The sequence below is a fragment of the Exiguobacterium sp. S22-S28 genome (assembly GCF_043359615.1).
Classification (GTDB): Bacteria; Bacillota; Bacilli; order Exiguobacteriales; family Exiguobacteriaceae; genus Exiguobacterium_A.
Map to the genome: position 1 here is coordinate 517,772 of NZ_JBHFFC010000026.1, position 115,343 is coordinate 633,114.

A 115,343-nucleotide genomic window follows, 5' to 3' on the forward strand; every position below is an offset into this window, starting at 1 on the left:
TAAAATCCGGTTGACGATATCCCCGTCGTTCGTCAGGATGATCAGTCCGTCAGAATCTTTATCGAGTCGCCCAATCGGGAAAATCCGTTTCGGATGATTGACGAAATCAATGATGTTACCTTCGATGTCACGCTCTGTCGTACACGTGATCCCGACCGGTTTGTTTAAGATCAAATACTCAAGTTCCGGCTTCGCTTGTAACGGTTGTCCATCGATCTCGACGGCATCTGTTTTTTCGGCCTGTGAGCCGAGCTCGGCCACGTTTCCATTGATCGTCACACGTCCGGCATCGATTAATTTATCGGCTGCCCGCCGGGAACAATATCCTGTTTCACTGATGAATTTATTGATTCGCATAAGTTTGTGTCCTCTTTCTCTTTTATAATCTTTACTCAGTGTAGCGTATCCGTTACTTGAAAACAAAATAATTTGTCACATCAAAAATAAAGTTCGTCTTCCGGTTACCGGAAGACGAACTCATTTCAGATCGCTTGTTCTTTTAATGTCTCCATGACACGGACAAATTGTCCGTCGTTCATTGGATAACCGGCTTTGGTAATTTTGACACGAACGAGTTGACCAATCAATGATTCGTCCCCTTCGATCGCGACACGTAAGTAATTATCGGTATAACCGACGAGACGACCGCCTGCTTCTTCCGAAAATTCTTCCGGAATGATTTCAAGCAGTTCTCCCTCGTATTTCGACGCATATTCTTTCGCCAGTTGATCCGACAAAGCAATCAACCGGGCGACACGTTGTTCCTTCACCTGTTCTTCCACTTGATCATCCATCATTGCAGCTGGTGTGCCGGTCCGTTTCGAATACGGGAAGACATGCAGTTCACTGAACTTATGATCGTTGATGAAGTTAAACGTCTCCATAAACTCTTCTTCCGTCTCTCCCGGGAAACCGACGATGACGTCAGACGTGATCGCACAATCCGGTAAGACTTCTTTTAAGCGCGTGATCCGTTCACCGAACTCCGCCATCGTATACTTCCGGCGCATGCGGCGCAAGACCGTATCCGATGCCGATTGAATCGGAACATGAAGATGTCGGACGACGATCGGCGAATCTTTTAAGACGTCCAGTACCTCATCTGTGATTTGGCTTGCTTCAATCGAAGAAATCCGAAGCCGTTCGAGACCTGTCACGGACTCGAGCGCCTTTAACAATTTTGCTAAGTTGTAGTCTTTGAGGTCTTCCCCGTAACCGCCCGTGTGAATACCGGTCAGAACGATTTCCTTATAACCTGCATCGACTAATTGTTGTGCTTGCTTTAAGACATCTTCCGGTTGACGGGAACGCATCAGACCACGTGCCCACGGAATGATACAAAACGTACAGAAGTTGTTGCAGCCTTCTTGAATCTTCAAGGAAGCCCGCGTCCGGTCCGTAAAGGCCGGTACGTCGAGTTCTTCATACACTTTTGCCTTCATGATGTTACCGACGGCGTTGATCGGCATCCGTTCTTCGCGGAATTGTTCGATGTAACCGATCATCTTGTGCCGGTCCTGTGTCCCGACGACGACATCGACTCCGGGAATCGCCATGATTTCAGCAGGAGATGTCTGGGCATAACAACCGGTGACACAGATGACACTGTCTGGATTTTGACGGATTGCCCGTCGAATGACTTGGCGGCTCTTTTTGTCGCCCGTATTTGTTACTGTACATGTATTGACGACATAAACGTCGGCATGATCTGCAAAGTCAACACGTCCATATCCCGCATCCTTGAACAGTTGCCAGACGGCTTCTGTCTCGTAATGATTGACTTTACAACCAAGCGTTTGAAAGGCAACAGTTGCCATTTCACTCACCCTTTCAATTCAAAATGATACGATACGGCGGACAGGACATAAAGTGGTGCCGTTTCCGTCCGTAAAATCCGTCGTCCGAGTGATGCCGGCACGAAGCCCACATCGGTTAAACGCGATACTTCCGTTTCCGTGAGTCCACCTTCCGGACCGATTACGACCAATAAGGAATCACCGGCTTGCAACCGTGACAGCGTAGAAGCGAAAGCTGCCGCTTCCCCGTCTTTCGCCGCTTCTTCATAGGCGATCAGACACGCCGTATAGTTGACCGCGTCTTGTAGGACTTCATCATACGTCACATAGTCAACCGTCGGCAAGTGCGCCCGGTACGATTGTTCGGCTGCTTCTTTGATGATTTTCTGGAGCCGTTCAAGCTTTTTCGGGATTTTTTTGGCATCCCATTTCGAGACCGAGCGGGCCGATTCAAAAACAAGCAGCTGACTGACGCCAAGCTCCGTCGCTTTTTGAGCAACCAGTTCCACTTTATCCCCTTTCGGTAACGCGTACGCAATCGTCACCTGGATCGGGAGTTCCGTTTCGATCGGTAATTCTTCAATCATTTCCGCGACGGCCGTTTGCTTTTCGAGTTGGTCGATTCGGCAACGGAACAGTCCCGTTCCGTCTAACACCAAAATCTCATCGCCGACATCCATCCGCATGACGTTTTTCATATGATGGGCTTCGTCTTTTGAAAGCGTGAAGGTATTTCCTACACGTGCGGTCGGATCTATGAAATATCGTTGCATCGGCTTAAGCCTCGCGTTTCGCGATAATCGCGACCCAGTCCTCGAGCTTCGTCGTCTCAACGATCGTGAACCCGGCAGCGATCATTGCGTCACGCACCATGTCTTTTTTCTGACCAATGATGCCCGATGCAATGAAGTGTCCGCCCGGAAGCGTCAATTTATACGCATCGTTCACGAACAGTAAGATGACTTCCGCCAGGATATTGGCGACAATCAGTTCGACCGGTTCTTTCAGTTCCTTCATCAAATCGCCTTGACGGACGGTCACTTGCTGACTGACTTGATTTAGTGCTACGTTATCCGTTGCCGAACGAACCGCCACTTCATCCAAATCAAGTGCAAAGACATCCTTTGCCCCGAGTTTGGCTGCTGCAATCGCCAGAACACCTGAACCCGTTCCGACATCGACGACACGGTCGTTGTCTTTCAGGTAATTTTCAATCGCCTGAATACAAAGGACTGTCGTCGGATGTGTTCCTGTTCCAAATGCCATCCCGGGATCGAGTTCGATGATCTTTTCATCCGGTTGCGGTGTGTAGTCTTCCCACATTGGAACGACCGTCAGATGACGGCTGATTTTAACGGGTTTGTAAAACTGTTTCCACGAATGGGCCCAGTCTTCTTCGTCCACTTGTGTCAGCGTGACAGTTCCTGCACCAATCGTCAGACCGAATTTCGTCAGCATCTGAACATCGCGCTCGATTCCTTTGATCGTATCCGTCAAATCGCTGCTTTCCGCAAGATACGCTTTGACTAGGACACCGCTGTCCGGATATTCATCGCGCTTCTTCTCATCCCAAATTTCACCGAAGTTGTCTTCACGATGCGACATCATCTCGAAATCCTCTACATCCTCGATGACGACACCACTCGCTCCTGCCTCATGTAAGATGTTTGAAACTGCTTCGATCGCTTCTTGTGTCGTATGGACACAGACTTCTGACCATTTCATTTCCTGTCACGCTCCTTTAGTGAATCACCCTGTAAAGAATGTTTTGATCCGGCTGAATACGCCTTCGTGCTGTTCCTCGACACCTTTTTCGTCACTGATTTCGTTAAACTCACGGAGTAATTCCTTTTGACGGTCCGTCAGATTTTTTGGCGTGATGATGACGACGTTGACGTATTGATCCCCGTGATGACCTGAACGGACGTTTGGCATCCCTTTGCCGCGCAGACGGAAACGTGAACCCGTTTGTGTGCCGGCTGGAATTTTCAAACTGACCTTTCCGTGAACAGTCGGTACTTCGATTTCGTCTCCAAGCGTCGCTTGTGTGAATGTCAACGGCATGTCCATGACGATATGATCGTCGACCCGTTCAAACAATTCATGTTCCCGTACACGAACGACGACGTACAGATCTCCGAACGGTCCACCATTGACGCCCGCTTCCCCTTTACCGGCCAAGCGGATCTGTTGCCCGTTGTCGATCCCGGCTGGAATCTTGACACGGACATCTTTGTTTTTACGGACACGTCCGGCACCACGACATGTTTCACATGGTTCTTTAACGATTTGTCCGCGTCCATGACACGTTGAACATGTCGTTTGATTGACGACACGACCAAACATCGTGTTTTGCTCGACGTTGATGTGTCCTGATCCACCACAACGTTTACATGTTTCCGGATGTGTTCCCGGTTTGGCACCTGAACCGTGACACGTTCCGCAGTCTTCTTCGACCGGAATCGTGATGACTTTCTCAACACCCGCGAACGCTTCCATGAAGTCGATTTCTTCGACATATTGCAAATCCTGCCCTTTGCGTGGAGCATTCGGATCTTGACGGCGTCCGCCGCCGAAGAACATGTCAAAGATGTCGCCGAACCCTTCCGCTCCGCCGAAGCCGCCGCCACCTTGTGATGGATCTTGGTGACCAAACTGGTCGTAGCGGGCCCGTTGATTGTCGTCTGACAATACTTCATACGCTTCAGACAGCTCTTTGAATTTTTGGTCGGCATCAGCTTCCTTGTTAACGTCCGGATGGTATGTCCGGGCGAGTTTTCGGTAAGCTCGTTTGATTTCTGCTGCTGAGGCATCGCGCGCGACGCCCAACACTTCATAATAATCGCGTTTTTCCACGTGCATTCTCCCTCTCTTTGGTTCCGATTCAATTCATACTGTTTGATTTTACCGAACTTCATGCGACATGGAAAGAGCCAAAGCGCGGATTACGCTTTGGCTCTCTCTAGCGCCCGAAAAATCGGTCGGTTACTTATTTGTTGTCTTTGTCGTCGACTTCTTCGAATTCAGCGTCCATGACGTTGTCGTCTTGTCCGCCTGCTTGTGCGCCTTCAGCGCCAGCTTGTTGTTGAGCCATGTTTTCGTAGACTTTTTGTGTCAACTCTTGAACGACTGTCGATAATTCGTCTTTCGCAGCACGAATCGCTTCGATGTCTGTTCCTGCAAGTGCAGTCGTGACTTTTTCTTTCGCTGCTTCTGCTTTTTCTTTATCTGCTGCGTCAATTTGCTCACCGAGGTCTTTGACCGCTTTATCTGTTGCGAAGACGAGTTGATCCGCTTCATTGCGAAGTTCCACTTCTTCTTTACGCTTGTTGTCTGCATCTGCGTTCGCTTCAGCATCTTTGACCATTTGGTCGATGTCTGCTTCAGTCAAGCCGCTTGATGATTGGATTGTGATCGATTGTTCTTTGTTCGTACCAAGATCTTTCGCTGATACGTTAACGATTCCGTTTGCATCGATGTCGAATTTAACTTCGATTTGCGGCACACCACGTTGTGCTGGCGGAATGTCTGTCAATTGGAAACGACCAAGCGTTTTGTTGTCTGACGCCATCGGACGTTCCCCTTGAAGAACATGGATGTCTACTGCCGGCTGATTGTCAGCTGCTGTTGAGAAGACTTGTGATTTCGAAGTCGGGATCGTCGTGTTACGGTCGATCAGTTTCGTCATCACGCTACCCATTGTTTCGATTCCGAGTGAGAGTGGTGTTACGTCGAGAAGGACAACATCTTTAACGTCCCCTGTCAATACGCCACCTTGAACAGCTGCTCCGAGGGCAACTACTTCATCCGGGTTAACCCCTTTGAATGATTCTTTGCCTGTGAAGTCTTGAACTGCTTTTTGAACAGCAGGAATACGAGTTGATCCACCGACGAGGATGATTTTGTCGATTTTGTCCGGTGTCATGCCAGCATCGCTGAGGGCACGACGTGTTGGAGCCATCGTGCGTTCTACGAGATCAGCTGTCAGATCGTCGAACTTCGCACGTGACAATGTCATTTCAAGGTGAAGCGGACCTGCTGCGCCGGCCGTGATGAACGGAAGGCTGATTTGTGTCGAAGAGACACCAGAAAGATCTTTCTTCGCTTTTTCAGCAGCATCTTTTAGACGTTGAAGCGCCATTTTATCTTGTGCAAGATCAATGCCGTTGTCTTTTTTGAATTCTGCAACTAGATGATCGATGATTTTTTGGTCAAAGTCATCGCCACCAAGACGGCTGTCACCGGCAGTTGAAACAACTTCGAAGACACCGTCTCCAAGTTCAAGGATCGAAACGTCGAATGTACCGCCACCTAGGTCATAGATGAGGATCGTGTGGTCTTCACCTTTTTCAAGACCGTATGCAAGTGCTGCTGCTGTCGGCTCGTTGATGATCCGTTTGACGTCAAGACCAGCGATTGTTCCTGCGTCTTTTGTCGCTTGACGCTCAGCATCGTTGAAGTAAGCAGGAACCGTGATGACAGCTTCCGTTACTTTTTCACCGAGGTAATCTTCTGCTTGAGCTTTGAGTTTTTGAAGAATGATCGCAGATACTTCTTGTGGCGTGTAGTCTTTGCCTTCGACTTCAACTTTATAGTCTGTACCCATGTGACGTTTGATCGACATGATTGTGTTTGGATTTGTGATGGCTTGACGTTTTGCGACTTCCCCGACTTGACGCTCACCGTTTTTAAAGGCAACGACAGATGGTGTCGTCCGGTTTCCTTCTGCGTTTGCGATAACGACCGGCTCTCCGCCTTCCATTACTGCGACACATGAGTTTGTAGTTCCTAAGTCAATACCAATGATTTTTGCCATGATAAATTCCTCACCTTCGAATAGTTATTGTAGTTTCAAGGACATCTTATTCTGCGACTTTGACCATACTTGGGCGGATGACACGATCGTGTAATTTGTACCCTTTTTGGAATTCAGCTGTCACGACGCCTGATTCGTGCTCTTCACTCGGCTCCTGAACGACTGCCTGATGCAGGTTCGGATCAAAGGCTTCTCCAACTGCTGGAATCTCAACGACGCCCTCATTTTGGAGTGTTTCCACCAATTGACGTTTGACCATCTCGACACCCGCTAAAACAGACTTCGTTTCTTCGTTGTCCGATTCGATCTGCAACGCACGATCGAGGTTATCCACTAACGGGAGTAACTTCTCGACGATTGTCTGGGACGAGTACTTCGCACGGTTTTCGGCTTCAATCCGATTCCGACGTTTGAAGTTGTCGAAATCCGCACGGAGGCGTAATTCTGATGCTTTTGCTTCTGCCAGTTGCGCTTCGAAATCCGGTGTCGGTGCTTCTTCGACGAGATCCGCCTGTACGACTTCTTCTTCCGTCACTTCAACTGCTTCTGTTTGTTGCTCGGTAGTTTCTTCATTATTGAGGTTTTGATTCTGCTTTTTTTCTTCCACTCTGAATCGAGCCCCTTTCTATATTCAATCTAAGTTGTTTTTACGCAACTCAGTTTGGAATGCTTGTAAAAGATGAATGATCGAGTTAATGCCTCGATTGTAATCCATCCGTTTTGGACCAATCAGCGCCAATGTCCCGAGTGAGATTCCATCTACGGAATAATGCGCCCGGATCACGCTACAGTCCTTCAGGGCATCGACATTGTTCTCGCTACCAATCGTAATCAAGATTTGATTATCGAGATTCGGACTTAAAAAATCAAACAAGGCTTCCTGCTGTTCAATCAACTCGAGAACCGGACGCAATTTCGCGACATCCTGAAATTCCGGCTGATCAAACATGTTGGCTTTCCCCCCGAGATAAATCAAGGGACGTCCTTCATGCTGATCCGTCAAGACGATATCAAGTGCTTTTGACAGCAAGGTCGTCTGTTCCGAATGCTCGGAACGGAACCGTCTGATTTCTTCGAGCAGACGTCCACGCAACATGCTCAGCGGCGTTCCGCGTAACGTCTGGTTCAATCGTTCCATCAAGCGACTTGCCGCCTCACGTGAGAGGGCTTCCGCGAGCTGAAGTGTCTTATGTTCGACATGCCCTGTCTCCGTCACTAAAACGATGACGACACGGCCTTCCGCTAAGGGAATCAGTTCTAAATGATGGAGGCGTTGCCCTTCTTCTTTTGGACCTAATACAAGCGTCGTATAATGTGTCAATTCGCTCAACAAGTCCGCTGTATGTCGGATCAACCGATCATTTTCATTCACGGAATGGGCAAATAACGATTTCAACGCCTTTGCCTCTTGCGGTGAGATGCTTTCCGGACGAATCAGATGATCGACATAAAATCGATATCCAAGCTCGGATGGAATTCGGCCGGCAGATGTATGCGGCTTTTCAATCAATCCCATTTCTTCGAGGTCCGCCATCTCATTTCGAATGGTCGCGGAACTGAACGTCACGTCACTCCGTTTTGAGAGCGTCCGTGAGCCGACGGGTTGAGCGGTTTTGATATAATCATCGACGATTGCACGTAAAATCAACAATTGGCGATCCGTCAGCACCTTCTTCACCACCTTATTTTGTTAGCACTCACTTTTAACGAGTGCTAATTACATCTTTACTATAAGGAATCCTGGAAATGATGTCAACCAATTTGCTGAACCCTTTGAAGACTTTCCCATTCTGCGATACAGTGAAACAAACAAGAAAAGGATGAGGTCCATGCTGGAACTGTTTGCAATGGCCGGTGTGTTCGTCTGGGTATTCATCGCCATCATCGGAACAACCGCTTACTTTTTACGAAAACAAAAAAAATAAAACGGCGTCCGCATACTTTTGTATGGACGCCGTTTTATTCTTTAAGCTTGATCTGTTTTCTGCTCTTCAATCTCTGCTTCGCCGATAAACTCGGCAAACACTTCATTGGCGAGTGGTACACCGGCATCTGTCAAACGGATATGCGTCGCTGTCCGCTCGACCAGTCCGCGCGGCAACAATTTCGCAATCGTCTGTCCAAAGACTTGGTCAAGCGAGTACCTATATTTCTCTTCGAAGTGCTGTTCAGACACCCCTTCTTTCATCCGTAATCCGAGAAACATCTCCTCTTCCATCCGTTCCACTTCCGTCAACAACGTCTCATTGCGGACCGGTAATCCCTCCGCTTTGATGTAGTGCGGAATCGGTGCGATGTTCGCCCGACGCGTCTTGTTGATATAACTGTGTGAACCGGCACCAAATCCGTAATACTCGTCATTTTCCCAGTAGACCCGGTTATGCCGACTTTCTCGACCCGGTAAAGAAAAATTCGAAATTTCATATTGATGCAGTCCGCCAGCTTCAATCGTTTCAATCATTAAGCGATACATGTCCGCCTCTAGATCGTGTGTCGGCAACGGCAACTTCCCTTTTCGTTCTTGAATTGCAAAGACTGTATGCGGCTCAAGGATCAAGGAATAGGATGAGATATGGGTGATTGGTAAACGCAAGGCCCGTTCGACATCATATTTGACTTGTTCGAGCGTTTGATTCGGCAGACCAAACATTAGGTCAACCGAGATGTTATCAAATCGTTTCGCAGCATGCTCCAATGTCTCAGCCACTTTAGCTTCCCGATGCGTCCGACCGATCCGTTCGAGTAATCCGTCGTCAAACGATTGGACACCAAAACTGACCCGGTTGACGCCGCCTGCTTTCATGATATCAAGTTTTTCCGGCGAGACGCCGTCCGGATTGGATTCGACCGTATATTCAAGAGTGTCATCCGTCAGCGGTAAAAGATGTTTTTTAATGATGTCCATCAAACGTTGCATTTGATCTTCGTTTAAGGCGGTCGGTGTACCTCCCCCGATAAAAATCGTTTCGAGTCGATCCGTCGGGTACTGTTGTAACGTCAGTTCGATTTCTCGTTCTAACGCATCCAGATATTCAGCGACCGGCTGATTTTTTAAAAAGACTTTGTTAAAGTCGCAATAGTAACAAATATGTTCACAAAACGGAATGTGCACATACGCGGCGCGTGGAGTCATTTCGCCTCATCCTTTCTTTACTTAAACAGAAAAAGGGTGCGCCAAAACGCCCCCCTTTGTTTCTTCTCTCAATCTTCATCCATCGACAGAACCGACATGAAGGCTTCTTGCGGTACCTCTACCGAGCCTACCATCTTCATCCGTTTCTTACCTTCTTTTTGCTTTTCGAGCAATTTACGCTTACGCGAGATATCTCCACCGTAACACTTGGCGAGAACGTTTTTCCGCAACGCCTTGATTGTCGAGCGGGCAACGATTTTTGTTCCGACGGCGGCTTGAATCGGTACTTCAAACTGCATCCGTGGAATAAGTTCTTTCAATTTATCAACGATGACTTTCCCACGTTCATACGCAAAATCACGGTGAACGATAAAGCTCAGTGCATCGACGTTTTCGTTATTCAAGAGAATATCCATCTTGACGAGACGTGATTGCTGATAACCAATCAACTCGTAATCCAGCGACGCATATCCTTTTGTACTCGACTTCAGCTGATCGAAGAAATCATAGACGATTTCCGACAATGGAAGTTCATACGTGATTTTGACACGTGTCGTATCGATGTACTCCATATCGACGAATGTCCCACGTTTCTTTTGACAGAGTTCCATGATGGCACCGACGTAATCGTTTGGTGTCATAACCGCCGCTTTGACGTAAGGCTCTTCAATGAACTCGACTTTTTGTTGTTCCGGCATCTTCGACGGGTTGTCGACGTGGAGCACTTCTCCCGCCGTCGTCGTCACATGATAGATAACCGATGGAGCCGTCGTAATCATATCAATGTTGAACTCACGTTCGATCCGTTCCTGGATGATTTCCATGTGAAGCATACCAAGGAAACCACAACGGAAACCGAATCCGAGTGCTTGTGACGTTTCCGGCTCGAATTCGAGTGCCGCGTCACTTAACTGCAGACGTTCAAGTGCTTCACGTAAATCGTTGTAACGTGCGGCATCAATCGGATAGAGACCACAGTACACCATCGGGTTCATCTTCCGGTATCCCGGTAACGCTTCTGTCGCCGGTTGTTTCGCCAAGGTAATCGTATCCCCGACGCGGACATCGCCGACGGTTTTAATGGAAGCAGACAATGTTCCAACGTCTCCGACCGTCAATTCTTTCTGACGGAGTGGTTTTGGCGTCGACACGGCGAGCTCCAGGACTTCAAAGTCTTTCTCGGTCGACATCATCCGAATCTTGTCGCCGACTTTAACCGTTCCATTGACGACACGAATCGACGCGACAACACCACGGTATGCATCGTAATACGAATCAAAAATCAATGCTTCGAGTGGCGCTTCCGGATCCCCGGTCGGTGCCGGCACTTTTGCGACGATTTGTTCCAGAATTTCCTCAATCCCGATACCTGCTTTCGCAGACGTCGGAACGGCTTCTGAAGCATCGAGTCCGATTACATCTTCGATTTCTTGACGGACACGTTCCACATCCGCCGACGGCAAATCAATTTTATTGATGATCGGCAAGATTTCCAAGTCGTTATCGAGCGCCAAATACACGTTAGCAAGTGTTTGCGCCTCGATTCCTTGCGCCGCATCGACGACGAGTACAGCGCCCTCACATGCTGCGAGTGAACGGGAGACTTCGTATGTGAAGTCGACGTGTCCTGGTGTATCAATCAGATGGAGGATATATTCCTCACCATCTTTTGCCGTATACTTTAATTGAACGGCATTCAATTTAATGGTAATCCCGCGTTCGCGTTCCAAGTCCATCGCATCCAGTGTCTGATCTTTCATCTCACGTGATGTCAAAGCACCTGTTTTTTCTAAAATACGGTCTGCAAGCGTCGATTTCCCGTGGTCGATATGGGCGATGATAGAGAAATTACGAATACTTTTTTGCCGCTTTAAACGATCTGCATTATTCATGTTTATAGTCACCTTACCTTATAGTCAAACGTACATACGCTTCATTATACCAAAAATAACACGGGGTGCACCATCTCGTTTTGTTTTCCCAAAAAACAAAAATCGAAAGAAACCCTAGAGCTGTTATTGCTTTTAAGAAAAACGTTTGCTACAATTGTGTTTGTTCTGTTGAACGATAAATGCAGATATGCGAATATAAATCTCGAATGAGTTTTCTTGGAGGTGAATCATCCATGGCTAACATTAAATCAGCAATCAAGCGTGTTAAAACAGCTGAAAAACGCCGCGTCGCTAACGTACAACGTAAATCGTCTATGCGTTCAGCTATCAAAGCAGTCGAAACTTTCGCTACTGAAGGCAACAAAGAGCAAGCGCTCGTAGCTTTCAACACAGCATCTAAGAAAATCGACAAAGCTGCTGCTAAAGGTCTTATCCACAGCAACAAAGCTGGTCGTGACAAATCACGTCTCGCTCGTCTCGTAAACGCACTTTAATTCTTCTTTGAAGGATACAGTGATCGATCGCCACTAGGAGCTTGCTCCAGTGGTGATTTTTTTATGTTTAAAAAACCATCCGGCTGTTTGTCGGATGGTTTTTGATTTCCGTCAGAAGCAATCCACCATGACATGATGTGGACCGATTCCTTCGATTTCGAATGACTCGCTCGCAACCGTCAACCCCAATCGTTCGTAAAAAGGAACGGCATTGAGTCGGGCGTTACACCACCAACCGTCTGCACCTTTTGCTTTCAGTCGATTCCGTGCCTCTTCTAACAATGCTTTTCCGTATCCTTCTCCACGGACAGCAGGACTCGATGCCATCCCGCGTAATTGATAGGTCAATTCCGGATACGCCTCATGAGGACGATTGGAGAAAGTACCGATAGCTACAATCCGTCCGTCTTTGACGGCTCCTAAATGAAAAGTGGATTCGAGATCATCGTCCGGATAGACACACATTTCAATCGGCTGGTTGGGACGTAACACTTCTTTTCGAAGTGGAATGACCTCTGTTGCTGAAATGATTCGAATCTCCATCTGCTCTGCCTCCTATAATGTAGCGAGCCGGACAATCAGGGCGTCAAACAAGATCCGTTTGTCCCCTCGGCCCGTCTTCATACCCTCGTCTGTCGTCGTGATTGCGACCAATGCTTGTTCGAGCTGCGCGAACGTAAATCGTTTACCAGCCTGCAGGGCGAGTTTGATCGCATATGGATGCGCCCCGACTTTGGACGCGATTTGCCGTTCCCCGTACCCTTGTTCTGCCAGACGTTTGGACAACAACATCATCCGGTACTGTCGTGCCATCAGACCAAGTAACGCCAACACTTCCTGTCCCTGCTTTTCGAGATCGCGAATCAATCGAATCGCCGGTTCAAGTTGTCGTTTCATTAGATAATCCGTCAGTTGGAACACATTATCCTCTAACGTCCGTGGCACCAGTAAATTAACATCTTCCAGTTCAATCGTCGAATGATCTCCGGCATAGAGCATGAGTTTATCCAGTTCACGTGTCAGCGTCGCCCACATCTCACCCGTCAGGAAAATCAATCGTTCGATGGCAGGCCGTTCCATCCGGTACCCTTTGTCATTGACAGCATCCATCACGAAACGAAACAGTTCTTCCGTCGTCGGTTTTTTTGCTTCGAGTACGACAGCCCGGTCTTTTAACCGTTTGACGATCGTTTTTCGCTCATCCAGTTTTTCCGCTTCGACAATCAAGACGACAACTGCATAGTCCGCGGGCTGAACGATGTATTCGGCCAATCGTTCCACATTATGCGTTTTCTTATCTTTTACACCGGTCAAAAAAGTCGCCGGTTTGGCGATGACGACACGGTAATCACTCAAAAAAGGAACCGTTTCCGCTTCATCGAGTACCGCATCGAGGGGTTGATCGTTTAAATCAATCTTCATGTAATCAAAGCGTTCACCATCCGGCAACGCAGCTTTGACGATTTCACGTTCCCACTCTTCCAAAAGGTGTCGTTCCGTTCCATATAATAAATAAAGGTTCGCCAGTTTTCCGTTGACAAGCCAAGGTGTTTTCATCTTCCCCACCACATTTCACAGTTTGTTCTTAACTTCATCATAGATAATCCTCTTTTATTCCGCTATACTAGAAGCGGAATCTATTTTTAGGGGGAATGCAGCATGGCACATTCAGTACGTCCACCAAGTGAGAATGCGTTTGAAAACGATATTCAGTCAAAACGTAATGACGCGCTTGACTCAGCGGTCGGTTTTGGCGCATCGTTCGGTTTTTTCGCAGTCTTGTTCATCATTGGCGTTGTAATTAAATTCTTAAGCCTATAATCAGTAAAACAGCAACCTTGGGGGGTTGCTGTTTTTTATTTTAGCATAGGTTCACAGCCCGTTGCAGAACAAGTTATCATTCCCGATTGATCGGTCCGCATGACCGTCCGGTTCCTCGTTCGCTCCAGTACTTCTGCATGAGGATGACCATACCGGTTGTTTCGTCCTGCTGATATGATGATCAGGTTCGGATCCGTTTTCTGCAAAAGCTGTTCTCCGGTTGACGTTTTCGAACCATGATGCCCCGCTTTTAAAATATCGACTCTTTGGACAGACCATGTCTCCTCTTGATCAATACTCGCATCTCCTGTCAATAAGACGCGCTTCCCGGCAATGTCGGCAAGTAACACGACCGACCGGTCATTTTCTTCTTCTTCGCTTGCTGCAGGAGCCAACACCTTGAGCCAGGGACGAATCTGCTGTCCTGAACGAATGTATTCAATTTTTGTTCCTGTCGCTTCAATCTGCTCAATCAACGCGTGCCGTTTTGGATCTTGATTGTCGAACTGTCCCATGTAAATGGTGTCCACTTGAATTTTTCGCAATACACCTAGCAAGCCGCCGATATGATCATGGTCTGCATGTGTGACGACCAATCCTTCAATGTGTGTTTCTCCCCGTGTGTTCAAAAACGGGGCTACGATTTGTCCACCCGGATCGAACGGTCTTAAAGGAGGACGGATCGATAAAGAGAACGCCCCTCCGGTATCGATGACAAACGTTTCTCCCGCTTTTTCGATGATGGTACTGTCGCCCTGTCCGACGTCAAGAAAGGTGATTTGTTCCGGCGTTTGCTGATCCATATAGATGCTTGCCACGAGCAGCCCGACAAGAGGTACCAAATGTCCGTACCATTTGTGTTCGGCCAACCACCAGCCTGCAAAGACTGTTCCCGTCACTACAAGAAACACAGGGAGCGAAAAAAGATGAACGGCAACCGTCGGGACGGGTAAATTTTCAGCCCCAGCCAATACTTGATCCAAAAATGAAGTAGCCTGACCATGCAGGTGGACTAGATTATCAGACGACGGAATCAGCACGGCTGCACTGACAAGGAAAGACAGCGGTAGAATCACCCACTCAATCCATCCTCCGACAATCAAATTTAACAGCGGTGACCAAAGGGAAACCTCCGTCTGTTGGGCTAATTGCAGGACAAGACTTGTCATGATTTGAGCCCAAAGGCTAATCAACAACCAGTTCCAGGGACGTTTGATCGTTTCCCACATCTTGCGGGACAGTAATAAGAATATCGTCAATCCGACGGTCAGTTGAAACCCAACGTCATATAGATAAGTATACGAGACCGCCAATTGAAGCGCTCCAATCGAACCAACGACCAATAAGGGATCAGGTCGCCGGTTAATCCTGTGACAGAATAACAATACCATGGCGACACACACCGCACGTGTGACTGGAGCACTCCACTCCGTCAACCATCCATATAACGGCAGGGTCAACAATAGAAATTCAAATCTCCGCTCCCGCGTCAACCGTAGTTTTTTTAAAAGCCATAACATCGTTACAATCAAAAACGCAATATGTGAACCGGAGATGACAATCGCATGGAGCAAACCGAACTTTTTGAAACGCTCCATCGTCATCTGATCCATTAAACGATCTTCCCCTAATACTAAGGCTTCCACATACAGTGCTTGTTTGATGGGAAGTTGTTCGATCCGCGTCATCCACTGCTGACGAATACGCCGTCCGTTTGCTTCGAATCCTGGCGTCTCGGAACACTCTCCCCACCGTGCGACATCATATTTCCCTTGTAACTGTTCAACCCGCATCCAACGGGCTTCATCAAACCCGCCCAGATTGACTCGGGGCAATACCGGTCGTTCTTCCAACTCAACTTCACAACGTTGTCCGATTCGCTCATAGTCGCGATCTGTTTTTTCATCCAATGTGGCTGCGACAACGATTTGCTTGTTTTGGAATTCCGCGAGATAACGAATCCTGTCCCCATTCTGCTTCGCGTCCAAAATATCGATGACCGTGATTGGAGCGATAGGCTGTTCTGTCTTCATACTTAGTAAAAACACGACAGTCAGTCCTACGAGCGATAAAACAGAATACGTCGACATCGACCAAGATCTCAATACAAGAATTATCGAACAGACTGTGACCAGCCAAAGGGATTCTTTTAAGGCGATGAGCCCGATCATAAAAAACAAAGGCAACAGCGGCATCAGTAGACGATAAGATAAGCTTTCAGATTTTCCAATGTCTTAGGTCCAAACCCTTTCACATCCCCGAGATTCTCGTACGTTGCAAAACCACCTTTTTCTTCCCGGTATTTTACAATCGCACTGACCTTCGCAGGACCAATCCCCGGCACTTCCAATAGTTGATCTTCAGTCGCTGCATTTAAATCGAGCAATCCTTTCGGCACTTCCGCTTGTTCAGACTTTTCCGTTGCTGCCTTCTTTAATGCCTTGGTCTTTTTCTTAGTCGGAACAATCACTTCCTGACCATCGATTAAACGTGCTGCCAGATTGAGTTGTTTGATGTCTGCTTCTGCAGTCACTGCTGCACGTTTAATGGCATCTTGAACTCGATCACCGAGTCGAAAACTGTAGGGACCGGGTCGTTTGACCGCCCCTTTGATATCAACCATGATTTTTTTTTGGACCAGTGTCTGATCCGCTGAACGGTCTTCTGCCTGTGCCTCCTGTTCTCGTTCAACGATTGCCGGTTTTTCAACTAGTGCCTCATTTGAACATGAAGGCAGCGGAACGAATAAGACAACGAGCAGCAGGAGAACAACTGCCATCGTTGCCACTTGTTGTAAGCGTGGAATCGTCATCTGTATCCCTCCTGTCCCTTCGACTGTAGCAATCTTTCCTCCTGTTCTGAACAGGACTAACCTCCATTATCCAATGATGTTCCTCTCCCTACGCCCGTTTTTGTTCTCCTTGATCAAACCATCTGTCTTTCTAATCCAAAACAACATAAAAAAAACCATCAACAGGATATCCGTTGATGGTTCGATACTTTATAATTTTTCAGCGACAAAAAAGATTCGTTCAGCTGTTTCCGTCGGAGCATCTGTCGTAAAATCACCCGTCACGGCACGCACACGGAAACCGGCTTCACGTAACCACGTGATGTATTGTTCCGGTGGATACGTCCGTTGATGGTGTGTCTCGTCAACCCGATCGTACCGCCCGTCCTCATCTTCGATAAAGAAGGTTAATTCGTGAACGACCGATAACGGTGCTTCACCAGGATCCGCGAACCAAATATACGAACTCTGTTCCGCATGAGTGGCGTACGTCTTGCCGTTAAACAACGTTTCCATCTTGTACGGCGAATGTACGTCAAACAGCAACTTCCCACCGTCTGTCAGAAGACGGGCCGCACTGTCAAACGTCTGCTTGACGTCGGCTTCGGTTTGCAAGTAATTTAATGAATCACACAAAATCGTGATTGCATCAACAGGTTCCGGTAATTCGAGTTCCCGCATGTCCTGCACCCAAAACGCAACGTGACGGTCTGTTTCCATTGCCTTTTCTTGGGCGATTTCAAGCATTTCTTCCGACAAATCGACGCCGGTGACCTCGTAATGGTCGGCAAGTAACAAGGTTGCTGTTCCTGTGCCGCAACCGATATCCGCAATCTTTTTACCGGGTTCTACCTGTTCGAGCACCCAAGCGACCCACTCGGGGTAAGGGACATCCTGCATCAGTTCGTCATAGACATACGCAAACTGTTCGTACGCCATTAGTCGATCTCGACTTCTACTTTAGGTGCGTCTGCCCATAATTTCTCAAGGTTATAGTAGTCACGGTCATCCCGGTGGAAGACGTGGACGACGACATTCTCAAGGTCAGCGAGGACCCAACGTGCCGCATCCATTCCTTCTAGTCGTTTGATCGGCAATTCGTTTTTATGGGCGACTTCTTTCACTTCACGCGCGATGGCCTGAACTTGTTTCTCCGAGTTTCCTTCGCAAATGACGAAGTAATCTGCGATTGGTGAAATCTTCGACATGTCGAGTACGACGATGTCCTCGGCACGTTTATCATCAATTGCATTTACGATTAATTTTAATTCTTGTTCGACTGTCATAGGACGGTCCCCTTTCGTTTTTCCGTGATGAACGCATTGTATGTCTCGATCGTCAGCGGAAAAATCACTGTTTGTTTTTTACATAAAAATGTGATCGTCTGTCCAAGTGTGGCGATGACAGCTTGTGTGAGATCTTCTTGCGCAATCTCTCGAAGCTGATCCACACCGGGGTACTGGCGATTCGGTTCAATCGCATCCGCCACAAAAATGATTTGATCGAGCAGAGGCATACCGGGTGCACCCGTTGTATGGTTTGCAATCGCTTGATAAATCTCGACGTCCTCGACGCCAAGCTCCCGCTTGACGAGTTCAGCCCCAACAGGCGCATGCAACAATTCATCCTCATACTCAAGCAAATGATTCAAACCGAGTTCCACTGCAATCGTCTGCATCTCGGATACATTCCGATATTTGGCATAGTCATGCAGCATAGCTGCCAAGGCAACCTTCTCTTCTTGTACCCCGTATCGCCGGGCCAGTTGAATGGCTGTCTCGACAACTCCGAGCGTATGGATGTAGCGTTTGGCAGGTAATGTTTCCTCAATGATTCGTCTCGCTTCTTCAAGTCGCATAGAGTTTCCACTCCTCGATTAATTGTCGGACCGGTTCCGGTACGAGATAACGGATACTGCGGTCTCTCGCCACGCGTTGACGGATATCGGTCGAAGAGACTTCAAGCAACGGCATATCGACTGCCGTGACTTGCGCTCCCTCCGGAATCAGATAGCGGCTCCCCGGTCGTGCGACGGCACCGAACCGGACTTCTTGATACAAGTCGTCCGCCCGGTACCACGTCCCTAGACTCACGAGCGAATCCGCACCAATCAGGAAAAAGAAGTCATGTTCGGGATACCGGTCTTTCAGTTCACGAATCGTATCAAACGTGTACGATTTCGTTTCCCGTTCAAACTCGATATCCGAGACAGAAAAGGCTTCATTACACTGGATCGCCGCTTCAACAAGCTGAAGCCGCTTCTCCGCACTTGTTCCTGTCGATTGTTTATGGGGCGGAAGCTTTGCCGGCAAAAACCAAACCGCATCCAACTGGAGTTGTTCTTTCGCCTGCTCGGCAATCAACAGATGACCGATATGCGGCGGATCAAACGTTCCACCCATCAACCCAATCTTCATCGTGGTAATTGAAGTGTCTTATTCTCTTTCGATTCCTTGTAGAGAACGATGACTTTCCCGATGACTTGAACCAGTTCTGCGTTCGTCCCGTCAACGAGTTCAGCCGCGACATCTTTTGGTGCATCGGCACAGTTTTGTAACACTTGAACTTTTAAGAGTTCACGTTTTTCGAGCGCGTCCATCAAGTCCGCACACATCGCTTCCCCTACACCATTTTTTCCGACTTGGAAAATCGGGCTTAAATCATGAGCCGTCGCGCGTAAATACCGTTTTTGTTTACCTGTTAACATATTATAATTCCTCCAATTGCTTTCTAATCACCTGTTCGCCGAGAGCGATGTCAGGTTTATGACCGGTGAAGCGTTCAAACGCTTCAGCCGCTTGTAGTACAAACATCAAAACACCATCTAGTGTATCAAGCCCATTTGCGGTCGCTTCCCGCAAGAGACGGGTCGGGGTCGGTCGATAAATAATATCACAAATCAAGGCTGTCGTCGCTGTCAATTCAATCGGTGTCTGATCGATGCCAGGAGCCATCCCGACAGAAGTCGTATTAATGATGACATCATACGGCGTCAAATCCAGTGTGCTCGACCATGGAACAGTAGATTGTCCAAATTCGGTTGCAACACGCTCAGCTGTCTGATTCGTCCGGTTCATGATCGTGACGCGACCGGGAAGCATCGGAATAATGCCACGTGCCGCTCCGCCTGCCCCAATCACTAAACTGTTCATCGCGTTCGTTCGCGTCGCAAGTGCACGCGCAAACCCGGTTCCATCTGTATTCGCACCGACCAATTCATCCCCGTCCCAATAGACGGTATTGACGGCACCAGCCCGTGCGGCTGCCGGCTCGAGACGATCGAGAAACGGAATGATGGCCGACTTATGGGGAATCGTTACATTGATTCCATCCAACTGTCTAGTTTTTACCTTCTGAACGAATGCTTCCAACTCATTCACTGCAACGTCTATCGTAGTATAACAACCGAAAAGCCCAGCCGCCTTCAGCCATGTTTCGTGCAACATGGGTGAAAGCGAATGGGCAATCGGATGACCGATGACAGCAAATTGCATCAGACGAGCGCCTCACGTAATGAGACAGCGACACCTTTTGGTGCATAGGCAGCAACTCGTCCGCCTTTTCCGTGAACTGCAACCCAACCGAGTCCACTGAAAACGATATCTGTTTTCATGTTATCGCGTAGACTAAACTCGTGTCGAACGAGCGGCGGAAGCATCTCAAGCGTCTTCTCATTCGGCGGTGATAACAATTCTCCGTTATGATTCGCATACAGATCGTCTGCTTTATCGAGCTTCGTCCGGTGTACTTTTAAGTCATTTGACATATAGATGACGAATGACCGTTTGTTGCCTTCCATGTAATCTAGACGAGCAAGGCCACCGAAGAACAACGTTTGTTGTGGATGAATTTGGAATACTTGCGGCTTGATTTCTTTTTTCGGCGTAATTAATTTCAAGTCTCTTGCATCCACATAATGTGCCATTTGGTGATGATTGATGATACCTGGTGTATCGTACAGGTTACAGTTATCGTCCAGCGGAATATCAATCAAATCAAGTGTCGTTCCCGGGAAGTGACTGACTGTGATGACAGCCTCTTCTTCTTCCCCGAATCGTTTGATGACCTGATTGATTAATGTCGATTTCCCGACGTTCGTACAGCCGACGACGTAGACGTCGCGTCCTTTGCGGTAATAATCGATTTTCTCTGCCAATTCATCCACACCATGTCCTTTTTTCGCACTGATCAGATGGACATCGACTGGACGCAATCCAAGTTCTTTTGACGTTTGACGCATCCAGTTCATCAGGCGGTTCGGATTAAGTGATTTCGGTAGCAGATCGGCTTTGTTGCCGACTAACAGGACATCATTTTTTCCGACAAAACGGTGTAATCCCGGTAACCAACTTCCATTAAAATCAAAGATATCAACGATTTTAACGACTAATGCATCTTTTTGACCGATTCCATCTAAGATTTTGACAAAATCATCGTCCGTTAATGCGACGTCTTGAATTTGGTTGTAATGCTTCAGTTTAAAACAACGTTGGCAAATGACCATTTCCCGGTCAAGTGCAGATTTAGGCGCATAACCAGGTGCTTTTGGATCCTCTGTTTGGATCGCGACACCACAGCCTGCGCAATTGATTTCTTCCATGTGTGTGTTGAGCCGCATCGGGACTTTCCCTTCTCTATTCAACGTAGCGCCCTGCACGCCACTCCAAGAGCGTAACTTCCGACCTTTCGCCGTACATGTTGCGACTGCTGCCTATCCTTTCATCTACCGGTATGACAGGGTCATTGCTGCTTATCTTGACGGAGTGTTTCAATCGGGTGTTTTAACGCTGCCGGATCTTCTTTGACACGTTGCGTCAATTTGTAGATTCCTTTACGTTTCATCCGACGGAAAATCAACCGTTCCATCAAGCGATTAAATTTTGTGACGACACCGTCTGTCTTGACGACGGGTTGAACGTGGATTACTTCGATACCTACTGAATTTGCGCCTAACACATCCGTAAACAGTTGATCTCCAAGGAAAACAACTTCCTTCGCGTGATAACCAAATTCCGTCAACGCGCGTTTGAAACCAATCGGTAAAGGTTTACGGGCCGGTGCAATATAATGTAAGCCAAGTGGATCCGCAAATTTCTTGACTCGATCGCCGTTGTTATTCGAGACGATGATGACGTCAAATCCATATTGGTTATTCACCATATCGAGCCATGACACCAATTCGTCTGGAGCATCGGCAATATTCCAAGCAACAAGTGTATTATCAAGATCCGTCAAAATTGCTTTGACACCGTTTCGTTTTAACATCTCTAAGTCGATATCATAAATCGACGCCACAAAATGTTTTGGATAAAGTCGTTTAAACAAGAAGAAAACCTCCAGATAATGGTCTAGCTCTATAGTTAAGTTTAAGAAACAGTTATGTTCTTATCGTTCGATTATAGCACAATCCATTTGATAGAGCGACGACCAAAAGAAAACGAAAGAGCACAGGTCTCTTCCGTTTCGTAATTTCTGTTCAATAATAGCGGATCCATAAATAAAGTTGTGAAATAATCAGCGTTACGATAGTGATCGGGGCACCGTAAAGTAAAAATCGTCCGTATGTGAACTTCTCCCCTTTCCGTGTGGCTAATCCAGCGACAATCACATTGGCTGATGCTCCAATCAATGTACCATTCCCTCCAAGACATGCTCCAAGCGACAAGGACCACCATAACACGTCGACTTGTTGACTGTCTGGCGACAAACCGATTCCTGTTGCAACATCGTTGATTAAAGGAATCATCGTCGCTACGAACGGAATATTATCGATCGTCGCACTGGCAATTCCGGATAACCAAAGAACAGCTGTTGCTGTCGTCTGGATATCTCCTCCTGTCAACGTGATCGTTTTTTCCGCCAAGAAGCGGATGATTCCTACTTCTTGAATCCCACCTACTAAGATAAAAAGTCCAGCGAAGAAAAAGATTGTCGTCCACTCTACACGGGCGAATACTTCTTCCAGTTGGTGATTGTTTTCAATCGTCAGCAACATCAAGACGGTCGCTCCAAGGATCGCGATTGCCGGTGCTTCCAAATGAAGACCGATGCGACTCAGTAACGGATGAATGATGAACAGCGCAATCGTACTTAACAAGACGATGCTGCTGCGCATGACCAACTTACGGCTGATAATATAGCTGTTCTCGTCGATTTCCATTAATTTTTGTTGATCTTCCGGTTCCACGTGCAGTTGTTTCCGGAAAATCATATACAAAATACCCATCGTCACGATTGTAATCAACACAATCACAGGTGCTAAATTCAATAAAAAGGCATTAAACGTCAAATGCGGATTGGCCGCTCCAATCATGATGTTCGGAGGGTCACCAATCAAAGTTGCCGTTCCACCGATATTAGCGAATAAGACTTCCGCCAATAAAAACGGAAACGGTTTGATTTTCAGGACCTTCGTGATCGAAAACGTAATCGGAACGATCAAGAGAACCGTCGTGACGTTGTCTAAAAAGGCAGATCCGAGTGCCGTCAATCCGGACAGTAAAAACAAGATTTTTACCGGATCTCCCTTTGTCCGTTTCGCCGCTCGAATCGCGATATATTCAAACAGTCCCGATTGATTGGCAATCGTCACTAAAATCATCATCCCGATCAATAAGACGATTGTTCCCCATTCGACATATTCAAACAAGGCAGATTCCAAACGGACAATACCGAATATCACCATCGCCAAAGCCCCTAACAACGCAACGATGGCCCGGCTGATTTTTTCACTGATGATGAAAGCGTAGGTTACTAAAAAAATGAATAAGGCCCCGTAAATTTGAAGCGACGAGCTCGATGCTTCCGTAAACATTAAAACCTGCATGACAGATTCCTCCTAAGCATGACGAAACGCTCCCTTCGTGACGGGAGCGTCTTCATTCATGAATTCCAATAACCGATGCGTTGCCCCATCAAAACCGGACCTTTGATGTCCTCTTCTAATGTGATGGCATCTTTCGGACAAATCAAGACGACCGTTGAACCAAATGAAAAATAACCGAACTCGTCGCCCCGTTTAACTTCTCGATTTTGATTCGTCCGGACGATTGTATTCACATTCAAGGCACCAACCATGACGTGTTCAAGCGCGTGTTCACCATGTGTGATACGGGTGACCCGACGATAGTTCCGCGTCAACGGTCGTTTTCCATAAGAAAGACCCAGATCATTAACCGGTGCCGAATCACGTCCAAGCGTATAACTTGTCCGGATTGTCCCGTCAATCGGTACATGAACACGGTGGTAATTTTGCGGACTGAGGTAAAAAATCAATACCCGCCCCCCGATGTAGTGATCGGCTTCATGGTGCGAACCAAGCAGTTCGGAAACCGAATACGTCTGCCCTTTGACAGTAAAACGACTTTCTTCCGTCAAATCCTCGACAACGGATAAGACACCGTCACACGGACTGACGACCGCTTGTTCTGACCGATCAATCGGACGAACCGTTTCATTTAAGTTTCGAACGAACAATTCATGTAACGTCGTATACGATTCAAGCGGCTGACTTGCCTCTTGCATCTGTAAATCATACATCTTGACGAAAGGTTGGATCAGCGGTCGACTGATCGGACTCATCGCAAAGCGGCGCAGTTGTTTCGCGACGGTTGGATGGCCGTTCAGTTCAAACAGTTGCGTAAAGAACCATTTTTTAATCATTTAAATCACCTGACGACTCTTCTTCAGAATTTTTAACGGCTTTACCGGCGAAAAATTCTTTGTAGGCGTCTTCTGTCTGCTCACCGGATACCCGGCTAACTTCTTTTCCATCTTTGAAGTGAACGACAGTTGGTGTCCCTTCGATCGCAAATGTATCCCAAGCCGACTGTTCGACTGCCAGATCAATTTGTTCAAATGGAATGTCCTGCTTCTCACCGAGTGGTACTAAATACGGTTTTACTTTTTCACAGTGTACGCATCCCGTCTGATAAAAATACGTATAAAATTCATCACCGGACTTCAGCTTATCCGCTACTTGACCGGCCGTTAAGTTTCCGTTTTTCGATGCAGAATCCTCTCGATCCGTAAACAGTAACATCGTTGCCCCGATCAAGACGATCAGCGCAATCACACCAGCTGTAATCCAGTTAGCTTTCGACTGCGGTTTTTTTGTTGGTTTTACACGGTTAGATTTCTTCGACACAATATCCCTCCGTCATTTTGGCAACAGCCATTTTTTCTGAATCATTATAGCATGCCCCTCTGCAAGAATCGTATCGATTTGCAAAGCGTCATCAATCAGTAACAGATCGGCACGTTCACCTTGCCGGATGTCTCCCCCAGAAATGCCGTATGCTTCTGCGACGTTTGACGTGACCGTTTGGATGGCATCCTCTATACGTACACCATGCTGCACAGCATCACGGACCGCATCAAAAATCGATGTCGGTTTGCCGGTCTCAAGACGAAGCAATTTCCCACTCTCATCAAAGGCTGGTAAGCTGGCGCCAGCGTCACTCGACATCGTAATCTGGCGTAACGGGATACCGGCAGTAAGAGCACGCTGTAGTGCCTGGCCTGCTGGTATTTCCCCTTCTTCAATGAACGCCTCTGTCGTACAGGTCGTAAAATCAATTCGCCCGCCTTTTTTCGCCCAACGTAAACCGGCATCAAAAATCCGTTCACTGCGGTTGATGTGTGTCGGTAAAAACTGCGTGATCGGAATATCGGTCGTTTCGACCACTTCTTCCAGCAGGTCAAGGGCATCTTTACCGTCACCGACATGAACATTCATCGTTCCCCGGACCCCTTTTAAAAGACCTGCGATCCGCGCTTGCGACGCAAGGCGTGCCAACTCATGGACAGTCGGTTGTGTCGAACGATGGTCGTTGATGGCAATCTCACCCACCCCGATGACTTCGTTGATCAACAGGATGTCTTCCGCAATCGACTTCGTAATCGAAACCGGTGGGACAGCGTAACTTCCTGACAAGAGGAAAGAGCGGATACCTTGAATCGTATATCCCCGCACGTGTGCAAGCAGATCGATTCCAGTTCGTGTCCACCCATCTGTCCCAAGCAATCCGATAACGGTCGTGACACCACCTTCCAGAAAATCATGTGCGGAAAGCGGTGGTGTCCTTGTGGCAAAACCACCTTCTCCGCCCCCGCCGATTGGATGAACATGTCCATCGATCAATCCCGGGACCAATTGTTTGCCTGACCCGTCGATTATCTGACTCATCAGCCGTTCGTCCATCGCGTAGGAACCGATTGCAAGAATCTTTCCTCCACCAATCAGTACATCCGTCAATTTCCCGGTCAATGTCACATTTTTAAGTAATATCATCACTTGCCTCCTAAACTATAAAAAGCGAGTCTATCGTCCAAGTGACGATATCTCGCTTTTATCTTATTCTGCCTTTGTCCCTTGACCAAGACCAAGATCTTCGTTGACTGCATCAAGTGCGAAGACGACAAGTGAAGTCACGACTGACATAGCTGTCGCGAATCCGAAGTTATACGTGACTGCATCGACCGCTGATACGATGAACACGGCTGTGTTCACGAGTAAGAACGACCAGAAGAATGTAACGAGAAAACGCATTCTTCCCCCTCCATTTCTTAACTTACTTTTTAATGTCCTACGTTTCGTAGTATATCATTTTTTAAGACGGCGGACAGCTTTTCTCTGATTTTTTTAAACGCTTTCCTGAATTCAAAAAGCAGACAATTTTACATATTTTTCAGTTGATTATGCTACAGTAAGCGTAATGAATCCAGAGTGGAGTGAGTATCTCATGCAACGTCATCTAATCGCCGTCGATTTGGACGGAACATTATTACGCGACGATAAGACCATCAGTCAGGCCAACTTACATGCGTTGAGAACTGCACGTGACAATGGCCATGAAGTCGTCATCGCAACCGGGCGTCCTTTTCGGCACGCTAAACGCTATTACGATGAACTCGGATTGACGACACCCATCGTCAATTTTAACGGTGGACTTGTTCACCATCCGCAAGACCGTCACTTTGAAGTCAGCCATCATCCGATTCCGTTGAAAACCGTGCAACACATTCTAGAGTCGGTATCGGACTCCAAAACACAAAATATCGTCTGTGAAGTAACCGATCATGTTTACTTCCAACATAATCCGGTCGGTATTTATGAATTCTATACGGATCATGCCTTGTCCGTGACAACCGGCGATTTACGAAAGGTGTTGCAACACGAACCGACATCGCTGTTGATTCACGCCAAAGGCGAACATGTTCAGGAAATCCGATCCGAACTTTCAAGCATTCACGCTGAAACGGTCTTAAACCGCCAGTGGGTCAAACCGGAATATATGGTGGAAGTCATGCGAAAAGGTACAAGCAAAGCCATTGGCTTACAACAAATTTCGCGTCATCTTGGGATTGAACAAAAACAGATCATTGCTTTTGGCGATGAAGAAAATGATTTGGAAATGCTCGAATATGTTGGGCATGGCGTCGCAATGGGCAACGCTATCGGTGCGTTAAAATTGGTTGCCAACGGCACAACAAAGTCGAACCAAGAAGATGGAATCGCCTACTATCTGAAACATGTCCTTGGTGTGATTTAATGCCAGCAAAAGAAGCCGGTCTCTCTGTCCATCAGACAGAAAAGCCGGCTTCTTTTTTTACCTTATCCTTTGCGGAAGTACCCGACTACAGAGTCTGTTGCGACAACGTTGATGAATACCGTTTCGTCAGCGTCCCGGCAAATCCGCTCGATGTCACGCAACTCATGCCGTTCGATGACCATCATCAGCGTCGACTTTTCAGCCCGCGAATACGTTCCGATTGCCGGCATCTGCGTGATGCCTCGAATGATGTGCTGGTGCAGTGCCGTCGTAATATCGTCGGCATGATTTGTAATGATGAAAATCGTCAGGCGTTGATTGCTTGTATGAATTTCATCCACGACTTTTGAGGTGACATAAATGAAGACAATCGTGTACAGTGCCGTCGACCAGCCAAACAGCGCTCCCGCGAGAATCGCAATCAGGAAGTTCAACACAAACAGATATAACCCGACGCTACGGTCAGAGAAACGCGCGAAAATCAACGCTACGATATCAAAACCACCCGTAGATGCCCCGAATTTAATCGTAATCCCGGTTCCGATTGCCAGCAAGACACCGCCGAATACGGCATTGAGGGTTTGATCACCCGGAATGACAGCAAACTGAGGAATAAGTCCGATAAAAATGGTTGTCGCCAAAACGGAAATCAATGTAATGATGGTAAAACTGCGTCCGAGCATAATCCATGCCAAAACAATCAATGGTAGGTTCAAAACTAAAAACCAAACGTTTTCCCCAAAAGCGAATGCCGTTCCTTGTAACACTTGCGTTAAAATCTGAGCAAGTCCTGTAAATCCTGTCGAGTAAACACCACTTGGAATCAAGAACCAGTTCATTGCTACTGCGATGACGAACCCGCCAATCGAGGCGACAATTACTTTTAAGATACTTTCCTTTACAACCGCTGTCACACCTTGTTCTCCTCTCATTCGTAAACTATCTTGGAACACTTTAGCACATAACAAATGAGTCCGGATAGTCAAGATGACGAAAGAATTTCATTTCTTTTTTTGGTAACGCTCTCATTTTCAGAAGTTGAACACTTTCTCTTTCAAGTAAGAAAAAAGGCGGCAGATTTGAAATCCGCCACCTTGATTCATATAGAAACTACTGTTTGTCTCATCTCAATTTCATTAAACGGTCATGGAAGACGGAATCGTAACCGTGCCTTCTGCCGGGACTTCAACCGTTTCACCATGAAGCTGCAACGTAAATGCTCCACCTGTACTCTGTTCGATGCACACTTCGTTTTGTTTGACCTGAACCAGAATGTGATGCCCGCGCCATTGCATCCGGAACGAATAACTGGTCCAACCCTTCGGCAACATCGGTTTGAAGGATAACGTTCCCTGCTCGACCCGAAGTCCGGCAAATCCATGAACGATCGACATCCACGATCCGACCATTGATGTGATATGGAGACCGTCTTCAGTATCATTGTTGTAGTTATCAAGATCGAGACGTGCCGAACGTTGATAGAGTTCCATCGCTTTTTCTTCATAACCGACTTCGGCCGCGATGATCGAATAGATACACGGTGAAAGTGATGATTCATGAACCGTCCGCGGCTCATAAAAATCAAAGTTTTTCTTCTTCTCTTCAATCGAGAAACGATCCGTCAGGAAATAGAGTCCTTGCAAAACATCGGCTTGTTTGATGAAGACAGAACGCAAGACACGGTCCCACGACCAGTTTTGATTCAATGGAAGATGTTTTGGATCAAGATCGGCGACCATAATCTGTTCTTTATCCATGAAACCGTCTTGTTGCATGAATACATCCGGAACGAAATCGTCTTTCGGATAATACATTTTTTGATTGATATCAGCCCAGTGCGCTAATTCATCATCCGTTATAGCCAATTGGTGAATCAATTCTTCCAGACGCGCTGGTTCTTCTTGCTCAAGATGACGGTGCACTGTTTGGGCGTACTCCAGGCACCAAGCGGCCATCAAGTTCGTATACCAGTTGTTATTGACATTGTTTTCGTACTCGTTTGGTCCCGTGACACCAAGGATCATGTAGGCATCTTTGTGCGGGACATAGTTCACACGGCTTGCCCAGTAGCGCGCGATTTCAACAAGTACTTCAAATCCGTATTGTCCGAGGTAAGATGTATCTCCTGTGTAGTTCGTATAGTTATAAATTGCATGGGCAATCGCACCGTTCCGGTGGATTTCCTCATGCGTGATTTCCCACTCGTTGTGGCACTCTTCTCCGTTCATCGTCACCATCGGGTATAGAGCACCCTTCATCCCGACGTTCTTCTCCGCGTTTTCTTTCGCTTGCGGCAATTGGTTATGACGATACTTCAACAAGTTCCAAGCAACGTCCGGCTTCGATGTCGCCAGATAGAAGTTCAAGCAGTACGCTTCCGTATCCCAGTATGTCGCCCCACCATACTTTTCTCCCGTAAATCCTTTTGGTCCAATGTTCAGGCGGGAATCTTCGCCAGTATACGTTTGGAACATGTGGAAGATGTTAAATCGAATCCCTTGTTGGGCTTCGATATCACCTTCAATCTTCACATCCGCTTCTTCCCAGTGTTTCAACCAGGCCGTTTCATGCGCTGCAAGCAGCCCATCAAAGCCGGTATCAAAAGCATCATTGACACGTTTCATCGCCTGTGCCAATAAGTCTTCAATCTCATAGTCCCGATTTGTCACGAGTGCCACTAATTTTTCAGCCGTCACCGCTTCTCCTGCCTTCACCTGTTTCGTGAAGCGGTTTGCGACGTACTGTAACGTGCTCTCAAGCACTTCACATTTAGCACCTTCGACATCTGTGATCATCGCAGCCGTGACGTGCCAGTCCAGCTTCTTCGTTTTCGACGTGACATAGGCAAATCGTTCTTCTGCCCCGTGCTCTACCGGCAGCCAGAATTTTTCATCGTAGTTCGAATCCTCGTTTTCGACATCCGCGTCAAGGTAAGATTCGATGACCACATCCGCATCAAAGTTGACCGGCGTGACCGTATATCGAAGAGCGGCCAATTCTTTATCAACGATTGAGAAAAAACGTTTTGCTTCAATTTTTGTTTCCTCGACACCATTTCTAATCAGCATCGTACGTGTCAAAACACCATGTTGCATATCGAGTTCTCTCTTGAAATCGACAACTTCCCACTCATTCAAATCCACTTTTTTACCGTTGATTGAAATACGAAGTCCCATGATGTTCACAGCATTCAACACTTTTGCGAAGTATTCCGGATAGCCATTTTTCCACCATCCGACTCGTGTTTTATCCGGATAGTAAACGCCTGCGACATACATCCCTTGGTGCGTATCTCCGGAGTAATCTTCTTCAAAATTTCCGCGCATTCCCATATGACCGTTCCCAATCGCTGTCATTGATTCAGCAAGACGGTTATCTTCCGGATGGAAACCCTGCTCAGTAATTTTCCACTCATTAATATCAAACAATCTTTTCATTATAAGTCGCTCCTTTATTCTTAATCACACGGATGCACAAAAAGCTTTTTTGTAAGCGTTTTTATTTACTCTACCTTCTTTATTCTACACATAATCACCGTTAATGCAATCGTTTGCACGAAAATAAAAATCTTTTTTCATTCGCTTCATCATTTCATATTTTTAATTGATTTTTTCTTTGATTTTTTTCAAAAAAACATCACTTGTCCGTCTCGGAAAAGTGATGTTTGGGAAATAGTATTATTTAGTTTATCGTACCACCGCACGATTGACGAACGACTAAATAATGAGGTACGATGACACGCTTTCCGTATGGTGTCGCCTCTTCATTCATCTGTTCGATCAGACAATTCGTCGCCTCAAATCCTAAACCAAAGATGTTGATTTCGACCGAGGTCAAAGGAGGACTCGAAAATTCGGCAATAAATAAGTTGTTGAAACTAACGACTGCCATCTGATCCGGCACACTGATTTCCATCTCATTCAACGTGCTCATGACACCCAGCGCCATCATGTCATCACTGACGACAACGGCCGTCGGTGGATGTTCGAGCGACATCAGCCGTTTGACTGCGTCTGCTCCGCCAGTCGTCATGAACGGGGCACTGACGATGTAGGATTCATGAATCGGGATTCCTTCTTCCATTAGTGCTGTCTTGTAACCGCCGACACGCTCCTGCGTCACCGCAAGATCTTGTGCCCCTCCGACGAAAGCGATACATTCATGTCCGAGTTGATGTAAATATTTCGTGACTTCGCGTCCCGCGAGATAATTGTCTGTATCGACATACGTGACATGTGACGAATCACTGAATGGTTTGCCGACGACGACAAATGGAAATTTAGAATCCTGCAAAAACTGGACAACTTTATCATCGGTCCGCGAATATAAGACGACGACCCCATCGACACGACGACCCTGAACCATCGAGACGACTCCTTCGTAGACCTCTTCTTCCGATACTCCCGTCGTCATATACAAGGAATAGCCATTTTGATGCGCTTTCGTGCTGATTCCCCGGATTACTTCCGAAAAAAACGGATTCTGGAGTGTTTTCGTTGCCGCGCTTGGCATGACGAGTCCAATTGCCTGCGTCGTCCGATTCGCCAGACTCCGAGCGTGCACGTTCGGATGGTAACCGAGTTCTTCCATCGCTTGACGGACACGTTCTTTCGTTTTTTGACTGATGCGTGGACTGTTGGCAATGACACGCGAAACCGTTGATGGTGCAACGTTCGCCTCTCTTGCGACATCCTTGATAGTTACTTGCATCCCTTTCACCTCATCATTTCCCTACAAATGTATTTTAGTGTATTTCTTTTGTTCGATTAATCCGTCTTCGATGAACGAACAAAATGATTAAGGCAAGGATTGGCGCGATTGATCCAATCGCAACGAGCGACATCCAGTTGACCTGTGAACGTTCCACCACGTATCCATTGGCGCTGTTTGCATCAAGCGTGACCTCATAAGCATCTCCATCTTGACGCACGACGTCAGAAAACAACAATCCCCGAAGGCGCTGTTCATCACCGATTTCTGATGATTTAACACGTAATGTCGTTTTCTTTTCTCCTAAGTTGATGGCATAGAGGACGGTTTGGTCTTTTACTTTTCGTTCATAAACGGCCATATGATCCGTCTTGGCGACCAACCGCTGTTTCCCGGTCTCAAATGCTGGATAGTTCTGTCGCATTTTATTGAGCGTCTGAATATATTCCTGCATCTTGTCATTTTTATCAAACTCCATCATCATCCGGTTTCCGGGATCATCGCCGCCCGGCATTGCCACTTCCGTCCCCTGATAGACAATCGGCATGCCTGGTGCTGCATAGAGCGCAAACAAAGCTAAACGCAATTGACGTTCTGCATCCTCGGTCCCGCCGATTTTGGCTTCCGTGATGAAGCGTTTAACATCATGATTATCGATGAAATTCGCCAACGCGATTGCTTTCGGATTAAACGTAGTATCTCGATTATAAACTGAATCCAACTCTTCCGCCGAACCATTTTTTCGAGTGAATTGATCTTTTACACCATAATAAAATGGAAAATTCGTGACTGAATCAAATCCTATTTTAGAATACGTCGCAATTTTTCGCGGATCCCCGTCAAAAACCTCTCCGAGTAAAAATAAATCCGGATGGTCTTGTTTGACGGCGGGAATGAATTTTTCCCAAAAAGCAGGTGGAACGTGACGGACGGTATCGAGACGGTAACCGTCGATCCCCGTTTCATCGACCCAATACTTCGCGACATCAATCAGATAATTGACGACTTCTTTGTTTTCTGTGTTAAAGTCCGGTAAGTCAAACAGCCAGTTGTTCTCGACTTCCGCTTGGTTGTTCCAGTTCATGATGGTTTGTTCTTTATGGAACCAGTCCGGTTTTTCCTCAACGAGCGGATGATTTGGACCGAGGTGATTGACGACCAGATCCAATACCACTTTGAGGTCGCGCTCATGCGCTTCTTTGACCAGCGTCTTAAATTCTTCTTTCGTGCCGAAATGTGGATCAATCTTGTAATAATCTTCTGTCCAGTAACCATGGTAGCCATTCGGTCGATTCTTAAAAATCGGCGTCAACCAAATCGATGTGAATCCTTGATCTTTGATGTAGTCAAGCCTTTTTGTGACTCCCGCCAAATCCCCGCCTTGAAAAGCTTTTGGATCCTCGGGATTTGCTTCTAAATCGTTACTCGGGTCACCGTTCTCAAACCGGTCGACCATGATGAAGTACATCCGTTCTTTTTCCCATCCTGCTGCTTCACTCGTCTGCGGAAAAGTCCCGATAGACAAGAGAAGCGGCAAGAGGAGAAGCATCACGCCTCGTCTCATGCCGCTGATTCCCCCTTGATTAATTAACCTTTCGTTCCGCCTGCCGTCAATCCAGATACGAAGAAGCGCTGGAAAGCGAAGAACAGAAGAACGATTGGTACTGCTGATAACACGGCACCTGCCGCAAACAATGTGAAGTTATTATCGAATTGCTCTGAAACCATGTTGTAGAGTCCAACGGCTAACGTCTGTTTCTCCGGTGAACGGAGAACAAGTGATGCCAAGATGAAATCGTTAAATGGTGCCATGAAGTTAAACAAGGCGATAACCGCGACCATTGGTTTAGCGAGCGGAAGAATGATCTGCCAGAAGATCCGAAGATGTCCTGCTCCATCCATCCGTGCCGCTTCATCCAGTTCCTTTGGTATTGTATCAAAATATCCTTTTGCAAGATACGTATTCATCGGAATCGCTCCACCTGCGTACAAGAGAATCAATGCCAAATGTGTATCAAACAGTTGCAACATGTTCAACAAGACGTAAATCGCGATGATGGCAACGAATTGTGGCACCATTTGCAGCACGAGGAACAAGATCAGTGAATTTTTCCGTCCGACGAACCGGTACCGCGAAAAAATATACCCTGTCAGCGTAATCAATGCCACCGAGACGACCATCGTAATCACGGCGATTTTGATGGTGTTCAAATACCACATGCCATAATCCGTTTGTGTCGCATCAAATAAGTCAAAGTAATGGATCAATGTCGGATTGCTTGGGAAGATATCAGAAGTGATGCTTTTCCCCGGGTTTAGTGATGTCCCGACAACCCATAGCAGTGGATACACGATAATTATCGAGGCGATCGTCAAAATGAGGTATGACAACGCCATATTGATTCGGTTTTGTTTTCTCATTAGATCATATCCTCATCTTTGAATGATTTTGAACGTTTAAACTGAATGACGGCAATCGTCATGATAAAGAACGACAACACGAGCGTAATCGCGGCGGCAAATCCATATTGCGGATTCGAACCAAGCGACAGTTTGTAAATCCAGGAGATCAGGATATCCGTTCCGCCAGCCGATTGACCCGGAACAGCCGGTCCCCCGTTATTAAAGAGATAGATGATGTTGAAGTTGTTGAAGTTAAACGTATATTGCGTGATTAAGATTGGTGCTGTTGCAAACAAGATCATCGGTAATGTGATCAAGCGGAACTTCTCGCCCGACGTCGCACCGTCAATCGTTGCTGCTTCGTATAGATCTTCCGGAATCGACTGCAAGATTCCTGTCGTCAATGTCATGATGTACGGGAATCCGAGCCACCACTGTATGCCGATCAAGGCAAGTCGTGTATATGTCGGATCCGTCATCCATTCGGCACCGCCGTCGATTCCGATTGCCGGTAGCAATGTCGTATTAAAGACACCAAACGTCTCATTAAACATCGAACGGAAAATCAAGATTGTGATGAATGCCGGTACTGCCCACGATAGGATCAGAATCGAACGGAAGAAACGTTTTCCTTTTAAACCTTTTTGGTTCAACAGAACGGCGAGACCAATCCCGATCGCGATGACACCCGTCGTCGAAGCGACTGTCCAAACGAGCGTCCAGCCTAATACGCTGACGAACGTGTCACGGAAGATGTCGACGGTGAAGATGTTTAAGAAGTTTTGAATCCCAATCCAGTCGACGAGTTTTGCAGGTGGTGAGTTGTTGAACTTATAGTTCGTAAAGGCAATCAAAAATGTGAAAATCAATGGTAAGACAACTGTGAAAACAAGGAGAACCAATGATGGAATCAACATTGCATACGGGAATCCGTTATCACGGAAGTTCCGCAACTGCATTTTTAATGAAGGGACTTCCAATTCTAAATCCCTAAGTTTCCCGATTCGATACGCATCGATAAAGTTCCAGACGTAAATGGCGATACCAAACACAAGCAGAATCAACGCAATGATTCCCTCGACCATCAAGAAGATCGAGTGATCCCCCCTTACGCCTGGTACCTCACCGAGTGTAATCAATCCCCAGATCGCCCCGCGATCTCCAGGACCGTTCCCGGCACCTTTAAAAAACAGCTCGAAATTCACTAAAAAATACGATAAAACGACGATTAAAAATGTCGCACCCTTTAAAAATTGTTTGTTGTACAGTTGTCCCAATCCTGGAACGATCGATAATGCTGCTGCAATCGTCCGGTGATTCGTTTTAGGCTTTGGTGTTTTCGTAGGTTGTGGTGTCGCAATGGCCGCCATCGTCTGTTCTCCTTTCCAAAGGTCATGTCTGACCTCAGGCTTCTCTTCCAACCATAAAGATAAGGGGGAATCCAAGATCCCCCTTTCTTTAATTCTGTGTCAATGATTCAGTTGCTTATTGCTTAGTGCTTATTGCTTGTTTGCTTCGATTTGTTGCTTGATTTGTTTTACAGCATCATCCGCTGATTTTTGTGCATCTTGTTTGTTTGTGGCAACGAGTTGAAGTGCTGCTGCCATCGGCTCCCAAACTTGACCCATCTCAGCGATGTTCGGCATTGGTACACCGTCTTTAGACTGTGCGAAGACTGCTGCTGCAACTTCGTTGTCTTTAATGGTTGCGTCTTCTTGAAGTGAAGTGATCGGTGGAATCTCGTTATACTTTTCAAACATTACTTTTGCGTTCTCTTCGCCAGTCAGTGACGCGAGGAACTTTTCTGCCCATTCTTGGTTTTCAGAGTAAGCTGAAACAGCGTATGTCTTAACACCTACAAACGTTTTGATCGCTTCACCGTTTGGAAGCTTTGGAAGTGCTGCTGCACCTAAGTTGATGCCTTTTTCTTTATAGCTTGCAACTGCCCATGGTCCGTTCATGACTGCGACTGCTTTCTTGTCGCCGAACAGTTGGTCCATTGCTTGACCACCGCCACCGCCGATCAAACCTTTCGGGAAGAGACCTTCTTTATACCATTTACCGATGTAATCCATTCCTTCAACAGCACCCTCGTTGTTGAGACCGATGTCAGCAGGATCAAGTTTTCCACCGTTATCTTTAAAGACGTATCCGCCGTATCCGCCGATTGGACCGTGTGCGAAGTAGAAGTTATCCCAAAGTGCGAGGAAACCGTACTTGCCGTCTTTTTTCTGTTCTGTTGATACTTTATACAAATCATCCATTGAAGCTGGTGCTTCTTTTAACTCGTCTTTGTTGAAAAGAAGAATTGGTGTTTCGACTGCTTTAGGATAGCCGTATACTTTGCCGTCGAATGTAACGGCTGATTTTGCTGTATCAATGAATGGCTCAAGTGCTTTTTCGTCGTCTTTGAGTTCAGCAATCAATCCTTGGTCAACAACTGTTCCGATTTGGTCATGCGGAAGAAGAATGATATCAGGACCTTTTCCTGCTGGACCGTCAAGAGCGACTTTCTTTTGTTGATCCGTCATTTTAACTTCTTTGACTTCAACTTTGACGCCTTCTTTTTCTTCAAACGCTTTCGCAGCCGCTTTAGTTGTTTCCGCTTTTTCTGTATCTTCCCAAATGACGATTTTAGCTGGTTTTTTTCCGCCCTCTGAACTTGTGTCCGAAGAACCTGAATCCGTGCCGCCACCACATGCTGCAAGCGCACCGACAGCCATGACAGATACTGAAAGACCAGCTACTAATTTTTTAATTTCCATGATTTAAAATTCCTCCCCAAGTTAACGTGCGAATGATAAGCTCTGATGCACAACGTTTGCATAAAGGCACAACCATCTTCTCGTGAGAACAACCGAGCGGTTGTAAGCGTTTTATGAAAACGTTTGCATCACCTTTACATTTTTATTATACAATCTAAAATCCTTTTGACAAGTCCTTTTCTTCAAATATTTCCTTACATTCAAAAAAGATTCTCAAAAAGTATTCTCAAAAACAAATTAGATACATTAGTTAAATCACTAAAAAAAGAAAACGTTTTCATTTTTTTCATTTGCACAAATAGATGCAATCGATTGCGCATTCAGTATAGATTCTATTTATTTGCCTGTCTTTTCCGGAATTCCAATTGACTTTAAGAAAGCGCTTCACTATCCTTAGGTCGAAGACCATTTTATTACAACGCAAGCGATTGCACATAGGGAGTGACCACAATGCTGAAAGAAGCTGTTTTCCATCGCGCCATGTCTCCATTCGTTTACAAATATGACGATAAAACGATCCACGTGCGATTACAAACGAAAAAAAATGATGTTGATCACGTTGATTTAATTTGGGGCGATCCTTACGATTGGCATACGGAAAATCCGGATGATGCCGATTGGAACTTTGATCCATCCAAAGCAAACTATTGGAACACTTTCGAAACACCTATGAAACGAAGTGGTTCGGACGAGTTGTTTGATTACTGGTTCATTGATGTTGTACCGCCGTTCCGGCGTCTTCGCTACGGTTTCCGCTTGCATGATAAGCATTCGAGTCAAGTTCTTACTGAACGTGGCTGGTTTGATGACAAACCGTTGGATGATACAGGATACTACTTCTGCGTTCCCTACTTAAACAAGATTGACGTGTTCCATGCTCCTGACTGGGTCAAAGATACAGTATGGTATCAAATTTTTCCTGACCGGTTTGCGAATGGTGATTCCACGAATGATCCGGCCGGCACACTCCCTTGGAACAGTACGGCTCCTACGACAACGAACTTGTTCGGCGGCGACTTTCAAGGTGTCATCGATCACATTGACTACTTGGTTGAACTCGGCATCACCGGCATTTATTTCTGTCCGATTTTTGAAGCCAAGTCTAATCATAAATATGACACGATTGATTACTTAGAAATCGATCCACAGTTTGGAACAAAAGAAAAGTTCAAAGAAATGGTCGATTTACTTCATGCAAATGGTATTCGCATCATGCTGGATGCCGTCTTCAATCATGCCGGTTTCCACCATAAAGCATTTGCCGATATCCGCGAGCATGGCAGTAATTCGTCATACCGGGATTGGTTCCACTTACGTAACTTCCCGCTCGTGACGGAACCGATGCCAAACTATGATACCTTCGCTTTCGTTCCGGAAATGCCAAAATTCAATACAGAACACCCGGAAGTCAAAGCCTACTTACTCCATGTTGCCCGTTACTGGGTTGAAGAGTTTGGAATTGACGGCTGGCGTCTTGATGTTGCCAATGAAGTCGACCATGCTTTCTGGCGTGATTTCCGTTCTGTTGTCAAGGAAGCAAATCCGGAGACCTATATTCTCGGCGAAATTTGGCATGACTCACAGGAATGGTTGCTCGGTGATCAATTTGATGCGGTCATGAACTATCCGTTCACGAATGCTGCGCTCAATTTCTTTGCACTCGACAAAACATCTGCCTCTGCTTATGCGAATGACATGTCGCATGTCCTCTTCTCGAATACGGTTAACGTTAATGAAGTGACGTTTAACTTGATTGGCTCACATGATACGCCACGTGCCTTGACGCGTGCCGGAAACGATAAAAATAAGATGCGCCTGCTACTTTTATCCATGCTGACATTCTCCGGAAGCCCAGTCATCTATTATGGAGATGAAATCGGACTAGATGGTGATCAAGATCCAGGTTGCCGGAAATGCATGCCGTGGAATCCGGAAGAGCAGGATTTGAACCTACTGATGTACACGAAACATTTACTTCAGTTGCGAAAGCAGCATAAGACACTTGCCAATCACGGACATATCTCATTCGTCCATGCCGACGATGAAACGAATACCATCATCATGCGTCGTATGAGTCAAGACGGGACGTATTACGTCTACTTTAATAACTCCAATCATCAAGCTACGATTCCAGCTCCTCAATCTGGTCAAGGAATGGATCTCTTTTCAAATACGCCGCTTCCTTCATTAGAGGTGACGCTCGCTCCATATACCGGAACAATCATTCAAGTAATTTGATTTTCAGACAGCCTTTTTGCTATTGAGCAAAAAGGCTGTCTTTTTTCATTTCTGTTACAAGCCAATTAAGGCTTTTGATTTAGGGTAAAGAGGAAAGAAAGGAGGGAATACTCTCTCATGGAAATATTTCTTTATGCGGGGTTGATTCTGATTGGCTTATTCGCAGTCAGTTATCTCAGTGAACGGTTTCATCTCCCGAGCATTCTTGCCTTCATCCTGATCGGAATCGTACTTGGCCTTTACTACGATTTGCCGGAAGAGTTAAAGCTGGGTGGGGAAGCTGGCATCATCGTCTTGTTTTTCCTGTTAGGTCTAAAGTTTTCTGTCGCTGACTTATTAATCCAGTTTCGGAATATCTGGAAAGCAGGACTGATTGATCTTATCCTGTCGTTTGGCGGTACCTTCCTCTTGACCTTGGCCTTTGGGTTTTCCGTACCCGAGGCATTTTTAATTGGTTGTGTCCTTTATGCAACAAGTTCATCGATTTCCGCTCGTCTGCTCGACCGGGAGCCAGACAAACACAAAGACGTGAATCGATTTGTCCTCTCGTTACTCATCTTTGAAGATTTGGCGGCACCCCTTTTATTAACAAGTGCCCCGTTTGTTCTTGGAACACAAGAGTTCACCTTCGTAAAAGTCGGAACGATTTTTCTTGGATTTATTTTCTTATTCAGTGCATTGATTTTTTTAACAGTCTTCATCCGCCAAAAATCGAGAGTCGTCGACTCCCTTTATCGGCACCCGGACGCCGGGATCGGAATCATCGGATTAATTTTGACTTTCTCAGGAATTGGAATCATGTTTGGTTTGTCCGAAGTCCTTGGTGCGTTCATCGTCGGAATTTTACTAACTGAAATTAAAGAGACACGTTATTTAAAAAGACTAGTCACACCATTCCAAGATCTACTGTTACCTTTATTCTTCATTTCGTTCGGGATGTCGTTTGAGATGACGGAAGGACTTCCATTAGACTGGTTTTTCTTTGCATTAGTCGTTTGGGGACTTTTGTCGAAATTCCTTGTTGGTTTCCTTGGTGGACGATCGTTTGGACTCTCCAACTATCATGCAATTGAGTCCGGGTTTTGTTTAGGACCACGCGGAGAATTCTCGATTCTCTTCATCACGCTTGCTAGCGGAGCTTTCGTCACGTTAACTGGATTGTATATTTTCGTTTCTGCTTTTCTCGGAATCATTTTATTCAGAACCTCGACCGCATTAACGGATCGTACTCATGCAACCGCCCAAAAGATCAAACAGAAAATCAAATGAATGCTAAAAAGGACTTCCCGGCATCTTATCGGAAAGCCCTTTTTAGCATTCATTTCATCAACGCCCAATGAAGACGGGCGCTTTTTTTTCTAAAAAAGCTTGAACGGCTTGCTGATGGTCTTCTGTCTTTCCGGCTCGTGATTGGTAAATGATTTCTTGAGTCAACATATCCTCGAGTGTCGATTCAGAACTGGCTGTTTGTAATTGTTTGATATACCCAATGACTTTCGTCGGTCGATTGGCAAGAAGTTTGGCAAAAGAAGCCACTTCCTGTTCAAACTGTTCGGCGGCAATGCTTTTTGTCACCAAATGGTAGTCGTATGCTTGCTGTGCCGTAATCGTTTCACCTAACAAGGCCAGTTCCAGTGCTTTAGCCGACCCAATCAATCGAGGTAAAAAATACGGTGCACCGGCATCCGGAACTAATCCGATATTGATGAAGCCGAGTGATAATTTCGCATCGTCACGCACGATTCGGAAATCACAGGCCAATGTTAAAGATAACCCTGCCCCTGCAGCAACCCCGTTAATGGCAGCAACTGTCGGTTTTTTCGTTGTCGCAAGTGCTCGAATGACCGGATGATAGTAGTGCTTTAAGTATTCTCCATGATCCATGCCGGGTTGGACGGTCTTCAAATCTTGTCCGGCACAAAATCCACGGCCTTCCCCTGTTAAGACGATGACCCGAACACTTTCATCTTGATTCGCTTCTTCGATCGAGTCGGCTAATTCCGTCAACATGGTCGAGGTGAGTGCATTCAATCGTTCGGGACGCGACAGCGTGATGGTCGCGATCTGCTCTTTAACTGTATAACTGACTTCACTTTTCATTCCATTTCCCTCCATTTCAAAAATGAACATCCATTCATTATGATGTATTCGTGATGTTTTATGAAAATCCTTTTAAATAACCTCTTTTTTTATGAAAGCTCGACTTTACCTCTTTCATTATAAAAATTGAAGGCGTATAGTTTCCAAAAGATACAGAAAGACAATACGTTTTACGGACTTAAAGGGGAATTAAATTTATGAAAACAATTAAACAACAGTCATTATTCCAAATTACATGGCCGCTATTCATTGAAATCGCACTTCATATGAGCTTAGGGATCATTGCCACATTGATTCTTAGTTATTATTCTGACGGTGCTGCGGCTGCCGTCGGTGTCTCCAATCAGGTGCTAAATATCTTCATTATTTTATTTAACATCACCTCAGTCGGAGCAACCATCATCATCGGTCAATACCTCGGTGCAAAACGGATTCAAGATGCCCGTCAGACTGCCCGCTCCGCTTTTTCCATCAACTTATACATTGGTTTAATCATTTCCGTACTCGTTGCCTTGTTCGGAAAACAATTGCTTGGATTCTTCTCTTTAGAAGGAGAAACATTAGTGTATGGCGAAACGTTTTTAAAGATTGTTGGTCTCTTCTTATTCTTAGAAGCCATCTCTCTTACACTAGGTGCCATCTTACGCAGTCATGGTTTCACAAAAAATGCTATGTATGTCACGCTACTGATGAACTTCGTCAGTGCATTCGGTAATGTCATTGCTGTCCTCGGATTATTCGGCATTCCTGTACTTGGAGTCGCTGGAGTCGCTTGGTCCATCGTCATTGCTCGAACAGTCGCAGTCGTTTTACTCTTTTTTGTTGTCTATCGCAAGCTTTCCTTACGCTTTAAATTAAAAGATTTGCTTCACATCAACCGACGTGATATTAGAAGCATCATGAATATTGGTATTCCTTCTGCTGGTGAAGGAATTTCTTATCAGTTCTCTCAATTGATCATCACTGGATTCATTGCGACCATCGGGGAATCTGCCCTGTCCGCACGCGTTTATGTTTCGAATATCACAATGCTTTGTTTCTTGTTCACGTTAGCCATCGCACAAGGAACACAATTATTAGTTGCCCGCCAAGTTGGGGCTCAACAATTTGAAGCAGCACACGCTCGTGCTGTAAAAACGTTGAAAATTGCTGTTTTTGCAAGCTTCGTTTCTGCCGTCGCTTTGGCATCTGTCGGCTCATCCATCTTGTCCGTGTTTACATCAAGTCCGGAAATCATCGCCATCGGTATACCATTACTCTGGGCAAGTGTCATCCTTGAACCAGGCCGTGCCATGAATATCGTTCTGATGGGAACGTTAAAATCAGCCGGTGATGTCCGTTTCCCTGTCGCGATCGGCATTCTTTCGATGTGGGGAGTCGCTGTTGTCCTCAGTTATACACTTGGACTTCAATACGGGCTCGGATTACTCGGGATTTGGATTGCTTTCTCTGCCGACGAGTGGTTCCGCGGCATCTTTGCTTTAAAACGTTGGAACAGCCGTAAATGGGCACAATATGCTGTCGTCAAAGGAGACCAACATGACCATAACGAACGCCGCGAGGCTTCTAAAGCAGTCTAATATTCCGTTTGACTTGCTTTCATATCCTGTCGATGAACAGGATTTATCCGCTCAAAATGTCTCTAGAAAAATTAGTTACCCGCTTTCGTCTATTTTTAAAACATTAGTTTTAGAAACAGATACACATCAACATGTCTTTGCTGTCATTTCCGGAGAAGAAGAAGTGAGTTTAAAGGCCGTGGCACGAACAGCGTCCGTCAAGAAAGCGCATTTAGTGCCAATGAAAGAGTTGAAGAAATTGACGGGGTACATCCGAGGCGGTGTCGCCCCGATCGGTGCCAAAAAATCATTTCCGGTTCTTTTATCCGATTCGGCTTTAAATCAAGAATTCATCATTATTTCTGCTGGAAAACGCGGTTTGCAAATCAAACTCGCTCCTGATGATTTTCTGCGCTTCACGAATGGGATTCTCTTCATCAATCGCTGATATCCACCAATTATTGTGATATGATGAATGATATTGAAGAAGTGGCAGGAGGAATCATTTTGTGGAAAGAACGTGTTCGTAACTCGATTCCGAACCTCTTTACGTTCGGAAATTTATATTGCGGTTTTCTCGCCATCGTCATGGCTGCGCGGGGAGATTTTCAAAATGCGACCTTGCTGATCGTCATCGCCATGATGCTCGACAGTTTGGACGGTCGGATTGCTCGTATGCTTGGTGTCGCAGGTGATTTTGGAAAAGAACTGGATTCGTTGGCTGATGTGGTGACCTTTGGTGTCGCGCCAGCCATGATGGCGTATTACACGTATTTTTACGATTTTGGAGAAATTGGTTTGTTGATCGCGGCCTTATTCCCACTGTTCGGCGCGTTTCGTCTGGCCCGCTTTAACTTATCAGCGACCAATGTCGCCTCTGCATATTTTTCCGGTGTTCCGATTACGGCAGCAGGTGGAATTTTAGCTGTCGTCACGCTGTTTAGCGGACGGATGAACGATTTAATGGTTCCACTCGTCTTTACTGCTCTAGCGTTCTTGATGGTGAGTCGTGTTAAAATTCCGAGTTTCAAAGACATACCGGTTCCAAGACATACGTTTGTCATCACATTTACGCTTCTTTATGTCACTTATGTCATGGTGGCGCGCAGTAATGAGTGGTCGACGTTTTGGTTCGTGGCAGTCCCATTGTATATCGCGTTTCTGCTGTTCTCATTCATCAAAAAGAAAAAACAAAAAAATCATCAGCTTGACTAAAGGACAGACCGGTTCATTCGGTCTGTCTTTTTTGTCCCATTGATTTCCACCTCCGTTCTGGCTTGACTCCCTTCGCAACAGGTATACTAATAGTAGAACATTGGATATGGAGGGCTCACTCATTATGGATCGGTTTCAAAAAAATCTATGGTTATTTTTCACAATTTGGTTCTTCATCGGTTTAGTTTTAGTCGGTTTTTCTTTATTACCACCTTGGCTGGAATGGGCCAACTCTGTTTTTCTGTTTGCATCCGGTCTTTACGCCGCCCTTTATCTTTGGGACGTCGTTCCAAAAGGACGGTTTATCATTCCTGTCATTTTCTTCGGCTCGATCATCATCGAATCGATCGGTGTACATACAGGCTGGCCGTTCGGGACTTATGCGTATGAGGCAGACTTCGGGGTGAAACTTCTTGGTGTACCGATTACGATTGGCGCTGCCTGGCTGTCGGTCATTGGAGCCAGCCACGCTTTCTCACGCCGGTTTTCGTTTCGTTATCGTACAGTCCTTCTCGTTCCCTTATTTGCAGTCTGGCTTGATCTTGCGATTGATCCGGTTGCAGCGAACGTCAAATCTTATTGGCTTTGGCAGGACGGAGGTTGGTATTACGATATTCCGACGCAAAACTTCATCGGTTGGTACGGAACTGCTCTGTTCTTTTCTGTTTTGCTTGCTCGATTCGAACAACCGGTAAACCTGAAAGTACTGGAACACAATAACCAGTATCTTTTCTTAATGCTTCATGCCCTGTTTGGTCTGACAGCCGGAATGGCAGGATTATACGGTGTCACATGCATCAGTCTTAGTGCTGGTATCCTCTACTGGTATACGCGAGGAGGCGATCGATTTGCAAAAAGCAAACAAAAACAAATTAGCTGAACATGCTTTTCATCTGTATGTTAAAGAACGTTTAATCCGTAAACAATTCCATCGGATTCTATACAGGGCAGATGACTTGCCGACACCCGGATTAATGCTCGCCACGCATGGTTCTTGGTGGGACGGAATGATTCTGTTTCATCTTGATCAGACAGTATTGCATCATGACCCTTACGTCATGATTGATGAGCAGGGATTGGCACGTTTTCCTTTCTTTACCCGACTCGGCGGTTTTTCGATTGATCGCGGTTCTTTTGCGGAAATTAAGCAAAGCTTACAATATGCAAAAGATCAGCTGTTAAACGGCAGCAGTGTCTGGATGTTTCCTCAAGGCGAGGAGCGTCACCAAGAAGAGCGACCGTTACAGCTCAGCAGCGGGGCGATTCACCTTGCCAAAATCGCTCGTTCGATTTCGCTGTTTTCGTTTTATTATTCGTTTGCCCACGAACAGCAACCTGACGTTTATATTCGAACTAGAACGATTCAGTTACCCGATGCGCGCAGTTCGGTGCAACTTCGTTATCTGACCGAGGAAATGACCCGCCTGTATGACGATGTCCGAATAGATGCCATCGAGGAACGAACTGATGCCTATTGTTTACTGACTGCACGAAAGGAGCCGCTCCCAGCTAAAACAGAACAGTGGTTACAGGCCATCCGGACATGATGATTTTTCTGTTTTGTATTATCGCGCTAATTTGTCTTTACACTTTCATTAATTTATCCTTTTTACCGCGATTGACGGACCCCGTCCCTCCGCCTAGTCTTGCTGTCTGTATTCCACTTCGAAACGAAGAACGGAATGTCAGCAAATTGATCTACTCGTTAAAACAAGCCATCACTCCAAACACGCACGTCTACCTATACGAGGACCGTTCAACCGATCAGACACGTCCTTTATTAATTCAACTCGTTGGTCAGGATAGTCGGTTTACCATCATTGATGGTCTCGAACTGCCATCCGGGTGGGCCGGCAAGGTCCATGCGTGTCATCAATTGTCACGAGTCGCTCAGGAAGATTATCTGTTGTTTTTAGATGCCGATATTACGCTCGAAGCGGACACCATTCCCCGTCTCTATGCGACATTGTTACAAGAGCGGGCAGTTTTCTTATCCGGCTTCCCTTCGTTTCCCGTCCCAACATTTTTAGGGAAATGCCTGATTCCCATGCAGCATGTCTTGATCGCTCAACATCTGCCGATTGCATTTCGGAAAGTCCGCCATCCTGCATTTGCTGCTGCGAACGGTATGGTGGTGTTAGTGGAACGTCACGCTTACGAACAGGTTGGTGGACATCAAGCTATTCAACTGGCACTGGTCGATGATTTGGAGTTGTGCCGCGCCTTCAAGAAAAAGGGCTTTACGACGACACTCGTTCACGTGGCCCCCTATGTCAGTTGTGATATGTACGCCACCAATCAGGACGTTTGGCAAGGGTTTTTGAAAAATGTCTTCCGCGGTATGAACGACTCTTATTTGGTAGGCAGTTATTTCTTATTGTTTTATCTTATTCAGGCGGCAGTTCTCCCATTATTGATTTGGTCTCCTTCCATTTGGACGGCTGGTGCCTTTGTTTTGATGATGCTCGCCCGCTACCGGATCGATCGTAATGCCCGAATTGTCCACGCTTGGTTTTGGCATCCTGTCTCGGCGGTTCTTTACGTTGTACTGCTTGCGACGGCAATGATTCGAAGACTAAAGAAAAGGGAAATCACTTGGAAGGGTCGGACATATTCTTAAGGAGGCTTTACGGTTATGAAACATATCGCAGTCATTGGAGCCGGACTTGGTGGTCTGAGTGCCGCTATCTCACTTGCTTCAAAAGGGTTCAACGTTACAGTCATTGAACGCAATGATCATATTGGCGGAAAGATGATGTCGATTCAATCAGAGGGACACCGTTTTGATTTTGGTCCAAACACGATTACAATGCCTGAGATCTTTCAATCGGTCATTTTAGAGTCGGGAGCAGATCCAGACGACTATTTTACATTTGAAAAATTGGCACGCCATACCGTCAATCATTTTTCAGATGGGCGGTCTTTGACTTTTGCAAGCGGTCGGGAAGCCATGCGTACTGAAGTGGATCGGTTTACGAACGGAAAACTTTCTAAAAATGACATTACCGGTTATCAAGAAGAAGTCGCACAACTGTACCGTATTGCCAAACAGCAATTTTTCATCAATATCGACTCTTATTTTAATTTTTCGTTATTGCGTGATATGGCAAAAGTTCATCCGTTAAAGACCTTACACGGATTGCACAAGAAATACTTTAAGGATCCGCAGTTGATTCAAGCATTCGATCGTTATGCCACTTATATTGGCAGCAGTCCGTTTCAAGCACCAGCTACTTTTGGTCTGATTGCCCATCTCGAGCTGAACGATGGTGTCTACTTCACCCGCGGAGGAAATACGGCCATTGCCGAAGGATTTGCCCGTCGTGCGCGTGAACTCGGTGTCGTCTTCCGCCTCGGAGAAGAAGTGACACAAATTGAAGTAACCAATCAGTTGGCGACTGAAATTGAATTAAATCATGTTGATTATCTGGCTGTTGATTTTATCGTCTTAAACGGGGATCTCTTGACGCAATACCCACGGCTAATTTCCGAAACCGTCCGACCGGATTTCAAAAATCCGACGCCTTCTCAAATGGAGCCTTCGATTTCGGCTTATGTCCGCTGTATCGGACTGTCACGTCGAATTGAAGGTTTGGCACATCATAATGTATTTTTCTCGTCAGATTACAAAGCTGAGTTTCAAGCACTGTTTCAGGAAAATCGTTATGCCGAGGAGCCGACTATTTATATTTCCAATTCGTCCGTCACGGCACCCGAGATGGGGGTAGCCGGAGATAATCTGTTTCTGCTCGTGAATGCTCCTGCTACACATAAGGGAACGGTCATTGATTTTGATACGTATGACAAAATCATTAATCAACGTCTGCAACAGTTCGGTATCGATGTTACGACCGACGTCTTATTTGAACAACGCATCACACCGCAAGACATTGAACAGAAATTTTCAGCCTATCACGGATCGCTTTATGGACTTTCTTCAAACGGTACACGCGGTGCTTTCCTGCGTCCAAGCAACCGTTCAAAAAATGTTCACAATTTATTTTTTGCCGGTGGATCAACGCATCCCGGTGGTGGTAGTCCAATGGTAACGCTTTCAGGAAAACTAGCGAGCGAACGGATTGTGTCCGCCGTCGCCTCTACCCTGTGAACGTTATGTGAATTGCGTATCAATCACTTGTACGGACAACTAAGATTTGATACGATTACTTCGAGTTCAAGAGGTAGTGATTGACCCCACATCCTCAATCAAGCGCATGGTGACTTCCCCGAGTCAAACGCGTTTAGGAACTTAACCCGTCTGTTGTGTCTTAATTGTTTGATCAAGACCCACTTGTTCAACAGATACACCAACGTAAACGACTCGGCATGACTTACGACGTTCCCCCTTAGATCGTCTCATCCTGTTTCGTTTACAGGCAGCTCAATCATCATCAGATCCATCCCCGTGGATCGTCGACCTGCCTTATTTGGTATTTGGTATCAAATTAGGTACACACAGAACTTAGTTTAGACTCCCCGGTCTAAACGTCATAAAAAAAAGACCTTGGTCCCCGCCGAGGTCTTTTTTTTATGACATTTTTTTCGTTTTAGATGGTAGCAAGTAACTTCATCTTTTGCCACCGGCTGACGTAAGCGCGTTTCGTAAAGACATCGTACTGATTATCACGTGCTGCATCCAAGATGCCACGATATAGTAACGCGGCAACTTTCAGCGCCCGACGGCTTTCTTTCGGATAACGGTCAAACGAAGGCGTTGCTGCATCGTAGAGGTATTCGGCTCTTAATGCCAAAGCCTCCCACAACCCTTCAAAATTACCGGACGGTCTTCCTGCAAGCAACGATTCGGTCGTGACACCATATTGATCCATCCAGTCTTTCGGCAAATAGACACGTCCACGTTTCGCATCTTCCCCAACATCGCGCAGAATGTTCGTCAGTTGCATGGCAATGCCGAGTTGAACCGCGGATTCACGTAAATCGGGTTGGTTTGGGGCAAGGATTGGCAGTAACATCAAACCGACCGTACTCGCTACATAATAGCTGTACTTTTCCGTTTCCTCTAGAGACTGATAACGATTTTTCTCAATGTCCCACCGCATACCTTCTGCCAGCTCTAAGAAAGGTGTCTCATCCATTTCATATCTAGAAAAGACGTCTGAGAGGGCAATCCATAATGGTTTTTCGATGGACTGACCGGATCGGAACAAACGAAACTCTTCTAAAAATTCCGCTAAACTTTCTTTTGGCGTGGCGGATTCATCTACCGTATCGTCGAGGAACCGACAAAATGTGTAAATGGCATACACCGCCATCCGGTCTTGCTTCGGCAATAAGGAAAAGGCCTTATAAAACGTTTTAGATCCGCTTTGAATCGTCTGTTCACATACTACGTACGCGTTCGTCACTGTATCCACTTTTCCACCTCATCTCTTGTTCCATTCGATTGACAAGTAATGTCGCTCCCATCATGACGATCGGAACGCCTCCACATGGATGGACAGATGCGCCGACTGCATATAATCGTTCAATATCAGCGTATGGTTTTGCTTGTGTCTTCAAGGCAGCAGATTGGCGAATCGTCGGTGCGATTCCAAAACTTCCGCCCTCATACAATCCAAATTCTTTTGCATCTTGAGGTGTTCGAACCTGCATTTCCATGACCTGCTGTTCGAACCCGGGCACATGCTGCTCGATTTTGGCCAAAATCCGGTCGATGAATCCATGCGCCTCGTACCGGTCCCGGTCAAAACCGCGTGGTGATGGAACTAGGGCGTAAACGACACTATCATCCGCTTCCGTTAATGTATCATCCACCTTGCTCGGATTAAACAGATACACCGCCGGATGCTCCGGTAACTCATCTTTTTTAAAGATGGATGTCATCAAAGGTTGAAGATCACTTGGCATTAGGAAACGATGCACCGGTAGATCCACTTTTCCCTTTATCTTAAAGTACAATAACAGTGTACCGCCGGATGGGACATATTGTTTAGGTTGCTTGCCTTCCACCAAATATTCCATCAGCGGGAACTCACCATTCAACACAACGCTGTCATACAGATGTTCCTGTCCGTTGACAAGCACTCCTTTAGCTTGGCCTTCTCTAATCATTACACGTTCGACCGGTTGGTTAAACTCGAACCGCACACCCCGTCGAACAAGTTCCTCGTACATCCGCTCCGCCAAGGAGAAGTAACCGCCTTTGACGTACCAGACACCTTCTTCCTGTTCCCGGTAAGGAATCAAGCCATAAATTGAAGGAGTCGTATACGGATTTCCGCCGATGTAAAACGTCGGAAAACTGTAAGCCATCCGTAAATACTTACTTTTGAAATAACGCTTCAAATGATCGTGCGCCGTCTCAAGTGCATGCATTTTCACAAGTGGCGCTAACATACTCGGTTGCAACAATTCCGTTTTGCGGAAATAACTCCGCTCTAAAAATTTCGATACGCTGACGTCATAATCCTTTGCTTTTTGATTCATAAATTCTTGAAAACCGCGACCTTCACCAAACTGGCGCTCAATCGCTACCGCTTGAGCGACGACATCGGCTTGTTTCGTGACGACTGTCCCGTCGTCGAAATGAAGGTCATACAACGGATCAATCCGCTCCAGTTCAACCCCGTCGAGACCCGCCTCTTTTAATTGTTCCTGTAGTTTCCCTGGCATTAACACAATCGTCGGACCTTGATCAATCCGGCCACCGGACTGAAAATCAACGGATGTCAGTCTGCCGCCAGCTCGTGCTTCCTTCTCAAAAATCGTGATTTCAACTTCCGGATAACGTTTTGTTAATAATAACGCGGCATGTAACGTACCGACGCCTGCTCCAACGAATCCGATCTTCATTTCAAAGCACCTACTTCACTTGTCAATAAGTCGGCTGTAATCCGGGCCGATTCAAAAATCGTCGGCAGTCCGCTTCCGGGATGCGTTCCCCCGCCTACTAAATAAACATGATCTAATTCTTCAAAACGGTTATGTGGTCTGAAATACATCATCTGTGTCAATTGATGGCCCAGGTTAAAGGTTGCCCCTTGGTGTACACCCATCGCTTCCCAGTCATCCGGTGTGAACATTTCTTCCACTTCGATCGCAGCTTCGACACCTTTATAAGGTGAGCGGTGTTCGAGAGCATCCAACACACGGCGACGTAATTTGGGTCCTTCAATCGCCCAATCAAGTTCCGAGTAATTATTTGGGACCGGTACCAGCACATACAAGGCTGATTTGCCTTCCGGTGCAAGTGTCGCATCAATTACAGATGGATTTTGAACGTAGAATGAAAAGTCATCGGATAATTCGAGCGTCTGTGTCATCTCACGCACGTTTTTCTCATAATCATCAGCAAAATAAATCGTATGATGCGGTGCATCAAACGTTTTATCGACGCCTAAGTACAGCATGAATGTTGAACAAGAGAACTTTTTCCGGTCAATTTTTGGTCGTGACCATTTTTTTAAGACACCTTCCGGAACAAGATGATTCATCGCATGAGCAAAGTCGGCACCGACGACGACATCGTCATACATTACGTGTTCTCCCGACTCCAAGATAACTCCTGTCGCGGACTTTCCGTCTAAAATCAGTTGACTGATGCCGGTATTGAGCTGAACTGTTCCACCCAATTCTTCAATTGCCCGCTTCATCGCTTCTGGAATCTGATTCATTCCTCCGATTGGATGATGAACACCGTACGCATGCTCCATATACGATAAAATCGAGAAACCACCCGGGCATTCCCACGCCGACATACCTAAATATTTCGCTTGAAAGGTGAATGCATATTTTAACTCTTCACTCGTAAAATAATCTGACAAAACATCATACAAGGAACGACCCAACGACAGTCGTGGAAGAGCTGTGATGACACGGGGTGACAGGTAATCCGTCAACTTATCGTGTTTCGTCTGTAAAATCGGCATGAGTTTAGCCAGCTTCAAGGCTTGTTCCGCCATGAAACGATCGTACCCTTCTCCATTTCCCGGAAAATGTTCTTCAATCGTCTGTTTCATCCGATCGCGGTCTGTCGTCATCGTAAAGTGCTCTTTTCCACCGTTGAAATACAACGTATACATCGGATCAAGCGCCTTTAAATCCAAATAATCATGCATATTCAATCCGATGCTCGTAAAAAGATTCTCTAAGATATGCGGCATATTCAAAAACGTAGGACCTCGATCAAATTGATAGTCTCCCACTTGAACGCGTGACGTTCGTCCCCCAACAATGGATTGTTTTTCATAAACGGTCACGTCTACTCCTCTGCCCGCAAGCAACATCGCACAAGCGAGCCCTCCAGGTCCTGCTCCAATAACGGCTACACGCTGCTTCACACGAATCTCTCCTTTTTATCTCTACTCGTTTTAACTATTATACTAATCACATACTAATCCCCACAAATTTGAACTGCCCTAAAACTGTAAAAACGCCAAGCTTCCTTTAGGAAGTGGCGTTAGCTGTCACAATATACCAAGCTCCTTCTTTTAAAAATGGCGAAATCGAGACATTTTCAAAACCAGCAGCGTGCAGTTGTTCCGTTAATTCCTCTTTACCTGGTAACGGATATAAATTTTCATGTAAGGTCATGAAGGCATTAAATGCAGCCGAGAACGGTGCACCGTATTCACTGTCCCGTAATGGTGTGACAAGGATGACCGTTCCGTCATCCTTGACAAAACGCCGGACTCCTTCCAACAGACGAAGGCGTTCTTCTTTCGGGAAGTAGTATAAAATATTATTCATCATGACACCGTCATATGTTTCTTTGACGTCAAATGTTTTAATATCTCCAACCGCAAAGTCGATTTCTCCGGTTGTATCCCGGCGTTTCGCTTCTGCGATGACAGACTCTTCGATGTCAATACCAGCCAAACGAAGTTCCGGCAAGGCTTCATGAATCTTACGTAAGTAACCCCCGTAGGCACAGCCGATATCGAGTAAGGAAGTTACGTTTCGACTGCGAATGATATGCCGGACTGCAGGAAAGGCAACGGTCTCTACCAAAGCAGAGGTTTCCGCAACGATGTCCCCATGCTCTTCCCCATCAAATGTTTTTTGCTGCCCCTCTTCCAAGAACTTCGGATAAGAAAACAGCGCGGGTAAATGGAGTTCCATTAATTCTGACAACATAAAGCCAATACTCCGGTCATCCGATTTCGACAACTCAGGTAAAACATGACGTGTCGCCGTATAACGCAGATCTTTCTTTTTCAAGTGACCGACAGCCAATCCGACTTCAAACCAGCGTGATAAGGCTTCTGTCGTCAACGGCTGTTTCAAGCGGATTTGCGCTTCCGCTTGCGTGGCCCCTGCTCCAAGTACGTCAAACAAACCGTATTTATAGCCGATGTACCCATGCCATAACGGTAAAATTGGTTCTGCTCGTTTCATCCACTTTCTTGCCCGGAAAACTTTTGTCCATTCTTTCAATTGTGCCACAAGCGTTCCCCTCTCGATTGCGTAATATATCCCTTTTCCCAAATAACAACAGATTGTAACCACAAAAAAATACACGTTTCATCACAAAAGGATGAAACGTGTATTTCAGTCAATCAAATGCCTCTTTTCTCTTCACTCTAAACTTAAAGTCGCTTAGAAGAATTGCATTCCGTATGGTAATGAGTAACCGAGGAAAATCGTGACTATAGCGAGCACCGCAAAACCAAGCAGGAATCCGGAATACGATTTCCCTTTTTTCAGACGAACCAGTGTCAGTTCACCAAAAATCAAGACGAGAAGACCGGCAGTAATTTTTGCATGGTATAAACCGTCTGGATTTTCAGACAGTCCCATGATTGTGATGTATAGATAAAGACCAGTGGCAAACGTTAAAAGTAACAACAAACGGAACGCCATATGGACACCTTTCGCAGCACTTTTTCCGTTTTTATACATGGAAAATGCAACAAAAAATGTGACCAATAATAAAACCCATAATAAGACGTGTGTGTGTACAAATGCAGTAATTGGCATTTTAGTTCCTCCTTTGTTTAATCGTTCCTTACTTATCGTAGCTGATTTTTCACACAAGACATAGTATTATTTTCCTGACATATCAACCGTATCAGAAACAACCATGTATTCTGTAACTGTTTGCGGTAGTGATACCGTAAACGTACTCCCTTGTTTTTCAATGGACTCAACAGTAATTTCACCATTATGTCCGTGAACGATTTCTTTACAAATCGCAAGACCGAGACCTGTCCCGCCAATTTTTCGGCTGTCAGAATTATCAACACGGTAAAACTTATCAAACAATTTGGCTAACGCTGTTTTCGGTATTCCAATCCCTTCGTCACGGATCATAACATGAACATAATGCTGATCCGCCTGCAAGACCACTTCGATGTTTCCTCCAAGCGGAGAATACTTCACTGCATTGTTCAATAAATTATTCATCAATTGTTTCATTTTTTCTTCGTCTGCTTCAATCAGTGGACATGTCTCGATCTGTGAATGGAACGTAATGAGGTGCTTCGCTGTTGATGCTGCATAAAATTGTGTCGTCTCTTCAAGAAGCGGACGCAAATCAAGTAATTTTTTTTGATAAGATTGTGTTCTTGCTTCCATTCGCTGGACATCCAAAAAGTCATTGACGAGATTCGTCAACCGCTCTGTTTCGGAGTGAATGGTTTGTAAGTATTTATCCTGTTTCGATAAATCAATATTACGATTCAACATCAGTTCCGTAAATCCGTAAATAGATGACAGCGGCGTCCGCAGCTCATGTGACACTGTTGAGACCAATTCTGACTTAAGGCGATCCATCTCCGTTTCTTTCGTCACATCACGCAAGACCAGCATCGTCCCTTTACGAATTCCTTCGACTTCAATCGTCTCTACATAAAACTGGATGAATACGACTTGTCCATGAATCGAAAACTGGAGACTGTCTTTTGGAACTTCGCCACGTAGAATTCCTTCCATATATCGTGAAAATACTTCGGGTTCGTCGACAACAGCATGAATGAGATCCAGACATCCTTGAAGCGTTTCCGTTTTCTTCGTTCCATGCTGCAACTCCGGAAACAAATCATACAACGGACGATTGACGAACACTTCGTCTTTTCCAGGTTCGATATAGATAACGGCTTCCCGAATCGAATCCAAAATCCGCTCCGTTTTCGTTTTTTCACGGTTCATTTCATCAAATAACCGCATCCGGAGCAAGGAAAGCGACAGTTGACGCGAAAATGACATGATATCGCGCATCTGTTCATTCGTAAACTGATCCCGGTAACGGACCAAATAGATAAATGCAATGGCTTCTCCCGATGCCGGATCAAGAATCGGCACTGCCGTCTCATACATATAATACGGATAAGGCAATGGATGATCACTTGCGACTTGTTTTGAAGAGTGAACAGCTTTTTTCAAGGACTCCGCCCGTTTTAGTAATGAAAAATCGCTTCCTAGTAACTGTTCGGACAACTCTTCTGTCATCCCGTGCGTCACAATAGAATAAGCGGCACTGTCATCCACAAAAACAAGTGCCCCGATTTCAGAATCCGTGATGGTAATCAGTTTTTCAATGATTTCCGGATAAGCTGTCAAGGCTTCTCGAGCCGCTAACGTCTCTGTCAGATCATTGCGATACTGAAGATGCTGTTCATTTCGCATCGTCAGTTCGAGTGCTTCTTCCAACTCCTGTTGTTGGGCCTGCAGTTCTTCCTGTTGCGCTTGTAATTCCTCTTGCTGGGCCTGTAATTCTTCATTTTTTGCCAACAAATGTTGTTTGTTATCTGAAATCGCGCTGGCCATTTGGTTAAAGGATAATGCCAAAATACCAATCTCATCTTTTCTGTCCGGCACGTCAACATGTGAAATGTCTTCTCCGCTTGCGAGACGTTGGCTGTTTTTTACAAGCGACAGCAACTCTATCGTAATTTTTCGAATAAACGGATAGATAAAGAAAATCAACACCCCGATCAATACGATGATGTTTGACAGCCAAATGAATTGAGTCGTCTGAATTTCTCTTGCCAACTGACGGCTGGTCTTTTCCGACCAGTCTTCCAGAAAGTCACGGTATCCGCCGAGTGCAAGTTCGCTTTTATTGATTTCTGATAACACATCGATATTTCCTGACGCATCCAGCTTGATTTGACCGTTTGCGAGTAATTCTTTTCCGAGCGGGAGTGATGTCAGCGTTTTACCTTTCAAAAAAGACTCTTCCACTGCGCCCGACTCTTTTGCCTCAACGTAAGACTGAATCAACGGCAAAATCGCTTTGAAATAATAACCATATAATTCGCGGGAAGAACGGGCGTAATCTTTTCCTTGATCGTAAATCGCATTTTTTTCGAACCAACGTGTTTGTTCATCAATCGTTGCCCGCTGATCGATCATTTTTTGATACATGTTCTGATCCCCGATGAGTGCATATCCCCGCATATTGAATTGCAGATCCTGCCATTCTTCCCAAAGCGCACCTGCACGTGCGCTTCGTTCCCGAATATCTTCAAGTTTTAACCGCGTTTCCTGCAACTTTGTATCGGTATAGTTGTAGACAATCAGTGAAGAAATCATCAGTGTCGTTAATACGATATAAAAAGAAGCCATCAACTGGCGTCCAATTTTTCGATTAATCCACTGGATGATCACTCAGAATCCCTCCTACGACATCAATTAATTCTAGTGGACTAAATGGTTTAGAGAAGAAATAATTGGCACCGATTTCTTCTGCTCGTTCTCGGTCAGACTGTTGGCTTTTAGCCGTCAACATCATGATTTTTAAATTTTGTTTGTCCGGATGACGTCGCACCTTTTCAATCACCTCAATGCCTGTCATCCCTGGCATCATATAATCAAGTAAAACGAGATCATATGATTGACTCATGATTTTTTGATAAGCTTCGTCACCATCTGTCGCTTCATCAATCGTGTACCCTTCGTCTTCCAATGTATCGAGAACCAACATGCGTAACACATCTTCGTCTTCCGCCAATAAAATACGTGCCATCTATAAAACCTCCTAATGGTATTCAGCTGTTTTGTGTGCATACCTTCTTATTTTACACAGTTCCGTCACATTTAGAAATGAAAAACGCCTAACAAACTCAGTCTGTCCTTTCAGATGTGACAGAATTGATTTGTTAGACGTCTTTGGGTTAATAAATTTCAATCACTTCATGAAGAGCAAAAGCATAAATCAATTTTTTACTAATCTTAATTTTTAAAATAGCTTCCAACGCTTCTTGGTACAAATTCAGTTGTGTCGCATAACGTTCACGCAGAATATTTGCTTGCGCTTGTCCGGCAGATGCTTCAAATACTTGATCGGATTTATAATCCAATAAAATATATGTCTCTTCATCGCGAATCAAACAGTCCACGATCCCCTGCATGACAGCTTGATCGTCCGGACCATGCCAATCCGTCCGGAATCGCGATGCATCAATTTTGTACGTGAAAGGCAACTCCCGGTATACATCCCCCGTTTTTAATCGTTTCTCCAGTAACTGTCCAATCTCGGAAGAGAAAAACATCGTTAATTCCGGTAATGCGTCCTGCATCGTCCGGGCTTCCACAGCGGATATCCGTTCCGCTTGTTCCCATTCAAGAATCTGATCGTCCACTGAACGTCCCGGTTCATACAATTGCATTGCCAAGTGAAGAACCGTTCCGCGTTCTGCTCCGGTTAATGTCGGTCCTAAAAATTGAGGTGTCCGGAAATATGTTGCTTGCCGGTGGGTCGATTCAAATGCCGCCCGCTCCAGTTGTTCCGTCCGCTTCAGTTCCGTTACAGTCTGTTTTGCTGCTGTATCTGTCGCCATCTGACGTGGATACTGATACGTAAAGGCTGCTTGAATTTTCTCTTTTAACGAATCGTCACCTTCAAAATTAATTTTTTCGAGGACACGGACATGTTCGAGCTGATCAATCATCTTCGTCAGTTCTTGATAAGGTGCGATGTCTTCAAGCGACATGACACGCAGAGACCAGTCATGCTGTTCACCGGACAAGTGATGACGAAGAACGGCAGGAGACACCCAGTCGGCATACGTTTTAGCGTTTCTTCGGTCCATTTCAGGTAAAAGTAATTCATCAAGCGGTTGATCGCGCCATTTGGCCAGTTGATCTTCCAATTCTTTAATGACCCCCACCAGAATCAATTTTTCTTTTGCACGTGTCATCGCTACATAGAGAACACGCATTTCTTCCGCTTTCATCTCACGGTCCATTTCCCGTCGAATGACTTCTTTTAGGAGTGTGCCGGAACGCAGACGCTTGACCGGATCAATTGCATCCAAGGCAATACCGTATGTTTTATGCAATTGGATAGCTTGAATTTGATCCTGCTTATTAAATTGTTTCCCCAATTGACTGACAATCGTCACCGGAAACTCGAGTCCCTTTGACTGATGGATCGTCATGATTCGAACAACATCTTCATCCTCACCAAGCGATCGGGCTTCTGAAAAGTCTTCTCCCCGCTCGACCAAACGCTGAATCAAACGTAAGAATCGGTATAACCCCCGATATCCGGAAGTCTCATATTGGTGAGCTCGTTCGTAAAGCGCATTTAAGTTCGCCTGACGACTTCGTCCACCATTTAAACAACCGACATATTCAAAGTATCCCGTCTGGTCAAATAAAGAGCGAATGAGACTCGAAAGCGATTTACCGCGAGCTTCTGTCCGCCAAGCTTGCAATTTTTGCAATGCTTCATCGATTCGCATTCCAAGCGGTGTCTGTTCTTTTGCTACTACTACCGCTGCTTCATAAAAAGAAGTGTCCTTCGACTTCGCACGAATACGTCCTAAATCCTGATCGGTCAGTCCAAAAATCGGTGATCGCAAAACACTTGCAAATGGAATATCTTGCAACGGATTATCAATCGTCTTGAGCAACGACATCATGATCTGAATTTCAGTTGCTTGGAAGTAACCGCCTGTCGTGTCTGCGTAAACCGGTAGTTCATATTGTTCAAAGACATCAACGAGTGCCTGTACTCGTTTTCCTCTTGACCGGACAAGTACAACAATGTCACGGTATTCACATTTCCGAAATCGATTTTGCTTGGCATCGAAGACTAAATACGGATGGTCATCGTTCACCATTTCAAGAATGCGTGTCGCAATGACTTGTGCCTCCAGCTCTTCTTTATTGGTCTCTGTTTGATTTACTAACAGCAATTCCGGTGCTACTTGGTCTGATTCGACATATCCGAGATTACCCAGTCGCAAATATGCGGCTTCATCATAATCGATTTCACCGACTGCTTCATCCATGACTTGACGGAAGATATGATTCGTCCCGTCCAGCACCTCCAACCGACTCCGGAAATTTTTTGTCAAATCAATGCGTGTTCCGATTTCCGTTTGCTGGAACCGTTTAAATTTATCAAGAAACAACCCCGGTTCCGCATGACGAAACTTATAAATCGATTGTTTGACATCACCGACCATAAATAAATTCCCCGTCGCTTCATCCGATTTCGAAACGAGTTGTAAAATTCGCTCCTGTACTTCGTTCGTATCCTGATATTCATCCACTAATACTTCGATGAAACGTTCTTGAAGGAGACGAGCAACGTCCGTCGCCTCCCCGTCTTCTTCCAGCACGGCCAAGGCAAAATGTTCAAGGTCAGAGAAGTCAACGATTCCCCGTTGCTGTTTGGCTTCCAAATATGCTTTTGAAAAACTTCGGACGAGCGCGACAATCATTTGGACATGTCCCAGTTGAGAACGCAAATCCTCAAGGTAATCGACACCATCTTTTTCAATAAATACATCACGCATCTTTTTTAACTCGCTGACTAGACGGGTCCGCTCTGTCTGAAAAATTTTCATTTCTTCGTCTCCACGGATCCCTTTCCATCGTCCGAATTCAACAGCTTGAAAAGCCAAAGCAACCGTCGTCCAGCGATCCTTTTTCGGATCGATCGATTGAATGGGCGTGATTTCTTGTGACAACATATCTGCCATTTCTTCATATCCAGATTGTCGGAGACGATAGGCCAACTCTAAATACCGGTGAATGACAGGACGAACACGTTGCCATTCCAGTTCGAATAACCGTGTCAGCAGATCTGACTCATCTGGATCAATCGGTGGATCATACTGACTGATCAAATCCTCGTAAAAGGCTTCTGGCTTCGGCAAAGAACGGGAAAACCGGTAAAGATTCGAAATCAAATTCAACATCGCTTGATCGTCTCGATCCGATGTATAACTGTCAATCAGTTCATAAAATGCCGGATCTGCTTCGGCATAAAACTGCTCAAACACTTCCTCTAACACATCATCCTGCAACAGTAACAGTTCTGCCTCTTCCGCAATCCGGAATGCCGGATCAAGACCAATCCGGTAATAGTTTTCACGTAAAATGGACAGACAAAATGAATGGATGGTTGTGATTTGGGCACGATTCATCATCTGCCGTTGCTTTTTCAGATAGATGTCGTCCGGCGTCTGCTTGATTTTTTCCTCGATGGCTTCAATGACACGTGTCTTCATCTCTTTTGCTGCCGCGTTCGTGAACGTGGCAACGAGAATCCGGTCTGCTGTCAGTGGATCTTCTTGATTGATGACACGTTGTGTCAATCGTTCGACCAAAACAGCTGTTTTACCTGACCCGGCGGCGGCAGACACTAAAATGTGCCCGCCTCTCGCCTCGATGGCCTGTTGTTGTTCCCCTGTCCATGTCACACTCATTCTGTCTCCTCCTTCAATCGTTCTAATACTTCTTTTTCCGACAAGGAATCGAGTTTCCGATAGTCATTTCCAAGCGACTGATCAAATTGACAGACAGAACGGTACTCACAAAACGTGCACGGTGTTCGTTCATGATAATCAAACGGATCAATGGCGATATCACCTTCATACATCGATTGACTACTCGTCTTCAATTCATCCCAGGCGTAATCCATCAAAGCGTTTAACTGTTCTTCCTTCACAACGCCTTTTGTATGGGATTTATGAAGACCCGTCTTCGTAAACGTTACTTTGACGAGTGGTGATTTTTTTCGTTCATCGTAGGCAATCTGATCCATTGCCCGTAACACCTCATCATTTTCTACGATTACTCCTTGCATTTGATACGATTCAAGGAGAAGACGATTCCGTTCGATGTCGTCCGCAGATAAATCGCCCCGTAACATTGGATTTTTCACATGGAAATACAAAGCTCCGGCCGGTTTCGCCTGCTGATTGAACAGGACTTCTGATTGTTCAACGACAGTTTTTAAATACAGCAACATTTGAATGGCTAATCCGTAGTAGATTTCAGCGAAATCCAGTTCCTTCGCACTCGATTTATAATCGACGATCCGGACGTATAACTGGTCGCCGATCGTTGCCTGATCGACCCGATCGATTCGCCCCGTGAATTCAATTTCAGTCCCGTCCGGTAACGTAAACCGAAGTGGCGGGAACATCGCATTACCAAAACTGATTTCAAACAAGTCCGGTTCAAAATCAGACCGTTCTGCTTGTTTGACGAGCATTTTTGCAGTTTGCTCAACTACATCGGTCAATTTTTTCTTAATATATCCAAAACGATTCGAACTCATCAAAATGGCATTTTGAATCTCCGGTGTCACTTTTTCGACCGCCTGTTTCGCAAGATCACTGCAGTACTGATCATCCAAATCCCGCCATCGTTTCCCCGAATCCTTGATGTTCACCGATACATCATTCAGTGCCCCATGGAAGAGATTTCCGATATCAGGCGCCTCGAATTTATAGAGCTTTCGTTCCTTTAATCGTAAACCATACCGTGCGAAATGTTTATAAGAGCAGGCATTGTACGTTTCAAACCGTGAAACACTGGCTTTGATCGTATCCCCGTACAATGTGCGTGCCAAATCATCAGGCAATGCTTCTGCCTGATTTTGATAAAACAATGCATGTGAAAATAATGCCATCCGTTCCCGCCCACGACCGTTCTCAAGCAAGAGGTTATAGACGTCGAACCAAGATTGTTGAATCGGATAACGACGCTGTAAGCGTCTCAGTTCGATTGCTGTCGCGGCGGCGGCACGTTCCGGACTCGTCACGAACTGCAGCTGATCATTTGGTGCATGATCACCCGCTTCGGCAAAAGAAGTTTTAACAGGACGATCTTGCAACAGTTGACGTTTGATTTGTTTGACGACCGATGCCGGCTGAAGCGCTTTGCCGTCCTCATCCACAAGTGCATAACTAATGTGAAGGGCATCACTTGGAGCGGTCACTCCTTGATACAGATAATACAGTTCATCATCAAACACATCTAATGACGCTTTACCGACGGGAATTCCTTGATCATGTAAAAAATCATGATCGCCTTCTGATAATAATTTGGACTGATCCTCGACAAGCGGAATCAGACCGTCGTTCGCACCAAGCAGGAAAACGACTTTTACTTGCTGCAGACGTCCCCGGACATAGTCCGTTGCAATGACCTGATCAAGCGAAGGAGGCACAAGGGAAAAACGGAGGCTTTCCAGTCCGGTCTCAACCATTTGAATAAACAGTTCCGTCGTCAACACCGTCTCGGGTGCCGCTGCTTCCAATTGTTCAAACAGATGCAGGACCGCTTCATATACTTGATCATGTTCCCGCACCTGACTGAGCTCGTTGACCTCCAGTGCTTGTTGTTTCCAAACCGTCAAACGGTCGGTCAAGCGATGCTCCTCTAAAAAGCGGTAAAGAGACCGTGTATACTCACTCATCGTTTTTGAAGACTTGAATCGTTTCTCAAGCGGTTCAATAGCATCTAGTACAAATTGACGCCACTCGTTTAACTCACGTTCCTCCTGCAATTCTGCATCCGTCAAACTGACTTCATCCGCCAGCCGGCGTTTTAATTGCCAAGGTTTTTTCCACATGGAACCTTTAATGCCCCGCTCGAGGACAAACGTTTCTAAACGATCAAGCGCTAAACGAGAATCCGCTGCTGGAAGTGGAATTAATTCCGTTTTCAGTAGTCGGAACACAGATTCTTCACGGTAACCGGTCAATACGATATCAAGGACGGCATGTACCAATTCGACAATCGGATGATGTACCATGGACTCCCGTTGATCGAGAAAATAAGGAACATCATACAAACGAAAAGCCCGTTCCAAATGATCAGCGTACGGTTCAAGATGGCGTACAAGAAACGCAATCTCGTTAAAACGGTATCCTTGTCCACGTACTAACTCAATGGTTTTTCGAACAGCAGCTTCCGTCTCGACTTGACGATTGACCGCTGCTGAAATTGTGACACCTTCCACTTCTTCATCCGTTGCCGGGTATCCCGGTGACAACAAGGCCTGTTCAAGATGCCGTAACCCCGCCGTTTGAAATTTATAAGCATCCGTATAATGAATTTCTTCGTGGTCAATCCGCCGTTCTGTCATCTGCTCGATCAATTGCATGTAGCAGCGTTGTGATACGCCAAAATCAGACTGTTTGGCGTAGATGTCTCCAACATCAAGTGTAAAACTGAGATGCATCTCTTGTGTCAGCTCCATCAATCGAAGCAGAACCTGCTGTTCTTGTAAGGAAAATTCATAAAAACCATCAACGAATACCGTGACTTCTTGCAGACTGGCTTTCGGCAGTAAATCAATCAATGTCGTAAAATAATCGTCGGCATGAAGCGCCTTGTCCGCAATCCGTTCAGTAAAACGTTCATAAATCAGCGCCAAATCATTGATTTTAGGCGATCGCTCGGGTGAGGCACTACTGATTTTACGCAACATATCCGGCTCGACCAACGAACGTTTGAACGATGCAATCAGCTCGTCTAATCCTTTATAGAATCCCGGCATGTTTTTGGTCCGCTTAAAGATCTTTAGTTCTTCTTCTGCCTCTTCTACAACTTGACGCAGTAACAACTGGGTTCCGGTCTCATCTAAAAAAGGGATCGCTTGATTTCCATGATCCCGTAAAATATGGAATGCAAAACGTCGTAAACTCATGACTTCCATTCGGACAAGACCGGATAACCGCGGATCCGTCGCGAGACGCCGTTCCATCTCAAATGACATTTGATCCGGTACAAGTAGATACATTGATGGTCCTAACGGTTGTTTACTGAGCATCTCCACGATACGTTCGATGAATGTAGTCGTCTTACCTGTACCGGCACGACCTAAGTGCATATAATTCATACTGCTCCCGGGTTAAGTCTTTTCCCCGACAATATGCCTTTGGGAAAAACTCACCCTCACCTCCCTTGTCTATTAGCTGGAAACGGTTCGTTTATTTGCTGCTTCTATGTAATATCATCTCACAAATACGAACGAATGTCCGCTTTTAAGAGATATATTTTTTCATTGCTCTGTCTAGTTTAAATCATTTTCAAATTCACCTGTATGCCGTTGCAAAAAGCGGGTAAAGACTGAGATAATTGTTATCTTCATCAGATCCTTTCACGAAAAGAGGAACACGAATGCTTTACGAAGAATTGGGTGGTCACGCCACCGTTGAACGGCTCGTCCAGTGCTTTTATGATCGTGTTTATGAGGACGATGTACTTCGTCCTTTGTTCCCGCCCGATCGTACCCATGTCGAACACGCTCAAATTAAGTTTTTAACCCAGCTCACAGGTGGTCCAAAACAATACGACTCCTACGATCCACGCCTGAATCTTGCAATGATCCATCGTCTATTACCGATTCAACATACGCATGCCCTACGTTGGATTGAGCTGATGACATTGACGATCAAAGAGACCGTTCCGGATCCGGATGCTCGTGATCGCCTGACTGAACGACTGCAAATCGGGGCAGCGAATGTCCTTCGAATTTGTGAAGCCCATCAAAGTGAATAAGGGATTTTTCTTTCTCATCCGTACGATTCAATGTAAAATAAGGAATGGAGGCGATAACTATGACTGAAGAACAAGATAATAAAAGCGAATTGGTGAAAAATGTGCTTGAGCAAGCGGAAGCTGCAAATGCAACGGACGAGGCAGTCGAAGAAGAAAAATCCGACGAGCAAAAACGTCTGGAACACATTCGGGCACTCGTTACGCTTGAACGTGGATCTGATTATTACCGCGTCGTATTCTACGATGATCATAAACATTTGATTTTCAAAGAGTTGGATTATGATCGGGTAGAATTTGTTGGTCGTTTTTACAACGACAGTTTTGATCCTACCAACCAACAGGAATTGGAAGAAATTTCTGAGAAGGCGCTTGCGACATCGATTCGAAAACGATTCTTATAAGATTTTTCCCAATTCTAACAGAAAAGCCGTGTTTTCCTCATGATTCATGGGGAAGGCACGGCTTTTTTATGCACCAGTCTGGCAGTTCACGCTTATTTTGGTTCCGTTGAATTTCGTTTTTTCCGTCGGATGACGTAAGCCAACACACCACCGGCAACAGCTAATCCAGTTGCCGCAAGTACAGGAAGCAGAACCTTTTTCGAAGTAATTGTTTTCTTGACTTGCTCTAAGCGGGATTCTGTCACTTCTTTTTGTGCAACTGATGCGCGACGGTTGATGGTCATGTGTTTTGCCGCATCCGTTACGACGATTCGCTTCGTCACCCAACGACGGTTCCCGGCATCATCTACAATCAGCTGACGGGCGCGTTTGACACCCTTGACACGTTTACCCGGAGTATTTTCCGGACGAACAATCCGTGAGCTAATAAAACGACGACCACCATTTACGCCAAATCCGGGTTGTAATTTTCTTCTGTTTAACCATTCATATGATTCATTCATTGTGCAGCGGTCTTTTGACCGCTTCACCTCCCTTTAATTCTCTCTCTCATACGCTACTTTTGTATTCGTGATTTTTAATGAAGATTCCTGTTACAATGTTCCACTTATTGTACTTTATTAAACGTCATTGGCCGTTCTTCCTGAAATCTCCGTTGCATTTCATACGCTAATTCCAGTGTTTTGATCCGTTGTCGCTCAATGCTGTAAGCGGAAGCATCGGTCGAAATCCGTTGTCCTGTCTGAAATTCGACTTGAACCGTATCCCCCTTTTTTTGAACAGTTTTCATCTGCTTAAAATTAATCCAGACACATTCTGCTTTTTCCTTAGCAGTGGTCGGGAAAAAAATCGTTTGGGCTTTCCAATCAATCAAAACCGGTGTTTTTCGATTCGGTCCTAAAATATGACGGGCTGCCTCAATCCGTCCCCGCATAGAGGAACCGAAATATAAACAGGATTCTTCAATCAACTTAATGGGATGACCTTCTAACACTACTTCCGATTGTTCTTGAATAAGTAAGGTTTGCGGTTCACCGTATGGTCCATACTTAGGTACTAAAGCTAACGTTTTTTCCGTGATTTTATGTGTCATCTTGATTGCTCCTCTCTTATATTAATTTGTTTATACCAAATTTAAATTCGCTTCGTTTGCTTCCGTCGATTATTTCCCGAAATAAAAAACGAGATATCTCTATCCCGTTTTTAAAGATCTTATTTTTTTTCAGACAATTCTGCCTTTATATGGCGCGGAAAATTGAATTTCACACAAACTTTATCTTTTTCATTTCCCGCTGTTTGATTCTCAATCGTCACTTCCCCTTCGTGTCTTTCAACGATCCGTTTGACGATATATAAACCGAGACCAAACTTCCCTTCTTTTCCACGTGAAAATTGATGGAACAAAGGGGATGCAGACTCAAGCGGCGGACCATCATTCCTGATTTCAACCGTTGCGGTTTCTTCTGTTCCGGAAAGATGGATTTCAATCGTCGTTTCGGTATAACGAATAGCATTGTCCAACACATTTTCAAGGGCAACACGCAATTGTTCACCGTCTCCGAGGACGATTCCCGCCTCCCCGGAAATTTTCCAGGTTAAGATTTTTGTTCCGATAAACCGTTTTTGGAGCAAATGAATCATTCGATCCAAATCTACATGATCCCATTTTGAACGATCAAGTTCAAAATAATCCAGTTTCGTTACATATAATAAGGCGGCTACTTTTTTCTCCAATCGTTCCGCCTCTTCTTCAATGACGGAGACGGAACCCGTCAAATCTCCATCCGGGTAAATACCGTCCGAAATTGACTGGGCATAACTGCGAATGACCATGATCGGTGTTTTCAAATCATGAGAGATATTTTGCAGTAAAGACTTTTGCGCTTTATCCTGTTTTTCCAAGTCCATTCGCATCGCATCAACGGATCGCGCCAAGCGTCCGATTTCGTCTCCACGATCAAGCGGAAGCGGCGTATCCCATTTTTGTGCTGCAATTTTACCGACTGCCTGTTCAATTTCAATCAAGGGATGCGTCAGTCGTCTCGCCAACCAAAACGCGATGAACAGTGTCAGAACACTCACGACGGCAACCACCCATCCAATCTTCGAAAACAACTGGGTGATCAGTTCTTGCCGATATGCATCCCAAACGTAGGACACGCGGTAATACGTCTCCCCCTTGATTTCCATCTTTAAGATGCTGTAGTAGACATCTTCCTTGTCGAGACGTGTCGTATATTTTTCCATCTCATCTTCTTGCGCAATGGCATCCCGATACATTTGATTCACCAATTGTTGTGGAGCACCGCCGTAATACAGTTTTCCATTTTTGGATAACAACAACACATTAACAGAACGTGATTCCTGCTTCCGTCGGTCAAATTCAATCGGATTATCTTGTAACATCTCGATGACAGAAGCATCTTCCGAAAAAAAGACTTCGCTGTTTTCAAGCGTCGCATAGACCTGCTCGTCGATGAAGTTGCCGATCGATGAACGCATGACGACTAATATGACTACCGAAAGCGTCGCAATGACAAGCAGGAACATCGCCCAGATTTGAAAACCCAGACTCCGATTTTTCATGCAGCCACCAGACGGTATCCGATCCCGTAAATCGTTTCGAGTTCAAGCTTTGATAGCTTTTTCCGTACACGCCGTACCAAGTCATCGACAACACGGTCTGACCCAAAATAATCGTCGCCCCATACACTTACTAAAATTTGTTCCCGTGACATCGGTGTTCCGATTTGTGTCGCAAACAAAATTAGTAAGTCATACTCTTTTGAGGTCAAATCAATCTCTTGACCGTTTTCTTCAATAATTCGTTTTTCCGGATAAATCGTGTAATCTCCGTACCGGATGAGACCGGTTTTGGGTGCTGCATAAGCACGAGCCAAAATTTTCTTTACACGAATGACTAGTTCGCGCGGTAAAAACGGTTTAGCGATGTAATCGTCTGATCCCATCTCAAGACCGATGATCTTATCAATATCTTCATCCCGGGCTGAGATGAAGATGACAGGTGTCGTCTCATCATGAGCTTTGATCCGTTTGATCAATTGAAAACCATCCAAGTCCGGCAACATGATATCGAGGATCCATAAATCAGGTTTATCGACGATCGCAGCTGCTGCCGCTTCTCCGGATGTAAACGATTTAACTTGCCAGCCTTCCTGTTCCAAATACTTGACCAAGACGCGGTTCAAGTTCACTTCATCGTCAACTAAATAAATCGTATGCATCATCATCACTCCTGCTTAAGTTCTTTTTTTCAGTGTAACAAAGGATTTCCGCAGAATTATGGGAGAATTTAAAAATGTATAAAAAAAACGCTCTTTTCTGAAGAAAAGAGCGGCGTACAGTCCAACTAATTATTTTACAAGGCGCAACGACGGATATGTCGCGCGTTCTGCATGTGTTTTTGTATTTGCCGATACATGACGACGTTCCGTTTTCACTACGTGTGTCAGGAACGTGGCACCGCCGCCTAGTAAAACGGTTACACCAGCCATTAAAATAATCTCCATTGTTTTCGCCACCCTTTTCTATCGCAATTGATAATCAGTATCATCCTCAAGATGACTATATCACGGCTGATAGAAAATGAGAAGCATTCTCAGATAATTAATCGGTTAAAAATTTTTGTTGTTCCACTTCATGTCGCTTACGAATAATTTCCCGCCATTGGAATTCTCCCTGTTCCAATCCGTTAATTAAGATCTCAGCCGTCCCGACATTCGTCGCAAGAGGCAAATCGTAGACGTCACACAGTCGGATTAGGGCGGATACATCCGGTTCGTGGGGCTGAGCGGTCAGCGGATCGCGCAAAAAAATCACGATGTCAATTTCCCCTCGTGCGACCATCGCACCGATTTCCTGATCTCCCCCAAGCGGTCCTGACTTACAACGGTGAACCGTCAACGCCGTCGCCTCCATGATTCGTTGTCCTGTCGTCCCTGTGGCATACAATCTATTTTTACTGAAGTACGTTTCATATGCTCGCGTAAACATCATCATCTCGTCCTTTTTTTCATCATGTGCAATTAAAGCAATATTCATGTTACTCCCTCCTCCCTATGTATATGCACACAAAAAGAACTTCAGAAACCTGAAGTTCTTGGTTCTCTATGTGAATCATGAATTGGTCGGTTGTTTTTTCAAAACCGTCCGTAAAATTTTACCGGTCGTATTCCGCGGCAATTGATCGATAAATTCAATGCAAGTCGGACATTTATACTTTGCAAGTGAAATGGCACAGAAGTCGAGGACTTCTGTTTCAGTCAACGGTTCACGCATGACTACAAATGCCTTCACCGCTTCTCCCATTTCTTCGTCTGGTACACCGATGACGGCTGCTTCGACGACAGCAGGATGTTGGTACAGCACCTCTTCGACTTCACGCGGGTAAACATTGTATCCGCCGACGATGATCATGTCTTTTTTCCGGTCCACGATATAGAAATATCCGTCTTCATCACGTCTTGCTAAATCCCCTGTATACAACCACCCTTCTTTTAACGTCGCTTGTGTTTCTTCCGGCATTTTATAATATCCTGTCATGACGTTTGGTCCACGCACGATCAATTCGCCGACCTGACCAACCGGTACGTCCTGACCCAATTCATCGACGACCTTATTTTCGACATCGATGATTGACGGACCAATCGATCCCGGTTTTTGGATCCCGTTCAGTGGATTAAAACACGTCACCGGCGACGCTTCTGATAATCCATATCCTTCAAGAATATGACAATTAAACGTCTGGTCAAACGCTTGCAGTAACGGAACCGGTAAACTTGCGCCACCGGAAACAAATAACCGTGTCGTCGCAAAATGGTCGGCGTATGTCGGATGTGCTTTCACTGTTTGTAACAAGAAGTTGTACATCGTCGGTACACCGGCAAAAATCGTCACGCGTTCTTTTTTCGCCAGTTCAAAGGTCTCCTGTGGTGAAAAACGGGAGGCGATGACAATTGTTGCTCCATGTGCAAGCGACGCATTAACGACAACTGTCAAACAAAAGACGTGGAACATCGGTAGGACAGCGAGCGTCCGATCTTTTTCCGAGACATGCAAATATTCCCCGATGGAGCGCGCATTCGATGTCAGATTACGATGTGACAACATCGCACCTTTTGGTTTTCCGGTCGTTCCACTCGTGTACAAAATAACTGCGGTTTCATCCAGTTCATACGTCACTTCCTGAATCGGATGTTCGATTTCAAGCCAACTTTCGAGTGTCGTAAAACGCACATTTCCCCGTTGCTCTTCCGGACCGTTCTGTCCGTTAAATGGAACGGATACGACAACCGCAAGATGTGGCAACTGCACCAAACGCTCTTTGGCCGCCTCGACAAGTGGTGCAATCCCTAAGATTCCCTTGACATCCCCGTTCATCAAGATATAGCCGAGTTCATCCGGTGTATACGTTGGATTGATTGGTATTGCAACTGCTCCTTGTTTCATGACAGCGTAATAACCGATTAAAAATGCCGGACTATTTCCGAGTATTAAGGCAACATGATCCCCTTTACGTATCCCGTGCGACTCAAGCGCACCTGCGGCCCGGTGAAATTTTTCAACGAATTCACGATAGCTGACCGGCACATCTTCAAATACATACGCGATGCTGTCCGGACGTTGCCGTGCCGTTTCTTCCACCGAATGAATCAATCCCATCATAACTTGTTTCCCCCTCCAAATGAATAGCGGTTCATTTTTAGCGTAAAAAAATCCATACATGACGTGTCCGCCTGTATGGATAGTGTAGCATTTTATGGAAACGTTTTCACGTTCTTTCTTTTTAGCCGTTGACGATGACGCCACCGTTTAGATGGAGAACTTGGCCTGTCATATAACTGGAGTCGTTACACGCCAAGAACACATAAGCGGAAGCCATTTCTGCCGGCTGTCCGGGACGGTCCATTGGTGTATTCTTACCGAACGTCTTCACAGACTCATCCGGGAACGTGTCCGTAATCAACGGTGTCCAAATCGGTCCCGGTGCGACAGCATTGACACGAATCCCTTGTTTGGCGAGATTCATCGACAGACTGCGTGTGAAGCTGACGATTGCCCCTTTTGTCGACGAATAATCAATCAGTAAAGAGTTTCCTTCATATGCCGTTGAAGACGTCGTGTTGATGATGGCTGATCCGAGTGTCAAATGTGGCAGAGCTGCCCGTGCCAAACGCATCATCCCGAAGATGTTCGTCTTGAACGTTTTTTCCATCGATTCGTCCGTGATGTCGAGCAACGATTCTTCCGGTTTTTGCATGCTCGCATTGTTGACGACGATATCGAGACGTCCGAACCGGTCGATTGTTTTCTTGACAAGCTCTTCACAGTAAGCACCGTCACCGATGTCTCCTTGCGAAAGTAATACTTCTCCACCCAATTCTTCGAGACGGGCTTTTGTTTCTTCTGCGCCTTCTTGATCTCCGTAAAACGCGATGACGATTTTAGCACCTTCTAATGTATAAGCAATCGAGATGGCCCGTCCGATTCCTGAATTCCCGCCTGTCACGATTGCGACTTTTCCTTTTAATTTTCCGGCAGCACGATAATCGTCCCGCTCATAATACGGTAACGGCTGTTGGTCTTCTGTTTTCGGTAAACCTTCGGAAACTTTTTCAAAATTGATGAAGTCGTTTAATGTACCCTTTAAAAAGTTATCTTTATTGTAGCCCATGAAAAAAGCTCCCCCTATGCAAGTTGATAGAGAGAGTTTTCCCAAAAAAGCTTATGCTAAAACGTCAAGCACTTCGTCCAGTTCAACGGCACCAAAATATTTCTTAAGTTCATATTGACTGAGGACTTCACGTAACGAAGACCGATCGTACCGTTTTCCTTCCAATGCCCGTGCAATTTCTGACGCATCCTCGACACCGAAGAAATCACCGTAAATCTTTGCTTCTTCAATGATTCCCTTTTTAACATTCAGACGGAAATCAATCGTTCCGATTGGGAAACGTTTTTTGTGAATGACATCAAACTTCGGTGATTTACCAAAATTCCAATCCCAGTTCCCGTAACGTTCTGCTGAAATCGCATGCACTTTCGCCCAGTCTTCCTCCGTCAAAACATAACGTTCCATTTCTTTGCCTTCGTAAATCGAAGCCAACAGATGTTCAACAAACTCATCCATTGTCAACGGTTCTGTCAAAAATTCAGAGATGTTTGCGACACGGCTGCGGACGGATTTGATTCCTTTTGAACGCATTTTTTCTTCACTGACGACAAGAGCATTGACGACTTCTTCAATGTTTGAATCGAGCATCAATGTGCCGTGGCTGAACATTCGACCTTTTGTCGTAAACTGGGCGTTACCGCTGATTTTCCGTGTCCCGACATGGATGTCGTTTCGACCTGACAGCTCTGCTTCCACTCCAAGTTTATGAAGCGCTTGAACAACCGGTTCCGTGAACTTTTTATAGTTGTTGAAGGAGTCCCCGTCATCTTTCGTCAAGAAACTGAAGTTCAAGTTCCCCAGATCATGATACACGGCCCCCCCGCCCGACAGACGGCGGACGACGTGAATCCCGTTCTCTTCGACATACTTTAAGTTAACTTCTTCACTCGTGTTTTGATTCTTCCCGACAATGATCGATGGACCATTGATGTAAAACAGGAAATAATCCTCTTCGCTGACGTTCAGATTGTTTAAGATGAAATCCTCTACAGCAAGATTAATCCGTGCATCGTGAATTTCTGGATGAAAAATGAATTTCATAAGTTTCATGTGCTCCTTTTACAATCGAATTTAGTTGCAGCCGTCGACACCACAGGCATCACCTTCGGCAACGATTTCTACTTTGTGTTCCTGTTGGACTCGTTCCAACACTTGACTGAATGCCTCTACCGGTTGCGCACCCGAAACAGCATATTTCCGGTCGAATACAAAGAACGGTACACCGGTGACACCTAGTTCACGAGCCATGTCTTCTTCTTGGCGAACTTCATCAGAAGACTCGTCAGATGCGAGAAATGCCTCGACGGTGGCTGTCTCCAGTCCGGCTTCGGTCGCAATCCGCATCAAAATCGAATCATCATTTAAATTTTCACCGTTCATGAAATAGGCTTGGAACAATCCTTCTGATACCTCATCCATTTTATCATGTTTTTTAGCGAGTTGAGTCAGACGGTGAGCTTTAAATGTGTTTGCCGGAATGACACGATCCATTTCGTATGCCAGACCGTCTGCCTTCGCCGAATCGACGACTCCTTGTGACATTGATCGTGCCTGTTCAACGGATGTCCCGTACTTCGCCGCTAAAATTTCATACAGCCCCATCGTCGGTGTTTCGGGTGCTGCCGGGTCAAGCTCAAAACTCTTGAATTCCACTTCAACGTTCGTTGCTCCGTTTTCCTCAATCGCTTTTTCCAAACGTTTTTTACCGATATAACAAAATGGACATGCGTAATCTGACCAAACTTCTACTTTCATCTTGTTCCAGCTCCTTTATTGGTATGTTGTGTACATTTAGCATAATCGCCTGAGCCATCGCTTGCAATGAATCTGATTCAAGACAAAACAAGACAAAGACTCCTTCACACTCAAGCGAAGGAGTCTTTAGTCAAGCGAGATTTACTCTGTGACGAGCGCGTGCGCCGCGTCCTCAATTTCGATGTCGAGTTCTTTTGTATACTCTGCTGTTTGTGCAGATGTCCAGTTCAAGTGACGAGCCATTTCTTTGATGACTGCTTCTTTATGCTGACGTGCCCAAGCAATATCAAAGAAAACTGCACCTGTCCGGCGGATGAAGAAGTCGATTGGACGTGCCACCATTTCGTGGTTGATTCCGTAGTGAAGCTGTGCGTAAACATCACGCGGTAATGCTGTTTCAGCTGCATCATACTCTGCCGCATATTCAAGAACAACCGGTACGTTTGAACCATATCGTTTCGCGAGGAACAACACTTCTTCCGAAGTTAATCCGTTTGCGGGTGCTTGCGATTTCAAGAACTTCGCGTATCCAGCCGCGCCTCCGACATGACCGCCTGAGATTGGCATATTTTTTGTCGAACAACGGGCATACGCCACATTGTCTTCTTTTTTCAATAGTTTTGCAACGAGATCAACGACGTGCTCACCCATTTTACGGTAACCAGTCAGTTTTCCGCCGGCAATCGTGATCAAACCGGATTCAGACTGCCACACTTCGTCTTTCCGTGAAATTTCAGACGGGTCTTTTCCTTGTTCGTAAATCAATGGACGAACGCCAGCCCAGCTCGATTCCACATCTTCCGCCGTCACTTTGACTTCAGGGAACATGTAATGGATCGCATCGAGGACATACTTTTGGTCTTCGACCGTAAATTTCGGATGTGATGTATCTTTGTCGAAGAACGTATCTGTTGTTCCAACATAAGCTTTTCCGTCACGTGGAATCGCAAAGATCATCCGACCGTCCGGTGTATCAAAGTAGACCGCTTGTTTTAACGGGAACTTCGACTGGTCGATGACGACGTGAACCCCTTTTGTCAAACGCAGTTGTTTACCGACTTTTGAACCGTCTTTTTCACGTAATTCATCGACCCAAGGACCTGTTGCATTGACGACTTTTTTCGCACGAATTTCGTGAACGTCTCCTGTCGCGAGATCCGTCACACGCATTCCGACGACTTTTCCGTTTTCATACAGAATTTCTTCCGCTTTCGTATAGTTGACGACACGTGCTCCGTGCGCAACAGCCTCTTTCATGACTTCGATTGTTAAACGGGCATCATCTGTCCGGTATTCGACGTAGTAACCGCCGCCTTTCAAACCGTCTTGTTTCACAAGTGGTTCTTTTGCAAGCGTCTCTTTTGACGATAACATCGAACGCCACTCTGAGCGTTTAACGCCTGCCAAGAAGTCGTAGACACGTAAACCGATCGACGTACTGAACGGTCCAAACGTACCGCCTTTATGCATCGGTAACAACATCCATTCCGGTGTCGTGACGTGTGGTCCGTTTTCATACACAATGGCACGTTCTTTCCCGACCTCAGCGACCATTTGGATTTCGAATTGTTTTAAATAACGTAAACCACCATGCACCAATTTCGTTGAACGGCTTGACGTTCCGGCTGCGAAGTCCTGCATTTCAACGAGTCCAATTTTCATGCCACGTGACGCGGCATCAAGTGCGATTCCAGCTCCTGTGATCCCTCCACCTACGACAAGTAGATCCAGTTCTTCACGCGTTAATCGATTGTAGACCTCTGCACGGTTTTTGCTTGAAAATAATTGGTTTGCCATGAATAGTTCCTCCTGTTTGGGTTCGAAAAAAAAGAGACCACAACAAACAGGCTGACGGTGTCAACTGTTGCTGTGGTCTCTCCATATTCTCCGACCGGTTTATTAACTTGTCCTTACTATAACATATGTCACATCATTTAAACAACATCGCCGCTTGAACAGCTTTTTTCCATCCAGCGTAAAGATCTTCGCTTTCTGCTTCCGCCATGTCCATCTCAAAACGGCGATCCATCTGCCACTGCGCGGCAATCTGTTCTTGATTTTCGAAGAATCCGACAGCAAGACCTGCAAGGTAAGCCGCTCCGAGCGCTGTCGTCTCATTGATTTCCGGACGTTCGACCGGTGCTTGAATGATATCACTTTGGAATTGCATGAGGAAATCATTTTTGACGGCACCACCGTCGACACGTAAAGCAGACATCTCAATTCCAGAATCCTGTTCCATCGCTGTCAGGACGTCACGCGTCTGATAAGCCAACGACTCAAGAGTTGCCCGGATGAAGTGTTCTTTTTCTGTTCCCCGTGTCAGACCGAAGACCGCACCGCGCACGTCACTGTCCCAGTATGGTGTCCCGAGACCAACGAAGGCCGGTACGACATAGACTCCGTCCGAAGACGTCACACGCGTCGCGTAGGCTTCTGTTTCTTTCGCATCGTTAATGAGACGAAGACCGTCGCGTAACCATTGAATTGCTGAACCGGCAACAAAGATACTGCCTTCGAGGGCGTATTGGACTTTCCCGTCGATTCCCCAAGCGATTGTCGTCAATAATCCGTGTTCAGACGTCACGGCTTTGTCACCTGTATTAAGCAACATGAAACAACCCGTTCCATACGTGTTTTTGGCCATACCTTGCTCGAAACACGCCTGTCCGAATAAAGCCGCCTGTTGGTCGCCTGCTGCGCCTGCGATCGGCACGGATTCACCAAAGAAATGATAACCGGCTGTCTGCGCATACACTTCAGACGATGGGCGGACTTCCGGAAGCATCGCTTTCGGCACATCGAGAATGTCCAACAATTCGTCGTCCCATTTTAGTTCATGAATGTTATACATTAACGTCCGACTGGCATTGGAATAGTCTGTGACGTGGGCTTTCCCACCTGACAGTTTCCAAATCAACCACGTATCAATCGTTCCAAATAAAAGTTCCCCGCGTTCAGCCCGCTCACGTGAACCTTCGACGTGATCAAGGATCCATTTTACTTTCGTACCAGAGAAGTAAGCATCGATCAACAGTCCCGTTTTCGAACGGAACAGTTCTGCATGCCCGGCTTGTCGCAACTCCTCACAAATTTCAGCGGTTTGTCTCGATTGCCAGACAACGGCATTATGAATTGGTTTTCCCGTCTCTTTCTCCCAGACGACAGCCGTTTCCCGTTGATTCGTGATTCCGATACCAGCGATTTGCGTCGCCTTGACGTTTGCTTCCGTTAAACATGTCGCAACGACGGCAAGGACACTGCCCCAAATTTCATTGGCATTGTGTTCAACCCAGCCTGGTTTTGGAAAGTACTGCGTAAACTCACGTTGTGCGGAATGAACAATTTCTCCGGAACGGTTGAATAAAATCGCCCGTGTACTGGTTGTTCCTTGATCTAATGACAAAATGTAGTTCTCCATCTCTTCCCCATCCTTTGTATCTAGTAAGTTAAGCTTAAGCTGACTTCGACTTCACTGACGTTGATTTATTCGGACGAACACCGAACTTATAGCATAAACCTAATATGACAATCGTCACAAGCCCAACGACCACAAATGCCGGTGTATCTTTTCCGGAGAAGACCGAACGGTAAAACAACCCGCCTAGACTTCCGCCAAGAATAGGACCGATGACCGGAATCCACGAGTAGGCCCAGTTCGAAGAACCTTTTCCTGCAATCGGCAGAAGGAAGTGCGCGATTCGCGGACCTAAATCACGTGCCGGGTTCATCGCGTAACCCGTCGTTCCACCAAATGACATCCCTAGACTGACGATCAAGAAGCCGACGATCAATGGATTCAAACCATCCGAAAACGTATTGGCGCCGATCGATAAAATACCGACGACAAGTAAAAATGTCGCAATCAATTCACTCATTACATTCGCAAACGTATGCGGAATGGCAGGTGATGTTGCAAAAACGCCTAATTTTGCTCCTGGATCTTTTGTTTCCGCCCAGTGCGGTAAGTAATGTACAAAAACGATACTGGCACCAACAATTCCACCTAATAGTTGTGCAATGACGTAACCTGGAACATCTGACCAAGCAAACGAACCATCAAACGCAAGACCTAACGTCACGGCTGGATTAAGATGCGCCCCGCTGAATTGCCCGACTGCGTAGACAGATAATGCGACCGCAAATCCCCAAGCGAAGGTGATGACGATCCATCCTGCATCTTTTGCATAGGATTTCGATAACGTGACACCTGCTCCGACACCGTTCCCGAGTGCCACAAGAAGAGCCGTTCCTAAAAATTCTGCTAGTACTGGTGACATGTGTTCTTCCCCCTTTGTATGTGAAAAAAGCAACAAAAAGGAGATTCGCGCCTCGGCTTTTTGAATGTTCTCAAAAAGCATGAAAGCGTGAATCTCCGATTTCTCCGTCACTTCGTATCAACTTGTTTTCACTATAACAATCGATGAAAACGCTGTCAAACGATTTATGTGATTTTTATCATAGCGTTTTCATTTGTTTGGTTCAAAGTATTTCCACAACTCTTTATTGGATGTCGTGATACTGGATGCTCCAGCCGCTATGGCTTGTTCCACTTCTTCCACCGTATCAATCAATCCGCCGGCAAACACTAATTTACCAGTTTTTTGTTTGACCTCTTCAATGTACTTCGGCATCAATCCCGGTAGTACTTCGATATAGTCGGGTTGTGTCCGCTCCATCAAATGATAACTTTTTTCGAGTGAACTCGAATCGAGCAAAAACATCCGTTGCATCGTTTTGACCTTTTTTTGACGCGCTTTTAAAATGACACTTGCCTTTGTCGAGATGACGCCGTATGGCTTCAGTTCTTGACAGACGTATTCCGTCGCAAATTCATCATTTTTTAATCCTTGGACCAAATCCATATGCAAAAACATTTTTTTATCATAGCGGTGAGCCAGCTCATAAACCGCCTTCAAACGGGATACATGCATTTCTAGCAACACCCCATACTCATACGGACTTTTCAGCATTTTCTCGAAATCTTCTAACTTCCTGACAGACGGCAGAATTTTTTGACCAAAGTACGTCATGTAACGTCCCCATTTCTTTAATTTGTTTTAGTATGTCGTCTGTTCAATGGTTTTCGCAATCTTCTTTTTATGAAAACTACTGAAAAGAACAATAAAAATAGGGTATAGCTTAACGATACCGTTTAAAATGGAGGTGAGAAGTACAGGTTCGTCGCCTGTGCCTCGTATGAGTCAGCAAAAAAGAATCATTATTTATTTGTTTTCAATTTTAATCAACGCCCTCGGAAACAGTTTTATGGTCACGGCCGCCATCGGGAGTGCACCTTGGACATCTGCCAGTGAGGCGTTGGCCCGCATTTCACCTTTGACCGTCGGGCTTGCCATCGTCGTCCTGCATATCTTGGCACTCGGAAGTGCTCTGCTTCTTGGCAGCCGCTTCAGTTGGTGGACCATTTTACTTAGCTTTTCACTTGTCGTCCTGTTCGGGACGGCCATTGATTTCTTCTTGTCCATTCACCAGTTGCTCTATACTCCCGTCGCCCTGTGGGCACGTATTTTGTATATGGTCATCGGAATGCCGTTAATTTCACTGGGACTGGCTCTATACCTTCAGATTGGTTTTGTCTTGATGCCGCCGGATTATTTGATGAAATCTTTGATCAGCCGGTTCAAAAGTACGTCGGTTGGTGCAACAGTCAGCTTGGCAATTCCTTTTTTGATTGCCAGTATTTTGTCGCTTGTAGAACACGAGTTGATCGGAATTGGTGTCGGAACGTTCGTATTTCTTTTGTTAAACGGTCCGCTGATTGAATTTTTCCAAAAAACTTTTCCAATCACACGTCGCGTCACCTGATGAAAAAAATCCTGTATCCACTGTGAAACTTACAAGTGGATACAGGATTTTTTAAAGATATGATTTCTTTTGGAAAATTAAGATTGAACCGCCGAATAACACAAGGATGTGTGCCAAAACGAAAATGACGGAAAACGTCAATGTCGTTCCCATCGGTTCTGCCGTTCCATACGTCAATGCACCTTTGAAGTACATTGACCAGTCCAAATGCATCAAGACAATCCATTTGGCGATTTCCGGCTTAAGGGCGAGCAACACATTACCGGCAATCGACGTAAAGAACTGGGCGAGAACAGTAAACCCGATAATCATTCCGACAGAACGGAAGACCAGTGAGAAAAATAACGTCATGAAAATTGTAAAGATCGGACTGACGAGTGACAACACCGTATCGCGCAACTGGAGGGATTCACCCGCTTCAGAAAAGGCAAACGAGGCAGCGTACGTAATGACGGCAATAAAGATGAATTGACCGAGCATGACTAAAATTGAAAACAACAGTTTTGAGAAATATATCATCATCCGCGAATACGGACTCATCAACAGATGTTTCATCGTATCATAGCGGACTTCATTCCCGACCGTCTCTGCCGTGAAGACAATCGTAATGATGCCAAGCAAGCCAAATAAAATCGTCGAAGCCAATGTGTAATACTCGCTGCGTGTAAAATCTACATCATTTATTTTGGCAAGAATGACGGTTCCAACGACGATAACGACGTATAGAGCTAAAACGATTTTTGATTTTTTCATCGTCCACCATTTCATCCATTCATTTTGTATGAGCGAAAGCATGTGAATCCCCCTCTTTTTTCGTAACTTGTAAAAATTGTTCTTCGAGTGTCAGACGTTTAACCGTCAGTTCATGCAAATCAGCGATCGGCACGATTAACCGGGCAATCGCCGGTGTTTCACTCTCCGGTGCTGTAATGACGATCTTGTCATTCCAACGTTCTGCCGGATAATTGGCACCCCGTAATACTTCGATGACCTCCACTGTACTCGTTTCCGAAACACGGATCATGATTTTAGCTCCCGTCTCATTTCGGACAGATTCGACCGATTTAATGACACCTTGGTCGATGATCGCGTACCGGTCGCTGATCTGCTCCATCTCACCTAACATGTGGCTGGAGATCAAAATGGCAATATCCTGTTCCCGTGCCATCTTCCGGAGATATTCACGCAATTCCGCAATTCCTGCCGGATCCAGTCCATTCGTCGGTTCATCCAAAATCAAAACCCGTGGATTATGTAACAAGGCACGTGCAATTCCAAGACGTTGTTTCATCCCGAGTGAATATTCGCCAACTTTTTTAGACAGCTTTCCTTCAAGTCCGACGAGTTGCGCCAATGCCTCATAATCGACCTGAGCCAAACCTGGAATCAGATTCTTCGCCTGAACAAGATTTTGTTTCCCTGTCATGTAGGTGTAAAATGCCGGGTTCTCGACAATAGCGCCAATCTGTGTCAATGCTTTTGAGCGTTCACTGACAACGTCAAAACCATTGACTGTAACCTTCCCTGCATCCTGCTCGAGCAGTCCCGTAATGATTCGTATCGTCGTGGTTTTTCCCGCACCATTCGGTCCTAAAAATCCAAAGACTTCTCCGGGTGCCACTTCAAAACTGACATCTTTTAAAATCTGGTCTTTACCTAAACGCTTTGACACGTGTTCAATCTTCAGCATCTTTTTTTCCTCCCTTTACTGTGCTTCTTATTTCTAGTGTACGCCATTTTGACCGAAAAAGTTCCCATCCTTACAATTATGTAATCCGTTTCCAATTTAAATGTACAAACGCTTAGTCTTCATTTGGTGCAGATAACAAGAAAAAAATTGCTTTTATTTTATCAAAATTAGGCGAGAATACGCCCACTTCTAAACGAAGTGAAAGTGGGAGATGAATCGCCAGCCTGCCTTTCGGGTATATTCCCTTTGAAGGAGGTGAAAAATGGTGTTGAAACACAAAGCCTACAAATTCAGAATCTATCCGACAAAAGAGCAGGAAATTCTGATCGCGAAGACAATCGGGTGTTCGCGTTTCGTCTTCAATCACTTCTTGGCGAAGTGGGATGAAACGTACAAGACCACTGGAAAAGGACTGTCCTACGGTTCTTGTTCGAAAGAAATTCCTTTGTTGAAGCAGGAGTTCGACTGGTTGAAGGAAGTCGATAGCACCTCTGTTCAGATCAGCGTCAAACATCTTGCTGATGCGTTTGACCGCTTCTTCAAGAAGCAGAACGAACGCCCTCGTTTCAAGTCGAAGCGTAATCCCGTCCAGTCGTACAAGACCAACATCCAAGGCAAAAACCAGCTTCCTGAAGTCTCGATTGGATGCAACCAGCTCAAACTTCCAAAGCTGAAATGGGTTCGTTTCGCCCACTCGAAACAGGTCACAGGCCGTATCTTGAACGCCACGATCCGACGTAACGCTTCAGGCAAATATTTCGTCTCCCTGCTCGTCGAGCAGGAGATCAACGAGCTGCCGAAGACCGGTTCATCCGTCGGCGTCGACGTTGGACTCAAGAACTTCGCCATCCTGTCGGACGGCACGGTATACCAAAACGACCGTTACTTCCGTTCGCTTGAGAAGAAACTGGCGCGCGAACAGCGTAAGCTCTCCCGCCGTCAACACATCGCCTTGAACAAGAAAGTGAAGCTGTCCGAGGCGAAGAACTATCAGAAGCAAAAGCGGAAGGTCGCTCGTATCCACGAGAAGATCGCCAACAAGCGCACTGACTTCCTGCACAAGGTATCGACCGAGATCGTCCAAAACCACGACGTCATCGCGATCGAGACCTTGCAGGTGAAGAACATGCAGAAGAACCGCAAGTTGAGTAAGGCCATCTCGGACGTCAGCTGGTCGGAGTTCTTCCGGATGCTGGAGTACAAGGCGGACTGGTACGGGAAGACCGTCGTGAAGGTCGGCAAGACCTTCGCTTCGAGCCAATTGTGCTCGAGTTGCGGACATCAACACAAAGACGTGAAACATCTTGGCTTGCGTGAATGGACATGCCCGAGTTGCGGCATCCATCACGACCGGGATGTGAACGCAGGACTGAATCTCAAACAAGAAGCCGAACGCATCTTAGCTTCTTCAACCGTCGGGACGACGGGGTTAGCCTGATCAGGTTTCGACCGTTAGGTCGGATAACTCAGGAATCCTTCACCTCTAAGTGAAGCGTAGGTGGAGGTAGTTCAAATTCAGATAAGTGACAACCAAAGTTTTTTCGTATCCAATCTTTTGAGGATCATATGCTAAAATAATAAGGAACTGTTTTATTTTATTTTTGAATTGGAGTTTATTACATGCAAAAACTGTCCATCCGTTTTGATGTTTTGTTGGCTTCATTGATTGCAGGTCTTTTTTTTATTATGACACTCTGTCTGACATTTTTAATCAGTGACCGTGCAACAGATCGTTTACAAAATGAAGTCGGAACCACATTGTCTGCCACTGCTTTTCAATTGTCTGATAAGCTCGATCATTACATGTGGTCACGAAAAGCTGAAGTCAACGTCTTACGAACATTGCCGACGATTCAGTCCAGAACCGATCGTACTGCGACACGGAATACGTTAGAAGAGCTACAACGTCAAATTCCTGACTTTTCCTGGATTGGTGTCATGGATAAAGACGGTCGTGTATTTGCTTCAACAGGAAAGATTCTAGAAGGAAAATCCATTAAAGAACGCCCTGTTTTTCAAGAGGCACAGGAGAAACCTTTCATTGGTGACGTCCATGATGCCGTCTTGCTTGCCAAGCTGCTTCCGAATCCGAGTGGAGAACCTTTACAGTTTGTTGATATCAGTACCCCCTTGTCACCGAACAAGGGGAAAACGGAAGTACTCGCTACCCACTTAAGCTTTACATGGGCCAAGGAAATCGAACAAAGCTTTCAAAGTTCGACTGCTCAAATCAAAGATGTCGAATTTTTTATCGTCAGCAAACAAAATCGAACTGTTTTACTGGGACCAAAACAATGGCGCGGAAAACAACTTCCGGCGGATTGGTCACCCGGACACTCCACTGGATACCGGATCTCCGATTGGGAGAACGGACAAGAGTACTTGACTGGAATCGCTCAGAGTAAGGGCTACAAAAACTATGACGGTCTCGGTTGGACAATCCTCGTCCGCCAACCGACACAAATCGCGTTTTCAGATGCCAGTACGCTACGATCCTACATCTTAATCGCCGGTCTGCTCGCTTCTTTGTTGACCGCTGTCATCGGTTGTTTCATGGCCAGACTGTTGACACGCCCGTTGCAAAAAATCACAGACGCTGCCGAAGTGATGCAACAGGATCCGTCCAAGACCCTTCCTTCCCATACTGGAATTCGTGAAGTGGAGGTGCTGTCGATTGCTCTTCAAAAACTGACGACCCAACTAAAAGATTCTGAACAGGAACGTACGACATATGAATCACTCGCCCTTCATGATGCGCTGACGGGCTTGCCTAACCGGAACGGGTTGGCGGAGTATTTAGAATCAATCCATGCCTCCCGCCAAATCTATCTTTATCTCGATTTAGATGGATTTAAGGCAATCAATGATCAATACGGTCATGCGATGGGTGATCTTTTACTCATCGAAGTTGCGGACCGTCTTCAAAAATCGTTACGTTATAAAGGAATCGTTGCCCGTCTCGGGGGGGATGAATTTTTGATTGTTCTCAACGTAGAACTTTCGATAGCGGAAGTGGACCGTTATGGAAAGGATATCATCCATACCCTTTCTTATCCGTATATCTTAAATCAACAATTCCTTCAAATCGGAGCCAGTATCGGCATTTCTGTCCGCTCACCGGAAGAATCAATCGAACAAGTCCTTCATCGTGCAGATATCGCCCTCTATGATTCTAAAAAACGCGGGAAAGGACGCTTGACCTTCCACGGGTGAGAATCGGCATTGACAAGATCAAAGGTTCTTCGTAATGTGAACGCATAGAACAACCGATCCAACTACTTACAACAAGGAGCTGACAGCATGAATCAGTGGACACGCGAAGCACGCTACCGCCCGCTTTCCGACCTCGCACCGGAAGTGTATCAACTTATGAAAGAAGAAGTCCGGACATCACCTTGGCGTTTTTCTTTTCATATCCAACCACCAACCGGTCTGTTAAATGATCCGAATGGATTTATTTATCATAACGGGACCTACCATCTTTTTTATCAATGGTTCCCCCTTGGTCCTGTTCACGGGTTGAAATACTGGTACCATATGACTTCCAAAGATTTAGTGCACTGGTTCGATGAAGGAGCCGCTCTCATTCCAAATGACGATCCTGATTCACACGGTGCCTACTCCGGCAGTGGATTCATTAAAAACGACCAAGTCCACATCATGTACACTGGAAATAAACGGGATGCGGAGTGGACGCGTCATACGAGTCAAATCGTCGGACATCTTCGTTCAGACGGTCGGATTGAAAAACACCTTCCTCCCGCCATTCCGACTGTCCCGAATGGTTATACGGAACATTTCCGTGATCCGAAAGTCTTTCAATCTGAAGGAACTTGGTACTGCATCATTGGTGCCCAGCGAACCGATTTGACAGGCTGTGCAGTGATCTACCAATCAGAAGACGCCGAGCAGTGGACACTGATCGGTGAACTGCAGACGGACTATCCCCGCTTTGGTTACATGTGGGAATGCCCGGATTACTTTGAGCTTGAAGGACAGGGTGTATTGCTGTTCAGTCCGCAAGGGATTGAGCCGAAAGGCGATCACTTTCAAAATATCTTCCAGTCCGGCTACTTCATCGGAAAACCACTCACGCTTCCGGATTTAACGTTCCAACATGAGGATTTTGTTGAACTGGATTTTGGATTTGACTTTTATGCACCGCAGACGACGCTCGCAGCTGACGGACGCCGGATTCTTGTTGGTTGGATGGGATTACCAGATATTACGTATCCAAGCGATCGTTACAATTGGGCTCATGGTTTGACATTACCCCGCGAATTGACACTTGAAAATCAACACTTGCGCCAACGACCGGTCCGTGAACTGACCGCCTTACGAAAAGAAACACTGTATGCGGACGAGTTTGTTTTGGAACATTCTTTTTCACCCGCTCACGCGGAAACGTTTGAACTGGAACTCTCTCACCTTCAACTTCTTTCAGATACGTTGACATTCAAACTTCGTGTAAGCGATCAGGAAGAAACCGTTCTGCGGTACGAGGCGCAAACCAGACGATTTACATTCGACCGGACACATTCTGGAGCCGAAATTCCAGCAACGGATTACGGCACCACCCGCTCCGTTACATTAGTCGAGCCTTTACACGCTTTACGTCTGTTCGTCGACCGTTCTTCCGTTGAAGTCTTTTTAAATGATGGTGAAGCGGTTGCTTCCGCTCGGATTTTCCCGAAGTCAACTAGTCAAGATATTATCTTGGCGGGTGAAGCAACAGGTCATCTTGCGATTTATACCCTCTGACAAAGTGAAAAGCACATTCCTGTCCAGCTACAAATTGCTGAGGAATGTGCTTTTTTCAAATGAGACGTTTCCCTTCCGCGAACAAAAAGCAGAAACGAGCCTTAAGAGGGCAAACGAACACATTCCATCTTCACACGTCAAAATAATGGGATTAACCTGACGATTTCAACCAAACGAGATTTCCTTTTGAAGATCAAATGCCAAGATATGTTGTTCTCCGATTGGACCCATCACTGATTGTAAAGTATCGACATAACCGGTTTTAAAATATAACGACTTTGCTGCAATATTTTTTTTATTCACAGCCAAGGTAATCGCAGTCACTTCAGGAAAATGTTTATTCACGAATGCAGGCAATTGCATCATCGCTTCTTTGGCGTATCCTTGCTGCTGATGTCTTGCATCGATTGAAAATGCCCGTAACAGAACACTTCGTTCATCCGTACGATGTGTTTTAGGCGGATTCAAATGCAAAATGAAAAAGCCTACGACTTCCGATTCTTTTTTTATGACGACAGGGAATTTATCCGGATTGTTTAACGCTTCCGACACGACCTCAGTCGGAAACGTCGTAAACTGGATTTGTTCCTCCGGAAGAATAAACGCGTCGCACTGCTCATAATGTTCATTGGTATACATAAATAATTTGACTTGAGACATAATTTCTCCGCCTTCCATTCGTCGAAGAGACATGTTGCTCCCCTTACATCTATTTCCATTTTACATGTTCTAGATGTTTTTAGCCAATGCTTCCGAACCGTTCAAGTGAAAGGTTATATCTTTACTTATATTCCACTTCTTTTGTAGACTTAATCAATTGTTAGACCGAAAGTGCTAAACTAAGAAAAGAAAAATTGAGTTTATAGAGGTAAGAGGTGAACAGAACGATGTCTCCAGACTTTTTTGAACGCATGGAACAAGAAACCGGCACTAGATTGAACGCGGTCCAACGTCAAGCAATCGAACATGATCAAGGTCCTCTTTTATTACTGGCTGCTCCCGGTTCAGGAAAAACAACGACACTCAACTTTAAAATCGCTTACTTGATTCTTGAAAAAAAGGTGAATCCACGATCGATTCTAGGATTAACGTTTAGTAAAGCTGCTGCACACGAGATGGCGGAACGTTTTCACGATTGGTTTCATCATTTGATTGGAACGACTGCTTCCTTCTCAACCATTCATAGTTTTGCCTTTCAAGTCGTCCGCGATTATGCATCCGCGAATCGCCTTCAATATACAATCATTGAAGGTACCATCGAAAAATCAGCAATACATCGTACAGACCAACCCCTGCACAAACGAATGGTGTTGCGTCGTATCTTCCAAGAGATCAACCGAAGTGTCATTACGGAAGATCAAATGGACGAATTATTACGAATGATCTCTTTCGTCAAAAATCGTTTGTTGTTGCCAAAAGATCTCGAAACATTAAAGACAACCATCAAACAGTTTCCGGCAATTTACTCTGCTTATGAACAGTTTAAATTACAGGATCCGTCTCACCCGTTGATGGATTTTGATGACATGTTGACGTATGCCAATACCATCCTTGCCGAGGACGCAACGTTACTTGCTTCATATCAGCGACGCTTCGAATATATTTTGACGGACGAAAGTCAGGATACTTCTTTAGTCCAGCATCAACTTGTCGAAAAATTAGCGTTGCCCCACAATAATCTTTGTGTCGTCGCCGATGATGATCAAACGCTTTACAGTTGGCGTGGTGCGGATGTATCGAAGATCATTCATTTCAAGGACACGTATCCTGATGCAACTGTACTGTATATGGAACAAAACTATCGTTCCTCAAAAGAAATTGTCGAAACGGCCAATCGGTTCATCCAACGTAACAAAGTGCGTTATCCTAAAAAGATGTATACAGAGAATCCGCCTTCGTGCCCTATCACGGTCGAGACTTTACCGGCTTATGAAGACCAAACGCGCTATGTCATTCGTCAATTAGGCGAGGAAACGAACTTTAAAGAAGTGGCGATTTTATACCGTAACAACTCATCATCCATCAACATGATGAATGCACTCGATTTAGCCGGAATCCCTTTTTATATCAAGGATGTTGATCATAAATTCTTTAGCCATTGGGTTTTAAAGGATGTCTTACATTTCATCGAACTGGCAAACGACCCTTCGAATGTTGAAATTTTAGCGCAAATTCATACGAAATTTGCAGGATACATCTCAAAAGTTCAATTACAACGTCTTTATGAACTGCGTAACGGAGAGAATGTATTTGATTTACTGATCCAACATGTCGATATGAAGTTTTACCAAAAAAAACAGTTGAAAACGATTAAATCGGTTTTTGCTGCCATGCAAACAGCCCGTCCTGCTGCGGCTTTAACACTGATCCGAAACGAACTGGGCTATGAAAAAAATCTGAAAAAGATGAGTGACAGCCTTGGATTCAGTATTGATTTTTTACTTGAAATGCTCAATACAATCGAAAATGTCGCCAGTGACCTGCCGACTGCACTTGCTTTTAAAGAACGGATTTTACACCTCGAAAACTTAATGCGTCAGGCAAAATCCAACAAACATCAAAATGCTGTCACCTTATCGACCTTTCACAGTGCCAAAGGACTCGAATTTAATCGTGTCTTCATGATTGACTTGATTAACGGCGTCCTTCCATCATCGGATAACATTAAGTCCTACAAAGACGGGCAACTTGAAGAGATGGAAGAAGCGGTCCGCCTGTTTTACGTTGGTATGACCCGGGCACGGCATGATCTTCATCTGTTGTCTTACCGGTATAAGTCAAAACCGGTCGAAGAATCTTTATTCATCACGAATATCCGGCAGATTCTCAATCCGGATCAAAAGGTACAAAAAGAAGCCCGCTATGCTCCGCGTTTGAAGCATAAATCAGCTGGTCCGCTTCTTGCGGTCGAGAAGAATATGCGAATTCGGCATAAATCCTTTGGAGAAGGAACCATCGTGCATTTGATGGACGATGTTCTGGAGATTCAGTTTGACAAGGGTATCGATAAACAACTGTCCCTTCAAGTCTGTTCTGAAAATCAGTTGTTAACGATTCTTTAAACAAAAGACTCATTTTCCACTGGAGTTCGTCCGGTGAAAAATGAGTCTTTTTTTATCATGTCATGCGGTTATCATTTTGACGCACCAGTGCATCACGGATTTCCGTGAGTAATTTTTCTTCCGTTGTCGGAACCACCACTTCCTCCGGTGTTTCCTCTTTTCGACGAAACGCATTGATACCTTTCACAAACAGGAACAATGCAAAGGCAATCAAGATGAATTCGATGCTTGCCTGCAAAAACTGGCCGTACAATAAGTTGGCGTTACCGACCGTGACGGATAACTCCTTGACGTTAATCCCGCCGATGATGATACCGATCAACGGCATGAATATACTGTCGACCAAGGATTTAATGATCCCGCTGAAGGCTGCCCCTAAGATGACACCGACTGCCAAATCAATTACATTCCCGCGAAACGCAAACTCCTTAAACGCTTTGAACAATGAAACTTACCCCTCTCTTGTTACGTCCATGCCCGATCGGCCAATTGACGAATCGCATATCCGACCCCATGTTCGTCGTTGGTTTTCGTCACTTGATGCGCAATCGCTTTTGCATCTTCATGTCCATTTCCCATCGCTATCGCCATTCCGGCGACTTTGAACATCGGCACATCGTTTAAGTTGTCTCCGATGACAGCGACCTCTTCGATTGACACCCCAAGATGCTTCGCCAGTGTTTTGACAGCCGTTCCTTTGTCTGCTCCAAGCGCCATGACTTCGATGTTGTCATGACCGGATGACGTCACATAAATCCCGTCCACTTTTTGTTCGATTTCTTCCCAAATCTTCTTCATCAAGTCCTGATCAAAAGAGAAGGAGATGAACTTAAAGACTTGTCCCGCTTGATTACGAATGAATGAGCGGAATCCATCAATCATCTTGACGTCTTCATTGACATAATAACGATTGTGGAAGAAGTCGAGCACATCCTTTGCCCGATCACTTTCCTGACTCATTTCCTTGAGCGAATCATAGGCGGCGTCAATTGTTGATCCTTGTGCCGTGACGAGACCTTGGTCACAAAACATCTCAAAAAATACTTCGTATTGGCTGATGATGCCATAAATCTGCTGGGCTTGCTCCGATGTCAGCGTCGTCGCACTTAACTCTTCCCCGTCGACGGTCAAAACGCGTGCACCGTTCGACGCGATGATCGGACACGTGATTCCTGCCTGATCCGTCAATTCTTTTGCATTTAAGTAATTTCGTCCTGTTGCAATCGCAAAATCAATGCCTTGTTCTTTTGCCGCTTCAATCGCCGCAATCGTTTCCGGTTCTATTTTCTGTTTGCTGGATAATACGGTACCATCCATGTCTGAGATCAATAATTTGATTGCTTTTGCCAAAACGTTCACTCTCCTTTGTCTTTTTCAGTTCCACTATACCATTTCTCTTCTCAGTTTCCTGTTCTCATCCTTGTTCCTTTACCAAATCCTCCTTCTTCCTTTACAAAATCGGAGACAAGAGTCTTGAAATGCTCTCTTTGAATTTAATCATCCGGGAGCGCTCTGCATATTTTTCCGCCGTCAACCGCTCACAGACGAGACAATCTTCTTCAAACAGCTGTGCTAATTCAGAGGCGACATGTGGATCGTAAACAACCGAATTCATCTCAAAATTTAATCTGAAACTGCGGGCATCGATGTTAGTCGTTCCGACGGAGGCGATTGCTTGATCGACGACAATCGTTTTGGCATGTAAAAATCCGGGTTCATACGTGTAGATCTTTGCTCCGTAATCAATCAGTTCCCCGGCTGCCGCTGTCGTCGCCCAATAGACAAATGGATGATCCGGTTTGTTCGGAATCATGATTCTGATTTCGACACCTGACAGTAATGCCATTTTACAGGCATCCATGTAACTGATATCTGGAATAAAATAGGGCGACTGGATATAAATCGATTGCTTGGCGGATGAAATCATTTTTATCAGTAGATTCTTGAGATGCTCCGTCTTCGAATCCGGACCTGATGTGACAATTTGCATCGGCAATTCCTTTTCAATCGAGTGGGCGCTGTAATAAAAAGTATTTTTTTCGGTATAGCTGTCACTCGCCTGATTCCAATCCAAGATAAATCGGTCCAGTTGATCATGTACGACTTCTCCTTCTAACCGAAAGTGGGTGTCGCGCCAGTATCCAAACTTTTCGTCGATTCCCAAATACTCCGTCCCGACGTTGAAACCGCCGATATAGCCAATCTTCCCGTCGACGATACACGATTTCCGATGATTCCGGTTGTTGAGGCGGAAATTGATCAATCCGATCGTCGGTGGGAAAAAAGCGAATACTTCTCCATCATATTTCATTAATTCTTTGAAATCAGACCGTTTTAAATCGCGGGACCCGACGGCATCATAAAGTAAACGGACTTTTATCCCTTCTTGCGCCTTTTTTGTCAGTGCTGCGATTAGAGCCTGTCCCAAAGAATCTTTTTGAATGATGTAGTATTGAATATTGATTTCGTGCTCCGCATTCAAAATATCGGTCATCATCCGATTAAATTTTTGTTCCCCGTCTGATAAAATTACGACCTCATTTTTAAAACTGAGTAACGCGTCGTTTGATATTAAATTCATTCGGATCAACTGGTCGTACCGTACGACAGCGGGATGACGCATCTGTGTCTGCGGATGATTCAGCTCTTCAAGTTGTAATGCCACACGCCGTTTCTGTTCTTGTTTTTCCTCCTCTTCGACATGATAGAAGTCTGTTTTTTTCAAGAGACGTCCGAAAAATAAGTAGATGAGAAATCCAATGAGCGGCACAAAATACAGAATCAAAACCCAGGCCCATGTTGCACCGATATCCCGCCGTTCCAAAAAGATGACGGTGACGACGGCCAAAAAATTCATGATGATCAATCCATACGCCAAAATGACGAGAAACGTGCTTAAAATCTCAAGCAAAGTCATCCCCTCCTTTGTGTCTGTCAGGATTTCTTTTCCCCAGTGTATAAGCTATTCCTTGTTTTTGTAGAGATTGAAACAAAAAAGTGTACGAAACATCATAACACTCCTGATGTTCGTACACTTTATGAAAACCTGAAAGTCAGTTGACCGACTCGTCAGCATGTGATCGTTCCAGTGCAATCGACTCAATCATCGTTTTTGCACTGGCGACACAGTCTGGCAATCCTACTCCGTCATAGGCAAGCCCTGCGAGATAGATGCCTGGATACTGTACCAATACTCCCTCCCGGACACGTTGAATCCGTTCGGCGTGACCGACGGTGTAAGCAGGAAGACCATCCACCAACCGGCTGATGATGACCTGCTTCGGTTCTAATGTCCGACCGCAGATTTTTTCTAAATCCTGCAATACGGCTTGGCGCAATACATCGTCCGACTCATGGACAAGATGATCATTGCCCGGTCGACCGACAAACGCACGGAGGACCGTATGATCCGGTGCCGAATGATTCCATTTTTGATCAATTGCCGTACAGGCCGTGATCGAATACGGTGCCCGCCGATTGACGACAAAACCTGTTCCTTCAATCGGTAACGACTCTTGTTGATCAAAAATCATCGTGACCGTCGCCGTCGAATGGGTCGTCAACTGCTCAAGCTCCGGCAAGTGAGCATCCGGCAACAGTTGGACAACTTGAGGATGTGGAATCGTCAGGAGGACATAATCCGCGTACTCTGGACCATGGTCCGTTTTCAGCCGGTATCGTCCGTCTTCACGTGAAATCTCAAGTAACGGTGTCTCAAGACGGACTTCTGAACGTTCCAACATCTCTTCCAATCGTTCAATCAACGATTCGAGCCCTGTTTCGAGCGATAAAAACTGCCCGGTCGCTTTGATCGTTGTTTGTGGATTTTGCGGCAATTGATCGAGCGGACGCATCAAACGCATGCCTTCAAACAATGAACCGGCTTTTTGTTCGTTCGCGACGAATTGAGGATACGTCGCAAACGTACTCATCTGATCGATGTTGCCGGCATAAATACCGGACAGTAACGGTTCAATCAGTTTTTCAACTAATGCATCCCCAAGCCGCGGACGTAAATACTCTCCAAGCGGAATGTCCTGTTCCGGAATCCTTAACTCGTCAGACGGATGCAACAATAAGTCAGCGACTTCCTGTTTTTCCTGTTCTGTCAGTAACGTCGTTTCTCGGAACAGATCTAGATCCGTCGGAATCCCCATGACGGCACCTTTTGGAATCGGATGAAGACCGCCCGTATCAAGGATAAATGCTTGGGACGTGTTATTTCGGACCAATTTTTCACCAAGTCCGATTGCTTCAATCAAATCCGTCAAGATGTGTTTTCGGGCGACGTAAGAATCCGGTCCGCGTTCAATCGTAAAACCATCTTCTCGATACGTCGCGACCTTCCCACCAAGGCGTTCTCCGGCTTCGAGCAATGTGATATTCAAATCAGGAAAAGTACGTTCTGCGTAATAGGCAGCGGCAAGACCCGTAATACCACCGCCGACGATGACGAGACGTTTACTTGACATAACTGCCGACCTGTTTCGAAACAGCCTCGGTGACTGCTTTCATAAAGGCAGGATCTGCGTTCGGCATGACCGGACGCGCGTAATGAATGCCCAGTTCGTCACAGACGACTTTACACTCGTAATCATTGTCGAACAAAACTTCCAAGTGATCCGCGACGAATCCGACAGGAACGTAGACGAATGCTTCGTATCCTTCCGCTTCATAGACGTCACGCGTCAAGTCTTGCACATCTGGGCCGAGCCAAGGTTCTGGCGTTTGTCCGGCTGACTGCCAGCCTGTGATCATATGTTGGACACCGGCACGCGCCGCAATCAAGTCCGCTGTTTCTTTTAATTGTTCCGGGTACGGATCACCGTTTGCGATGATTTTTTCCGGCAGGCTGTGTGCGGAGACGACCAAGACTGCTTTTTCTTCCGGTACAGGTAACGCATCAAATGTTTTCCGGATTTCTTTGCCCCACCAGTCGATGAACGCTTCTTCTTTGTACCACGATTCTACAGAAGCCAAATGAATGCCGTGTTTATCCGCCACTTCTTTCGCACGACCGTTGTATGAACGGATACTAAACGTTGAGTAGTGCGGTGCCAGTACGACTGTGACGGCTTCCGTAATCCCGTCTTTCGCCATTTGTTCGACAGCATCTTCGACGAATGGCTCGATATGCTTCAGACCAAGATACAGTTTGAATTCGATTTCGCCTGCATATTTTTCTGTCAGTTGACGATGCAGTTCTTCCGCTTGATCAATCGTGACTTGCGCAAGTGGTGAGACACCACCGATTGCTTCATACCGTTCTGTCAGTTCAGCCAATGCTTCTGGAGACGGTTTCCGTCCACGGCGGATATGTGTGTAATAACGTTCGATGTCTTCCGGTTTGTAAGGCGTACCATACGCCATGACGAGTAATCCTAATGTTTTCATTTCGCTACCTCCATTTTTTCTTTCGAGTAATCATGGATATATGCAGTGAGACGTTTTAAGACTTCCGGATCCACTTCCGGGAAGATGCCGTGTCCTAAATTAAAGATGAAACCGGGACGTTTCATTCCCATATCAAGGATTTCTTTTGTTTTCGCTTCGAGAATCTCCCATGGGGCAAGCAAGTAAGAGGGATCAAGATTTCCTTGTAAGGTTTTCGTCAGTCCGCGTTCACGTGCTGCATCGACCGACAAACGCCAGTCGAGTCCGACGACGTCGAGCGGCAGATCATGCCATTCTTCTGCCAGGTGACTTGCTCCAACACCAAACATGATCATCGGAACACCCGTGTCTTTCAATTCCGTGAAAATACGTTCCATTGTCGGTTTGATATAAAGAACATAATCATTCCGGCTCGTCGTACCGACCCATGAATCGAAGATTTGGAACGCTTGGATGCCGGCATCGACTTGCGCTTTGATATAATCGATGACCATGTCTCCGAGTTTCTCCATTAAAGCATGCCATACATCAGGATGACCATACATCAATGCTTTCGTTTTATGGTAGCCTTTTGACGGACCACCTTCGATCATGTAACTGGCTAATGTAAACGGTGCGCCCGAAAAACCAATTAACGGCACTTCAAGACGTTCGCGCAACAGTTTAATCGTTTCAAAAATGTAAGGAATATCTTCTTTTTTGAATGGTTGGAGCGCTTGAACATCGTCCATTGTCCGAATAGGATTCGCGATGACGGGACCGATGCCGCTTTTAATCTCTACGTCGACACCCATCGAAGGCAACGGCGTCATAATATCTTTATAGAGAATTGCTGCGTCGACTCCCAACTGTTTGACTGGTAGTTCTGTGACATACGCGCACAACTCAGGGTCGTGTGTAATCTCAAACAACGTCCGTGTCTTCTTGATTTCACGATACTCGGCTTGATACCGGCCTGCTTGTCGCATATACCAGACCGGTACATGGCTTACCTCTTCGCCACGAATGGCCCGCAAAAATGTATCATTAAATTTTTTCATCCTAACTACCCCTTTATACTGTTCTAACGCCCCAAAATAACGCACGATAAGTTTGTGAACACAGAAACATTATATCTGAAATTCAGAACGGTGTGCCAATAAATCGTTTACAAAATTACAGTTCTGTTACCCGTTCATCAAATGTTCACCGTTTCTTATATAGACCAAACGCAGCATTTAGTTGTCCGCGAATCAAATCAGAACGTTGTTGTTCGGTTACTTTACGTTCTTTTTCACGAATTTCATGCGTCCGCCAACCGTCTTCGATCTTTTCCGCAACTTCCACTAACCGTTCGATGTCTGTAAACGAGTATTTTCTGGTCTTCCCGTTCGTCCGTTCCGGAAAAATCAACTTCCTTTTCTCGTAGTAACGAATCTGACGTTCCGATAAACCGGTCAATTCACAGACAATACCAATCGTCATCACCTTTTTCTCTCGGTAATTCATCTTCGTCACTCCTTTCCTTCAAAATACCATGTCAGATTTTCTGACACAAGACGTTTCTTGGAAAGGATTTCCGTCTAAAGTAAACACATACTTTAAATTGATAAAGGAGGAACGACGATGAATTTAGAAGAAATGTTAATTTCGGTCGATACGTTTTATGTCTTATTCGCCACTTTATTGGTCTTTACGATGCAAATTGGGTTTTTATTACTTGAGACGGGAATGTTACGTGCTAAAAACGCAGGGCATGTCGCTGTCAAACAATTAATCAGTTTCTCCGTCGCCGCTCTCGCCTTTTGGGCAATCGGTTTTGGATTAACGTTTGGAGACGGACCCGGCTTGATTGGAACGGAAGGATTTTTCCTCCAAGGTGGGTTTTCGAGTCTCGACTGGTCCAATGTAACCATTGATGTCAAGTTCCTCTTCCAATTGTCCTTTGTTGCCGTATCCCTCGCCATCGCCTGGGGTGGTTTTGCGGAACGTGCCAAACTTTCTGTCTACCTGCTGTTCGGAACATTTTTCGTCGCCATCATCTATCCGATCATCGCCCGTTCAGTTTGGGCAGGTGGTTTTCTCGGTTCGCTCGGGATGCAGGATTTTGCCGGTTCAACCGTCGTCCACTTACAGGGTGGAATTGCCGCTCTCGTCGCTGCTTTAATCTTGAAAAAGCGAATCGGAGCAGAAAAAACGCCTTTACTTGGCCATAACGTCATCTACTCCGTTGTCGGCGCCTTCATCCTTTGGTTATGTTGGTTTGGATTCAACGCCGGATCAACGCTGACAATCGCTGACGGCTTCTTCAGCTATGTTGCTTTAACGACCTTGCTTGCGACAGCTGCGGGAGCACTCGGAGCACTCGCCATTTCCTTCTGGCATCGTCGGGTCGCGGATATCCCGTCGATCATCAACGGCGTCTTAGCTGCCCTCGTCGCCATCACAGCCGCTTGTGCTTTCGTCGAACCGTGGGGAGCCGTCGTCATTGGTTTCCTGGCCGGTATCATCACATACGGTACAAGCATCCTGCTTGCCCGTCGTGTCGATGATCCGTTGTGCGCCTTTTCCGTTCACGGTATTGCCGGAATTTGGGGCACACTCGCCACCGGATTCTTCGCTTCACCCCGACTTGTTGAAATCACAGGAATCGGACAGGCCGGACTATTTTATGGCGGTGGTTTTACACAGCTGGGGGTTCAAGCCCTTGGTGTCGTTTTTGCAGTCGTCGTCGTTAGTGTCTTGAGTTACGCCTTCCTCAAATTGCTGGACGTAACGATCGGCCTCCGGATTACACGTGAAGATGAACTTCAAGGACTTGACGTCGCAGAGCACGGACAAGCGTCTTACGACCTCCCTGCGCCAGTCAGCAAAGAGTTGCGTCCTGCGTATGAACAGGAAAAATCTACTGAAAATGTCAACTAAGTTGTACCGCCAAAGACCCCTTTGCCACAGGTAGCAAAGGGGTCTTTTATCTTCGGTTCTATGGTTACTCTTTCCTCGCGTAATATTCAGCGACAACAAGTGCCAAAACAGCTCCCGCAACGACGGTCGGGAAACCGCTGATGAGATACCCGGCTATCGTCAAAACCACCACTTGTAAAAACGAAGTAATCCGAAGCACTTTCCGTTTTGAAGCCGTCGCGTCTCCAAACGGTAATAAGCGGGTCAACAGGTGTGAATCGATGGCTCGTGTGAACGGAGCCAATTGAAAGCTTGTCAGTCCACTGAAGGCCGGCACAGCAAGAACCACCAACCACTCATTGTCTTTCCCAAGCCACAAGAATACGGCTCCAATCAGTGTCAGACGAACAATCAAACCAATTCCATCCGTACTTCGAATGAATTGTTTCATGTACAAATAGTCAAACGTCCGGTTTCGGTCAAATCCGATTTTTTCCACCAGATGACTTAATATACGCCGCCGTTTGTATGTCGTCGACAATCGCGGCACATCGACAAACCAGTTCGCGATTCGGTAAAACCGGTCCCTTGATTCCTGTTCAAGCGCAATCCAGTCCATCAATGGCAACTGGTCTTGTTTTTTTAAATGAAGCGTCAGCAATAATAAACTCGTGACGACGATGCTGAATGATCCCATCCCGAGCATAACGAGAATTCCGGCCCCGGCTGCATATAAGAGAACAATCCGATGACCGACTCCTTCGAGTTTCGATAAATTGGCCGCTGCGCCAATCATGCTTAGTGCCGCAAACAAAATTCCCAGTCCGATTGGAGAGGTCTCTTCCGTTCTGACGTACAAAACAGCAACCACGAGAAACGGAATGACTGTCCGGATCATACCAAACAAAGCATTGTACACCCGGACCCGCTTCATATAATTTGCAAGGTGCGGCAGGCTTGGAAGTAAAAATACTTGATCCGCCTCGGTTAAAAAGGTTCGTGTCGATCGATAAAAAGCCAATAAGATGAACAGACTGCCCATGACCAGATTTCCTGGAAATGCAGAGTCCAGCTGATCCAAAAATCGACCGTATACCACAAGACCGTACAAAACAACGAAATAGACGGTAAACAACAAGCCGCCGTTCGCCATGTACCGGGTATATTTCGTCATTTCCGCCATAGCCGCCTGGTAACGCGTGCGCCATAAAACGGAACTCGTCATCGTTCTGCCTCCTCGATGGCGGCGACGTAGATATCGTCGAGGGAACCATCCTGCAGTTCATACCGCTCTCGAAGTTCGCCTGTCGTTCCTTCTGCAGCAATCCGTCCTTCGTGTAATAAAACGAAACGGTTGCAATGACGTTCTGCCGTCTCCAAAATATGCGTTGACATTAAAATGCCTTTGCCGTCTGCTTTTAATTCGCTGAAAATCATCAACAGTTCACGAATGGCAAGCGGATCAAGTCCAACGAACGGTTCGTCAACAATCAATAACTCACTTCCGGTGATCAAAGCACAAAGAATCATCGCTTTTTGCTTCATCCCTTTCGAGAATACGCTAGGGAACCACTCCAATTGTTTCGTCATGCGAAGTCGGGCAGCGTAATGAAGAATACGTTCTTGTGCCAGTTCTTCTTCGACCGCATAACCCTGGGCCATCAACCGCAAATGTTCACGCAATGTCAATTGTTCATACAGCATAGGTTGTTCTGGAATATAAGCGACTTGTTTTCGGTATGCCTGCTCATCTGTTTCAAGGCTGATTCCGTTAATCAGTATCTCACCTGATTTTACCGGTAACAAACCTAATATGTGTTTGATTGTCGTTGATTTTCCCGCACCATTTAAACCAATCAGCCCAACCAATTCCCCTTGCTTCAGTGATAAGTTGATCTCGTGCAGTACTTTTTTGGAACCATACCCACCTGATAATTCATTTATTTTCAATAACACGTTCAGACACTCCCTTCATTAACTATCCTAGACAATTCATTCTCACATTTCTAGTTTGACTCATTTTTTTATTAAGAAAAGGTTTGAATACATCTTTTTACGGTAATTACTCTTAGTGTAATCGTTACATCAATATATGAAAACGACTTACAAAAATCGAAAGTAGTATTTTAAAGACTAATTTCATCGAGGGGTAACTGGTATAATCGTCTAGCTATTTTACTTTTCGTGAATTTCCCCTTTTGATCGAAAGAAGTATTTAACGGATTTCCTCTTTCGATGTGTTTACAACTGCCTGAAAACAGGTAAATCTAAAATAAGAAAAGGAGGGTTCCAAATGGGATTCTTATGGGCTTTAATCGTTGGTGGATTAATCGGTTGGGTAGCTAGTCTCATCATCGGGAAAGATGTACCAGGTGGTATCATCGGTAACATCGTCGCCGGGTTTGTAGGAGCAATGATCGGTCAAGCAATCTTCGGTACAATGGGACCAGATATCGCTGGTTTCGCAATTATTCCAGCTATCTTAGGTGCTATCATCTTAATCTTCATCGTGTCATTGATTCTTCGTTCAGTACGTCGTAAATGATTTATTAAGATAACAAATAACGCACAAATCACAAAGGAGTGTTTTTAAAATGGGATTTTTATGGGCTTTAATCGTCGGTGGATTAATTGGATGGGTAGCTAGTCTCATCATCGGAAAAGACGTACCGGGCGGCATCATCGGTAACATCATCGCTGGTTTTGTTGGTTCAATGATCGGACAAGCTATTTTCGGGTCAATGGGACCAGATATCGCTGGTTTCGCAATTATTCCAGCTATCTTAGGTGCAGTCATCTTAATCTTCATCGTATCGTTGATTCTTCGTTCAGTACGTCGTAAATAATTTAAACTACTAAAATTAAAAGGAGTGTTTTAAATGGGATTCTTATGGGCTTTAATCGTTGGTGGTATTATTGGTTGGTTAGCAAGTCTTATTCTCGGTAAAGATGTACCAGGCGGCATTATCGGTAACATCATCGCAGGTTTTGTCGGTTCAATGATCGGACAAGCATTATTCGGCAGCTGGGGTCCTGATGTCGCTGGATTCGCTATCGTACCAGCTATTCTTGGTGCAATCATCCTAATCTTGATCGTTTCGTTCATCCTTCGTGCGGTTAACAAACGATAATTTCATTTCTAGAAAAAACCACTCAGAGACATGGCGTCTCTGAGTGGTTTTTTGATTACGGTGAACTGGACTCAACCATCACCTCAATTCAAGCCACATCTTCCCTGACCGTTCAATGATCCGCTTTTCTGATTTGATATTCAACCATCCTAACAACTCTTCAAAAAAGCCTGTCGGATACTTCCAAACCTTTCCGTTCGCTTCATCAGTCTTCGACTCGGGTTTTCCTGCTACATTTTCGAGTTCTGACTTGGTTTTATTGAGGTCAATGACAATACTTTGAACTTCCCGACCGTCGTATACGACTTCAAACCCCTCGTATACGTCCTTATTGGCTAAACGGTTTACCGGAGGACCAAAAGTGTTTTCCCATTTCTGTTGACTTCGTCCAAGATATTCTGTCATTTGCTTAACCGTCTTCCCTGTTCTCGCTTTCACTTCGGCTTCTAGTAATTTTTCAATATCAATCCCGTACTGTTCTTTTTGATCAGGCGCAACCTGTGAAGCCAGTTCAAAAGCAATGCTTGTCTTTTTCTGATCTCCCAGTTGAATGGTTTTACTCGCACGCCCTGTCTTACCGTTTTCCTGTACACGTGCCGACACTTCATATTCACCCGGGAAACGCTTGAGGATTAACGGCTTTCCTTGCAACGTGTTACCTGACGGCGTCTCATTAACCAAAATACTGGATGCGTTCACATCACTCGTTACTTCTAACGTTTGTTCATTTAAATGAAGCGTATACGTATCAAACCAAAAACGACCCGGTTGCTGTTTCAGTGAAAATAAATCCTGTTTGGCGCTTAATGCCGGTTTCTTCGGATAACGGCTTTGATCAGATTTAATTTCAGAAACGGCTTTTGCCAAACGATTTTCATCCGCTCGGAACCAGACCATCAGACGATTCGTTTCCGCCATTTTTAAAGGCTTATTGTTTACATAAACCAGTTGCCGGAACGTTTCTTCATCCTGATCCTTTACTGCCTGGCGAAATACTTGATCCGTTTTTTCACGTGCTGCAGCCGGAAGTACTCTGCTCCAACCGACATAAGCCATCAGAATGACCATCAATATCAATCCGGTTAGCCAAACGATGCGTTGATTTCGTTTCTTCTTGTTTTCGTATACAGTGATGCGAGAGGGCATCTTAGCTTCTCCTACTTTCTTTTTCAAGTTTTCTTTTAGTTTAGAAACCCTTCAGATTCTTGTCAAATACCCGCAAATTCAAGCGGTTCAGGTATACTGAAAGAACATTTAACAAAAGGAGTGAGTTCATTGCAAAAAGAAAACTGTATTTTCTGTAAGATTGCCAATCATGAAATCCCTAGTCACAAAGTATATGAAGATGATCACGTTCTGGCGTTTCTGGATTTATCACAGGTAACGCAAGGTCATACGCTCGTCATTCCGAAACAACATGCAGATAACGTTTATGACTTATCCTCTGAAGAGGCACAAGCTGTTTTTTCGGTTGTTCCGAAAATCAGTCGAGCGTTACAACAGGAAACAAACGCAGCTGGTATGAATGTGTTATCCAACACGGGTAAGGTAGCCGGACAATCCGTCTCTCACTTCCATTTACACTTAATTCCGCGTCACAACAAACACGATGGATTCGGCGCAAAATGGGAAGTCCACAATGACGAATATACCGCTGAAGAGTTAGCTGATATCGCTCAGGCTGTCCAAAATCGTCTCTAATCCCTTTGATTTACTCACTCATTTTAGAAATATTGTCAAAATAGGTTTCTAATATCGGATTTTCGGTAAAATAATATAAAACAAATATTTTAGTATCGAAAGGAGGTTAATTATGTCGAAGCGTCCCCAACGTAACTGGGTCGCTTTTGGTGCTACGCTGTCGCTTGTGACTTTTTACGGTTTGAAGGCGCTTCGCCAAGGTACTAAAAGTGACTCTTCGAATGGTAAACAACGTCGGAATTCTTATTCTACAATCGTAACGAACGTGCAGGATTTAACGCAGGAGGGAAAGAATCTAATAGAGACAGCCAAACTTTCTGGCATGACCTTTAAAGAAGAAGTAACAAAAGATGTCTCTCAGTATCAGTCAGAGGTTCAAGAATCACTGGCACGTCTTCAAAAATTTGCTGATGAGGCAAAACAAGACGTCGATCATCTCACTCCTCAACAGTAACGATCCGCTGCTTCGATTTGTTTTTGTATAGTTTGCATTTTGCGCGTTTGAGCCATTGTCACCTTTCGAAAGGATGAGTCAGATATGGAACACGAAAAATTATATCCTGGACAAGAAGCACTGTTATACAGTCACAAAATTGTCCAACTGAGCAAAGCACTATGGAAAACGGTAGAAAAAGATTGGCAAAACTGGATCAAACCTTTTGATTTAAACATTAATGAACATCATATTTTATGGATTTCCCATGCACTGGGTGGTGCCTCGATTTCCGAAATCGCTAAATACGGTGTGATGCACGTCTCAACGGCATTTAACTTTTCGAAAAAATTAGAAGACCGTGGTCTTTTGACGTTTTCAAAAAAAGAGACGGATAAGCGCAATACCTACGTACAGTTGACACCAGAAGGCGAAAGTTTGTTGCTGGAAACGATCCAAGCATTCCGTCCTGAAGAAAACGGTGTTTTCCGTGCTTCGCTGCCGCTCCAGGAGCTTTATGGAAAGTTTCCTGAACTGACAGACATATCAGCGATTGTCCGTCGTCTCTATGGCGATAGTTTTATGGACATCTTTGCTGAGACGTCAAAAATGATTACAGAAGAAGCAGATCGGCGTCCGCAGGATCCGGTCATCGACTCCATCAAAAAAGCATGACCTTTGCATGAATTTCAGTTGGTAACGTTCTATGCCACAAGGCCTAGGACGTTTTTTGTTGTTTTTTAGCAAGTAACGTTCCGGTTACCATTCTGTCTCAAAACGTTGCGGCACCTCACAATTTCCCACAAAAATAGTACGCCTGCATCCCATCTGATATGGTAGCATGATGTAAGAGCAATTCACTTTTGATTTTGCAGAAAGCTGTCAAGATAACGAAGATATGATATGATAGAACGGTTGAAATAAATGGTAAATTAGGGGTGTATGTATGAAAAAGAAACTTTTAAGTGTAGCAGCAGTGGCAAGTGTGTTCACATTAGCAGCATGTGGTTCAAACGATGAAGCCGTCATCAACTATAAAGGCGGAGAAGTCAACAAAGCGGACGTTCAAGAAGAAGCGTACCAAAAAGCTGGTGCTCAAATTGCTTTCCAACAAACAATGAATAATCTGCTCGAAAAAGAATATGGTAAAAAAGTTACCGACAAAGAAGTCGAAGCAGAAGTTAAGAAAACAAAAGATCAGTTCCCGGACAAAGAACAGTTCAAATCTACTCTTCAAACAGCCGGTATCAAAAGTGAAAAAGACTTCGAAAAAGTGTTACGTACACAAATGCTCTTAACAGAAGCAAAATCAGCTAAATCTAAAGTAACCGATAAAGAAATCGAAGATCGTTTCAATCAGGAGAAAGTAGAAGTAAAAGCAAGCCACATCCTCGTTGAAAAAGAATCAGAAGCCAAATCTATCAAAAAACAATTGGATGAGGGCGGCGACTTCGCGAAGATTGCCAAAGCGAAATCGACGGATACAGGAAGTGCAACAAAAGGCGGCGATCTTGGATTCTTCACAAAAGGAAAAATGGTTGAGGAATTCGAAAATTATGCGTTCAAGGATGGCGTTGAAGGTAAAATTTCCGATCCAATCAAAACACAATTCGGATACCACATCATTAAAGTAACGGATCGTAAAGAGAAAAAAGACTTTACGCTTGAAAAAGAATCGGATCGGATTAAAAAAGCATTGGCTGAAGAAAAAGCCGCTCAAGTTAATCCAAACGACATCTACCGTTCATTAATGAAAAAATATGATGTCAAAATCGAAAATAAAGATTTCAAAGATGCGTTTGATCTTGATAAGCAAGAACAACAACAGATGCAACAACAAATGCAACAGCAACCACAACAATAAGAAGAAAATCCCTGCCTCCCAAAAAGGAAGCAGGGATTTTTTTATCAAAATTAGCCGAGAATACTCCCACTTCTAAACGTTCAGGGCGAAGCCCTAGTGCAAGTGGGAGATGAATCGTCTTCGGGCAAAGCGTGTCTTGCGACACGTTAATTGCCCGACACTCCTGGTGTGAAAGCAATTAAAATCAGGAATAAAAAAAGAGTTATGTTCTTTGAAAACTGAAGATATAGGGTTGTGACAGGAAGTTCGTCTGTCACGTAAAATCTTCAACGTTCACCTTGCGGATGACCGAAGTAGCGAAAACCAAGCAGAGTAGGCATCCGCATAAAAGAAACGGACAAGATCAACGTTCAACCGTCGGGACGACGGGGTTAGCCTGATCAATTTTTGACCGCTAGGTTGAATAACTTAGGAATCCTCCATCTCTTAGCGAAGCGTAGGTGGAGGTAGTTCATCTACTGATGGCTGTTACCGAACCGGTGCCCGTTCATATTGTTTCGGTAAACTGACCTCGTCCTTCAGTTCTGCCGCCGCATGATAGACCCAGTATGGTTGACGCAACAGTTCACGGGCAAGCAAGATGACGTCTGCTCGCTCGCTGCGAATGATTTCTTCGGCAAGCGTCGCTGTCGTAATCAGACCGACCGCCCCCGTCTTTATGCCAGTCGCCTGTTTAATTTCCGCCGCATACGGGACTTGATAACCGGGATAAACTTCCGGTACAGCGTTTGCGACGACTGCTCCTGAACTGCAATCGAGCAAATCAATCTGACGTTTCTGTAACTCTTCCGCTAGCGGAATATAGTCCGTTGCCGTCATTCCGCCTTTTGCATGATCTGCAGCTGAAATGCGAACCCACAAGGAAAGAGTGGTCCGCTCCTGAATCGCATCGATGATCTCAAGCAAAAAGCGCATCCGATTTTCCATTGATCCGCCGTATTGGTCTTGGCGTTTATTGGATAACGGAGATAAAAATGTATTGATTAAATAGCCATGCGCACCATGGATTTCAATAAAATCATAACCCGCTTGTTCGACTCGAAGAGCCGCATCGACGAACTGCTGTTTAATCACATTGATTTCTTCCATCGTCAGTTCGCGTGGAGACGCATACGAATCGTCAAACTCGATGGCTGATGGTGCGACAGGAGGCATTGCCGTCGTACTTTTTCGTCCGGCGTGCGCCAACTGAACACCGGCTTTCGCTCCTGCTGCCTTGACTTGATTGGCAATCCGCGTTAATCCTTCGATGTGTGCATCCGACCAGACGCCGAGATCACCAGCTGAGATCCGTCCGTCCGGTGTGACGGCCGTTGCCTCCAAGATGACACCGCCTACCCCACCGACAGCACGTGACGCATAATGGGTGACGTGCCAATCTGTCACCATTCCATCTTCTTTTGCACTATACATGCACATCGGTGCCATGATGACACGGTTTCGGAACAACAGATTTCCGATTTGGACTGCTTCAAATAGCTTGGTTTTCATCTTGCACTCTCCTTACATCGTTTTTGCATACTGTTCGTTAGTTTCGTTCATTCCACAATTAAAGTTTCGGACGATAAAAAGAGCGGTTATCCAGCGCAAAGGAGCGCTCCGAGAATTGCCCGGGTTCCACATATTCCAGCAATCGGTCCATCATCGTCATCCGGGCATCCAGATTATCGATCAGGAAGAGCACTTCCGCCTCACGCATTTGTGGTGCGACGGCGGATCCCCATTCCGGACGACCGTGGTGACTTAACACCAGGTGTTGCAAGACCGTCAATACTTCTGCGTCGATCTGCAGCTCTGCTCCGACCTTTTCCAGTTCTGCGACCATTAATGAAATATGTCCGACCAGTTTTCCCGGTAACGTATATTCCGGCGTGACGGGATCCGACAATTCCTTGATTTTAGCGTAGTCATGCAAGACGACACCGGCAATCAACAGATCTCGGTTCAATGTCGGATAAAGACGGGCGATTTGATCCGCAAGTTTCAACATCGACAGGACATGATACGACAATCCCGAATAAAATGCATGATGATTTTTGACGGCTGCCGGATGCGTGAAGTAGGCATCAAAGTCCTTGATGACAAGATGTTTGACGAGTTTTTTCATATCGGCATGATGAATCGACTCAATGAATCCTAATACTTCTGTCTCAATCTGTTCCCGCGGGAGCGGTGCCGACTGGATGTACTCTTCGACATTCGTATCCTCAAGTACGGTAATTTGTTTTAATTTTAATTGTGTCCGTCCACGGTAATCCATCACTTCCCCGGCAGCATGGACAATGAACTTCGGCGCATATTTAGTGAGATCACTCGTATCCCACATTTTTGTCTCAATTTCACCTGTCTTATCTGCTAAAATCAATGTCAGATACGGTTTTCCGTTGGCGGCGATTCCTTTTAATGCTTGTTTGATCATGACTCGTTGATCGAGCATCTCTCCCACTGCTAATTGACCGATACCTTTCATTTCACAACACGTCCTTTATAAGAATTCATTTTTTCACCGGATAAATCTGACTACAGTACATACTTTATCATTCTACTATATGGGAGCTCAAAACATGGAATTCAACTCACAATTTACCTGGCATCGATATCCGACGATTTTTGCTTATGAACAATACGTCAGCGATCTGCCGGAGACGCCGTCTTATCGACTGGATTGGCTGAACGAACTTCGGGCAAAAGATATGAACTTTACACGAACTGAGCTGGATGTCCTGTATGGTTCTATTGTCACCTGGCAAAATCCGGTCGACCGAAGTGACCGTCGATCCATCTGTTATTACGTTTCAGAAAACGAGTTGATTACGATCGGGTTGTCTGACCATATAGTTTCCTTAATCGAACCGTTTAAAACGTCAACTCCTTTCGAAGCCTTTTATGCGATTTTGGCCTTACAGATGAACACCTATTTTACCGGCATTGATGATTTTGAGACCGAGCTGTTTTCAAGACAAGATGAACTTCGGGGAAGCATCAATGAAAATTCACTCGACAGTATTTTTGGCTTACGGGATACGATTGAAAATTGGTCGGACTTGATCGTTCCGTTTCAGGAACTGATTTTGGCAGGTCCGGAAGCTTTTATCCGGCACACCGATTATGAAGAGGTCCTGCCCTTTCGTCTGGCTGAAAAGCGGGTTGCCCGTCTGTTGATGTTGATTGAGCATTACCAAAAAGATATCGAGGTTCTGCTCGATTTATCGACGACCGTTTCAAACTTCAGAGGGAATGAAATCATGAAGGCGCTAACGATTTTCACAGCTGTCGCCACGCCGATGATGGCCCTTGGCGCCATTTGGGGAATGAACTTCAAGGATATGCCGGAACTGGATTGGAAGTACGGATATGCCGCCTCGCTTTCTTTAATCTTCCTGACAACAGGCGGTATTTTCTACTGGATGAAACGTCGTGGTTGGTTGGGGGCACTCGTCCGGATGCCGGAAAATAAGCAAAAGCGAAAAAAATAGATATCAGAACATAAGTTCGTTATACTTATTTTACTTGAACTGGATTCTAAAATGAAGGAGGAAACCTTGATGGGACGGAAAATCATTCATGTGGATATGGACGCCTTTTATGCTTCAGTGGAGCAACGCGACCGTCCACACTTAAAAGGAGTACCCGTCATCGTCGGGGGACCTCCTCATGCCCGTGGTGTCGTCGCTACGTGTTCCTACGAGGCGCGGAAGTACGGCATTCATAGTGCGATGCCTTCACGTCGTGCGTTTCAGCTTTGTCCGCGTGCTGTTTTCCTGCGTCCCCGTTTTGAAGTATATCGTGCCGTCAGCGCGCAAATCATGGAGTTATTTCTTGAAGTCACACCGCTCGTCGAACCGCTGTCGTTGGATGAAGCGTATCTCGATGTGACAGAAAATCATTTGAATCTAACCAGTGCAACCCATATCGCGCAATACATCTTGTCTGAAATCAAGCGGCGGACCGGTTTGACCGCTTCCGCCGGTGTCTCGAACTCAAAACTTGTCGCTAAAATTGCTTCCGGTCACCAAAAACCAAATGGTTTGACCGTCCTTCCACCGGACGCTGTTCTGCCGTTTTTATCCGGATTAAAGATCGGTGATTTACACGGAGTTGGCAAGGTGACGGAACAAACACTTCGAAAACACGGATTTGAAACGATCTCGGATATCCAACAAGCACCGATTACAGAGTTGCGCGGGTTGCTCGGGCGGGATCGGGGAACGGAGTTATATGCGATGGCGCACGGAGAGGACGAGCGCTTGGTTCGCCCACACCGCGAACGAAAATCAATTGGTTCTGAAAGTACCTTCGAAGAAGATACGGAAGACATCGACACCATTTTCGAAACACTAAAACGGGAAGCTCTTTCCGTCGTCAAGACGCTGAATCAAAAGGAATTGGTCTGTCGTACCGTCACACTCAAATGGAAAACAGAAGATTTTCAATCCCGCTCGAAGCGTTATACATTTTTGGAAGAAACGGCTGACGAAGAAACGTTGCTCCGGATCACGACAAAGCTGTTTAATGAAATTGAATTTTCAGGTCCGATTCGGTTAATCGGCATGAGCGTCAGCCATCTTGAATCCCCCTCTCCCTCCAAACAATTGACGTGGCAGGATATTGATTCTTACTTGTAAAATGAACGACTATTCATTACACTTGTATTAGTGAAATACGACAAGGGGGAACCAGCCATGCTTTATACAATCACCGCATTTTCGGATCGCGGAGAAACCTTATTAGATGATACGTTTGACGCTCCGTCGGATTCCGAGGCGCGTCAAGAAGGCATCCGTCGCCTGAAAGAGGCAGACTTGGAGCACCGTGGGGCACGGGTGACCCGTGCCGGACAGTTGATTCATTTTGAGCGGGCCTATCTCCCCCGTCTTGTTCCGTCGAAAAATACACCATAAAAAAGCCTCGGTCAGGTAGACCGAGGCTTTTCAATCGAGTCGTTTATTGAACGTCGTCTTGATTTTGCTCCATCATCGGTGCATAAAGTTCTTCAAGCGGCTTCATGATGATTTGTGTTACTTCCGTCAACATCGTGTGCATACGTTGTTCTTCCTGCATCAGTTGACCAATCAATGGATTGTTTTGGACTTCTAACATTTTGGCTTGTGCAGATGCCATATCTTCAGGTGTGATTTCTTCACCTTGCATTTGTTTTTGTTGTAACTCCAGTTGAACGTTTCGGAATGAAGCAAATAGTTCATTTGACATCGGATCCGCGTTGACTTGAGCATAGAGATCTTTTAATGTCGTGTACTCCGATGTTTCGCGAAGTGCACGCTCGAGTGTGTACGCGTGATCGTATAAGTTTGTTTCAGACATGTTTGAACCCTCCAATTTTGTTAAACGATAAGAAGTATCGCTTGTATCATCCCAATTAAACCACCTAACAGTCCTCCAAGCCAAGTGATAGCCCGAAATTCTCTTCTGGAAATCGACAAGACGATTTCTTCAAGATACGCGGTATCTAGCAGTCCGACTTCTTCCCGGACGATCGTCTCGAGATCGAGTGTTGCCATAATCCGTTCCACCTGTTTCACCATTCGATCGACTAATCGTTTGGCGAGCAGCGGGACCATTTCTTGTGTGATGCGCACTTCAAGCGGCTTCAATACCTCGTGTAGTGGCGTATCGAACATTTTCGTCAGCGGAATACGCGTCAAGATTTCTGCCTTCACCCGCGTGACGAGTTGTTGTTCGGTCTCTGTATCGAGAAGCGAGTCGACCGGACGTGACAGGAGCAGATTGATCTCTTGTTCGACCATGTCGCTGATGAATCGGCGTGTGGACTCTCCTTGTAATACCCGTTTGAGTTCTGGTTGAATCATCTCGACGATATTGATATTGGCGAGCAGCATTCCGAACATTCCGCCGCCTAACTTCCCTTGAATAAAACCGGCGACTGTTTCTTCGAGCTTCATCTTCCCCTCAGGACTCTCAAAATACTGCTCAGTTTGTTGGAGTAACGCACCGACGACTCCAGGGATCGACTCATTGACTTTCGTTGTCCCCGTCTCTCCAATCGCTTCAGACAAGCTCGTGTTTTTGATGCTGGTTACCAGTGTCGACAGTTCTTGATCAATCCGTTCTTCGATCTTCTGGTGCAACTGTTCTTCCGGATGTTTGACGAATCGTTCCGCCACTTCACGAATCGTCCGCGTGGACCGTGTCCATTTTTGCACTTCCTGTTCCATCATTTGAATGACGGCATCGTACACGACAGGTTGTTGAAGACGCTTGCTGATACCTTCTGGTGTCAGCAAATGCTTGACGACTGTCCGCCCAAGATTCGCAGCCAACTCGTCCCGACGCTTTGGAATCAATCCCGGTGTGAACGGAATGCGGTACTTTCCGATGTATTTCGCTTCGAGCGGTCGAAACAACATCCGAATCGCAAGGTGATTGGTGACCGCCCCAATCATTGCTCCAATGATGATCATTCCAATTGCTTTGATGACTAAATCGACTTCGACTGGCATAGATCCTCGTTCCTTCCGATTTTAGTATTGTGGTAAAGTCTTAATAGGACTTTTTTTAAGGAGGCGCCTCGTATGTTACAACAATTAACCGTCTTGTTTAAAGACCATCTCTCGACCAATCCTGCTGTTTATTCTACCGATAAGTATACCGTATATCAGTTGACCGATGGACTTCGTTTCGGGATTGAAAATACGATTCTCACTGCCCGTGAAGCGGACTTGCTCGACTTGCTCGCCGAACGGGTCGTCACATCCACTTCCGATGATACTGTTTCATGGCGGCGTCGACTGGAACAGACGCACAGCGAAGAAGCGAAACCGTTTCGAATGGTTCACTTCTTATTTGAACAACTCGACGCCCGAACCGGAGAAGATTTACAACAGTTGCTCCGTTCCTTCTTCGACACACCGAGTGCCGTCATCCCGTTGACAGCCAATCGGTTTGTCGTCATCGAACGGGAAGAATTCGTCTCGGAGAACGATTTACATGACTTCTTCACCGCTTTACAATCTGATTTTTTAACAGATGGAAAAGTCTTGATTGGTCAGCAACGGAAATCAGGTGATCTTGCCGTTCAGTTTCGATTGGAACAAGCCGCCTTACGGGAAACCCCTTTGTTAAACATCGAACGGTTTCTTCCCGCATTAACGCGCTTGACGTTATTATCGACGGACATACGCCAGGAACTGATTGAACGGTTTATCACTCCTCTTGAATACGAGTCGCGCGAAACGATTGATGCCTTTTGCCGCGCCAATTTAAATGTCTCGTTGACCGCAAAACACCTCTTTTTACATCGAAACAGTCTTCAGTACCGACTGGACCGGCTGACAGAACAAACCGAAATCGATATCCGGTCATTTGAAGGGGCAAGTTTTTTGTATACCCTTTTGCGCGTAGCATAGTGACTAAATGATAACGGTTACATTTAGTCATATTGTCCATATGTTTTTTGTTCCCTTTCTCCTATACTAATTCTTGTAAGCGTTATTTTAATCGACTACTTAATTTACAGGGGGATGTACACATGGCAGATATTCGTCTTGAGCATATTGACAAAGTTTATTCTGGAACGGCAAAAGCGGTTGATGACTTCAACCTTCATATTAAAGATAAAGAATTTATCGTCTTCGTTGGACCATCAGGTTGCGGTAAATCAACGACTCTTCGAATGATTGCCGGTCTCGAAGAAATCTCAGGCGGAGATTTCGTCATCGACGGCAAACGAATGAACGATGTGGCACCAAAAGACCGTGATATCGCCATGGTTTTCCAAAACTATGCCCTTTATCCACATATGAACGTCTTCGACAACATGGCTTTCGGATTAAAGCTTCGTAAATTCCCGAAAGACGAAATCAAGCAACGTGTCGACAATGCGGCCCGTATTCTTGGTCTTGAAGAATACTTGGAGCGTAAACCGAAAGCCCTCTCAGGTGGACAACGCCAACGTGTTGCCATCGGTCGTGCCATCGTCCGTGATGCAAAAGTCTTCTTGATGGATGAGCCGCTCTCGAACTTGGATGCTAAACTCCGTGTTCAGATGCGTAAGGAAATCATCCAGTTGCACAAACGTCTTGAAACGACGACGATTTACGTGACGCACGATCAGACGGAAGCGATGACCCTCGCGACTCGAATCGTTATCATGAAAGCCGGTCTGATCCAACAAGTCGGTACACCAAAAGAAGTGTATGACCACCCGGACAACATGTTCGTTGCTGGTTTCATCGGTTCTCCATCGATGAACTTCCTGACAGGAAAACTCGCGGAAGACGGTCTCTTCCACGTCACAGGCACAGAAGAGAAATTCGCAGTTCCTGAAGGGAAGATGAAAGTGCTCCGCGAACGTGGATACACAAGCAAAGATCTTGTCCTCGGAATCCGTCCGGAAGATATCCATGCTGAGTTAATCTATCAAGATACAAAAACGGCACACCGTTTCCCGGCGCATATCGAAGTTTCTGAGCTCATGGGAGCTGAGTCTTACCTCTACTCAAAAGTGGGCAACCAAGCCTTCACAGCACGTGTTGATTCGCGTTCACACGTCGAGATGGGTTCAGATTTAGACCTGTTCTTCGACATGACAAAAGCGCATTTCTTTGATGCCGCAACTGAAGCAACAATTCGTTAATCTATCAGATTCAGTGAACGTATTCAGACTGCCCACGTTTGGGCAGTCTTTTTTATTGACAGACGTTCCTGTAACTTTGTATGATACTGCTTGTAGTCTTAAATTAATCCTATTCGAAAACTAGGAATTGAAATCATTTATTTTTAAAGGAGAGAGCGCTATGAAACACGGACTAAAGCTAGCAGTAGCAGCACTATCAACAGCGGGGGTGTTAGCGGCGTGCGGCGCTTCTAACGAAGAAGCAAGCAAAGATGAAAAAATCGTGACAGTTGGTACAGAAGCAACGTACCCGCCATTTACGTATAAAGAAAAAGGCAAGCTCACTGGGTATGACATCGAAGTCATGGACGAAGTCGCAAAACGTGCCGGCTACAAAGTCGAGTACAAAGCGATGGACTTCAAAGGATTGATTCCGGCACTCGATTCAAAACGAATCGATGTCATCGCGAACCAAATGGGCATCACAGATGAGCGGAAAGAAAAATACGCGTTCTCTGATGCCTATACGGTTTCCGGTTCAACAATCATCGTCAACAACAAAACAGACGATATCAAAACACTTGAGGACTTGAAAGGCAAAACGGTTGGTTCGACACAAGGATCACTTTACGCCAAAACAGCTGAAGAAGCAGGCGCAAAAGTGAAGTATTACAAGGGCGCAAACCAAGTCTTAAAAGATCTTGAAGCAGGTCGTGTCGACGCTGCGATGAACGACCGTCTGTTTGTTTTGACAGAACTCAAAAAAGCCGGTTATAAAGTGAAGGCTGTCGGTGAAACGTTTGATAAAAACGAATCAGGTCTGATGATGGCGAAGAACAGCAAATATACTGAAGACTTCAACAAAGCACTCGCAGAGATGCAAGAAGACGGCACGCTCGCAGATCTCGGTAAAAAATACTTTAACGAGGACATCAGTAAATGATGGAATTGTTTACAATCGTCCGTGATAATGCGGACGTTTACGGAAAGGCGATTGGCACTACACTTCTTGCAAGTGGATTTGCCATCGTCTTTGCGCTTTTTCTCGGTTTGATTCTTGCGGTCATGCGGGATAGCCGTTTCGCCGTCTTAAGCGGCTTCGCACGATTGTACGTCTCCTTTTTCCGAGGAACACCATTGTTGCTGCAAATCTTGATTTTGTATAATGGTCTGGTCGTTCTTCAACTGACCGGTTTCCAAGCGCTGGCTTTTGGTCTATCGCTTCACTTTTCGGCCTATATCTCGGAATCGTTCCGTGCAGCCATCTCCTCTGTCGATCGTGGACAATGGGAAGCAGCGGATTCACTTGGTATTCCACGCCGGAAGACATTTAAGGATGTCATTCTTCCACAAGCTTTGTCGCGGGCGATTCCGCCTCTTTCGAACTCGGTCATCGATATCATCAAATCGACGTCCCTCGGAACGATTGTAGCCGTCGAAGAACTGACGTATGTATCCGACCAAATCTCGGCAACGACCTATCTTGTCATGCCGTTGCTGCTGTTCTCAGCTGCGATTTATTGGATCATGTCGACCTTGATCCAGGGGGTTCAGCACCGCCTCGAAGCTCGATTCAGTATTCCAGAATAAAAGTAAGGCACTTGGAAGCGCGACACATTCCAAGTGTTTTTTTTAATCTTTTTAAGGTTTAATACTAGTCATCCCGGGAATAATCAAGTATACTAATAAAAATCAGAATTATCTGATAACTTTAAAAGGAGCGTGGCCGAGATGAAACAAGTAATTGAAGCTTTCCGTAGACAAGATGCAGAGCAGCGGATTCCAGTGCTACGCCTCGAAATCGATTATGAGCTCAGTACGCTCTTCGATGCTATCCAGGTCAGTGATCAAGCAGCTGTTGTCGCTAGTAAAGAACGTTTAGATAAATATCGTCAGGAAATGCTTCGTCTCGAAGCATAACCCTATAGATACTCCCATCTCACCTCCCCCTTGAGATGGGACTTTTTTTGCACAAAAAATAGCCCGAAGGCTATTTTTTAATCAACGTCCCGTCCGCGGGAAGCTTTCAAGATTTCAAACCATTGTTCACGCGACAGTTCGAGACGTGTCGCCCGGACAGCAGATTCAATCCGTTCAATTTTTCCAGAACCGACGATTGGCATGATACGCGCCGGATGTTTGAGCAACCAGGCA

111 protein-coding genes (2 of these 111 running past the window's edge) are annotated in these 115,343 nt (G+C 45.6%); 35 read left to right on the top strand and 76 right to left on the bottom strand.

Going from position 1 to position 115,343, the window contains the following annotated elements; genetic code table 11:
• The 10 genes from rluF to lepA form a co-directional block, all read right to left on the bottom strand.
• Positions 1-357 carry the 5' portion of a 23S rRNA pseudouridine(2604) synthase RluF gene (rluF, locus tag ACHA8N_RS09260; protein WP_393965500.1) on the bottom strand. 339 nt of this gene lie to the left of the window's left edge, so only the first 357 of its 696 coding nucleotides appear in the window; its start codon is at positions 355-357; its stop codon lies beyond the left edge, outside the window.
• Between the two features lie 125 nt (positions 358-482).
• Positions 483-1,817 carry a tRNA (N(6)-L-threonylcarbamoyladenosine(37)-C(2))-methylthiotransferase MtaB gene (gene mtaB / locus ACHA8N_RS09265; protein ID WP_147511918.1) on the bottom strand — a complete coding sequence of 445 codons (1,335 nt, stop codon included), beginning with the start codon at positions 1,815-1,817 and terminating at the stop codon, positions 483-485.
• A gap of 5 nt (positions 1,818-1,822) precedes the next feature.
• Positions 1,823-2,569 (bottom strand): 16S rRNA (uracil(1498)-N(3))-methyltransferase, encoded by a 747-nt coding sequence (locus ACHA8N_RS09270; RefSeq protein WP_393965501.1) that lies wholly within the window; start codon positions 2,567-2,569, stop codon positions 1,823-1,825.
• A gap of 4 nt (positions 2,570-2,573) precedes the next feature.
• Entirely contained in the window at positions 2,574-3,521 is a 948-nt protein-coding gene (prmA, locus tag ACHA8N_RS09275; RefSeq protein WP_393965502.1) for a 50S ribosomal protein L11 methyltransferase, read from the bottom strand.
• Between the two features lie 24 nt (positions 3,522-3,545).
• Positions 3,546-4,652: a molecular chaperone DnaJ gene (dnaJ, locus tag ACHA8N_RS09280; RefSeq protein ID WP_026833673.1), complete on the bottom strand. Its 1,107-nt coding sequence runs from the start codon at positions 4,650-4,652 to the stop codon at positions 3,546-3,548.
• 133 nt (positions 4,653-4,785) lie between these two features.
• On the bottom strand, positions 4,786-6,612 hold the full coding sequence (gene dnaK / locus ACHA8N_RS09285; protein WP_026833674.1) for a molecular chaperone DnaK: 1,827 nt from the start codon (positions 6,610-6,612) through the stop codon (positions 4,786-4,788).
• A gap of 46 nt (positions 6,613-6,658) precedes the next feature.
• Complete coding sequence (grpE, locus tag ACHA8N_RS09290) at positions 6,659-7,219, bottom strand: nucleotide exchange factor GrpE (RefSeq protein ID WP_028106820.1); 561 nt, start codon at positions 7,217-7,219, stop codon at positions 6,659-6,661.
• Between the two features lie 24 nt (positions 7,220-7,243).
• Positions 7,244-8,281, bottom strand: a complete 1,038-nt coding sequence (gene hrcA / locus ACHA8N_RS09295) for a heat-inducible transcriptional repressor HrcA (protein ID WP_214721086.1) — start codon at positions 8,279-8,281, stop codon at positions 7,244-7,246.
• A gap of 297 nt (positions 8,282-8,578) precedes the next feature.
• Complete coding sequence (gene hemW, locus ACHA8N_RS09300) at positions 8,579-9,745, bottom strand: radical SAM family heme chaperone HemW (RefSeq protein ID WP_393965503.1); 1,167 nt, start codon at positions 9,743-9,745, stop codon at positions 8,579-8,581.
• Positions 9,746-9,813: 68 nt separating this feature from the next.
• Complete coding sequence (gene lepA / locus ACHA8N_RS09305; protein ID WP_393965504.1) at positions 9,814-11,637, bottom strand: translation elongation factor 4; 1,824 nt, start codon at positions 11,635-11,637, stop codon at positions 9,814-9,816.
• A 233-nt stretch (positions 11,638-11,870) separates the two neighbouring features.
• Here lepA and rpsT point away from each other — a divergent pair, with 233 nt between their 5' ends.
• Positions 11,871-12,131: a 30S ribosomal protein S20 gene (gene rpsT / locus ACHA8N_RS09310; protein WP_012369681.1), complete on the top strand. Its 261-nt coding sequence runs from the start codon at positions 11,871-11,873 to the stop codon at positions 12,129-12,131.
• Positions 12,132-12,242: 111 nt separating this feature from the next.
• Here the strand turns inward: rpsT and ACHA8N_RS09315 are convergent, their stop codons facing one another.
• Positions 12,243-12,674, bottom strand: coding sequence for a GNAT family N-acetyltransferase (locus ACHA8N_RS09315; RefSeq protein ID WP_026829024.1), 432 nt, complete (start codon positions 12,672-12,674; stop codon positions 12,243-12,245).
• Positions 12,675-12,686: 12 nt separating this feature from the next.
• A complete protein-coding gene (holA, locus tag ACHA8N_RS09320) occupies positions 12,687-13,688 on the bottom strand; it encodes a DNA polymerase III subunit delta (protein ID WP_393965505.1) in 1,002 nt (333 codons plus the stop codon).
• A 102-nt stretch (positions 13,689-13,790) separates the two neighbouring features.
• Here holA and ACHA8N_RS09325 point away from each other — a divergent pair, with 102 nt between their 5' ends.
• Complete coding sequence (locus ACHA8N_RS09325; protein WP_012369678.1) at positions 13,791-13,952, top strand: YqzM family protein; 162 nt, start codon at positions 13,791-13,793, stop codon at positions 13,950-13,952.
• A 35-nt stretch (positions 13,953-13,987) separates the two neighbouring features.
• Here the strand turns inward: ACHA8N_RS09325 and ACHA8N_RS09330 are convergent, their stop codons facing one another.
• The 15 genes from ACHA8N_RS09330 to ACHA8N_RS09400 all read right to left on the bottom strand — a co-directional run bounded on the left by ACHA8N_RS09330 (position 13,988) and on the right by ACHA8N_RS09400 (position 26,293).
• Positions 13,988-16,147, bottom strand: a complete 2,160-nt coding sequence (locus tag ACHA8N_RS09330) for a DNA internalization-related competence protein ComEC/Rec2 (RefSeq protein ID WP_393965506.1) — start codon at positions 16,145-16,147, stop codon at positions 13,988-13,990.
• On the bottom strand, positions 16,147-16,764 hold the full coding sequence (locus ACHA8N_RS09335; RefSeq protein WP_393965507.1) for a helix-hairpin-helix domain-containing protein: 618 nt from the start codon (positions 16,762-16,764) through the stop codon (positions 16,147-16,149). Before ACHA8N_RS09335 ends, ACHA8N_RS09330 begins: the two co-directional genes overlap by 1 nt.
• Positions 16,765-16,953: 189 nt before the next feature.
• The gene (locus ACHA8N_RS09340; protein ID WP_393965508.1) at positions 16,954-17,682 is read right to left on the bottom strand and encodes a class I SAM-dependent DNA methyltransferase; all 729 of its coding nucleotides are present in this window, start codon (positions 17,680-17,682) and stop codon (positions 16,954-16,956) included.
• Positions 17,682-18,029, bottom strand: coding sequence for a ribosome silencing factor (gene rsfS / locus ACHA8N_RS09345; RefSeq protein WP_014969755.1), 348 nt, complete (start codon positions 18,027-18,029; stop codon positions 17,682-17,684). The genes ACHA8N_RS09340 and rsfS overlap by 1 nt, the downstream gene beginning before the upstream one ends.
• Positions 18,026-18,601, bottom strand: coding sequence for a bis(5'-nucleosyl)-tetraphosphatase (symmetrical) YqeK (yqeK, locus tag ACHA8N_RS09350; protein WP_393965509.1), 576 nt, complete (start codon positions 18,599-18,601; stop codon positions 18,026-18,028). Before yqeK ends, rsfS begins: the two co-directional genes overlap by 4 nt.
• The gene (locus ACHA8N_RS09355; protein WP_147511929.1) at positions 18,591-19,160 is read right to left on the bottom strand and encodes a nicotinate-nucleotide adenylyltransferase; all 570 of its coding nucleotides are present in this window, start codon (positions 19,158-19,160) and stop codon (positions 18,591-18,593) included. Before ACHA8N_RS09355 ends, yqeK begins: the two co-directional genes overlap by 11 nt.
• The gene (yhbY, locus tag ACHA8N_RS09360; RefSeq protein WP_012369671.1) at positions 19,157-19,450 is read right to left on the bottom strand and encodes a ribosome assembly RNA-binding protein YhbY; all 294 of its coding nucleotides are present in this window, start codon (positions 19,448-19,450) and stop codon (positions 19,157-19,159) included. Before yhbY ends, ACHA8N_RS09355 begins: the two co-directional genes overlap by 4 nt.
• A 1-nt stretch (position 19,451) precedes the next feature.
• Complete coding sequence (gene aroE, locus ACHA8N_RS09365; RefSeq protein WP_147511930.1) at positions 19,452-20,237, bottom strand: shikimate dehydrogenase; 786 nt, start codon at positions 20,235-20,237, stop codon at positions 19,452-19,454.
• The gene (gene yqeH, locus ACHA8N_RS09370; RefSeq protein WP_026829033.1) at positions 20,237-21,343 is read right to left on the bottom strand and encodes a ribosome biogenesis GTPase YqeH; all 1,107 of its coding nucleotides are present in this window, start codon (positions 21,341-21,343) and stop codon (positions 20,237-20,239) included. Before yqeH ends, aroE begins: the two co-directional genes overlap by 1 nt.
• 140 nt (positions 21,344-21,483) lie before the next feature.
• Positions 21,484-22,068, bottom strand: coding sequence for a YqeG family HAD IIIA-type phosphatase (locus tag ACHA8N_RS09375; protein WP_026829034.1), 585 nt, complete (start codon positions 22,066-22,068; stop codon positions 21,484-21,486).
• A 151-nt stretch (positions 22,069-22,219) separates the two neighbouring features.
• Entirely contained in the window at positions 22,220-23,569 is a 1,350-nt protein-coding gene (locus ACHA8N_RS09380; protein WP_393965510.1) for an ArsB/NhaD family transporter, read from the bottom strand.
• 56 nt (positions 23,570-23,625) lie between these two features.
• Complete coding sequence (locus ACHA8N_RS09385; RefSeq protein ID WP_393965511.1) at positions 23,626-24,405, bottom strand: phosphatidylserine decarboxylase; 780 nt, start codon at positions 24,403-24,405, stop codon at positions 23,626-23,628.
• A complete protein-coding gene (locus tag ACHA8N_RS09390; RefSeq protein ID WP_131973235.1) occupies positions 24,398-24,889 on the bottom strand; it encodes a thioredoxin family protein in 492 nt (163 codons plus the stop codon). The genes ACHA8N_RS09385 and ACHA8N_RS09390 overlap by 8 nt, the downstream gene beginning before the upstream one ends.
• Before the next feature lie 12 nt (positions 24,890-24,901).
• Positions 24,902-26,035: a beta-aspartyl-peptidase gene (gene iadA, locus ACHA8N_RS09395; RefSeq protein WP_393965512.1), complete on the bottom strand. Its 1,134-nt coding sequence runs from the start codon at positions 26,033-26,035 to the stop codon at positions 24,902-24,904.
• Positions 26,036-26,098: 63 nt separating this feature from the next.
• Positions 26,099-26,293: a YjzD family protein gene (locus ACHA8N_RS09400; RefSeq protein WP_012369663.1), complete on the bottom strand. Its 195-nt coding sequence runs from the start codon at positions 26,291-26,293 to the stop codon at positions 26,099-26,101.
• Between the two features lie 193 nt (positions 26,294-26,486).
• Between ACHA8N_RS09400 and ACHA8N_RS09405 the strand changes: the two genes are divergently transcribed.
• Positions 26,487-27,296 (top strand): Cof-type HAD-IIB family hydrolase, encoded by an 810-nt coding sequence (locus ACHA8N_RS09405; protein WP_147511935.1) that lies wholly within the window; start codon positions 26,487-26,489, stop codon positions 27,294-27,296.
• Between the two features lie 62 nt (positions 27,297-27,358).
• Here ACHA8N_RS09405 and ACHA8N_RS09410 read toward each other — a convergent pair whose 3' ends face one another.
• From ACHA8N_RS09410 to ACHA8N_RS09440, 7 genes are all read right to left on the bottom strand, one after another.
• The gene (locus ACHA8N_RS09410) at positions 27,359-28,210 is read right to left on the bottom strand and encodes a YitT family protein (protein ID WP_393965513.1); all 852 of its coding nucleotides are present in this window, start codon (positions 28,208-28,210) and stop codon (positions 27,359-27,361) included.
• A 222-nt stretch (positions 28,211-28,432) separates the two neighbouring features.
• Positions 28,433-30,733 (bottom strand): glycoside hydrolase family 65 protein, encoded by a 2,301-nt coding sequence (locus ACHA8N_RS09415; RefSeq protein WP_147511937.1) that lies wholly within the window; start codon positions 30,731-30,733, stop codon positions 28,433-28,435.
• Positions 30,734-30,977: 244 nt separating this feature from the next.
• Complete coding sequence (locus tag ACHA8N_RS09420) at positions 30,978-32,006, bottom strand: LacI family DNA-binding transcriptional regulator (protein WP_147511938.1); 1,029 nt, start codon at positions 32,004-32,006, stop codon at positions 30,978-30,980.
• Between the two features lie 34 nt (positions 32,007-32,040).
• The gene (locus ACHA8N_RS09425) at positions 32,041-33,570 is read right to left on the bottom strand and encodes an alpha-amylase family glycosyl hydrolase (RefSeq protein WP_393965514.1); all 1,530 of its coding nucleotides are present in this window, start codon (positions 33,568-33,570) and stop codon (positions 32,041-32,043) included.
• 23 nt (positions 33,571-33,593) lie between these two features.
• A complete protein-coding gene (locus ACHA8N_RS09430; protein ID WP_012369657.1) occupies positions 33,594-34,427 on the bottom strand; it encodes a sugar ABC transporter permease in 834 nt (277 codons plus the stop codon).
• The gene (locus tag ACHA8N_RS09435; protein WP_147511940.1) at positions 34,427-35,779 is read right to left on the bottom strand and encodes an ABC transporter permease subunit; all 1,353 of its coding nucleotides are present in this window, start codon (positions 35,777-35,779) and stop codon (positions 34,427-34,429) included. Before ACHA8N_RS09435 ends, ACHA8N_RS09430 begins: the two co-directional genes overlap by 1 nt.
• A 129-nt stretch (positions 35,780-35,908) precedes the next feature.
• The gene (locus ACHA8N_RS09440; protein ID WP_393965562.1) at positions 35,909-37,168 is read right to left on the bottom strand and encodes an extracellular solute-binding protein; all 1,260 of its coding nucleotides are present in this window, start codon (positions 37,166-37,168) and stop codon (positions 35,909-35,911) included.
• A gap of 456 nt (positions 37,169-37,624) precedes the next feature.
• On the opposite strand from ACHA8N_RS09440, the gene ACHA8N_RS09445 reads away from it, so the two are divergent.
• On the top strand, positions 37,625-39,412 hold the full coding sequence (locus ACHA8N_RS09445) for a glycoside hydrolase family 13 protein (protein WP_147511942.1): 1,788 nt from the start codon (positions 37,625-37,627) through the stop codon (positions 39,410-39,412).
• A 117-nt stretch (positions 39,413-39,529) separates the two neighbouring features.
• The gene (locus tag ACHA8N_RS09450; RefSeq protein WP_026829047.1) at positions 39,530-40,681 is read left to right on the top strand and encodes a cation:proton antiporter; all 1,152 of its coding nucleotides are present in this window, start codon (positions 39,530-39,532) and stop codon (positions 40,679-40,681) included.
• Between the two features lie 57 nt (positions 40,682-40,738).
• Here the strand turns inward: ACHA8N_RS09450 and ACHA8N_RS09455 are convergent, their stop codons facing one another.
• Positions 40,739-41,512 carry an enoyl-CoA hydratase/isomerase family protein gene (locus tag ACHA8N_RS09455; RefSeq protein ID WP_147511943.1) on the bottom strand — a complete coding sequence of 258 codons (774 nt, stop codon included), beginning with the start codon at positions 41,510-41,512 and terminating at the stop codon, positions 40,739-40,741.
• Between the two features lie 197 nt (positions 41,513-41,709).
• On the opposite strand from ACHA8N_RS09455, the gene ACHA8N_RS09460 reads away from it, so the two are divergent.
• The 7 genes from ACHA8N_RS09460 to ACHA8N_RS09490 all read left to right on the top strand — a co-directional run bounded on the left by ACHA8N_RS09460 (position 41,710) and on the right by ACHA8N_RS09490 (position 48,394).
• Positions 41,710-43,092, top strand: a complete 1,383-nt coding sequence (locus tag ACHA8N_RS09460; RefSeq protein WP_147511944.1) for an MATE family efflux transporter — start codon at positions 41,710-41,712, stop codon at positions 43,090-43,092.
• Positions 43,052-43,519, top strand: coding sequence for a Cys-tRNA(Pro) deacylase (gene ybaK / locus ACHA8N_RS09465; protein ID WP_393965515.1), 468 nt, complete (start codon positions 43,052-43,054; stop codon positions 43,517-43,519). The genes ACHA8N_RS09460 and ybaK overlap by 41 nt, the downstream gene beginning before the upstream one ends.
• 20 nt (positions 43,520-43,539) lie before the next feature.
• Positions 43,540-44,286, top strand: a complete 747-nt coding sequence (pssA, locus tag ACHA8N_RS09470; RefSeq protein ID WP_393965516.1) for a CDP-diacylglycerol--serine O-phosphatidyltransferase — start codon at positions 43,540-43,542, stop codon at positions 44,284-44,286.
• A 124-nt stretch (positions 44,287-44,410) separates the two neighbouring features.
• Positions 44,411-45,166, top strand: coding sequence for a carotenoid biosynthesis protein (locus ACHA8N_RS09475; RefSeq protein WP_147511947.1), 756 nt, complete (start codon positions 44,411-44,413; stop codon positions 45,164-45,166).
• Complete coding sequence (locus ACHA8N_RS09480) at positions 45,135-45,833, top strand: lysophospholipid acyltransferase family protein (protein WP_393965517.1); 699 nt, start codon at positions 45,135-45,137, stop codon at positions 45,831-45,833. Before ACHA8N_RS09475 ends, ACHA8N_RS09480 begins: the two co-directional genes overlap by 32 nt.
• Positions 45,833-46,906, top strand: a complete 1,074-nt coding sequence (locus ACHA8N_RS09485) for a glycosyltransferase family 2 protein (protein WP_393965563.1) — start codon at positions 45,833-45,835, stop codon at positions 46,904-46,906. Before ACHA8N_RS09480 ends, ACHA8N_RS09485 begins: the two co-directional genes overlap by 1 nt.
• Positions 46,907-46,921: 15 nt before the next feature.
• Positions 46,922-48,394, top strand: a complete 1,473-nt coding sequence (locus ACHA8N_RS09490; protein WP_393965518.1) for a phytoene desaturase family protein — start codon at positions 46,922-46,924, stop codon at positions 48,392-48,394.
• Positions 48,395-48,833: 439 nt separating this feature from the next.
• Here ACHA8N_RS09490 and ACHA8N_RS09495 read toward each other — a convergent pair whose 3' ends face one another.
• The 9 genes from ACHA8N_RS09495 to addB all read right to left on the bottom strand — a co-directional run bounded on the left by ACHA8N_RS09495 (position 48,834) and on the right by addB (position 64,339).
• Positions 48,834-49,661 carry a phytoene/squalene synthase family protein gene (locus tag ACHA8N_RS09495; RefSeq protein WP_147511951.1) on the bottom strand — a complete coding sequence of 276 codons (828 nt, stop codon included), beginning with the start codon at positions 49,659-49,661 and terminating at the stop codon, positions 48,834-48,836.
• Positions 49,627-51,099: a phytoene desaturase family protein gene (locus ACHA8N_RS09500; protein WP_147511952.1), complete on the bottom strand. Its 1,473-nt coding sequence runs from the start codon at positions 51,097-51,099 to the stop codon at positions 49,627-49,629. Before ACHA8N_RS09500 ends, ACHA8N_RS09495 begins: the two co-directional genes overlap by 35 nt.
• Entirely contained in the window at positions 51,096-52,586 is a 1,491-nt protein-coding gene (locus ACHA8N_RS09505) for a phytoene desaturase family protein (RefSeq protein ID WP_393965519.1), read from the bottom strand. Before ACHA8N_RS09505 ends, ACHA8N_RS09500 begins: the two co-directional genes overlap by 4 nt.
• A 106-nt stretch (positions 52,587-52,692) precedes the next feature.
• A complete protein-coding gene (locus ACHA8N_RS09510; protein ID WP_393965520.1) occupies positions 52,693-53,691 on the bottom strand; it encodes a class I SAM-dependent methyltransferase in 999 nt (332 codons plus the stop codon).
• 153 nt (positions 53,692-53,844) lie between these two features.
• Positions 53,845-54,225 carry a DUF1516 family protein gene (locus ACHA8N_RS09515; protein ID WP_147511955.1) on the bottom strand — a complete coding sequence of 127 codons (381 nt, stop codon included), beginning with the start codon at positions 54,223-54,225 and terminating at the stop codon, positions 53,845-53,847.
• Positions 54,226-54,291: 66 nt separating this feature from the next.
• Entirely contained in the window at positions 54,292-56,856 is a 2,565-nt protein-coding gene (locus tag ACHA8N_RS09520) for an ATP-binding protein (RefSeq protein WP_147511956.1), read from the bottom strand.
• Positions 56,837-57,214 (bottom strand): response regulator transcription factor, encoded by a 378-nt coding sequence (locus ACHA8N_RS09525; protein ID WP_147511957.1) that lies wholly within the window; start codon positions 57,212-57,214, stop codon positions 56,837-56,839. Before ACHA8N_RS09525 ends, ACHA8N_RS09520 begins: the two co-directional genes overlap by 20 nt.
• A 148-nt stretch (positions 57,215-57,362) precedes the next feature.
• Complete coding sequence (gene addA / locus ACHA8N_RS09530) at positions 57,363-60,911, bottom strand: helicase-exonuclease AddAB subunit AddA (RefSeq protein WP_393965521.1); 3,549 nt, start codon at positions 60,909-60,911, stop codon at positions 57,363-57,365.
• Positions 60,908-64,339: a helicase-exonuclease AddAB subunit AddB gene (addB, locus tag ACHA8N_RS09535; RefSeq protein WP_393965522.1), complete on the bottom strand. Its 3,432-nt coding sequence runs from the start codon at positions 64,337-64,339 to the stop codon at positions 60,908-60,910. Before addB ends, addA begins: the two co-directional genes overlap by 4 nt.
• Positions 64,340-64,620: 281 nt before the next feature.
• Between addB and ACHA8N_RS09540 the strand changes: the two genes are divergently transcribed.
• Both ACHA8N_RS09540 and ACHA8N_RS09545 read left to right on the top strand, forming a co-directional pair.
• A complete protein-coding gene (locus tag ACHA8N_RS09540) occupies positions 64,621-65,001 on the top strand; it encodes a truncated hemoglobin (RefSeq protein ID WP_393965523.1) in 381 nt (126 codons plus the stop codon).
• Positions 65,002-65,060: 59 nt separating this feature from the next.
• On the top strand, positions 65,061-65,402 hold the full coding sequence (locus ACHA8N_RS09545; protein WP_147511961.1) for a hypothetical protein: 342 nt from the start codon (positions 65,061-65,063) through the stop codon (positions 65,400-65,402).
• 92 nt (positions 65,403-65,494) lie between these two features.
• Here ACHA8N_RS09545 and ACHA8N_RS09550 read toward each other — a convergent pair whose 3' ends face one another.
• The 14 genes from ACHA8N_RS09550 to ACHA8N_RS09615 all read right to left on the bottom strand — a co-directional run bounded on the left by ACHA8N_RS09550 (position 65,495) and on the right by ACHA8N_RS09615 (position 78,884).
• A complete protein-coding gene (locus ACHA8N_RS09550) occupies positions 65,495-65,905 on the bottom strand; it encodes a hypothetical protein (RefSeq protein WP_147511962.1) in 411 nt (136 codons plus the stop codon).
• Positions 65,906-66,009: 104 nt separating this feature from the next.
• Positions 66,010-66,495, bottom strand: coding sequence for a competence protein ComK (locus ACHA8N_RS09555; protein WP_147511963.1), 486 nt, complete (start codon positions 66,493-66,495; stop codon positions 66,010-66,012).
• A 119-nt stretch (positions 66,496-66,614) separates the two neighbouring features.
• Positions 66,615-67,988 (bottom strand): HAMP domain-containing sensor histidine kinase, encoded by a 1,374-nt coding sequence (locus ACHA8N_RS09560; protein WP_393965524.1) that lies wholly within the window; start codon positions 67,986-67,988, stop codon positions 66,615-66,617.
• Entirely contained in the window at positions 67,985-68,650 is a 666-nt protein-coding gene (locus tag ACHA8N_RS09565; protein WP_147511965.1) for a response regulator transcription factor, read from the bottom strand. Before ACHA8N_RS09565 ends, ACHA8N_RS09560 begins: the two co-directional genes overlap by 4 nt.
• Positions 68,651-68,776: 126 nt before the next feature.
• The gene (locus ACHA8N_RS09570) at positions 68,777-68,932 is read right to left on the bottom strand and encodes a hypothetical protein (protein WP_167498376.1); all 156 of its coding nucleotides are present in this window, start codon (positions 68,930-68,932) and stop codon (positions 68,777-68,779) included.
• A gap of 97 nt (positions 68,933-69,029) precedes the next feature.
• Positions 69,030-69,464: a methylglyoxal synthase gene (locus tag ACHA8N_RS09575; RefSeq protein ID WP_147511966.1), complete on the bottom strand. Its 435-nt coding sequence runs from the start codon at positions 69,462-69,464 to the stop codon at positions 69,030-69,032.
• A 75-nt stretch (positions 69,465-69,539) separates the two neighbouring features.
• The gene (locus tag ACHA8N_RS09580) at positions 69,540-71,084 is read right to left on the bottom strand and encodes a fatty acid--CoA ligase family protein (protein WP_393965564.1); all 1,545 of its coding nucleotides are present in this window, start codon (positions 71,082-71,084) and stop codon (positions 69,540-69,542) included.
• Positions 71,085-71,208: 124 nt separating this feature from the next.
• Complete coding sequence (locus ACHA8N_RS09585; protein ID WP_393965525.1) at positions 71,209-72,096, bottom strand: SDR family oxidoreductase; 888 nt, start codon at positions 72,094-72,096, stop codon at positions 71,209-71,211.
• A 51-nt stretch (positions 72,097-72,147) separates the two neighbouring features.
• Positions 72,148-73,137, bottom strand: a complete 990-nt coding sequence (gene lplA / locus ACHA8N_RS09590; RefSeq protein WP_147511968.1) for a lipoate--protein ligase — start codon at positions 73,135-73,137, stop codon at positions 72,148-72,150.
• A 30-nt stretch (positions 73,138-73,167) separates the two neighbouring features.
• Positions 73,168-73,851, bottom strand: a complete 684-nt coding sequence (locus tag ACHA8N_RS09595) for a DsbA family oxidoreductase (RefSeq protein ID WP_393965526.1) — start codon at positions 73,849-73,851, stop codon at positions 73,168-73,170.
• Between the two features lie 141 nt (positions 73,852-73,992).
• Entirely contained in the window at positions 73,993-75,648 is a 1,656-nt protein-coding gene (locus ACHA8N_RS09600) for a glycerol-3-phosphate dehydrogenase/oxidase (RefSeq protein WP_393965527.1), read from the bottom strand.
• Positions 75,649-75,781: 133 nt separating this feature from the next.
• On the bottom strand, positions 75,782-77,272 hold the full coding sequence (gene glpK, locus ACHA8N_RS09605) for a glycerol kinase GlpK (RefSeq protein WP_393965528.1): 1,491 nt from the start codon (positions 77,270-77,272) through the stop codon (positions 75,782-75,784).
• 34 nt (positions 77,273-77,306) lie between these two features.
• Positions 77,307-78,131: an MIP/aquaporin family protein gene (locus ACHA8N_RS09610; RefSeq protein ID WP_393965529.1), complete on the bottom strand. Its 825-nt coding sequence runs from the start codon at positions 78,129-78,131 to the stop codon at positions 77,307-77,309.
• A gap of 189 nt (positions 78,132-78,320) precedes the next feature.
• A complete protein-coding gene (locus ACHA8N_RS09615; RefSeq protein WP_147511973.1) occupies positions 78,321-78,884 on the bottom strand; it encodes a glycerol-3-phosphate responsive antiterminator in 564 nt (187 codons plus the stop codon).
• Between the two features lie 166 nt (positions 78,885-79,050).
• On the opposite strand from ACHA8N_RS09615, the gene ACHA8N_RS09620 reads away from it, so the two are divergent.
• Positions 79,051-79,677 (top strand): YczE/YyaS/YitT family protein, encoded by a 627-nt coding sequence (locus tag ACHA8N_RS09620; protein ID WP_393965530.1) that lies wholly within the window; start codon positions 79,051-79,053, stop codon positions 79,675-79,677.
• Between the two features lie 51 nt (positions 79,678-79,728).
• Here the strand turns inward: ACHA8N_RS09620 and ACHA8N_RS09625 are convergent, their stop codons facing one another.
• Together ACHA8N_RS09625 and ACHA8N_RS09630 are read right to left on the bottom strand one after the other, a co-directional pair.
• The gene (locus ACHA8N_RS09625; protein ID WP_147511974.1) at positions 79,729-80,472 is read right to left on the bottom strand and encodes an ABC transporter permease; all 744 of its coding nucleotides are present in this window, start codon (positions 80,470-80,472) and stop codon (positions 79,729-79,731) included.
• A complete protein-coding gene (locus ACHA8N_RS09630) occupies positions 80,450-81,367 on the bottom strand; it encodes an ABC transporter ATP-binding protein (RefSeq protein ID WP_147511975.1) in 918 nt (305 codons plus the stop codon). Before ACHA8N_RS09630 ends, ACHA8N_RS09625 begins: the two co-directional genes overlap by 23 nt.
• Before the next feature lie 265 nt (positions 81,368-81,632).
• Between ACHA8N_RS09630 and tnpB the strand changes: the two genes are divergently transcribed.
• The 3 genes from tnpB to ACHA8N_RS09645 all read left to right on the top strand — a co-directional run bounded on the left by tnpB (position 81,633) and on the right by ACHA8N_RS09645 (position 86,128).
• Complete coding sequence (gene tnpB / locus ACHA8N_RS09635; protein ID WP_393965565.1) at positions 81,633-82,805, top strand: IS200/IS605 family element RNA-guided endonuclease TnpB; 1,173 nt, start codon at positions 81,633-81,635, stop codon at positions 82,803-82,805.
• A 182-nt stretch (positions 82,806-82,987) separates the two neighbouring features.
• Positions 82,988-84,580 (top strand): sensor domain-containing diguanylate cyclase, encoded by a 1,593-nt coding sequence (locus tag ACHA8N_RS09640; protein ID WP_393965531.1) that lies wholly within the window; start codon positions 82,988-82,990, stop codon positions 84,578-84,580.
• 87 nt (positions 84,581-84,667) lie between these two features.
• Positions 84,668-86,128 carry a glycoside hydrolase family 32 protein gene (locus ACHA8N_RS09645; protein ID WP_393965532.1) on the top strand — a complete coding sequence of 487 codons (1,461 nt, stop codon included), beginning with the start codon at positions 84,668-84,670 and terminating at the stop codon, positions 86,126-86,128.
• A gap of 165 nt (positions 86,129-86,293) precedes the next feature.
• Here the strand turns inward: ACHA8N_RS09645 and ACHA8N_RS09650 are convergent, their stop codons facing one another.
• Positions 86,294-86,767: a GNAT family N-acetyltransferase gene (locus tag ACHA8N_RS09650; RefSeq protein ID WP_393965533.1), complete on the bottom strand. Its 474-nt coding sequence runs from the start codon at positions 86,765-86,767 to the stop codon at positions 86,294-86,296.
• Between the two features lie 248 nt (positions 86,768-87,015).
• On the opposite strand from ACHA8N_RS09650, the gene ACHA8N_RS09655 reads away from it, so the two are divergent.
• On the top strand, positions 87,016-89,190 hold the full coding sequence (locus tag ACHA8N_RS09655) for an ATP-dependent helicase (protein ID WP_393965534.1): 2,175 nt from the start codon (positions 87,016-87,018) through the stop codon (positions 89,188-89,190).
• Between the two features lie 55 nt (positions 89,191-89,245).
• On the opposite strand, the gene mscL is transcribed toward ACHA8N_RS09655, so the two are convergent.
• The 7 genes from mscL to ACHA8N_RS09690 all read right to left on the bottom strand — a co-directional run bounded on the left by mscL (position 89,246) and on the right by ACHA8N_RS09690 (position 96,072).
• Positions 89,246-89,635 (bottom strand): large-conductance mechanosensitive channel protein MscL, encoded by a 390-nt coding sequence (gene mscL / locus ACHA8N_RS09660; RefSeq protein ID WP_147511979.1) that lies wholly within the window; start codon positions 89,633-89,635, stop codon positions 89,246-89,248.
• Positions 89,636-89,655: 20 nt separating this feature from the next.
• Positions 89,656-90,549: a Cof-type HAD-IIB family hydrolase gene (locus ACHA8N_RS09665; RefSeq protein WP_233550605.1), complete on the bottom strand. Its 894-nt coding sequence runs from the start codon at positions 90,547-90,549 to the stop codon at positions 89,656-89,658.
• Between the two features lie 91 nt (positions 90,550-90,640).
• Positions 90,641-92,101 (bottom strand): cardiolipin synthase, encoded by a 1,461-nt coding sequence (gene cls, locus ACHA8N_RS09670; RefSeq protein WP_393965535.1) that lies wholly within the window; start codon positions 92,099-92,101, stop codon positions 90,641-90,643.
• Positions 92,102-92,243: 142 nt separating this feature from the next.
• Complete coding sequence (gene hemG / locus ACHA8N_RS09675; protein WP_393965536.1) at positions 92,244-93,662, bottom strand: protoporphyrinogen oxidase; 1,419 nt, start codon at positions 93,660-93,662, stop codon at positions 92,244-92,246.
• Positions 93,652-94,584 carry a ferrochelatase gene (gene hemH, locus ACHA8N_RS09680; RefSeq protein ID WP_147511983.1) on the bottom strand — a complete coding sequence of 311 codons (933 nt, stop codon included), beginning with the start codon at positions 94,582-94,584 and terminating at the stop codon, positions 93,652-93,654. The genes hemG and hemH overlap by 11 nt, the downstream gene beginning before the upstream one ends.
• Entirely contained in the window at positions 94,581-95,624 is a 1,044-nt protein-coding gene (gene hemE / locus ACHA8N_RS09685; RefSeq protein ID WP_147511984.1) for a uroporphyrinogen decarboxylase, read from the bottom strand. The genes hemH and hemE overlap by 4 nt, the downstream gene beginning before the upstream one ends.
• A gap of 145 nt (positions 95,625-95,769) precedes the next feature.
• Positions 95,770-96,072, bottom strand: coding sequence for a MerR family transcriptional regulator (locus ACHA8N_RS09690; RefSeq protein WP_147511985.1), 303 nt, complete (start codon positions 96,070-96,072; stop codon positions 95,770-95,772).
• Positions 96,073-96,189: 117 nt separating this feature from the next.
• Between ACHA8N_RS09690 and ACHA8N_RS09695 the strand changes: the two genes are divergently transcribed.
• On the top strand, positions 96,190-97,488 hold the full coding sequence (locus tag ACHA8N_RS09695; RefSeq protein WP_393965537.1) for an ammonium transporter: 1,299 nt from the start codon (positions 96,190-96,192) through the stop codon (positions 97,486-97,488).
• 64 nt (positions 97,489-97,552) lie between these two features.
• On the opposite strand, the gene ACHA8N_RS09700 is transcribed toward ACHA8N_RS09695, so the two are convergent.
• Together ACHA8N_RS09700 and ACHA8N_RS09705 are read right to left on the bottom strand one after the other, a co-directional pair.
• On the bottom strand, positions 97,553-98,692 hold the full coding sequence (locus tag ACHA8N_RS09700) for an ABC transporter permease (protein ID WP_393965538.1): 1,140 nt from the start codon (positions 98,690-98,692) through the stop codon (positions 97,553-97,555).
• Complete coding sequence (locus tag ACHA8N_RS09705) at positions 98,689-99,429, bottom strand: ABC transporter ATP-binding protein (protein ID WP_393965566.1); 741 nt, start codon at positions 99,427-99,429, stop codon at positions 98,689-98,691. Before ACHA8N_RS09705 ends, ACHA8N_RS09700 begins: the two co-directional genes overlap by 4 nt.
• A gap of 331 nt (positions 99,430-99,760) precedes the next feature.
• Between ACHA8N_RS09705 and ACHA8N_RS09710 the strand changes: the two genes are divergently transcribed.
• Genes ACHA8N_RS09710 through ACHA8N_RS09720 form a run of 3 tightly spaced genes read left to right on the top strand, consistent with a single transcriptional unit; the run spans position 99,761 to position 100,598 of the window.
• The gene (locus ACHA8N_RS09710; RefSeq protein ID WP_026829092.1) at positions 99,761-100,012 is read left to right on the top strand and encodes a GlsB/YeaQ/YmgE family stress response membrane protein; all 252 of its coding nucleotides are present in this window, start codon (positions 99,761-99,763) and stop codon (positions 100,010-100,012) included.
• A gap of 49 nt (positions 100,013-100,061) precedes the next feature.
• Complete coding sequence (locus tag ACHA8N_RS09715; RefSeq protein ID WP_147511989.1) at positions 100,062-100,313, top strand: GlsB/YeaQ/YmgE family stress response membrane protein; 252 nt, start codon at positions 100,062-100,064, stop codon at positions 100,311-100,313.
• 33 nt (positions 100,314-100,346) lie between these two features.
• Positions 100,347-100,598 carry a GlsB/YeaQ/YmgE family stress response membrane protein gene (locus ACHA8N_RS09720; RefSeq protein WP_147511990.1) on the top strand — a complete coding sequence of 84 codons (252 nt, stop codon included), beginning with the start codon at positions 100,347-100,349 and terminating at the stop codon, positions 100,596-100,598.
• Between the two features lie 78 nt (positions 100,599-100,676).
• Here the strand turns inward: ACHA8N_RS09720 and ACHA8N_RS09725 are convergent, their stop codons facing one another.
• Entirely contained in the window at positions 100,677-101,744 is a 1,068-nt protein-coding gene (locus ACHA8N_RS09725; RefSeq protein WP_393965539.1) for a TcaA second domain-containing protein, read from the bottom strand.
• Positions 101,745-101,873: 129 nt separating this feature from the next.
• Between ACHA8N_RS09725 and ACHA8N_RS09730 the strand changes: the two genes are divergently transcribed.
• From ACHA8N_RS09730 to ACHA8N_RS09745, 4 genes are all read left to right on the top strand, one after another.
• The gene (locus tag ACHA8N_RS09730; RefSeq protein WP_147511992.1) at positions 101,874-102,299 is read left to right on the top strand and encodes an HIT family protein; all 426 of its coding nucleotides are present in this window, start codon (positions 101,874-101,876) and stop codon (positions 102,297-102,299) included.
• Positions 102,300-102,411: 112 nt separating this feature from the next.
• Entirely contained in the window at positions 102,412-102,753 is a 342-nt protein-coding gene (locus ACHA8N_RS09735; RefSeq protein WP_147511993.1) for a hypothetical protein, read from the top strand.
• Between the two features lie 84 nt (positions 102,754-102,837).
• Entirely contained in the window at positions 102,838-103,407 is a 570-nt protein-coding gene (locus ACHA8N_RS09740; RefSeq protein WP_012369593.1) for an HTH-type transcriptional regulator Hpr, read from the top strand.
• A gap of 271 nt (positions 103,408-103,678) precedes the next feature.
• On the top strand, positions 103,679-104,596 hold the full coding sequence (locus ACHA8N_RS09745; RefSeq protein WP_393965540.1) for a peptidylprolyl isomerase: 918 nt from the start codon (positions 103,679-103,681) through the stop codon (positions 104,594-104,596).
• Positions 104,597-105,064: 468 nt separating this feature from the next.
• Here the strand turns inward: ACHA8N_RS09745 and namA are convergent, their stop codons facing one another.
• Together namA and ACHA8N_RS09755 are read right to left on the bottom strand one after the other, a co-directional pair.
• The gene (gene namA / locus ACHA8N_RS09750) at positions 105,065-106,087 is read right to left on the bottom strand and encodes an NADPH dehydrogenase NamA (RefSeq protein ID WP_393965541.1); all 1,023 of its coding nucleotides are present in this window, start codon (positions 106,085-106,087) and stop codon (positions 105,065-105,067) included.
• A gap of 58 nt (positions 106,088-106,145) precedes the next feature.
• Positions 106,146-107,066, bottom strand: a complete 921-nt coding sequence (locus tag ACHA8N_RS09755) for an HD domain-containing protein (RefSeq protein ID WP_393965542.1) — start codon at positions 107,064-107,066, stop codon at positions 106,146-106,148.
• Between the two features lie 94 nt (positions 107,067-107,160).
• Here ACHA8N_RS09755 and ACHA8N_RS09760 point away from each other — a divergent pair, with 94 nt between their 5' ends.
• The 3 genes from ACHA8N_RS09760 to ACHA8N_RS09770 all read left to right on the top strand — a co-directional run bounded on the left by ACHA8N_RS09760 (position 107,161) and on the right by ACHA8N_RS09770 (position 109,497).
• The gene (locus ACHA8N_RS09760; RefSeq protein WP_393965543.1) at positions 107,161-108,072 is read left to right on the top strand and encodes a magnesium transporter CorA family protein; all 912 of its coding nucleotides are present in this window, start codon (positions 107,161-107,163) and stop codon (positions 108,070-108,072) included.
• Between the two features lie 69 nt (positions 108,073-108,141).
• Positions 108,142-109,221, top strand: coding sequence for a DNA polymerase IV (dinB, locus tag ACHA8N_RS09765; protein ID WP_393965544.1), 1,080 nt, complete (start codon positions 108,142-108,144; stop codon positions 109,219-109,221).
• A 57-nt stretch (positions 109,222-109,278) separates the two neighbouring features.
• Positions 109,279-109,497 carry a YhzD family protein gene (locus tag ACHA8N_RS09770; protein ID WP_026833759.1) on the top strand — a complete coding sequence of 73 codons (219 nt, stop codon included), beginning with the start codon at positions 109,279-109,281 and terminating at the stop codon, positions 109,495-109,497.
• A gap of 43 nt (positions 109,498-109,540) precedes the next feature.
• On the opposite strand, the gene ACHA8N_RS09775 is transcribed toward ACHA8N_RS09770, so the two are convergent.
• Together ACHA8N_RS09775 and ACHA8N_RS09780 are read right to left on the bottom strand one after the other, a co-directional pair.
• Entirely contained in the window at positions 109,541-109,918 is a 378-nt protein-coding gene (locus ACHA8N_RS09775; RefSeq protein WP_012369586.1) for a YlbF/YmcA family competence regulator, read from the bottom strand.
• A gap of 20 nt (positions 109,919-109,938) precedes the next feature.
• The gene (locus ACHA8N_RS09780; protein WP_393965545.1) at positions 109,939-111,075 is read right to left on the bottom strand and encodes a DUF445 family protein; all 1,137 of its coding nucleotides are present in this window, start codon (positions 111,073-111,075) and stop codon (positions 109,939-109,941) included.
• A 72-nt stretch (positions 111,076-111,147) separates the two neighbouring features.
• Here ACHA8N_RS09780 and ACHA8N_RS09785 point away from each other — a divergent pair, with 72 nt between their 5' ends.
• The 5 genes from ACHA8N_RS09785 to ACHA8N_RS09805 all read left to right on the top strand — a co-directional run bounded on the left by ACHA8N_RS09785 (position 111,148) and on the right by ACHA8N_RS09805 (position 115,109).
• Positions 111,148-111,981 (top strand): PucR family transcriptional regulator, encoded by an 834-nt coding sequence (locus ACHA8N_RS09785; protein WP_393965546.1) that lies wholly within the window; start codon positions 111,148-111,150, stop codon positions 111,979-111,981.
• Between the two features lie 122 nt (positions 111,982-112,103).
• Entirely contained in the window at positions 112,104-113,210 is a 1,107-nt protein-coding gene (locus ACHA8N_RS09790) for an ABC transporter ATP-binding protein (RefSeq protein WP_393965547.1), read from the top strand.
• A 160-nt stretch (positions 113,211-113,370) separates the two neighbouring features.
• Entirely contained in the window at positions 113,371-114,132 is a 762-nt protein-coding gene (locus ACHA8N_RS09795) for a transporter substrate-binding domain-containing protein (RefSeq protein WP_026833762.1), read from the top strand.
• A complete protein-coding gene (locus ACHA8N_RS09800; protein WP_014969670.1) occupies positions 114,129-114,779 on the top strand; it encodes an amino acid ABC transporter permease in 651 nt (216 codons plus the stop codon). The genes ACHA8N_RS09795 and ACHA8N_RS09800 overlap by 4 nt, the downstream gene beginning before the upstream one ends.
• 141 nt (positions 114,780-114,920) lie before the next feature.
• Complete coding sequence (locus ACHA8N_RS09805; protein WP_014969669.1) at positions 114,921-115,109, top strand: hypothetical protein; 189 nt, start codon at positions 114,921-114,923, stop codon at positions 115,107-115,109.
• 77 nt (positions 115,110-115,186) lie between these two features.
• On the opposite strand, the gene ACHA8N_RS09810 is transcribed toward ACHA8N_RS09805, so the two are convergent.
• Positions 115,187-115,343, bottom strand: partial view of an aldo/keto reductase gene (locus ACHA8N_RS09810; protein WP_028106870.1) — the final stretch only. Its footprint extends 740 nt past the window's final position; only the last 157 of its 897 coding nucleotides appear in the window; its start codon lies beyond the right edge, outside the window — the gene reads right to left on this strand; it ends in the stop codon at positions 115,187-115,189.

What these genes read in the sequence shown, in the direction of transcription:
- mtaB (WP_147511918.1), bottom strand. Translation starts at nt 1,817, where the DNA reads ATGGCAACTGTTGCCTTTCAAACGCTTGGTTGTAAAGTCAATCATTAC.
- ACHA8N_RS09270 (WP_393965501.1), bottom strand. Translation starts at nt 2,569, where the DNA reads ATGCAACGATATTTCATAGATCCGACCGCACGTGTAGGAAATACCTTC.
- prmA (WP_393965502.1), bottom strand. Translation starts at nt 3,521, where the DNA reads ATGAAATGGTCAGAAGTCTGTGTCCATACGACACAAGAAGCGATCGAA.
- dnaK (WP_026833674.1), bottom strand. Translation starts at nt 6,612, where the DNA reads ATGGCAAAAATCATTGGTATTGACTTAGGAACTACAAACTCATGTGTC.
- hemW (WP_393965503.1), bottom strand. Translation starts at nt 9,745, where the DNA reads ATGACTCCACGCGCCGCGTATGTGCACATTCCGTTTTGTGAACATATT.
- lepA (WP_393965504.1), bottom strand. Translation starts at nt 11,637, where the DNA reads ATGAATAATGCAGATCGTTTAAAGCGGCAAAAAAGTATTCGTAATTTC.
- rpsT (WP_012369681.1), top strand. Translation starts at nt 11,871, where the DNA reads ATGGCTAACATTAAATCAGCAATCAAGCGTGTTAAAACAGCTGAAAAA.
- ACHA8N_RS09315 (WP_026829024.1), bottom strand. Translation starts at nt 12,674, where the DNA reads ATGGAGATTCGAATCATTTCAGCAACAGAGGTCATTCCACTTCGAAAA.
- holA (WP_393965505.1), bottom strand. Translation starts at nt 13,688, where the DNA reads ATGAAAACACCTTGGCTTGTCAACGGAAAACTGGCGAACCTTTATTTA.
- ACHA8N_RS09325 (WP_012369678.1), top strand. Translation starts at nt 13,791, where the DNA reads ATGGCACATTCAGTACGTCCACCAAGTGAGAATGCGTTTGAAAACGAT.
- ACHA8N_RS09330 (WP_393965506.1), bottom strand. Translation starts at nt 16,147, where the DNA reads ATGCCGCTGTTGCCTTTGTTTTTTATGATCGGGCTCATCGCCTTAAAA.
- ACHA8N_RS09335 (WP_393965507.1), bottom strand. Translation starts at nt 16,764, where the DNA reads ATGACGATTCCACGCTTACAACAAGTGGCAACGATGGCAGTTGTTCTC.
- ACHA8N_RS09340 (WP_393965508.1), bottom strand. Translation starts at nt 17,682, where the DNA reads ATGGCGTACGAACAGTTTGCGTATGTCTATGACGAACTGATGCAGGAT.
- rsfS (WP_014969755.1), bottom strand. Translation starts at nt 18,029, where the DNA reads ATGACAGTCGAACAAGAATTAAAATTAATCGTAAATGCAATTGATGAT.
- yqeK (WP_393965509.1), bottom strand. Translation starts at nt 18,601, where the DNA reads ATGCGACTTGAAGAAGCGAGACGAATCATTGAGGAAACATTACCTGCC.
- ACHA8N_RS09355 (WP_147511929.1), bottom strand. Translation starts at nt 19,160, where the DNA reads ATGAAGATTGGGTTGATGGGTGGAACGTTTGATCCGCCGCATATCGGT.
- yhbY (WP_012369671.1), bottom strand. Translation starts at nt 19,450, where the DNA reads ATGTTAACAGGTAAACAAAAACGGTATTTACGCGCGACGGCTCATGAT.
- aroE (WP_147511930.1), bottom strand. Translation starts at nt 20,237, where the DNA reads ATGCAATTTGCTGTCATCGGTCATCCGATTGCCCATTCGCTTTCACCC.
- yqeH (WP_026829033.1), bottom strand. Translation starts at nt 21,343, where the DNA reads ATGGAAGAAATCAATTGCGCAGGCTGTGGTGTCGCGATCCAAACAGAG.
- ACHA8N_RS09380 (WP_393965510.1), bottom strand. Translation starts at nt 23,569, where the DNA reads ATGCAGGTTTTAATGTTTACGGAAGCATCGAGCTCGTCGCTTCAAATT.
- ACHA8N_RS09385 (WP_393965511.1), bottom strand. Translation starts at nt 24,405, where the DNA reads ATGATTAAAAAATGGTTCTTTACGCAACTGTTTGAACTGAACGGCCAT.
- iadA (WP_393965512.1), bottom strand. Translation starts at nt 26,035, where the DNA reads ATGATATTACTTAAAAATGTGACATTGACCGGGAAATTGACGGATGTA.
- ACHA8N_RS09400 (WP_012369663.1), bottom strand. Translation starts at nt 26,293, where the DNA reads ATGCGTTTTCTCGTTACATTCTTCTGGTCGTTCTTACTCGTGAACACA.
- ACHA8N_RS09405 (WP_147511935.1), top strand. Translation starts at nt 26,487, where the DNA reads ATGCAACGTCATCTAATCGCCGTCGATTTGGACGGAACATTATTACGC.
- ACHA8N_RS09415 (WP_147511937.1), bottom strand. Translation starts at nt 30,733, where the DNA reads ATGAAAAGATTGTTTGATATTAATGAGTGGAAAATTACTGAGCAGGGT.
- ACHA8N_RS09420 (WP_147511938.1), bottom strand. Translation starts at nt 32,006, where the DNA reads ATGCAAGTAACTATCAAGGATGTCGCAAGAGAGGCGAACGTTGCACCA.
- ACHA8N_RS09425 (WP_393965514.1), bottom strand. Translation starts at nt 33,570, where the DNA reads ATGAGACGAGGCGTGATGCTTCTCCTCTTGCCGCTTCTCTTGTCTATC.
- ACHA8N_RS09430 (WP_012369657.1), bottom strand. Translation starts at nt 34,427, where the DNA reads ATGAGAAAACAAAACCGAATCAATATGGCGTTGTCATACCTCATTTTG.
- ACHA8N_RS09435 (WP_147511940.1), bottom strand. Translation starts at nt 35,779, where the DNA reads ATGGCGGCCATTGCGACACCACAACCTACGAAAACACCAAAGCCTAAA.
- ACHA8N_RS09445 (WP_147511942.1), top strand. Translation starts at nt 37,625, where the DNA reads ATGCTGAAAGAAGCTGTTTTCCATCGCGCCATGTCTCCATTCGTTTAC.
- ACHA8N_RS09450 (WP_026829047.1), top strand. Translation starts at nt 39,530, where the DNA reads ATGGAAATATTTCTTTATGCGGGGTTGATTCTGATTGGCTTATTCGCA.
- ACHA8N_RS09455 (WP_147511943.1), bottom strand. Translation starts at nt 41,512, where the DNA reads ATGAAAAGTGAAGTCAGTTATACAGTTAAAGAGCAGATCGCGACCATC.
- ACHA8N_RS09460 (WP_147511944.1), top strand. Translation starts at nt 41,710, where the DNA reads ATGAAAACAATTAAACAACAGTCATTATTCCAAATTACATGGCCGCTA.
- ybaK (WP_393965515.1), top strand. Translation starts at nt 43,052, where the DNA reads ATGACCATAACGAACGCCGCGAGGCTTCTAAAGCAGTCTAATATTCCG.
- pssA (WP_393965516.1), top strand. Translation starts at nt 43,540, where the DNA reads ATGATGAATGATATTGAAGAAGTGGCAGGAGGAATCATTTTGTGGAAA.
- ACHA8N_RS09475 (WP_147511947.1), top strand. Translation starts at nt 44,411, where the DNA reads ATGGATCGGTTTCAAAAAAATCTATGGTTATTTTTCACAATTTGGTTC.
- ACHA8N_RS09485 (WP_393965563.1), top strand. Translation starts at nt 45,833, where the DNA reads ATGATTTTTCTGTTTTGTATTATCGCGCTAATTTGTCTTTACACTTTC.
- ACHA8N_RS09490 (WP_393965518.1), top strand. Translation starts at nt 46,922, where the DNA reads ATGAAACATATCGCAGTCATTGGAGCCGGACTTGGTGGTCTGAGTGCC.
- ACHA8N_RS09500 (WP_147511952.1), bottom strand. Translation starts at nt 51,099, where the DNA reads ATGAAGATCGGATTCGTTGGAGCAGGCGTCGGTACGTTACATGCCGCG.
- ACHA8N_RS09515 (WP_147511955.1), bottom strand. Translation starts at nt 54,225, where the DNA reads ATGCCAATTACTGCATTTGTACACACACACGTCTTATTATGGGTTTTA.
- ACHA8N_RS09525 (WP_147511957.1), bottom strand. Translation starts at nt 57,214, where the DNA reads ATGGCACGTATTTTATTGGCGGAAGACGAAGATGTGTTACGCATGTTG.
- addA (WP_393965521.1), bottom strand. Translation starts at nt 60,911, where the DNA reads ATGAGTGTGACATGGACAGGGGAACAACAACAGGCCATCGAGGCGAGA.
- addB (WP_393965522.1), bottom strand. Translation starts at nt 64,339, where the DNA reads ATGAATTATATGCACTTAGGTCGTGCCGGTACAGGTAAGACGACTACA.
- ACHA8N_RS09540 (WP_393965523.1), top strand. Translation starts at nt 64,621, where the DNA reads ATGCTTTACGAAGAATTGGGTGGTCACGCCACCGTTGAACGGCTCGTC.
- ACHA8N_RS09545 (WP_147511961.1), top strand. Translation starts at nt 65,061, where the DNA reads ATGACTGAAGAACAAGATAATAAAAGCGAATTGGTGAAAAATGTGCTT.
- ACHA8N_RS09550 (WP_147511962.1), bottom strand. Translation starts at nt 65,905, where the DNA reads ATGAATGAATCATATGAATGGTTAAACAGAAGAAAATTACAACCCGGA.
- ACHA8N_RS09555 (WP_147511963.1), bottom strand. Translation starts at nt 66,495, where the DNA reads ATGACACATAAAATCACGGAAAAAACGTTAGCTTTAGTACCTAAGTAT.
- ACHA8N_RS09560 (WP_393965524.1), bottom strand. Translation starts at nt 67,988, where the DNA reads ATGAAAAATCGGAGTCTGGGTTTTCAAATCTGGGCGATGTTCCTGCTT.
- ACHA8N_RS09565 (WP_147511965.1), bottom strand. Translation starts at nt 68,650, where the DNA reads ATGATGCATACGATTTATTTAGTTGACGATGAAGTGAACTTGAACCGC.
- ACHA8N_RS09570 (WP_167498376.1), bottom strand. Translation starts at nt 68,932, where the DNA reads ATGGAGATTATTTTAATGGCTGGTGTAACCGTTTTACTAGGCGGCGGT.
- ACHA8N_RS09575 (WP_147511966.1), bottom strand. Translation starts at nt 69,464, where the DNA reads ATGAATATTGCTTTAATTGCACATGATGAAAAAAAGGACGAGATGATG.
- ACHA8N_RS09580 (WP_393965564.1), bottom strand. Translation starts at nt 71,084, where the DNA reads ATGGGATTGATTCATTCGGTGGAAGAAACGGCACGGCAACGTCCGGAC.
- ACHA8N_RS09585 (WP_393965525.1), bottom strand. Translation starts at nt 72,096, where the DNA reads ATGGGCTACAATAAAGATAACTTTTTAAAGGGTACATTAAACGACTTC.
- lplA (WP_147511968.1), bottom strand. Translation starts at nt 73,137, where the DNA reads ATGAAATTCATTTTTCATCCAGAAATTCACGATGCACGGATTAATCTT.
- ACHA8N_RS09595 (WP_393965526.1), bottom strand. Translation starts at nt 73,851, where the DNA reads ATGAAAGTAGAAGTTTGGTCAGATTACGCATGTCCATTTTGTTATATC.
- ACHA8N_RS09600 (WP_393965527.1), bottom strand. Translation starts at nt 75,648, where the DNA reads ATGGCAAACCAATTATTTTCAAGCAAAAACCGTGCAGAGGTCTACAAT.
- glpK (WP_393965528.1), bottom strand. Translation starts at nt 77,272, where the DNA reads ATGGAGAACTACATTTTGTCATTAGATCAAGGAACAACCAGTACACGG.
- ACHA8N_RS09610 (WP_393965529.1), bottom strand. Translation starts at nt 78,131, where the DNA reads ATGTCACCAGTACTAGCAGAATTTTTAGGAACGGCTCTTCTTGTGGCA.
- ACHA8N_RS09615 (WP_147511973.1), bottom strand. Translation starts at nt 78,884, where the DNA reads ATGACGTACTTTGGTCAAAAAATTCTGCCGTCTGTCAGGAAGTTAGAA.
- ACHA8N_RS09620 (WP_393965530.1), top strand. Translation starts at nt 79,051, where the DNA reads ATGAGTCAGCAAAAAAGAATCATTATTTATTTGTTTTCAATTTTAATC.
- ACHA8N_RS09625 (WP_147511974.1), bottom strand. Translation starts at nt 80,472, where the DNA reads ATGCTTTCGCTCATACAAAATGAATGGATGAAATGGTGGACGATGAAA.
- ACHA8N_RS09630 (WP_147511975.1), bottom strand. Translation starts at nt 81,367, where the DNA reads ATGCTGAAGATTGAACACGTGTCAAAGCGTTTAGGTAAAGACCAGATT.
- ACHA8N_RS09640 (WP_393965531.1), top strand. Translation starts at nt 82,988, where the DNA reads ATGCAAAAACTGTCCATCCGTTTTGATGTTTTGTTGGCTTCATTGATT.
- ACHA8N_RS09645 (WP_393965532.1), top strand. Translation starts at nt 84,668, where the DNA reads ATGAATCAGTGGACACGCGAAGCACGCTACCGCCCGCTTTCCGACCTC.
- ACHA8N_RS09650 (WP_393965533.1), bottom strand. Translation starts at nt 86,767, where the DNA reads ATGTATACCAATGAACATTATGAGCAGTGCGACGCGTTTATTCTTCCG.
- ACHA8N_RS09655 (WP_393965534.1), top strand. Translation starts at nt 87,016, where the DNA reads ATGTCTCCAGACTTTTTTGAACGCATGGAACAAGAAACCGGCACTAGA.
- hemG (WP_393965536.1), bottom strand. Translation starts at nt 93,662, where the DNA reads ATGTCAAGTAAACGTCTCGTCATCGTCGGCGGTGGTATTACGGGTCTT.
- hemH (WP_147511983.1), bottom strand. Translation starts at nt 94,584, where the DNA reads ATGAAAACATTAGGATTACTCGTCATGGCGTATGGTACGCCTTACAAA.
- hemE (WP_147511984.1), bottom strand. Translation starts at nt 95,624, where the DNA reads ATGAAAAAATTTAATGATACATTTTTGCGGGCCATTCGTGGCGAAGAG.
- ACHA8N_RS09690 (WP_147511985.1), bottom strand. Translation starts at nt 96,072, where the DNA reads ATGAATTACCGAGAGAAAAAGGTGATGACGATTGGTATTGTCTGTGAA.
- ACHA8N_RS09695 (WP_393965537.1), top strand. Translation starts at nt 96,190, where the DNA reads ATGAATTTAGAAGAAATGTTAATTTCGGTCGATACGTTTTATGTCTTA.
- ACHA8N_RS09700 (WP_393965538.1), bottom strand. Translation starts at nt 98,692, where the DNA reads ATGACGAGTTCCGTTTTATGGCGCACGCGTTACCAGGCGGCTATGGCG.
- ACHA8N_RS09710 (WP_026829092.1), top strand. Translation starts at nt 99,761, where the DNA reads ATGGGATTCTTATGGGCTTTAATCGTTGGTGGATTAATCGGTTGGGTA.
- ACHA8N_RS09715 (WP_147511989.1), top strand. Translation starts at nt 100,062, where the DNA reads ATGGGATTTTTATGGGCTTTAATCGTCGGTGGATTAATTGGATGGGTA.
- ACHA8N_RS09720 (WP_147511990.1), top strand. Translation starts at nt 100,347, where the DNA reads ATGGGATTCTTATGGGCTTTAATCGTTGGTGGTATTATTGGTTGGTTA.
- ACHA8N_RS09725 (WP_393965539.1), bottom strand. Translation starts at nt 101,744, where the DNA reads ATGCCCTCTCGCATCACTGTATACGAAAACAAGAAGAAACGAAATCAA.
- ACHA8N_RS09735 (WP_147511993.1), top strand. Translation starts at nt 102,412, where the DNA reads ATGTCGAAGCGTCCCCAACGTAACTGGGTCGCTTTTGGTGCTACGCTG.
- ACHA8N_RS09740 (WP_012369593.1), top strand. Translation starts at nt 102,838, where the DNA reads ATGGAACACGAAAAATTATATCCTGGACAAGAAGCACTGTTATACAGT.
- ACHA8N_RS09745 (WP_393965540.1), top strand. Translation starts at nt 103,679, where the DNA reads ATGAAAAAGAAACTTTTAAGTGTAGCAGCAGTGGCAAGTGTGTTCACA.
- namA (WP_393965541.1), bottom strand. Translation starts at nt 106,087, where the DNA reads ATGAAAACCAAGCTATTTGAAGCAGTCCAAATCGGAAATCTGTTGTTC.
- ACHA8N_RS09755 (WP_393965542.1), bottom strand. Translation starts at nt 107,066, where the DNA reads ATGAAAGGTATCGGTCAATTAGCAGTGGGAGAGATGCTCGATCAACGA.
- ACHA8N_RS09760 (WP_393965543.1), top strand. Translation starts at nt 107,161, where the DNA reads ATGGAATTCAACTCACAATTTACCTGGCATCGATATCCGACGATTTTT.
- dinB (WP_393965544.1), top strand. Translation starts at nt 108,142, where the DNA reads ATGGGACGGAAAATCATTCATGTGGATATGGACGCCTTTTATGCTTCA.
- ACHA8N_RS09770 (WP_026833759.1), top strand. Translation starts at nt 109,279, where the DNA reads ATGCTTTATACAATCACCGCATTTTCGGATCGCGGAGAAACCTTATTA.
- ACHA8N_RS09775 (WP_012369586.1), bottom strand. Translation starts at nt 109,918, where the DNA reads ATGTCTGAAACAAACTTATACGATCACGCGTACACACTCGAGCGTGCA.
- ACHA8N_RS09780 (WP_393965545.1), bottom strand. Translation starts at nt 111,075, where the DNA reads ATGCCAGTCGAAGTCGATTTAGTCATCAAAGCAATTGGAATGATCATC.
- ACHA8N_RS09785 (WP_393965546.1), top strand. Translation starts at nt 111,148, where the DNA reads ATGTTACAACAATTAACCGTCTTGTTTAAAGACCATCTCTCGACCAAT.
- ACHA8N_RS09790 (WP_393965547.1), top strand. Translation starts at nt 112,104, where the DNA reads ATGGCAGATATTCGTCTTGAGCATATTGACAAAGTTTATTCTGGAACG.
- ACHA8N_RS09795 (WP_026833762.1), top strand. Translation starts at nt 113,371, where the DNA reads ATGAAACACGGACTAAAGCTAGCAGTAGCAGCACTATCAACAGCGGGG.
- ACHA8N_RS09800 (WP_014969670.1), top strand. Translation starts at nt 114,129, where the DNA reads ATGATGGAATTGTTTACAATCGTCCGTGATAATGCGGACGTTTACGGA.
- ACHA8N_RS09805 (WP_014969669.1), top strand. Translation starts at nt 114,921, where the DNA reads ATGAAACAAGTAATTGAAGCTTTCCGTAGACAAGATGCAGAGCAGCGG.